Source organism: Streptomyces chryseus (genome assembly GCF_014650755.1).
Taxonomy (GTDB): domain Bacteria; phylum Actinomycetota; class Actinomycetes; order Streptomycetales; family Streptomycetaceae; genus Streptomyces; species Streptomyces chryseus.
Map to the genome: position 1 here is coordinate 114,828 of NZ_BMVO01000011.1, position 89,677 is coordinate 204,504.

85 protein-coding genes and 3 pseudogenes are annotated in these 89,677 nt (G+C 72.0%); 53 read left to right on the forward strand and 35 right to left on the reverse strand.

The annotated features are described in order from the left end of the window. Nucleotides 1-13: 13 nt before the first annotated feature. Nucleotides 14-1,195 (forward strand): DUF2786 domain-containing protein, encoded by a 1,182-nt coding sequence (locus IE185_RS18440; RefSeq protein ID WP_138909946.1) that lies wholly within the window; start codon nucleotides 14-16, stop codon nucleotides 1,193-1,195. 385 nt (nucleotides 1,196-1,580) lie between these two features. On the opposite strand, the gene IE185_RS18445 is transcribed toward IE185_RS18440, so the two are convergent. Genes IE185_RS18445 through rpmB form a run of 3 tightly spaced genes read right to left on the reverse strand, consistent with a single transcriptional unit; the run spans nucleotide 1,581 to nucleotide 2,668 of the window. After that, nucleotides 1,581-2,087 (reverse strand): hypothetical protein, encoded by a 507-nt coding sequence (locus tag IE185_RS18445; RefSeq protein ID WP_167518870.1) that lies wholly within the window; start codon nucleotides 2,085-2,087, stop codon nucleotides 1,581-1,583. A gap of 39 nt (nucleotides 2,088-2,126) precedes the next feature. Further along, nucleotides 2,127-2,432, reverse strand: coding sequence for a 30S ribosomal protein S14 (gene rpsN, locus IE185_RS18450; RefSeq protein WP_138898863.1), 306 nt, complete (start codon nucleotides 2,430-2,432; stop codon nucleotides 2,127-2,129). After that, the gene (gene rpmB, locus IE185_RS18455; protein ID WP_069927670.1) at nucleotides 2,432-2,668 is read right to left on the reverse strand and encodes a 50S ribosomal protein L28; all 237 of its coding nucleotides are present in this window, start codon (nucleotides 2,666-2,668) and stop codon (nucleotides 2,432-2,434) included. Before rpmB ends, rpsN begins: the two co-directional genes overlap by 1 nt. A 51-nt stretch (nucleotides 2,669-2,719) precedes the next feature. On the opposite strand from rpmB, the gene rpmG reads away from it, so the two are divergent. From rpmG to IE185_RS18480, 5 genes are all read left to right on the forward strand, one after another. Further along, complete coding sequence (gene rpmG / locus IE185_RS18460) at nucleotides 2,720-2,884, forward strand: 50S ribosomal protein L33 (RefSeq protein ID WP_138898864.1); 165 nt, start codon at nucleotides 2,720-2,722, stop codon at nucleotides 2,882-2,884. 37 nt (nucleotides 2,885-2,921) lie between these two features. After that, nucleotides 2,922-3,167 carry a type B 50S ribosomal protein L31 gene (locus IE185_RS18465; RefSeq protein ID WP_138898865.1) on the forward strand — a complete coding sequence of 82 codons (246 nt, stop codon included), beginning with the start codon at nucleotides 2,922-2,924 and terminating at the stop codon, nucleotides 3,165-3,167. Then, nucleotides 3,167-4,315: a CobW family GTP-binding protein gene (locus IE185_RS18470; RefSeq protein WP_138898866.1), complete on the forward strand. Its 1,149-nt coding sequence runs from the start codon at nucleotides 3,167-3,169 to the stop codon at nucleotides 4,313-4,315. The genes IE185_RS18465 and IE185_RS18470 overlap by 1 nt, the downstream gene beginning before the upstream one ends. Further along, nucleotides 4,315-4,560: a 30S ribosomal protein S18 gene (gene rpsR, locus IE185_RS18475; protein WP_138898867.1), complete on the forward strand. Its 246-nt coding sequence runs from the start codon at nucleotides 4,315-4,317 to the stop codon at nucleotides 4,558-4,560. The genes IE185_RS18470 and rpsR overlap by 1 nt, the downstream gene beginning before the upstream one ends. Before the next feature lie 118 nt (nucleotides 4,561-4,678). After that, nucleotides 4,679-4,921, forward strand: a complete 243-nt coding sequence (locus IE185_RS18480; RefSeq protein WP_189715548.1) for a DUF397 domain-containing protein — start codon at nucleotides 4,679-4,681, stop codon at nucleotides 4,919-4,921. Between the two features lie 81 nt (nucleotides 4,922-5,002). Here the strand turns inward: IE185_RS18480 and IE185_RS18485 are convergent, their stop codons facing one another. Further along, the gene (locus tag IE185_RS18485) at nucleotides 5,003-5,503 is read right to left on the reverse strand and encodes an ATP-binding protein (protein ID WP_167518871.1); all 501 of its coding nucleotides are present in this window, start codon (nucleotides 5,501-5,503) and stop codon (nucleotides 5,003-5,005) included. A gap of 342 nt (nucleotides 5,504-5,845) precedes the next feature. Between IE185_RS18485 and IE185_RS18490 the strand changes: the two genes are divergently transcribed. The 7 genes and pseudogenes from IE185_RS18490 (at nucleotide 5,846) to IE185_RS18520 (ending at nucleotide 12,331) form a co-directional block, all read left to right on the forward strand. Next, a complete protein-coding gene (locus IE185_RS18490) occupies nucleotides 5,846-6,709 on the forward strand; it encodes a Sco1979 family transcriptional regulator (protein WP_138898621.1) in 864 nt (287 codons plus the stop codon). A gap of 63 nt (nucleotides 6,710-6,772) precedes the next feature. Further along, nucleotides 6,773-8,230: an aldehyde dehydrogenase family protein gene (locus IE185_RS18495; protein ID WP_138898622.1), complete on the forward strand. Its 1,458-nt coding sequence runs from the start codon at nucleotides 6,773-6,775 to the stop codon at nucleotides 8,228-8,230. 6 nt (nucleotides 8,231-8,236) lie between these two features. Continuing rightward, nucleotides 8,237-8,496 (forward strand): annotated as a pseudogene (locus IE185_RS18500) (mycothiol transferase); the annotation flags it as partial. 66 nt (nucleotides 8,497-8,562) lie between these two features. Further along, nucleotides 8,563-9,180, forward strand: coding sequence for a PadR family transcriptional regulator (locus IE185_RS18505; RefSeq protein ID WP_189715550.1), 618 nt, complete (start codon nucleotides 8,563-8,565; stop codon nucleotides 9,178-9,180). 85 nt (nucleotides 9,181-9,265) lie between these two features. Continuing rightward, entirely contained in the window at nucleotides 9,266-10,243 is a 978-nt protein-coding gene (locus tag IE185_RS18510) for an ATP-binding cassette domain-containing protein (protein ID WP_229843579.1), read from the forward strand. After that, nucleotides 10,240-11,031 (forward strand): ABC transporter permease, encoded by a 792-nt coding sequence (locus IE185_RS18515; protein ID WP_189715552.1) that lies wholly within the window; start codon nucleotides 10,240-10,242, stop codon nucleotides 11,029-11,031. The genes IE185_RS18510 and IE185_RS18515 overlap by 4 nt, the downstream gene beginning before the upstream one ends. A 100-nt stretch (nucleotides 11,032-11,131) precedes the next feature. Then, nucleotides 11,132-12,331 carry a sialidase family protein gene (locus IE185_RS18520; RefSeq protein WP_229843580.1) on the forward strand — a complete coding sequence of 400 codons (1,200 nt, stop codon included), beginning with the start codon at nucleotides 11,132-11,134 and terminating at the stop codon, nucleotides 12,329-12,331. A gap of 72 nt (nucleotides 12,332-12,403) precedes the next feature. Here IE185_RS18520 and gad read toward each other — a convergent pair whose 3' ends face one another. Then, complete coding sequence (gene gad, locus IE185_RS18525) at nucleotides 12,404-13,822, reverse strand: glutamate decarboxylase (protein ID WP_138897144.1); 1,419 nt, start codon at nucleotides 13,820-13,822, stop codon at nucleotides 12,404-12,406. 118 nt (nucleotides 13,823-13,940) lie between these two features. Between gad and IE185_RS18530 the strand changes: the two genes are divergently transcribed. Beyond that, a complete protein-coding gene (locus IE185_RS18530; RefSeq protein WP_138897145.1) occupies nucleotides 13,941-14,699 on the forward strand; it encodes a MerR family transcriptional regulator in 759 nt (252 codons plus the stop codon). A gap of 120 nt (nucleotides 14,700-14,819) precedes the next feature. Here the strand turns inward: IE185_RS18530 and IE185_RS18535 are convergent, their stop codons facing one another. After that, the gene (locus tag IE185_RS18535; protein WP_138897146.1) at nucleotides 14,820-15,185 is read right to left on the reverse strand and encodes a YbjQ family protein; all 366 of its coding nucleotides are present in this window, start codon (nucleotides 15,183-15,185) and stop codon (nucleotides 14,820-14,822) included. Between the two features lie 149 nt (nucleotides 15,186-15,334). On the opposite strand from IE185_RS18535, the gene IE185_RS18540 reads away from it, so the two are divergent. After that, complete coding sequence (locus IE185_RS18540; protein WP_138897147.1) at nucleotides 15,335-16,030, forward strand: DedA family protein; 696 nt, start codon at nucleotides 15,335-15,337, stop codon at nucleotides 16,028-16,030. Between the two features lie 33 nt (nucleotides 16,031-16,063). Here the strand turns inward: IE185_RS18540 and IE185_RS18545 are convergent, their stop codons facing one another. Next, entirely contained in the window at nucleotides 16,064-17,755 is a 1,692-nt protein-coding gene (locus IE185_RS18545) for a threonine/serine exporter family protein (RefSeq protein WP_138897148.1), read from the reverse strand. A 178-nt stretch (nucleotides 17,756-17,933) separates the two neighbouring features. After that, nucleotides 17,934-18,428 (reverse strand): inorganic diphosphatase, encoded by a 495-nt coding sequence (locus IE185_RS18550; protein ID WP_069930540.1) that lies wholly within the window; start codon nucleotides 18,426-18,428, stop codon nucleotides 17,934-17,936. A gap of 177 nt (nucleotides 18,429-18,605) precedes the next feature. On the opposite strand from IE185_RS18550, the gene dacB (IE185_RS18555) reads away from it, so the two are divergent. The 6 genes from dacB (IE185_RS18555) (at nucleotide 18,606) to folE (ending at nucleotide 26,059) form a co-directional block, all read left to right on the forward strand. Next, nucleotides 18,606-20,030, forward strand: coding sequence for a D-alanyl-D-alanine carboxypeptidase/D-alanyl-D-alanine endopeptidase (gene dacB, locus IE185_RS18555; protein ID WP_189715555.1), 1,425 nt, complete (start codon nucleotides 18,606-18,608; stop codon nucleotides 20,028-20,030). Nucleotides 20,031-20,106: 76 nt separating this feature from the next. Further along, a complete protein-coding gene (locus tag IE185_RS18560; RefSeq protein ID WP_138895506.1) occupies nucleotides 20,107-21,237 on the forward strand; it encodes an Rv3626c family coenzyme F420 biosynthesis-associated protein in 1,131 nt (376 codons plus the stop codon). A gap of 175 nt (nucleotides 21,238-21,412) precedes the next feature. Beyond that, the gene (gene tilS / locus IE185_RS18565; RefSeq protein ID WP_138895507.1) at nucleotides 21,413-22,468 is read left to right on the forward strand and encodes a tRNA lysidine(34) synthetase TilS; all 1,056 of its coding nucleotides are present in this window, start codon (nucleotides 21,413-21,415) and stop codon (nucleotides 22,466-22,468) included. Nucleotides 22,469-22,512: 44 nt separating this feature from the next. Further along, nucleotides 22,513-23,052: a hypoxanthine phosphoribosyltransferase gene (gene hpt, locus IE185_RS18570; RefSeq protein WP_138895520.1), complete on the forward strand. Its 540-nt coding sequence runs from the start codon at nucleotides 22,513-22,515 to the stop codon at nucleotides 23,050-23,052. Between the two features lie 245 nt (nucleotides 23,053-23,297). Then, a complete protein-coding gene (ftsH, locus tag IE185_RS18575; protein ID WP_138895508.1) occupies nucleotides 23,298-25,331 on the forward strand; it encodes an ATP-dependent zinc metalloprotease FtsH in 2,034 nt (677 codons plus the stop codon). Between the two features lie 122 nt (nucleotides 25,332-25,453). After that, the gene (gene folE / locus IE185_RS18580) at nucleotides 25,454-26,059 is read left to right on the forward strand and encodes a GTP cyclohydrolase I FolE (RefSeq protein WP_138895509.1); all 606 of its coding nucleotides are present in this window, start codon (nucleotides 25,454-25,456) and stop codon (nucleotides 26,057-26,059) included. A gap of 90 nt (nucleotides 26,060-26,149) precedes the next feature. Here the strand turns inward: folE and IE185_RS18585 are convergent, their stop codons facing one another. From IE185_RS18585 to IE185_RS18610, 6 genes are all read right to left on the reverse strand, one after another. Further along, nucleotides 26,150-26,632: a DUF3180 domain-containing protein gene (locus IE185_RS18585; protein ID WP_138895510.1), complete on the reverse strand. Its 483-nt coding sequence runs from the start codon at nucleotides 26,630-26,632 to the stop codon at nucleotides 26,150-26,152. Nucleotides 26,633-26,712: 80 nt separating this feature from the next. Next, the gene (gene folK, locus IE185_RS18590; protein ID WP_138895511.1) at nucleotides 26,713-27,312 is read right to left on the reverse strand and encodes a 2-amino-4-hydroxy-6-hydroxymethyldihydropteridine diphosphokinase; all 600 of its coding nucleotides are present in this window, start codon (nucleotides 27,310-27,312) and stop codon (nucleotides 26,713-26,715) included. Then, nucleotides 27,309-27,668, reverse strand: coding sequence for a dihydroneopterin aldolase (gene folB / locus IE185_RS18595; protein WP_138895512.1), 360 nt, complete (start codon nucleotides 27,666-27,668; stop codon nucleotides 27,309-27,311). Before folB ends, folK begins: the two co-directional genes overlap by 4 nt. A gap of 188 nt (nucleotides 27,669-27,856) precedes the next feature. Further along, a complete protein-coding gene (locus IE185_RS18600) occupies nucleotides 27,857-28,309 on the reverse strand; it encodes a nuclear transport factor 2 family protein (protein WP_138895513.1) in 453 nt (150 codons plus the stop codon). Continuing rightward, nucleotides 28,306-29,175, reverse strand: a complete 870-nt coding sequence (gene folP, locus IE185_RS18605; protein ID WP_138895514.1) for a dihydropteroate synthase — start codon at nucleotides 29,173-29,175, stop codon at nucleotides 28,306-28,308. The genes IE185_RS18600 and folP overlap by 4 nt, the downstream gene beginning before the upstream one ends. 16 nt (nucleotides 29,176-29,191) lie before the next feature. After that, nucleotides 29,192-29,644 carry a MarR family winged helix-turn-helix transcriptional regulator gene (locus IE185_RS18610; protein WP_229843581.1) on the reverse strand — a complete coding sequence of 151 codons (453 nt, stop codon included), beginning with the start codon at nucleotides 29,642-29,644 and terminating at the stop codon, nucleotides 29,192-29,194. A gap of 129 nt (nucleotides 29,645-29,773) precedes the next feature. Between IE185_RS18610 and IE185_RS18615 the strand changes: the two genes are divergently transcribed. Continuing rightward, nucleotides 29,774-30,700, forward strand: coding sequence for an NADP-dependent oxidoreductase (locus tag IE185_RS18615; protein WP_138895515.1), 927 nt, complete (start codon nucleotides 29,774-29,776; stop codon nucleotides 30,698-30,700). A gap of 12 nt (nucleotides 30,701-30,712) precedes the next feature. Here the strand turns inward: IE185_RS18615 and IE185_RS18620 are convergent, their stop codons facing one another. Further along, nucleotides 30,713-32,563, reverse strand: a complete 1,851-nt coding sequence (locus IE185_RS18620) for a phosphatidylglycerol lysyltransferase domain-containing protein (protein WP_138895516.1) — start codon at nucleotides 32,561-32,563, stop codon at nucleotides 30,713-30,715. A gap of 139 nt (nucleotides 32,564-32,702) precedes the next feature. Between IE185_RS18620 and IE185_RS18625 the strand changes: the two genes are divergently transcribed. After that, nucleotides 32,703-33,815, forward strand: coding sequence for an alpha/beta hydrolase (locus IE185_RS18625; RefSeq protein ID WP_138895517.1), 1,113 nt, complete (start codon nucleotides 32,703-32,705; stop codon nucleotides 33,813-33,815). Here IE185_RS18625 and IE185_RS18630 read toward each other — a convergent pair. Next, a complete protein-coding gene (locus IE185_RS18630; protein WP_138895518.1) occupies nucleotides 33,802-34,968 on the reverse strand; it encodes an ABC transporter ATP-binding protein in 1,167 nt (388 codons plus the stop codon). The genes IE185_RS18625 and IE185_RS18630 overlap by 14 nt on opposite strands. 128 nt (nucleotides 34,969-35,096) lie before the next feature. On the opposite strand from IE185_RS18630, the gene IE185_RS18635 reads away from it, so the two are divergent. The 4 genes from IE185_RS18635 (at nucleotide 35,097) to IE185_RS18650 (ending at nucleotide 38,601) form a co-directional block, all read left to right on the forward strand. Next, on the forward strand, nucleotides 35,097-35,846 hold the full coding sequence (locus tag IE185_RS18635) for an ABC transporter permease (RefSeq protein ID WP_138906557.1): 750 nt from the start codon (nucleotides 35,097-35,099) through the stop codon (nucleotides 35,844-35,846). A gap of 3 nt (nucleotides 35,847-35,849) precedes the next feature. Beyond that, on the forward strand, nucleotides 35,850-36,536 hold the full coding sequence (locus tag IE185_RS18640) for an ABC transporter permease (protein WP_138899193.1): 687 nt from the start codon (nucleotides 35,850-35,852) through the stop codon (nucleotides 36,534-36,536). A gap of 49 nt (nucleotides 36,537-36,585) precedes the next feature. After that, nucleotides 36,586-37,566 (forward strand): ABC transporter substrate-binding protein, encoded by a 981-nt coding sequence (locus IE185_RS18645; RefSeq protein ID WP_138899192.1) that lies wholly within the window; start codon nucleotides 36,586-36,588, stop codon nucleotides 37,564-37,566. Nucleotides 37,567-37,650: 84 nt separating this feature from the next. Beyond that, nucleotides 37,651-38,601 (forward strand): hypothetical protein, encoded by a 951-nt coding sequence (locus IE185_RS18650; RefSeq protein ID WP_189715557.1) that lies wholly within the window; start codon nucleotides 37,651-37,653, stop codon nucleotides 38,599-38,601. Nucleotides 38,602-38,686: 85 nt separating this feature from the next. Here the strand turns inward: IE185_RS18650 and IE185_RS18655 are convergent, their stop codons facing one another. Together IE185_RS18655 and IE185_RS18660 are read right to left on the reverse strand one after the other, a co-directional pair. Further along, complete coding sequence (locus IE185_RS18655; protein WP_138899244.1) at nucleotides 38,687-39,376, reverse strand: response regulator; 690 nt, start codon at nucleotides 39,374-39,376, stop codon at nucleotides 38,687-38,689. A gap of 55 nt (nucleotides 39,377-39,431) precedes the next feature. Continuing rightward, on the reverse strand, nucleotides 39,432-40,637 hold the full coding sequence (locus IE185_RS18660; RefSeq protein WP_138899243.1) for a sensor histidine kinase: 1,206 nt from the start codon (nucleotides 40,635-40,637) through the stop codon (nucleotides 39,432-39,434). Nucleotides 40,638-40,733: 96 nt separating this feature from the next. Between IE185_RS18660 and IE185_RS18665 the strand changes: the two genes are divergently transcribed. Next, a complete protein-coding gene (locus tag IE185_RS18665; RefSeq protein WP_138909757.1) occupies nucleotides 40,734-41,711 on the forward strand; it encodes an SAM-dependent methyltransferase in 978 nt (325 codons plus the stop codon). A 295-nt stretch (nucleotides 41,712-42,006) separates the two neighbouring features. Continuing rightward, a complete protein-coding gene (locus IE185_RS18670) occupies nucleotides 42,007-43,149 on the forward strand; it encodes an NADH-quinone oxidoreductase subunit D (RefSeq protein ID WP_138899137.1) in 1,143 nt (380 codons plus the stop codon). 4 nt (nucleotides 43,150-43,153) lie between these two features. Here IE185_RS18670 and IE185_RS18675 read toward each other — a convergent pair whose 3' ends face one another. Continuing rightward, on the reverse strand, nucleotides 43,154-44,284 hold the full coding sequence (locus IE185_RS18675; protein ID WP_138899139.1) for a DUF5937 family protein: 1,131 nt from the start codon (nucleotides 44,282-44,284) through the stop codon (nucleotides 43,154-43,156). A gap of 106 nt (nucleotides 44,285-44,390) precedes the next feature. On the opposite strand from IE185_RS18675, the gene IE185_RS18680 reads away from it, so the two are divergent. Continuing rightward, nucleotides 44,391-44,663: a hypothetical protein gene (locus tag IE185_RS18680; protein ID WP_138899138.1), complete on the forward strand. Its 273-nt coding sequence runs from the start codon at nucleotides 44,391-44,393 to the stop codon at nucleotides 44,661-44,663. On the opposite strand, the gene IE185_RS18685 is transcribed toward IE185_RS18680, so the two are convergent. Further along, nucleotides 44,660-45,865, reverse strand: a complete 1,206-nt coding sequence (locus IE185_RS18685) for a threonine aldolase family protein (protein ID WP_189715559.1) — start codon at nucleotides 45,863-45,865, stop codon at nucleotides 44,660-44,662. The genes IE185_RS18680 and IE185_RS18685 overlap by 4 nt on opposite strands. A 140-nt stretch (nucleotides 45,866-46,005) precedes the next feature. Here IE185_RS18685 and IE185_RS18690 point away from each other — a divergent pair, with 140 nt between their 5' ends. The 10 genes from IE185_RS18690 (at nucleotide 46,006) to IE185_RS18735 (ending at nucleotide 54,159) form a co-directional block, all read left to right on the forward strand. Next, the gene (locus IE185_RS18690; RefSeq protein WP_229843582.1) at nucleotides 46,006-46,998 is read left to right on the forward strand and encodes a Rossmann-like and DUF2520 domain-containing protein; all 993 of its coding nucleotides are present in this window, start codon (nucleotides 46,006-46,008) and stop codon (nucleotides 46,996-46,998) included. After that, on the forward strand, nucleotides 46,995-48,059 hold the full coding sequence (gene panC / locus IE185_RS18695; RefSeq protein ID WP_138897623.1) for a pantoate--beta-alanine ligase: 1,065 nt from the start codon (nucleotides 46,995-46,997) through the stop codon (nucleotides 48,057-48,059). Before IE185_RS18690 ends, panC begins: the two co-directional genes overlap by 4 nt. Continuing rightward, a complete protein-coding gene (locus IE185_RS18700) occupies nucleotides 48,056-49,792 on the forward strand; it encodes an L-aspartate oxidase (protein ID WP_138897622.1) in 1,737 nt (578 codons plus the stop codon). The genes panC and IE185_RS18700 overlap by 4 nt, the downstream gene beginning before the upstream one ends. Nucleotides 49,793-49,794: 2 nt before the next feature. Continuing rightward, entirely contained in the window at nucleotides 49,795-50,787 is a 993-nt protein-coding gene (gene nadC / locus IE185_RS18705) for a carboxylating nicotinate-nucleotide diphosphorylase (protein ID WP_138897621.1), read from the forward strand. A gap of 3 nt (nucleotides 50,788-50,790) precedes the next feature. Beyond that, nucleotides 50,791-51,597: a type III pantothenate kinase gene (locus tag IE185_RS18710; protein WP_138897620.1), complete on the forward strand. Its 807-nt coding sequence runs from the start codon at nucleotides 50,791-50,793 to the stop codon at nucleotides 51,595-51,597. A 176-nt stretch (nucleotides 51,598-51,773) separates the two neighbouring features. Beyond that, nucleotides 51,774-52,340, forward strand: a complete 567-nt coding sequence (locus IE185_RS18715; RefSeq protein WP_138897891.1) for a hypothetical protein — start codon at nucleotides 51,774-51,776, stop codon at nucleotides 52,338-52,340. Nucleotides 52,341-52,354: 14 nt separating this feature from the next. After that, nucleotides 52,355-52,540, forward strand: coding sequence for a hypothetical protein (locus IE185_RS18720; RefSeq protein WP_138897886.1), 186 nt, complete (start codon nucleotides 52,355-52,357; stop codon nucleotides 52,538-52,540). Nucleotides 52,541-52,644: 104 nt separating this feature from the next. Then, the gene (locus tag IE185_RS18725; RefSeq protein WP_229843583.1) at nucleotides 52,645-53,151 is read left to right on the forward strand and encodes a BlaI/MecI/CopY family transcriptional regulator; all 507 of its coding nucleotides are present in this window, start codon (nucleotides 52,645-52,647) and stop codon (nucleotides 53,149-53,151) included. Nucleotides 53,152-53,160: 9 nt separating this feature from the next. Further along, complete coding sequence (locus tag IE185_RS18730; RefSeq protein ID WP_138897887.1) at nucleotides 53,161-53,679, forward strand: amino-acid N-acetyltransferase; 519 nt, start codon at nucleotides 53,161-53,163, stop codon at nucleotides 53,677-53,679. 144 nt (nucleotides 53,680-53,823) lie between these two features. Beyond that, nucleotides 53,824-54,159: a histone-like nucleoid-structuring protein Lsr2 gene (locus IE185_RS18735; protein ID WP_138897888.1), complete on the forward strand. Its 336-nt coding sequence runs from the start codon at nucleotides 53,824-53,826 to the stop codon at nucleotides 54,157-54,159. Here IE185_RS18735 and IE185_RS18740 read toward each other — a convergent pair. Then, nucleotides 54,138-54,728, reverse strand: coding sequence for an SCO3374 family protein (locus IE185_RS18740; protein WP_138897889.1), 591 nt, complete (start codon nucleotides 54,726-54,728; stop codon nucleotides 54,138-54,140). The genes IE185_RS18735 and IE185_RS18740 overlap by 22 nt on opposite strands. Before the next feature lie 431 nt (nucleotides 54,729-55,159). On the opposite strand from IE185_RS18740, the gene IE185_RS18745 reads away from it, so the two are divergent. Continuing rightward, nucleotides 55,160-57,688 (forward strand): ATP-dependent Clp protease ATP-binding subunit, encoded by a 2,529-nt coding sequence (locus tag IE185_RS18745; protein ID WP_138897890.1) that lies wholly within the window; start codon nucleotides 55,160-55,162, stop codon nucleotides 57,686-57,688. Nucleotides 57,689-57,757: 69 nt separating this feature from the next. Here IE185_RS18745 and dacB (IE185_RS18750) read toward each other — a convergent pair whose 3' ends face one another. Both dacB (IE185_RS18750) and IE185_RS18755 read right to left on the reverse strand, forming a co-directional pair. Then, nucleotides 57,758-59,392 (reverse strand): D-alanyl-D-alanine carboxypeptidase/D-alanyl-D-alanine endopeptidase, encoded by a 1,635-nt coding sequence (dacB, locus tag IE185_RS18750; RefSeq protein WP_189715596.1) that lies wholly within the window; start codon nucleotides 59,390-59,392, stop codon nucleotides 57,758-57,760. Between the two features lie 91 nt (nucleotides 59,393-59,483). Continuing rightward, entirely contained in the window at nucleotides 59,484-62,747 is a 3,264-nt protein-coding gene (locus tag IE185_RS18755; protein WP_189715561.1) for an NACHT domain-containing protein, read from the reverse strand. Between the two features lie 420 nt (nucleotides 62,748-63,167). On the opposite strand from IE185_RS18755, the gene IE185_RS18760 reads away from it, so the two are divergent. Further along, entirely contained in the window at nucleotides 63,168-63,878 is a 711-nt protein-coding gene (locus tag IE185_RS18760) for a M23 family metallopeptidase (RefSeq protein WP_229843585.1), read from the forward strand. Nucleotides 63,879-63,925: 47 nt separating this feature from the next. Here the strand turns inward: IE185_RS18760 and IE185_RS18765 are convergent. From IE185_RS18765 to IE185_RS18790, 6 genes and pseudogenes are all read right to left on the reverse strand, one after another. Further along, a pseudogene (locus IE185_RS18765) lies at nucleotides 63,926-64,363 on the reverse strand (TetR family transcriptional regulator); the annotation flags it as partial. Nucleotides 64,364-64,578: 215 nt separating this feature from the next. Beyond that, entirely contained in the window at nucleotides 64,579-65,904 is a 1,326-nt protein-coding gene (cseC, locus tag IE185_RS18770; protein ID WP_138898898.1) for a two-component system sensor histidine kinase CseC, read from the reverse strand. A gap of 124 nt (nucleotides 65,905-66,028) precedes the next feature. Then, entirely contained in the window at nucleotides 66,029-66,733 is a 705-nt protein-coding gene (gene cseB, locus IE185_RS18775) for a two-component system response regulator CseB (RefSeq protein ID WP_138909310.1), read from the reverse strand. Nucleotides 66,734-66,851: 118 nt separating this feature from the next. Beyond that, on the reverse strand, nucleotides 66,852-67,487 hold the full coding sequence (locus tag IE185_RS18780; protein WP_138898878.1) for a hypothetical protein: 636 nt from the start codon (nucleotides 67,485-67,487) through the stop codon (nucleotides 66,852-66,854). Between the two features lie 20 nt (nucleotides 67,488-67,507). Next, nucleotides 67,508-68,065, reverse strand: a complete 558-nt coding sequence (locus IE185_RS18785) for a SigE family RNA polymerase sigma factor (protein WP_028810284.1) — start codon at nucleotides 68,063-68,065, stop codon at nucleotides 67,508-67,510. A gap of 145 nt (nucleotides 68,066-68,210) precedes the next feature. Continuing rightward, nucleotides 68,211-69,113 carry an iron-sulfur binding domain-containing protein gene (locus IE185_RS18790; RefSeq protein ID WP_138898877.1) on the reverse strand — a complete coding sequence of 301 codons (903 nt, stop codon included), beginning with the start codon at nucleotides 69,111-69,113 and terminating at the stop codon, nucleotides 68,211-68,213. 353 nt (nucleotides 69,114-69,466) lie between these two features. Here IE185_RS18790 and IE185_RS18795 point away from each other — a divergent pair, with 353 nt between their 5' ends. Continuing rightward, nucleotides 69,467-70,354 (forward strand): hypothetical protein, encoded by an 888-nt coding sequence (locus IE185_RS18795; protein WP_189715563.1) that lies wholly within the window; start codon nucleotides 69,467-69,469, stop codon nucleotides 70,352-70,354. Between the two features lie 84 nt (nucleotides 70,355-70,438). On the opposite strand, the gene disA is transcribed toward IE185_RS18795, so the two are convergent. Beyond that, nucleotides 70,439-71,563, reverse strand: coding sequence for a DNA integrity scanning diadenylate cyclase DisA (disA, locus tag IE185_RS18800; RefSeq protein WP_138898250.1), 1,125 nt, complete (start codon nucleotides 71,561-71,563; stop codon nucleotides 70,439-70,441). 90 nt (nucleotides 71,564-71,653) lie between these two features. Further along, complete coding sequence (gene radA / locus IE185_RS18805) at nucleotides 71,654-73,069, reverse strand: DNA repair protein RadA (RefSeq protein ID WP_138898249.1); 1,416 nt, start codon at nucleotides 73,067-73,069, stop codon at nucleotides 71,654-71,656. Nucleotides 73,070-73,252: 183 nt separating this feature from the next. On the opposite strand from radA, the gene IE185_RS18810 reads away from it, so the two are divergent. Further along, nucleotides 73,253-74,980: a BACON domain-containing protein gene (locus IE185_RS18810; protein WP_189715565.1), complete on the forward strand. Its 1,728-nt coding sequence runs from the start codon at nucleotides 73,253-73,255 to the stop codon at nucleotides 74,978-74,980. Between the two features lie 140 nt (nucleotides 74,981-75,120). Here IE185_RS18810 and IE185_RS18815 read toward each other — a convergent pair whose 3' ends face one another. Beyond that, nucleotides 75,121-75,978 carry a DUF3109 family protein gene (locus tag IE185_RS18815; protein WP_189715567.1) on the reverse strand — a complete coding sequence of 286 codons (858 nt, stop codon included), beginning with the start codon at nucleotides 75,976-75,978 and terminating at the stop codon, nucleotides 75,121-75,123. A 41-nt stretch (nucleotides 75,979-76,019) separates the two neighbouring features. Between IE185_RS18815 and IE185_RS18820 the strand changes: the two genes are divergently transcribed. From IE185_RS18820 to ilvD, 4 genes are all read left to right on the forward strand, one after another. Further along, on the forward strand, nucleotides 76,020-76,952 hold the full coding sequence (locus IE185_RS18820; RefSeq protein WP_138897767.1) for a Ppx/GppA family phosphatase: 933 nt from the start codon (nucleotides 76,020-76,022) through the stop codon (nucleotides 76,950-76,952). Nucleotides 76,953-76,986: 34 nt separating this feature from the next. Beyond that, entirely contained in the window at nucleotides 76,987-77,805 is an 819-nt protein-coding gene (locus IE185_RS18825; protein WP_138897768.1) for a sugar phosphate isomerase/epimerase family protein, read from the forward strand. Beyond that, nucleotides 77,802-78,446, forward strand: a complete 645-nt coding sequence (locus IE185_RS18830) for a TetR/AcrR family transcriptional regulator (RefSeq protein ID WP_138897769.1) — start codon at nucleotides 77,802-77,804, stop codon at nucleotides 78,444-78,446. The genes IE185_RS18825 and IE185_RS18830 overlap by 4 nt, the downstream gene beginning before the upstream one ends. A 196-nt stretch (nucleotides 78,447-78,642) precedes the next feature. Beyond that, entirely contained in the window at nucleotides 78,643-80,493 is a 1,851-nt protein-coding gene (ilvD, locus tag IE185_RS18835; protein ID WP_138897770.1) for a dihydroxy-acid dehydratase, read from the forward strand. A gap of 62 nt (nucleotides 80,494-80,555) precedes the next feature. On the opposite strand, the gene IE185_RS18840 is transcribed toward ilvD, so the two are convergent. Then, the gene (locus IE185_RS18840; RefSeq protein ID WP_189715569.1) at nucleotides 80,556-82,829 is read right to left on the reverse strand and encodes a serine/threonine-protein kinase; all 2,274 of its coding nucleotides are present in this window, start codon (nucleotides 82,827-82,829) and stop codon (nucleotides 80,556-80,558) included. 139 nt (nucleotides 82,830-82,968) lie between these two features. Between IE185_RS18840 and IE185_RS18845 the strand changes: the two genes are divergently transcribed. Both IE185_RS18845 and IE185_RS18850 read left to right on the forward strand, forming a co-directional pair. Next, nucleotides 82,969-83,289: an SH3 domain-containing protein gene (locus IE185_RS18845; protein ID WP_138899501.1), complete on the forward strand. Its 321-nt coding sequence runs from the start codon at nucleotides 82,969-82,971 to the stop codon at nucleotides 83,287-83,289. A gap of 46 nt (nucleotides 83,290-83,335) precedes the next feature. Then, entirely contained in the window at nucleotides 83,336-83,860 is a 525-nt protein-coding gene (locus IE185_RS18850; protein WP_189715571.1) for a hypothetical protein, read from the forward strand. 21 nt (nucleotides 83,861-83,881) lie between these two features. On the opposite strand, the pseudogene IE185_RS18855 reads toward IE185_RS18850, so the two are convergent. Continuing rightward, a pseudogene (locus IE185_RS18855) lies at nucleotides 83,882-85,172 on the reverse strand (SulP family inorganic anion transporter). A 252-nt stretch (nucleotides 85,173-85,424) separates the two neighbouring features. Between IE185_RS18855 and IE185_RS18860 the strand changes: the two are divergent. The 3 genes from IE185_RS18860 (at nucleotide 85,425) to proC (ending at nucleotide 87,988) form a co-directional block, all read left to right on the forward strand. Next, on the forward strand, nucleotides 85,425-86,216 hold the full coding sequence (locus tag IE185_RS18860) for an ABC transporter ATP-binding protein (RefSeq protein WP_189715573.1): 792 nt from the start codon (nucleotides 85,425-85,427) through the stop codon (nucleotides 86,214-86,216). Next, nucleotides 86,213-86,950, forward strand: a complete 738-nt coding sequence (locus tag IE185_RS18865) for an ABC transporter permease (RefSeq protein ID WP_189715575.1) — start codon at nucleotides 86,213-86,215, stop codon at nucleotides 86,948-86,950. Before IE185_RS18860 ends, IE185_RS18865 begins: the two co-directional genes overlap by 4 nt. Nucleotides 86,951-87,178: 228 nt before the next feature. After that, nucleotides 87,179-87,988 carry a pyrroline-5-carboxylate reductase gene (proC, locus tag IE185_RS18870; RefSeq protein ID WP_138905758.1) on the forward strand — a complete coding sequence of 270 codons (810 nt, stop codon included), beginning with the start codon at nucleotides 87,179-87,181 and terminating at the stop codon, nucleotides 87,986-87,988. Between the two features lie 92 nt (nucleotides 87,989-88,080). Here the strand turns inward: proC and trpS are convergent, their stop codons facing one another. After that, nucleotides 88,081-89,079 (reverse strand): tryptophan--tRNA ligase, encoded by a 999-nt coding sequence (trpS, locus tag IE185_RS18875; protein ID WP_189715577.1) that lies wholly within the window; start codon nucleotides 89,077-89,079, stop codon nucleotides 88,081-88,083. Nucleotides 89,080-89,677 lie beyond the last annotated feature (598 nt).

An 89,677-nucleotide genomic window follows, 5' to 3' on the forward strand; every position in this document is an offset into this window, starting at 1 on the left:
CACCATCGGGGGCATGGAGCAGGTGGAGAAGGCGATATCCGCGGCGGTGTACGCCGAAGGCGACGCGGGCCTCGACCTCGGCGCCTCGCTGATCGCCGCCGCGCCCTGGTCCGCGGCGGGGCGTGAGATCCTCCGGCGCGGTGAGGAGCTGGTACGCCGCGCCTGGGAGCGGGGCTGGCAGCCCGCCGACGTCGTACGCCTCGTCCGCCGCGACCTCGACGACCGCCACGTGCGCCTGACCACCGACCTGATCGCCGCCGAGAACCGCAGGTACGCGCGGACGGCCCCCCGCTGGGAGGCACAGCTCCGCGAACTCGAAGCGGCGCGGCCCTGGTGGCACGACGACGAGCGGTACGCCGACGCACTGGCCGCGCGCGAGCGGACGGACCGCTTCTCGCTCGCCACGGCGCACCTCGAACTGTTCCGCCTCCTCGTCCGCCTCCCCGCGATCGAGCCGGTGGGGCCGCCGCCGGGCGAGTCCCCGCACGTACGCCCGCACGCGGCCACCCCCGACGAGCCGCGCATGCTCAGCCGTATCCGCGCGCTGCTGGCCAAGGCGGAGGCGACCGACTTCCCGGACGAGGCGGAGGCCCTCACCGCGAAGGCACAGGAGCTGATGGCGCGCCACAGCATCGACGCCGCGCTGCTGGCCGCGCAGGGGCACACCGGCGACGTGCCGACGGCCTGCCGGATCGGCGTGGACGCCCCGTACGAGACGGCCAAGGCGATCCTGCTCGACGCGGTCGCCGGCGCGAACCGCTGCCGCGCGGTGTGGAACAGCGGCTTCAACTTCTCCACGGTCGTCGGCTTCGAACCCGACCTGGAGTCCGTCGAGTTGCTCTACACCTCCCTCCTCGTGCAGGGCACGGCGGCGATGACGCGGGCGGAGGCGGCGCAACGGGCGGGCGGCCGCAAGCGCACGAAGGCGTTCCGCCAGGCGTTCCTGACGGCGTACGCGAGCCGGCTCGGCCAGCGCCTGTCGGACGCGACGGGCCACGTGACGCAGGAGACGGACGGCTCGCTGCTGCCGGTGCTCGCGGCGCGGGACCTGGCGGTGGAGGACCGGACGGAGCGGATGTTCCCGGCGACGACGTCCACGCGGGTGCGCGGCGTCAGCGACCACGCGGGCTGGGAACACGGCACCGCGGCGGCCGACCGCGCCAGCATGGGCCCCCGCCCGGGCGTAACCCGCTGACCCTCCCGCAGCCACCCCGGCGTGGCTCGCTGACCGTTGCGGTCCCCGTCCGCTGAGCCTCCCGCCCCGCACGGCGCGCCCCCGTCGTACCCCGCGCCGCACCCGCCCCAGCCGTAAGCTCGCCCCATGAGCTGGCTCCGGGCGCTGCAGGAGACCGCTCGCTCCGGCCTCAAGAGCTGGGCCGGGTGGCGATGCTGATGGAGGCCCATCTGCCGGGGCGCACGACGACGCCCGTACCGGCTGGCGAGGGCGTTCCCGGCCGGGTCGTGCGCAAGGGCGCGGGCATGCTCCTGGACGCCCTGGAAGACCTGTCCCGGGCCCTGGACGACGAAGGGCCGCGGCCCCCGGAGGGGACCGCGGCCCGTACGTGGTCACCGACCCGTCGTCAGGAACCCGGCAGCTTCGGCAGGTCCGAGGGGATCCCCTCCGGCAGCTTGTCGCCGGCGGCGGACTTCCTGAAGGTGTCCTTGATCCCGCTGCCCCACTTCACGGTGATCGAGTCGCCGCCGGCGCCCGGGGTGACCACCCCGGTCGTACGGTCGGCGTCGCCGTCGGCGCACTTCAGCCTCAGCGTCACCTTGTCGCCCTCGGCGACCGTGCCGGAGCAGACGTGCTCACCGGCGACCGCCGCGTCGGAACCCTGGATGATCAGCGCGATGATCTTCCCGTCGGTCGTGGCGAGCCAGGATCCGGCGACGTCCGCCGACGTCCCCTGATCCGCGCCGGGCGGGGTGCTGCTCTGCCCGGCGCTGCCGCCGCTCGTGCCGTTCGCGCCCGTGTCCTTGCCCTTGTCGCCGCCGGCGTCCGCGCCGTTGTCGCCGCTGCAGCCGGTCAGGACGAGGGCAGCGGCTACGGCCGCCGCCGCGACGGTGGTACGTACGTACTCACGCACTCCGGACTCCCCATGTTCGGTAGGTCGGGACGCGCCAAGCTACCAGGAGGACTTGCGTACGCCGGGGAGGAAACCGGCATGCGCCTGCTCCCGCATCCGGACCCGGGAGAGTCCGAACCTCCGGAGGTGGCCCCGCGGCCGGCCGTCCACGCTGTCCCGGTTGCGCACGCGTGTGGCGCTCGCGTCGCGCGGCTGGCGGCGCAACTCCTCCAGGGCGGCGGCGCGGTCGGTCTCCGGCGTTCCGGGCCTGCGGAGGATCTCCTTCAGCTCCGCCCGCCGCTCGGCGTACCGCTCGACGACGGCCTTGCGCCGTTCGTTGCGCGCGATCTTGCTCTTCTTCGCCATCAGACCTTCACCCCTCGGGCGCGGATGCGGGCCACGGCCGCCTCGACGCCGATCACGTCGACGGTCTTGATCGCCCGGGCGCTGAGCACGAGCCGCACATGGCGGCCCTCGCTCGCCAGCCAGTAGCGCTTGCGCTGGATGTTCGGGTCGAAGCGACGGGATGTGCGCCGGTGCGAGTGGGAGATGTTGTTGCCGAATCCCGGCTGGGCGCCGGTCAGCTGGCAGTGGGCGGACAAGGTGCGATCACTCCTCTTTGAAAATGGGAACCATTTCCATATACTAACCACATGGCACGCAACGAAGTCCGCCCGATCATCAAGCTCAGGTCCACGGCGGGGACCGGCTACACGTACGTGACCCGTAAGAACCGCCGCAACGACCCCGACCGCATGACGCTGCGCAAGTTCGACCCGGTCGTCCGCCGGCACGTCGACTTCCGCGAAGAGCGCTGACCGGACCAGAAGCCAGACCAGAAGGGGGCATCAGCACATGAAGCCCGGAATCCACCCGCCGTACGGCCCTGTCGTCTTCCGCGACAAGGCCGGCGGCTTCGCTTTCCTCACCCGTTCCACCATGACCAGCGACAAGACGGTGGAGTGGGAGGACGGCCGTACGTACCCCGTCGTCGATGTCGAGATCTCCTCGCGGAGCCACCCCTTCTACACCGGCACGGCGCGTGTGCTGGACACGGCGGGGCGCGTGGAGCGCTTCGAGCGCCGCTACGGAGCGAAGTAGTGGGCGAGAAGGGCAGGCTGCCCGTCGTCATCGTCGGCGGACTGCACTCCGACGCCCGCAAGGAGGTCGTGGAACAGCTCCTGCGCCGGGTCCCCGGGAGCGTCGCGCTGCACCACGACCTCTCGACCGCGGCCGAGGGGACGGTGCGCCGCACGGTCCGCGACAGCCTCGGTGAGAGCGCGTCCGGCGACGCTCCGCTGGTCAACGACTGCGCGTGCTGCGCGCTGCGCGAAGACCTCGTACCGGAGCTGGAGCGGCTTGCCGGCAGCGGTCTCACCGGCCTCGCGATCGTCGAGCTGTGGGACTCGGTCGAGCCGAAGGCGATGGCCGAGGTCGTCGTCGCGCACGGCGGGGACGTGCTCGCCCTGACCGCCGTCATGACGGCGGTCGACCCGGCGCTGCTCCTGCCGTACCTCGGCTGCGGCGACGACCTGGCGGAGGCCGGACTGGCCGCGGCGGCGACCGACCAGCGGACCGTCGCCGACACCTGGGCGCGCCAGCTGGAGTACGCCCCGGTCCTCGCCGTGGTGGAGAGCGAGGAGGCGGACGAGCAGGACGAGGCACTGCTCGCGCAGCTGCATCCCACGGCCCGCAGGGTGGCGGCGGCGTCCGGCGAGCTCGCCGAGGCGGCCTTCGCCGGCTTCGACATCGAGGCGGCGGCGGCCCGCCAGCATCCCGCCTGCGCGCTGCTTCCGCAGGACGCGGACGACCAGGGCGTCGGCACCCTGGTGTGGCATCGGAAGCGGCCCTTCCACCCGGAGCGCCTGTACGCGGCGCTGGAGGACCTGACCTGTGCGGCGGCCCGCAGCCGGGGCCGTTTCTGGCTCGCGGACCGTCCGGACACGCTGATGGCGTGGGACGCGGCGGGCGGAGCGCTGTGCGTGGAGAGCGCGGGGCCGTGGCTGGCGTCGCTGCCGGACGCCGCGTGGGAGATGGTGCCGCCCGTCCGCAGGGCGGCGGCCGCGCTCGACTGGCATCCCGAGCACGGGGACTGCTGTCAGCACCTGGTCTTCACGTCACCCGGACTCGACCGGGGCGGGCTCGAAGAGCTCCTCGAATCGTGCTTGTTGACCGACGCCGAATACGCGGCGGGACGCGATGCGTGGAAGCGCCTGCCGTCCTCTTTTGATTCCCTTCTGGAGGCATGATGTCCCGCCCGTCCCGAGGTAAAGACCCCCGTAAGCCCCTCAAGTCCCGCCCCAATCCGCTGGACGAGGCGGGGATTACGTACATTGACTACAAGGACACCGATCTCCTGCGGAAATTCATTTCGGACCGCGGGAAGATCCGCAGCCGCCGTGTGACAAGGGTCTCGGCCCAGCAGCAGCGGCAGCTCACCCGGGCCGTCAAGAACGCGAGGGAGATGGCCCTGCTGCCGTACTCCTCGCGCTGACCCCGGGGACCTGTAACCGAGGGGGCACCCCGCGTGCACGTGCATCTGCCCATGCATCAGCAAGTGAACAAAGCTATGATCCGGGGCAGTTGACATCTGCACTTTCCGGGAGCGATCTGTGCACCACGCGTACAACGGCATGGCCGCCACAGAGCTCCACGGGGTGGTCTGGCAGAAGAGCAGGCACAGCAACTCGCAGGGCTCCTGCGTGGAGTTCGCCAAATTGCCCGGCGGGAATGTGGCAGTCCGCAATTCGCGGCACCCGGACGGGCCCGCCCTGGTCTACACGCCCGCCGAGATCGAGGCGATGCTGTTGGGGATCAAGGACGGCGAGTTCGACCACCTGACGGCCGGCGGCTGACCGGAACCATCCGGTCCGCCGCCCCGCTCCCTCCTGGCCTTCCCCTGCCGCGCCTCCCCCGGCGCGTCCGGCCCCCGCCGGTTACCGCTGCTCGCCCCCGAGCCGGAACAGCGCCCACACGACCTTGCCGCTCAGCGTCCCCGCGAGCGGGTGCCATCCCCAGCTGTCGCTGAACGAATCCACCAGAAACAAGCCACGTCCGGACTCGGCGGAGCAGTCGTCCGTCTCCCGCGCCTCCGGGCTCTCGTGGCTGGGATCGCGCACCGCGCACACCAGGCGCGAGGTCCAGTGCATCAGATGCAGCCGTACGGGAGGGTCCTGCTCGCCCCCGCGCGGGGTGTCGGCCGGCAGCGCGTGCCGCAGCGCGTTGGTGACGAGCTCGGAGACGACCAGCGCCACGTCGTCGAAGCACTCGCCGAGTTCCCACCGGGCCAGCGTCGACTGGGTGAACTGGCGGGCGCCGCGCACGGCCTCGTACCGGGGCGGCAGGGCGCAGGATGCCGAGCTGGAGACCGCTGCGGGGTCGATGGGTGGAAGGCCCTGCCTTAACGGCTCGAGCATGGTCGATCCATTCGTCCCCATGCGAGGCACTCCCGGGATTCGCGGTCGTTGCGATACAGCGGTAGCGATGCGGCGGTGGTACGGCGACAGCACGAAAAAGCATGCAGGTGCGCGCGGACCATGGTTCCGAATGCGTACGGCAGATGCAAGGGCAGATGCACGTGCACGCGCCGGACGTGTCCGAACCCGTGCCGTTTCTGACTCATTTCTTCCCGGGGTCTCTTTCGATGACTTGTACAGCTCTTGCCATTTCCGTAATCGGATGAGTACGGGCTGAAGCGTTTTAATGGCAGACTGCGGCTCTCGGGCACCTGGGGGAGGTCGCTCCGCGAGTGAACTGTCGGACTGGGGAGGGCTGGAGAAGTGACCGCAGGCGAGTCGAGCGGCTCCGTGGTGCGGCGCATCCTGCTGGGATCCCAGCTCAGGAAGCTGCGTGAGTCGCGTGGAGTCACCCGCGAGGCGGCCGGCTACTCGATCCGCGCATCCGAATCGAAGATCAGCCGCATGGAGTTGGGACGGGTGAGCTTCAAGGCGAGAGACGTCGAGGACCTCCTCACGCTGTACGGCGTCACGGACCAGGCGGAGCGCGAGTCGCTGCTGAGCCTGGCCCGGGAGGCCAACGTGGCGGGCTGGTGGCACAGTTACGGCGACGTGCTGCCCGGCTGGTTCCAGACGTACATCGGACTCGAAGGCGCCGCCTCCCTCATCCGGATCTATGAAGTCCAGTTCGTGCACGGGCTGTTGCAGACGGAGAGCTACGCCCACGCCGTCGTCTCGCGCGGCATGCCGCACGCGAGCGCGGCCGAGATCGACCGCAGGGTGGCCCTGCGCCTGGAGCGCCAGAAGGTGCTCGTGTCCGAGCGCGCGCCGCACTTCCACGCCGTACTGGACGAGGCCGCGCTGCGCCGTCCGTACGGCGACCGGAGGGTGATGCGGGGGCAGTTGCGGCACCTCATAGAGGTGTCCGAGCAGCCGAACATCACGCTTCAGGTGATGCCGTTCAGTTTCGGCGGGCACGCGGGCGAGAGCGGCGCCTTCACCATGCTCCAGTTCCCCGAGTCGGATCTCTCGGACCTCGTCTACCTGGAGCAGCTCACCAGCGCGCTCTATCTGGACAAGCGCGAGGAGGTCGCGCAGTACCAGAGGGTGATGGAGCGGCTGCAGAAGGACAGTCCGAGTGCGGCCGAGACGCGGGATGTGCTCCGCGGTCTGCTCCAACTCACATAACCGGCCAGTACGATGACGTTTTATCAGGAGTCCGCACCTGCACACCTTGCAGTAAGGGATCGCATGTCCTTCTTCACCGACCTGGCCCACCAGTACATCGACGGCGAGTGGCGGACCGGCAGCGGCTCGTGGGACATCATCGACTTCAACCCGTACAACGGGGAGAAGCTCGCCGCGATCACCGTCGCCTCGGTGGACGAGGTCGACGAGGCGTACCTCGCGGCGGAGCGCGCGCAGCCGGCCTGGGCGGCGTCCAGCGCGTACCGCAGGAGGGACGTCCTCGAACGCGCCCTGCGGATCACGCAGGACCGCGAGGACGAGATCGTCGAGGCGATCATCGACGAGCTCGGCGGCACCCGGCTGAAGGCGGCGTACGAGGTCCATCTCGCCAAGGAGTTCCTGCGCGAGGCGATGCAGACCGCCGTGCGTCCCGAGGGGCGCATCCTGCCGTCGCCGGTGGAGGGCAAGGAGAACCGGGTCTACCGGCTGCCGGTCGGCGTCGTCGGCGTCATCAGCCCGTTCAACTTCCCGTTCCTGGTGACGCTCAAGTCCGTCGCCCCCGCGCTGGCGCTGGGCAACGCGGTCGTGATCAAGCCGAACCAGAACACGCCCGTCGTCGGCGGCGGCCTCATAGCCAAGATCTTCGAGGACGCCGGGCTGCCCGCCGGACTGCTGAACGTGCTGATCACCGACATCGCGGAGATCGGCGACGCGCTGATAGAGCACCGGGTGCCGAAGGTGATCTCCTTCGCCGGCTCGGACAAGGTGGGCCGGCACGTCGCCGCCGTCGCCGCGAGCCACTTCAAGCGCGCGGTGCTGGAGCTGAGCGGCAACAGCGCGCTGGTCGTCCTCGACGACGCGGACCTCGACTACGCCGTGGACGCCGCCGTCTTCAGCCGCTTCGTGTACCAGGGCCAGGTCTGCATGGCCGCCAACCGCATCCTGGTGGACCGGTCGGTGGAGGCGGAGTTCACGGAGAAATTCGTCGCGAAGGTACGGTCCCTGGTCACCGGTGACCCGGCCGACTCCAGAACGCACATAGGCCCCGTCATCAACACCTTCCAGGCGGACTCCCTGACGGCGCTCGTCGAGCAGGCCCTCGCGGAGGGCGCCACCGCTCTCGTCCAGGGATCTACGCGCGGCAACCTCGTCGAGCCGACGGTGCTGAGCGGGCTGGCGGCGGACTCCCCGGTGCTGGCGCAGGAGATCTTCGGCCCCGTGGTGCTGCTGATCCCCTTCGACGGCGAGGAGGAGGCCGTACGGATGGCCAACGACAGCCCGTACGGGCTGAGCGGGGCGGTGCACACGGGGAACCTGGAGCGGGGCGTGCGGTTCGCCAAGCGCGTCGAGACCGGCATGATCCACGTCAACGACTCGACCGTCCAGGACGATCCGCAGGTCGCCTTCGGCGGCGAGAAGTTCTCGGGGCTCGGGCGGCTCAACGGGGAGTCGGCGGTGGAGGCATTCACCACCCAGAAGTGGATCTCCGTACAGCACGGACGGACCGACTTCCCGTTCTGACCGGCCAGCGCCGGCGAGCTGTCGCTGGCCGGGCTCCTCAAGCACGTCTCGGAGGTCGAGGAGAGCTGGCTCGCCCGGGCCCGGCAGGTCGCGCCAGAGATCCGGCGTTCCCGGACGACGAGCGTGTGTCGATGCGCTGGCTGCTGCTGCGGCTGATCACCGAGATCTCCCGGCACTCCGGCCACGCCGACATCGTCAGCGAGAGCCTGGACGGCAGGACGGCGTTCGAGCTGGTGGCCCTGGAACGCGGCGAGTCCTGGGTCTGAACCTGCCGCTTTCGCGCCGGCCGCACCCGATACCCTCTGATCAAAGTTGAGTAGAAGGGTGCGGCGATGTCAGCGATCAGGCTGCTGGTCCTCGGGGCCGTCCGCCAGCACGGGCGCGCGCACGGTTACCAGGTCCGCAACGACCTGGAGTACTGGGGCGCCCATGAGTGGTCCAACGCCAAGCCCGGCTCCATCTACCACGCGCTGAAGCAGATGGCCAAGCAGGGACTGCTACTGGCCCACGAGATCGCGCCGAGCACGGCCGGCGGGCCGCCGAGGACCGAGTACGAGGTCACGGACAAGGGCACCGAGGAGTACTTCGCGCTGCTCCGCGAGGCGCTGACGACGTACGACCAGAAGATGGACGTGCTGTCGGCCGGGATCGGCTTCATCGTCGACCTGGAGCGGGCCGAGGTGGTCGAGCTGCTCAATCGGCGGGTGGAGGGCCTGGAGGCGTGGCGGTCGTCCGTCACCGAGTACTACACGCCGGAGGACGGGCCCGAGTCGCTCGGCCACATCGGCGAGATCATGAACATGTGGGTCCACTCGGCGGACGCCGGCGCCCAGTGGACGCGCGGGCTCATCGCCCGGATCGAGGCGGGGGCGTACACCTTCGCGGGGGAGGGCGGCGACCCCTTCGTCGGGGGGCTGGCCGACGGCCAGGAGAACCCGTACGCCAACTAATCAAGCTTGACTAACACCGCAGGGTCGGATTACTTTGAGGCCGTAGTCAAGTTTGACTACACCTGTCCGGAGGAGAGGGATGTCATTGACCGGCGCTCACGCCGACGACGCGGCGATCGTCGTCGAAGGAGCACAGAAGCGGTACGGGCAGAAGCGGGCCCTGGACGGTCTCGACCTGGTGGTGCGGCGCGGCACGGTGCACGGCGTACTGGGGCCCAACGGCGCGGGGAAGACCACGATCGTCCGGATCCTGGCCACGCTGCTGCGGCACGACGCGGGACGGGTGGAGGTGGCCGGGTACGACGTGCGGTCGCGGCCCGCTGAGGTGCGGCGGCGGATCGGGCTGCTCGGGCAGCACGCGGCGGTGGACGAGGAACTGGGCGGGCGGCAGAACCTGGAGATGTTCGGCCGGCTGTACCACCTGGGGGCACGCCGGGCGGGCGAGCGGGCGGACGAACTCCTCGCACGGTTCGGGCTCGCGGACACCGGGAGCAAGGCGGTCGGCAAGTACAGCGGGGGCATGCGGCGGCGGCTCGACCTGGCGGCCTCGCTGATCACGGACCCGCAGGTGTTGTTCCTGGACGAGCCGACGACCGGGCTCGATCCGCGCGGGCGCGCGGAGGTGTGGGGCGCGGTGCGGTCGCTGGTCGGAGGCGGCACGACCGTACTGCTCACCACGCAGTACCTGGAGGAGGCCGACCAACTGGCGGACCGGATCACGGTCGTCGACCGGGGCAGGGCCGTCGCGGAGGGCACGCCGGACGACCTGAAGCGCACGGTCGGCGGCGACCGCATCGATGTGGTGCTGCGCGATGCGCGGCACCTGGACGCGGCGGCCGCCCTGGTCGGCCCGGACGCGGAGACCGACGCGTACCGGCGGCGGATCAGCGCGCCGGTGGCGGACCGGATGGCCGCGCTGGCCAGGACCGTACGGGCGCTGGAGGCGGCCGGGATCGAGGCGGAGGACATCGCGCTGCGCCGGCCGACGCTCGACGAGGTGTTCCTGCACCTCACGAAGGAGACGGAACCCGGGGACTTCGCGGACGAGGAGGTCGTGGCATGAGCGCGAACGCGGTCGGATGGGCGGTCGCCGACTCCTGGACGATGACGCGGCGGGAACTCGCCCACTGGGGGCGGCAGCCGGTCCAGGTCGTCGTCGGCCTGGTCTTCCCGGTGATGCTGCTGCTCATGTTCGGCTTCCTGATCGGCGGCGGCAAGGGCGTCCAGGGGGACTACGTCGACTTCCTGGTGCCCGGCATGCTGGCGCTGACCATGGCCTTCGGCCTGGAGGCGACGATGCTCGCGGTCACCCAGGACCTCAACAAGGGCGTCATCGACCGGTTCCGCTCCATGCCGATGACCTCGGGGGCGGTGCTCGTGGGGCGCGCGGTCGCGGACATGCTCCAGTCGGCGGCCGGCCTGGTGATCCTGGTCGGCGTGGGGTGGGCGGTCGGGTGGCGCTGGCACGGCGGGCCGCTCGCGTTCCTGGGGGCGCTGGGGCTGTTGCTGCTGCTGCGTTTCGCGATGCTGTGGGTCGGCATCCACCTGGCGATGGTGGCGGGCAGGCCGGAGATGGTCCAGGCGGTGCAGATCCTGGTGTGGCCGGTGGGCTTCCTCTCCAGCGTCTTCGCGGCGCCGGCGTCGATGCCGGACTGGCTCGGCAGGGTCGTCCAGTGGAACCCGCTGTCGGCGACCGCCACGGCGGTACGGGACCTCTTCGGCAGCCCGGCGGCGGCCGCCTCCTCCTGGCCCGCGGAACACGCGGGGCTGCTGGCGGTGGTGTGGCCGGTGGTGCTGGTGGCGGTGTTCTTTCCGCTGGCGGTACGGCGGTTCGGACGGCTGAACCAGTGAGGAAGCCGACCGGCTGAAAGGGGAACCCGGTCGCGGTCCGCGGTGTACCAGAAGGAGAAGCGGTCCACTGGGGCCGTGGACCGCGAGACCGGGGGCTGTCATGAGCAAGCGGTTCACTTCGGTGGGGGCGCTGGCGGGCGTGGTGCTCGTCGCGTCGCCGGTGTGGCCGGCGGGGTGCGCGGCGCCGGAGCGTGATCCGGGGCGCCGGGACGCGCCGGGGGCGACGCGGACGGCGCGTCCGGTGCCGGTGGTGCCCTCCGGCCGCGAACTGCCCGGCGCGGCGCACCTGGTGGGGCTCGCCGCGGACGCCAGCGGCTTCGCGCTGCTCGCCATGTGCGCGCAGGACGTGCGGCGGCCCGAGAACGGGTTCTGCCGGCAGTACGTGGCGGTGCTGGACAAGGGCGCGCGGCGGTGGCGGCTGGGCACGTCACCGCTCGATCCGTCCGGCACGGACGGCGTGTCGGCCGATAGGAGGGTGCCCGGCTCCGGGCGGGTGTGGCTGCACGAAGGGGTGGAGGACGACCGGCACCGTTCGTGGTTCACGGCGGACGGCGGGCGCTCCTGGCAGGCGCGCGACGTACGGCGCGCCGGGTCGGTGCGCTCGCTCCCTGCGGGCGCCGCGCTGTCGACGCTGTGCGGGTACCCGACCGCCCCGGACGGTCACCGCTGCGCGCAGGACCGGCTCCTGGTGCTGTCCCCCGACGACGGCAGGCTGCGCTCCCTGCGGACCCTGCCGCCGCTGACGGGGCGTCTGGTGCCGGCGCGGCACGCCGAGCCCGACGGATCGTGGTGGGTCTCCGGGCAGGACCCGAAGAGCGGCGAGCCGGCGGTCGCCGTGTCCCGCGACGCGGGCCGGACCTGGACGGCGAGCAGGCTGGACCGGCCGCTCAGGCAGCCGGGCGGGGGCGTGCGGGTCTCGGTGGGCGACGGTGTGGTCTACGCGGCGGAGAAGGGCGAACTGCCGTCCGGCGAACCGGTGAACGTACGGGCCGTCCACCGCAGCCGGGACGGCGGCCGCACCTGGGAGCGGACCTGGACGACGCGCGCGACGGGCGAACCGCGCTCGCTGCTGGGCGTGCTGATACCGGGGGCGGGCGACGCCCTGCGGCTGTACGCGGAGCGCGGCCACTGCACCAGCGCGGACGGGGGCCGCACCTTCACCCGGATCACGGGCCCCTACTTCGGCCACGCGTCGACGATCGCCCCGGGCCGGCTGGTGAGCGAGGGCGGGTGCGACTTCCGCCTGTCCGCCGACGGGGTGCGGTGGGCCGCCTTCACCGTGGGCAGCTGCGAGGACTGACGCCCCGGCCCAAGGCCCACGGCCCACGACCGCGGGCTCCGGGCCGGGGGCGGGCCCCACCGCGCCCGGCCTTCAGTGGTGGAACGAGGTCGCGGCGGACGTGTCCCGGGTCGCCGGGCCGGACTGGGCGCGCAGCTCGGGGAGCACCTGCTCGAAGCTCTCCACCAGCAGCTCGGCCAGATCCGCGGAGAAGCCGTTGCGGCACACGATCCGCAGCACGGCGAGGTCCTCCCGGTTCGCGGGGAAGGTGTACGCCGGCACCAGCCACCCCCGCTCCCGCAGCCGCCGCGACACGTCGAAGACGTCGAAGTTCCGTACGCCGGGCGCGGTGGTGAAGGCGAACACCGGCAACTCGTCCCCGCGCGAGAGGAGGCGGAAGTCGCCCGTCGCCTCGATCCGGGACGCGAGCCCCCGCGCCACGTCCCGCGACGCCTGCTGCACGGCCCGGTACCCGTCCCGGCCGAGCCGCAGGAAGGAGTAGTACTGCGCGACCACCTGGGCACCGGGCCGGGAGAAGTTGAGGGCGAAGGTCGGCATGTCGCCGCCCAGGTAGTTGACCCGGAAGACCAGTTCCTCCGGGAGCTCGGCGGGCGAGCGCCACAGCGCCCAGCCGACCCCCGGATAGACCAGGCCGTACTTGTGCCCGGAGGTGTTGATGGAGGCGACCCTCGGCAGCCGGAAGTCCCACACCAGGTCCTCGTCGAGGAAGGGAGCGATCATCGCGCCGGACGCCCCGTCCACATGCACCGGTACGTCGAGCCCCGTGCGCTCCTGGAGTCCGTCCAGGGCCGCGCAGATCTCGGCGACGGGTTCGTACGAGCCGTCGAAGGTGGAGCCGAGGACGGCGACCACACCGATGGTGTTCTCGTCGCAGAGCGCCGCCGCTGACTGCGGGTCGAGGTGGAAGCGCTCGCCCTCCATCGGGACTTGGCGCGCCTCGATCTCCCAGAAGGTGCAGAACTTGTCCCAGCAGACCTGGACGTTCGCGCCCATCACCAGGTTGGGCCGGGCCGTGCCCGGGTACCGGTCGGCGTTCCTGAGGGCCCAGCGGCGCTTGAGGGCCAGTCCGGCGAGCATGCACGCCTCGCTGGACCCGGTCGTCGAGCAGCCCACCGTCGCCGTGGGCTCCGGCGCGTTCCACAGGTCGGCGAGCATGGCGACGCAGCGCCGCTCCAGCTCGGCGGTCCGGGGGTACTCGTCCTTGTCGATCATGTTCTTGTCCCGGCACTCACCCATCAGCGCGGCCGCCTGCGGTTCCATCCAGGTGGTGACGAAGGTGGCGAGATTGAGCCGGGAGTTGCCGTCGAGCATCAGTTCGTCGTGCACGAGCTGATACGCCGTCGTGGGCGCCATGGGCCCGTCGGGCAGCCGGTGCCGGGGCGGGGCGGCCTCCATGTCGCCGACCGGGTCGGCCACGCCGTAGAAGGGGTTCAGGGCCAGCTTGCGGTGTCGCTCGCCGTCCCCGTCCGTACCGCCTTGGTGAAGTGCCATGGGCTCACCATAAGGGTGGATAAGTGGACGTAACACTCCACCGAGCGGGGGTTGCACCTCACGTGGCGTGAGGGATCAGGCTGAGGTGCGTACCAGGAAGAAGAAGGAGCGGAAAGCCATGAGCTACTCCGTGGGACAGGTCGCCGGGTTCGCCGGAGTGACGGTGCGCACCCTGCACCACTACGACGGGATCGGACTGCTCTCCCCGAGCGCCCGCAGCCACGCGGGTCACCGGCGCTACGACGACGCCGACCTCGACCGGTTGCAGCAGATCCTGTTCTACCGGGAGCTCGGGTTCCCGCTCGACGAGGTGGCGGCTCTCCTCGACGACCCGCGGGTGGACCCGCGGGAGCACCTGCGGCGCCAGCACGAGTTGCTGTCCGGCCGGATCGCGAAACTGCAGGAGATGGCCGCCGCCGTCGAAACCGCCTTGGAGGCACGGAAGATGGGCATCAACCTCACCCCGGAAGAGAAGTTCGAGGTCTTCGGCGACCACGATCCCGACCAGTACGCCGAGGAGGTCGAGCAGCGCTGGGGCAGCAGCGAGGCGTACGAGCAGTCGCAGCGCAGGGCCGCGTCGTACACCAAGGACGACTGGCAGCGGATCAAGGAGGAGAACGCCGGGAACACCGCCGGCCTGGTCGCCGCGATGGAGGACGGAGCCGCGCCCGACTCGGTGCGGGCCATGGACCTGGCGGAGGAGCACCGCTTGCTGATCAGCCGCAATCACTACGACTGCGACTACGGGATGCACGTCTGCCTCGCCGAGATGTACGTGGCCGACGAGCGCTTCACGACGTCCATCGACGCCGCGAAGCCGGGCCTGGCGGCCTACTTGCGTGAGGCGATCCTGGCCAACGCGGCCCGCCACGCGTAGCGCGGCGCCCGGCGCCGCACCGCGCCGCGGACGAAGTGAGCCGCGCCGCACACGGAACAGGGGCCCGTACGGCTCCGGAGGCGCCCGCGAGGCGCGCCTCGGGAGCCGTACGGGCCGCCGTCACTCCTTGGCGAGGACGACCGCCGTGCCGTACGCGCACACCTCGGTGCCCACGTCGGCCGCGTCGGTCACGTCGAAACGCATCATCAGCACGCCGTTGGCGCCGCGCGCCCTGGCCTGTTCGACGAGCCGTTCCATCGCCTGGTTGCGGGTCTCCACCAGCGTCTTGGTGAGCCCCTTGAGCTCACCGCCGATCATCGACTTCAGCCCCGCGCCGATCTGGCTGCCCAAGTGCCGTGAGCGCACCGTCAGACCGAAGACCTCACCGATCACGCGCTCCACCCGGTAGCCGGGAGCGTCGTTCGTGGTGACCACCAGCACATCGGACTGGGTGCCCTGCCCGCCGCCGTAATCCTCGATGCCCATCCGCATCCACCTCCTGCCGGACAGCTTGGCCGCAGTCCGGCTCCTTCGCATCCCCGTGAGTGCCTACTGGAACCAGGAGCACACCGGTGGCGTTGATAGCTTTGGGCGCACACCCGCAGACGACGACCCCACCCTGGAGCCCGGTACCCGTGAATACGCTTGCGCTCGGACCCTCCTGGCTGGATCCGGACTATCTCCTGGAGCAGTTCGGCCTGATCGGCCTGCTGGTCATCGTGTTCGCCGAGTCCGGCCTGCTCATCGGCTTCTTCCTGCCGGGCGACTCGCTGCTGTTCACCACCGGCCTGCTGGTGACCACGGGCGTACTGGACACCCCGCTGTGGCTGGTCTGCACCCTGGTCTGCCTCGCGGCGATCATCGGGGACCAGGTCGGCTATCTCTTCGGCCGCAAGGTCGGACCGGCCCTGTTCAAGCGCCCCGACTCCAAGCTCTTCAAACAGGAGAACGTCGAGAAGGCCCACGACTTCTTCGAGAAGTACGGCCCCAAGTCGCTGGTCCTGGCCCGCTTCGTGCCGATCGTCCGTACCTTCACGCCGATCATCGCGGGCGTGAGCCGGATGAACTACCGCTCGTTCATCACGTACAACATCATCGGCGGTGTGCTCTGGGGCGCGGGCGTGACGCTGCTCGGCGCCTCGCTCGGCAAGGTCGAATTCGTCCACAAGAACATCGAAGCGATCCTGATCCTGATCGTCCTGATCTCGGTCCTCCCGATCGTCATCGAGTACCTGCGCGCCCGGAGCAAGAACAAGAAGGCCGCGGCCGCCGCCGGGGACCCGTCCGACGGCACGCCCCCGTCCTCGCGCGGCCGCCACGCCAAGCGCTGACCCGCCAAGCGCCGACCCGCCGGGGCCGAGAGCCTAGAAGCCGCGCGTCCGTTTGGCCGCGCGGCGGCTCGCGCCACGGCCCGCCCCCGGCGTCTTGAGGAACAGCCGGGAGATCTCGCCCCCCAGGTTCACCCCGATGGCGATGGCCAGCGACAGCGCCGCCGCCGTCGACAGCGAGGCGAGCCCCTGGTTCAGGTCGTTCTGCGCGATGCCGAGCAGTCCGAAGTACGTCGAGGAACCGGGCAGCAGCGGCCCGATCGCCGCCGTGACGTACGGCAGCGCCGACGCGTACTGGTAGCGCGAGAACAGCTGCCCGAAGAGGCCCACCAGACCGGCCGCGACAGCCGTGGAGGCCACCGCGGAGATCTCGCCGACGTCGTGCATGGCGCCGTACACGATCCACGCCACCCCGCCGTTCAGCGTCACCATCAGCACGGTGTTGCGCTGCTGCTGGAGCAGGATCGCGAACGCGAAACACAGCAGCATCGACGCGAGGATCTGCGTCACCGGCCGCTCGACGGTCTCCAGCGCGGTGGCCGCGTGCAGCTCGGCGTCCAGCTGCACCCCGAGATAGAGCACGACCAGCACGCCGATGACGATGGCGATGAAGAAGTACATGACTTCGAGCAGCCGCGCCGACGCGGTGATGTAGTAACCGGTCAGCCCGTCCTGCACGCCCGCGACCAGGGCCCGCCCCGGCAGCAGGGCGAACAGTCCACCGGTGATCACGGCGGATGGCCGCACGTCCCACATCGTCGTCGTGGGCGCCAGCGTGAGCGCGACGCCCATCGCGGCGGGCGGCATCGCCGCCACCAGGAACTGGTAGAACTCCGGCAGCCCGCGCCCCGCGCACAGCCAGGCCAGCCGGTCGCCGAGCATCGCGCCGACGGCGGCCGCCAGGAACACCACCGGCCCACCGCCGACCAGCACGGAGGCCGCACCGGCCAGCAGCCCGCTGGACGCCGTCAGCGCCCAGCCGGGGTACGGGTGGCGGTTGCGGCGTATCTCGGCGAGGGTGCGGTACGCCTCCTCCAGCGTGACGTCGGTGTCCGGCGAGGTGATGTCGTCGATGAGGTGGTAGACCGCCGCCAGGCGGGTGTAGTCGGTGCCCCGGCGGCGTACGGTCCTGCTCGCCGTGACCGGGTCCTCCACCAGCGAGGGCTGGTACGAGATCGACAGCAGCGTGAAGGTGACGTTCGGCTCGCACCGGTCGAGCCCGTACGCCCGGCTCACGCCGAACATCGCCGCCTCGACGTCCTCGGCCCCCTCGCCGCCCGCGAGCAGCAGCTCGCCGATGCGCAGCGTCAGGTCCAGCACGCGCGGCACGGCGGGCCCCGCCTCGTCGTGGCGCTGCACCGGCTCCGGCACCGGCCGGTCGCCCACCGGCATCCGCAGCAGCGTGCGCATCCGGTCCTGCCAGGGCGCCTCCTTCGTCAGCCGGACCATGGGCATCCCCTGGGCCGGGGTGAAGGCGGGCGGCGCGTTGCGGGCGCTGTAGGTGCTGGGGGTGTCGAAGCCCGACACCTCCGGCGGAATGGGGTACTCGCCGGTGGTCAGCCCCTCCGGAACGGCGAACTCCGAGGTCGGGCTGTCCTCCTCGGGCGGTTCCGGCTGCTCCACGCCGGCCGGCGGGGTGAAGGCGCTGCGCGCCTCGTCCGACTGCGGCTTGCGGTCCTCGGGGCCCTCACTGTCGGCCCCGCTGCCGCCGCGCTTCGGCTCCGCCACTGCCTGCCTCGCTTCGCTTCCTTGATCCAGTACGTCCGTATGCCCAAGCCGTGGCCAGACATGCCCAGTATGCGGACGGACACCTTCCCCTTGCGCGCCGCCCAACACGCGGCGGGCGGCGCACCCCCATTGGGGTGCACCGCCCGCCGTGATGTCAGAACGGAGCCGAGGGGGCTCGTCAGTGGCTGCCGCCCTGCGCCTGGAGGCGCTTGTACGAGGCCTCGACCTCGGCCTCGGCCTCGGTGCGGCCGACCCAGTCGGCGCCCTCGACGGACTTGCCGGGCTCCAGGTCCTTGTAGACCTCGAAGAAGTGCTGGATCTCCAGGCGGTCGAACTCCGACACGTGGTGGATGTCGCGCAGGTGCTCCACGCGCGGGTCCGAAGCCGGGACGCACAGCAGCTTGTCGTCGCCGCCGGCCTCGTCGGTCATCCGGAACATGCCGATCGCGCGGCACTTGATGACACAGCCGGGGAAGGTGGGCTCGTCGAGCAGTACGAGCGCGTCCAGCGGGTCGCCGTCCTCGCCGAGGGTGTTCTCGACGAAGCCGTAGTCCGCCGGGTAGCTCGTGGAAGTGAAGAGTCGACGGTCCAGGCGGATCCGGCCGGTCTCGTGGTCCACCTCGTACTTGTTCCGCGAACCCTTCGGAATCTCGATGGTGACGTCGAACTCCACGGGTGGTTCCTCCATGATCAGCACATACTCCGGGTGGCGCTGCGTCCTTCCGGGGGCGAGCCCGGACCGTCGGCCGGTTCGGTAGGCCGGACGAGCCGGGGCGTCATGCTCCCGGCAACACGCAGTGGTTAAGTGTCCCTCACGCAGGTGTGTGATCGCGAAAGGGGCTGGTCCGAGGTGCCGGAGCGCAAAACGTGGCAGCTCGCGACGATCGCGGCTGTCGCCGGTCTCGCCCTCTCCGCCGGGGCGGTGGCCGCGGCAGGCCCCTGGGACTCCGGTCAGCGTAAGGCCGAGCGGGCCTGGGCCGCCTCCCAGGACCGTACGGGTGGCGCACATCACGAGACACCGGCGCGCGGCGTCCCCGCGCCCGCCCCCAGCGCGCCCGGCGTGCTCGCCGCGCTCGGCGTGCCCGTACCGCCGCCCGCCGGGAGCGCCCTGGCGGACGCCCTCGATCCGCTGCTGCGCGACCCCGCGCTGGGTCCGGTGCGCGCCGCGTCCGTGATCGACACCGCCACCGGCGCGCAGGTCTACGGGAAGGGGGAAACGGAAGGGATGATTCCGGCCTCCACCATCAAGATCGCGACGTCCGTCGCCGCGCTCTCGGCCCTCGGCCCCGACCACCGCATCCCCACCACCGTCACCGCGTCCCCCGACGGCGGGCAGGTCGTCCTCGTCGGCGGCGGCGACCCGACGCTGGACCGGGACGGTCTGGCCTCCCTGGCCGACGACACCGCCCGGACGCTGCGGGACCGCGGCGTGGACGAGGCGGAGCTGAGGTACGACGACACGCTGTACTCGGGACCCGAGCTCCATCCCATCAGCCCCAATGAGAACATCAGCCCCGTCACCCCGCTGATGATCGAGGAGGGCCGCCTCGACGGCTCCCGCAACGGCACCGCGCCCCGCAGCACCGACCCCGCGGGCGACGCCGCCCGCGCCTTCGCCGAGATGCTGCGCGAGCGCGGCATCAAGGGGAAGGGCGACCCCGCGCCCGGCAAGGGCCCCGGCAACGCCGAACCGGTCGCCAGAGTCCTGTCCGCGCCGCTGTCCGCCCTCGTCGAGCGCACCCTCACCCACAGCGACAACGACATCGCCGAGGCGCTCGCCCGCCAGACCGCGCTCGCCTCCGGCGAACCGGCCGGCTTCGAGGGCGCGGGCAAGGCCGTCGCGTCCCGGCTGAAGGAACTCGACCTGCCGCTGTCCGGCGCCCGCTTCGCCGACGGCAGCGGCCTCGACCGCGACGACCGCATGTCCGCCGCCCTGCTCTCCGGCCTCCTCGCCCGCGCCGCCGACCCCGCCCGCCCCGCACTGCGGCCCGTCCTGACCGGCCTGCCGGTGGCCGGATTCAGCGGCACCCTGAAGACCCGGTACGCCGAGGACTCGGCCGGCACCGGCATGGTCCGGGCCAAGACCGGCACCCTCAGGGGCGTGAACACGCTGGCCGGAACCGTCGTCGACGCCGACGGCCGGCTCCTGTCGTTCGCCTTCCTCACCTCCGGCGCCCCCGGCCCCGACGCCGCCCAGTCGGCCCTCGACCGGCTGGCCTCCACGATCGCCAACTGCGGCTGCGAACCCTCCACCGGGCGGCCCGGCCGCAGCTGAACCCCGAGGAAGTTCAGGGGTACGGGTGGCGGACAACACCTCACCGCGCGCCGCTTCGACAACGTACGGTTGACGCATGACGAGCATCGGTGGTGCGGAGATGGTCGACTGGAACCTCGCGGTGGCGACCGCGACCCGACTGGTGAGGCCGGGTCCCGACGTGAGCCGGGACGAGGCGCGCGCCGTCGTCGCCGAGCTCCGCCGCCACGCCAAGGCGTCGGAGGAGCACGTCCGCGGCTTCACCCGGATGATCCCCGAAGGACACGAGCCACAGGACACCCCGGTCCTCGTCGTCGACCGGGCCGGCTGGATCAGGGCGAACGTCGCCGGGTTCCGGGAAGTCCTGCGGCCGCTCCTCGACAAGATGCAGGAGCGCAGGGGCTCCGCCCCCGGCGGCGCCGTACTCGGCGCGGTGGGCGGCAAGGTGACCGGCGTCGAGGTGGGCATGCTGCTGTCCTTCCTCGCCTCACGCGTCCTCGGCCAGTACGAGACCTTCGCCCCGCCCTCGCGCGAACTCCCCGCCGGCACCGGCGGCGGCCGCCTCCTGCTCGTCGCCCCGAACATCGTCCACGTCGAGCGGGAGCTCGAAGTGGACCCGCACGACTTCCGGCTCTGGGTGTGCCTGCACGAGGAGACGCACCGCACGCAGTTCACGGCGGTGCCCTGGCTGCGCGACCACATGGAGGGCGAAATCCAGTCGTTCCTCAGCGAGACCGAGGTCGACCCGATGACCGTCCTGGAACGCCTGCGCGAGGCCGCCCAGTCACTGGCCGGCGGCCGCCCCGAGGGCGAGGCGGGCGAGGACGGCGGGCGCAGCCTCGTCGAGATCGTCCAGACCCCTGCCCAGCGCGAGATCCTGGGCCGGCTGACCGCCGTCATGTCGCTGCTGGAAGGCCACGCCGACTTCGTCATGGACGGCGTCGGGCCCGAGGTCGTGCCGTCCGTCGCCGAGATCCGCGAGAAGTTCCAGCAGCGCAGGGCGCGCGGCGCCGGCCGCCTGGACCTGGCCCTGCGCAAACTGCTGGGCCTGGACGCCAAGCTCCGGCAGTACCGTGACGGTGAGCGGTTCGTACGGGCCGTGGTGGAGGAGGCCGGAATGGACGGCTTCAACCGGGTCTGGACCTCCCCGAACACGCTCCCCACCAAAGCGGAGATCGCCAAACCGGCGGACTGGGTCGCACGGGTGCACCGCAGGGCCGAGTCCTAGAACGGGTGCGGCCGACGGCAGGACAACGCCCCTCCAATCACCCATCCGAGGGACCGTGAGCGCTGGGTAGGCGTGCAATGCTCGGGGAATGGCCCGTCTCTGTCACCATCGACGCACTCTGAGTGACTGGCCTTTCCTCCCGAGGCACCCCCAACTTCACCGAAGGGCACCGGACATGGGTCCCCATCCTGCGGTCGCAGCGATACGCCTGGCGGTCCGCCGCGTACTCCACGACGTACTCACCGATCTCACCGACAACGCCGGCGTCACCCCCCGCGCCACGGCGAACGCCGGGCCGGGCACGGCCCCGCCCATGCCGCCGGCGCCGCTCGTGCTGGTCGCCTGCTCCGGCGGCGCCGACTCCATGGCGCTCGCCTCCGCCCTCGCCTTCGAAGCGCCCAAGCTCGGCATCCGTGCCGGCGGCGTCACCGTCGACCACGGCCTCCAGGCCGGCTCCGATCTCCGGGCCGCCGAGGTCGTCAACCGCCTCACCGCGCTGCGGCTCGACCCCGTCGAGGCCGTCGCGGTGACCGTCGGCCGTGACGGCGGCCCCGAAGCGGCCGCCCGCGACGCCCGCTACGCCGCCCTGGACGCCGCAGCCGAGCGCCACGGCGCCGCCGCCGTCCTGCTCGGCCACACGCGCGACGACCAGGCGGAGACGGTCCTGCTCGGCCTCGCCCGCGGCTCCGGCATCCGTTCGCTGTCCGGCATGGCCGCCGTGACCGGCGCGGGCCGCTACCGCAGGCCCTTCCTCCAGATCGACCGGCAGACCGCCCGCAAAGCCTGCATGGTGCAGTCGCTGGCCGTCTGGGACGACCCGCACAACACCGACCCCGCCTACACCCGCTCACGACTGCGCCACGACGGCCTGCCGGCCCTGGAGAAGGCGCTCGGCAAAGGAGTCGTCGAGGCCCTGGCGCGGACGGCCCAGCTCTCCCGCGACGACGCCGACGCCCTGGACGACTGGGCCGCCGAGGCGGACGCGTCCGTACGCGACGCGACCGGCGAGCTGGAGTGCGCCAAGCTCTACGCCCTGCCCCCGGCGGTACGCCGCCGCGTCCTGCGCCGGGCGGCCATCTCGGCGGGCTCTCCGCCCGGGTCGCTCTTCGCGCGGCACGTCGAAGAGGTCGACCGCCTGATCACCGGGTGGCGCGGCCAGGGGGTCATCAACCTCCCCGGCCGGGTAGAGGCGCGGCGGCAGGGTGGCAGACTGGTCATCCGGCAGGGCTGATGCGCTGAAGCACTACGAAAGTGACCCCGGTGAACGAGAAGGACATGGGCACCGACCTCAAGTCGGTGCTCATCACCAAGGAAGAAATCGACGCGAAGCTGGCCGATCTGGCCGCGAAGATCGATGCGGAGTACGCGGGCAAGGACCTGCTCATCGTGGGTGTCCTCAAGGGCGCCGTCATGGTGATGGCGGACCTGGCACGCGCGCTCTCCACCCCCGTCACGATGGACTGGATGGCGGTCTCGTCGTACGGCGCGGGCACCCAGTCCTCCGGCGTGGTCCGCATCCTCAAGGACCTCGACACCGACATCAAGGGCAAGCACGTCCTGATCGTCGAGGACATCATCGACTCGGGTCTGACGCTCTCCTGGCTGCTGTCGAACCTCGGATCGCGTGAGCCGGCGTCCCTGAACGTCTGCACGCTGCTGCGCAAGCCGGAGGCGGCCAAGGTCCAGCTCGACGTGAAGTGGGTCGGCTTCGACATTCCGAACGAGTTCGTCGTGGGTTACGGCCTCGACTACGCCGAGAAGTACCGGAACCTGCCGTTCGTCGGCACGCTGGCCCCGCACGTATACGGCGGCTGAGCCCGGCACCTGCCGGGAAGCCGCCGGGAACCTGCCGGAGGCCACCGGGAACCTGCCGGAGGCCACCGGGAACCCGCCGGGAACCTCCACCCCCGCCCCGCCGTTGGAGCATGGGAAGGCAGGTTCGTCAGCCGTCCCCGGCAGTCACGGGTGACAATGCTGGGGTACCGTCCGAAGAACAGTCTTTTTAAACAGCAGCATTTACCTACGGGCAGGAGGGACGGGGCGACTACCGCCCCGTATGGATGGACGTGAAGCGATACTTCCGTGGGCCGGTCATGTGGATCGTGCTGGCCGTCCTCGCCGTGGTCGTGTTGATGCAGGTTGTCGGCTCGTCCGGCGGCTACAAGACGGTGGACACTGCCGAGGTCGTCCAGGCGATCGACAAGAACCAGGTCAAGCAGGCCAAGCTGACGACCGGTGACGAACAAGTCATCAAGGTCGAGCTGAAGGACGGCCAGAAGGTCAAGGACAGCAGCAAGATCCAGGCGAGCTACATCGGCGACCAGGGCGTCGCGCTCGCCAACAAGCTGCAGTCGAAGTTCGACAGCGGGGACATCGACAAGGGCTACACGGTCTCCCCCTCCAAGCAGAATCCGTTCGTCGGGATCCTGCTTTCCCTGCTCCCCTTCGTCCTGATCGTGGTCGTCTTCCTGTTCCTGATGAATCAGATGCAGGGCGGCGGCTCCCGGGTCATGCAGTTCGGGAAGTCCAAGGCCAAGCTCATCACCAAGGACACCCCCAAGACGACGTTCGCCGACGTGGCGGGCGCCGACGAGGCGGTCGAGGAGCTCCACGAGATCAAGGAGTTCCTCCAGGAGCCGGCGAAGTTCCAGGCCGTCGGCGCCAAGATCCCCAAGGGCGTGCTGCTGTACGGCCCGCCCGGTACGGGCAAGACGCTGCTGGCGCGCGCCGTCGCGGGTGAGGCCGGTGTCCCGTTCTACTCGATCTCCGGTTCCGACTTCGTCGAGATGTTCGTCGGTGTCGGCGCCTCCCGTGTGCGTGACCTCTTCGAGCAGGCCAAGGCGAACGCTCCGGCGATCGTCTTCGTCGACGAGATCGACGCCGTCGGCCGCCACCGCGGCGCCGGAATGGGCGGCGGTCACGACGAGCGCGAGCAGACCCTGAACCAGCTGCTCGTCGAGATGGACGGCTTCGACGTGAAGGGCGGCGTCATCCTGATCGCCGCCACCAACCGGCCGGACATCCTCGACCCGGCGCTGCTGCGCCCGGGCCGCTTCGACCGGCAGATCGCGGTCGACCGTCCGGACCTGCTGGGCCGCCTCGAGATCCTCAAGGTGCACGCCAAGGGCAAGCCGGTCACGCCGGAGGTCGACCTGCGGGCCGTCGCCCGCCGTACCCCCGGCTTCACCGGCGCCGACCTGGCGAACGTGCTGAACGAGGCCGCGCTGCTGACCGCCCGTACGGACAAGAAGCTGGTCGACAACCACTCCTTGGACGAGGCGATCGACCGCGTCGTGGCCGGACCGCAGAAGCGGACCCGGATCATGAGCGAGAAGGAAAAGAAGATCACCGCGTACCACGAGGGCGGACACGCCCTGGTCGCGGCGGCCTCCCCGAACAGCGACCCGGTGCACAAGGTCACCATCCTGTCCCGCGGGCGCGCCCTCGGTTACACGATGGTGCTCCCGGACGAGGACAAGTACTCGACCACGCGCAACGAGATGCTGGACCAGCTCGCCTACATGATGGGCGGCCGTGCGGCCGAGGAACTGGTGTTCCACGACCCGACCACGGGCGCCTCGAACGACATCGAGAAGGCCACCGCCACGGCCCGCGCGATGGTCACGCAGTACGGCATGACCGAGCGCCTCGGCGCAATCAAGTTCGGCCAGGACGGCTCCGAGCCGTTCCTCGGCCGTGACATGGGTCACCAGCGCGACTACTCGGAAGAGGTCGCCGCGCTGGTCGACGAAGAGGTCAAGAAGCTCATCGAGACCGCGCACAACGAGGCGTGGGAGATCCTCGTCGAGAACCGCGACGTCCTCGACAACCTGGTTCTGGCCCTCCTGGAGAAGGAGACGCTGAACAAGGAGGAGATCGCCGAGATCTTCAGCCCGATCGTGAAGCGTCCGGCCCGCCCCGCGTGGACCGGTTCTTCCCGCCGTATGCCGTCCACGCGGCCGCCGGTGCTCTCCCCGAAGGAGCTCTCCCTCACCAACGGCGCCACTGCCAACGGTGCGACTCCCGCGGTGACGGCCGGCCCTGTGGACACCCCGGCCACCGAGGCGGTCCCGGAGGAGCGCCCCGAGAGCTGATCGTTTCCGGCCCCCTCGGGGCCGGAATGAACGCCGTGTTCCCCAGGTTTTAGCCTGGGGGACGCGGCGTTTTCTCGATGCCGCTCTTTTGCGGCATGTGAAAGCACAGGAACGAGGCACAGATGACGGACCCGGTGACGCTGGACGGCGAAGGCTCGATCGGCGAGTTCGACGAGAAGCGAGCCGAGAACGCCGTGCGCGAGCTCCTCCTCGCCATCGGGGAAGACCCGGACCGCGAGGGGCTCCGGGCGACTCCGGGGCGTGTGGCACGGGCCTACAAGGAAATATTCGCCGGGCTGTGGCAGGACCCCGAAGACGTGCTGACGACGACGTTCGACCTGGGCCACGACGAGATGATCCTGGTCAAGGACATCGAGGTGTTCAGCACGTGTGAGCATCATCTGGTCCCGTTCCGCGGGGTGGCCCACGTGGGCTACATCCCGGCGACCACCGGCAAGATCACCGGCCTGTCCAAGCTGGCGCGGCTGGTCGACGTCTACGCCCGCCGGCCGCAGGTGCAGGAACGGCTCACCACGCAGGTCGCCGACTCCTTGATGGAGATCCTGGAGCCGCGCGGCGTGATCGTGGTCATCGAGTGCGAGCACATGTGCATGTCGATGCGCGGCATCCGCAAGCCGGGAGCGAAGACCATCACGTCGGCGGTGCGCGGCCAGCTCCGCGACTCGGCCACGCGCAACGAGGCGATGAGCCTCATCATGGCCCGCTGACCCTCGCGGGGCCGACGAGGGCCCCTGCGAGGCGGTCGGGTGGTGCGCGGCGTGCTGTTCGGACGGCTCGGAACGGGCCGCCCGGGTGGCTCAGAGGGTGGGCGTCGCGCCGTTGTCCTCGGCGTCGGGGAGTTTGCAGACGCGCTCCAGGAAGAACGCCGCCGCGACGACGCCCGCGCCCGCCAGCACCGCCAGGCCCGCGTAGATGGCCTGGTCGCGGCGGGCGGGGACGTCGAGGCTGTTCATCAGCAGGTGGACGCCCACGCCGCCGTACATGCCGCAGACCAGCGACGCGACGAGCGCGCTCGCCTGGCCGAAAACCACCGCGCGGGCCGCCATCAGGGGCTCCACGCCCTTCGCGTCCGGCCGGCGCTCGCGCTGGGCGCGCAGCCGGGAGCGGATCGAGAGCGCGGTGGCCAGGAGGACGACGGCGATCACGGCCAGGACGACGGGGGCCGCCAGCGGCACGCTGGGCAGCGTGCCGAACGTGTCCCAGAGCCGGGCGCCGCCCCAGGACAGGACGCCTGCCACGGCGAAGAGACCGGCCAGTACCCCGAGCCGAAGTTGCTTCACCGAGAGCGCCCCTCACATCGGTTCATGTCACAGCCGGTCACGATCGTTCGTCCGGTCGATGCCGTCCGCCAGCCTAACGACTACTCGGGCAGTCGGAGTTCCAAGTCGGGGCGCGCGAGTACACCGGTGGCGCCGACGCCGGTCAGCAGGTCCGCCACGGGGCCGCGCCCCGGCAGCTGCGCCTGGGGGTCCACGTCGTGCCACGGGGCGAGCACGAAGGCGCGCTCGTGGGCACGGGGGTGCGGGAGGGTGAGGAGCGGGTCCTGGGACACCACGTCGGCGTACGCCACGATGTCCACGTCGATCGTGCGCGGGCCCCAGCGCTCCTCGCGGACCCGGTCGAACGCCTCCTCGATGGCCTGGCCGCGCTCCAGGAGGGAGGCCGGCGGGAGGGTGGTCCTGATGACGACGACGGCGTTGAAGTACGACGGCTGGGAGCCGGGGTCGACCCCCCAGGGCTCCGTCTCGTACACGGGGGAGACGCCCTTGACGCGCAGGCCGGGCGTGTCCTCCAGGGCGTCGATCGCGCCCTGGAGGGTCTCCAGGCGGTTGCCCAGGTTCGAGCCGAGGGAGATCACGGCCCATTTGGGGTTGGACAGCGTGCTGTCGGCGGCGTCGACCTGTTCCACCACGGAGGCGGGCACCGGCTGCACGGTCGGGTCGCTCTGTGTGGGATTCATACTCGGCTCCGGGTGATGGTGATGGTGACGTCGTCGAAGGGGACCGTGATCGGGGCGTCCGGCTTGTGGACGCAGACCTCGACCTCCTTGACCCCCTGGTGCTTGAGGCACTGCTCGGCGATCCGCTCGGCGAGGGTCTCGATCAGGTCGACCGGCTCGCCCTGGACGACGTCCACGACCTCCTCCGCCACGACCCCGTAGTGCACGGTCTTCGCCAGGTCGTCGTCGGCGGCCGCCGGGCGGGTGTCGAGGCCGAGAACCAGGTCCACGATGAAGGTCTGGCCTTCTTCGCGCTCCCGGGGGAACACGCCGTGGTGCCCGCGGGCCTTGAGGCCGCGCAGCGCGACACGATCCACGCGAATCACTCCTGCTGTCGTAGAAAGAGGGCGCCCGCCGAGTGCGGTCGGCGCGTCACCCTCGCTCGAATCTACCTGCGAGCACGGACACCGGACGCCCACGGGGGCTATGGACAGAAGGCCTTGGGACTGGTAGCCGCCCCTACCCCATGGCCCCGGACGCCAACCTTCCACAAGCCCCTACCCACTCAGGCGGGTGTCTCGTCGTCCTCTTCTTCACCGTTTTCGGTCAGAACGGGGGACCCGTGATGAGACCACAGTCTCCAGCCGTCCTCGGTGCGGCGGAACACATTCGTGGCGACGATCAGTTGCCCCACCAGCGGGCCGAGTTCGCCCGCCTCCTCGGCCGGGCCGCCGCTGAGCGTGTTCTCGGTGCAGACCACCAGGGCGGTGTCGCCCAGGACCGTCACCTTCACGTCGGTGAGGAAAAACTGGATGTACTCCGTGTTCGCCATGATCAGGGCGTACGAGCGCAGTACCTCGCCCCGCCCCGACAGCACCGGCCAGCCCGGGTGCACGCAGGAGATCTCGTCGTCCAGCCAGATCACCGACAGCTCTTCGAAGTCGCCGCGCTCCACGGCCTCGTAGAACGCCGTGTTGGCCTGCTCGACCTGTTCGACGTCCGTCCGCGCGCGGCTCACAGGGCTCCCTCTACGGCCCTGGCGACCCGTACGGCGTCGGCGGTCGCCCGTACCTCGTGGACGCGCACCGCCCAGGCGCCCTCGTGGGCGGCTATGGCCGAGACGGCGGCCGTGGCGGCGTCGCGCTCGCGCGCGGGCGGCGGGGCGGCGTCCTCGCCGGCGTCGGCGGCGAGGACGTGGCCGAGGAACCTCTTGCGCGAGGCGGCCACCAGGAGGGGGCGGCCGAGGGCACGCAGCTCCGTGAGGTGGGCGACCAGGGTGAGGTCGTGGGCGGCCTGCTTCGCGAAGCCGAGGCCGGGGTCGATGACGATGCGCTCGGGGGCGATGCCGCCGGCGACGACGGCGTCCATGCGGGCGCGCAGTTCCGCCACTACCTCGCCGACGACGTCGGCGTACACCGCGCGGCTGTTCATCTGCTCGCTGAAGCCGCGCCAGTGCATGACCACGAAGGGTGCTCCGGCCGCCGCGACGGCCGGGATCATGGCGGGGTCGGCGAGGCCGCCGCTGACGTCGTTGACCAGGACGGCGCCGGCCGCGACCGCCTGCTCGGCGACCGCCGCTCGCATGGTGTCCACGGAGACGGTGACGCCTTCGGAGGCGAGGCCGCGCACCACGGGGATCACCCGCTTCAGCTCCTCGTCGGCGTCGACGCGGGAGGCGCCGGGGCGGGTCGACTCGCCCCCGACGTCGATGAGGTCGGCGCCCTGGGCGACGAGGTCCAGGCCGCGCTTGACCGCGGCGGTCGTGTCGAACCAGCGTCCGCCGTCGGAGAAGGAGTCGGGAGTCACGTTGACGACGCCCATCACCGCACAGCGGTCCCACTCCGGCAGACCCTCGACCCGGCCACGCTCGCGCAACGTACTCATGCGTCCAGCGTAGGCGTCAGGTGGCGCTGCGCGGACCGCGCGCACCGCAGAAGACGCGGCCGAGGAGGTCGTGGAGGACGGCGCGGTCGGCGTCGTCGAGGGCGTCGAGGGCCGCGTGGGTGGTGTGCATGCGGGCCCGGATGGCGTCCACGGTCTCCTCGCCCGCCGTGGTGAGGACCACGTTCTTGACGCGGCGGTCGGTGGGGCTGACCTCGCGGCGTACGAGCTCGCGCTTCTCCAGCCGGTCGACGATGCCGGTGATGTTCGAGGCGTCGCAGGCGAGGGTGGTCGCCAGGGCGCGCATGGAGGCGGGGGCGGTCCGCAGTACGCCGAGGGTCTTGGCCTGGCTGGCGCTGAGGCCCGCGTCGGCGGCGGCGAGGGAGAAGTCGCCGTAGTAGCCGCTGAAGGAGTCGGCGAGCCGCTCCATGAGCTGGGCCTTCGTGGGGATCGTCCTGATCGTCTCAGCCATGGGACCAGTTTACCCCGCGAAACTTGACTATCTCAAAGTTCGACGTTTACCGTACTTCTATTGCTTGAGATGCTCAAGCAACGCCGGGCGGTCCACGCCCCATTCCCGCAGGCACGAAGGAGCACTCCCATGAAGGCGATCATCTACCGCACGTACGGCGCCCCGGACGTCCTCGAGTACGCCGACGTCCCGAACCCCAAGCTCGGCCCCGACGCCGTGCTCGTCCGCGTCCGGGCCGCCGCCGTCAACCCCGTCGACTGGAAGATCCAGGCCGGGTACCTCGACTCCGCCCTCGACGCCGTCTTCCCCGTCGTGCCCGGCTGGGACGTCGCCGGCGTCGTGGAGCAGGTGGGCGTCGGTGTGACCGAGTTCGCGCCGGGCGACGAGGTGATGGGGTACGTACGCGAGGACTTCGTCTCCCGCGGCACCTTCGCCGAGTACGTCGCCGCCCCCGTCCGCACGCTGGCCCGCAAGCCCGCCGCGCTCACCTTCGAGCAGGCCGCCGGACTGCCGCTGGCCGGCCTCACCGCGTACCAGGCGCTCACCGGTCCCCTGAACGTCGGCGAGGGCGACACGCTGCTGGTGCACGCGGCGGCGGGCGGCGTCGGATCCCTCGCGGTGCAGATCGCCCGCGCCCTCGGCGTCCGGGTCATCGGTACGGCGAGCGAGCGCAACCACGACTTCCTGCGGTCCCTGGGCGCCGAACCGGTGACGTACGGCGACGGGCTGGCCGACCGCGTGCGGGCGCTCGCGCCCGGAGGCGTCGACGCCGTGCTCGACCTCGTCGGCGGCGACGCGCTCAAGATCTCGCCGGAGCTGCTCGCCCCGGGCGGCCGGCTGGCGTCCATCGCGGACGGCGCGGTCGTGGGCCTCGGCGGTACGTACGTCTTCGTACGGCCCGACGCCGCCGATCTGACGGCGCTCGCGGAGCTGGCCGAGCGCGGCGCGCTGGCCGTGGAGGTCGCCGCGGTCTTCCCGCTGGAGCAGGCCGCCGACGCCATGCGGCTGAGCATGGAGGGCCACACGCGCGGCAAGATCGCCATCAGCGTCGGCTGACGAAGCCCGTGGTCAGGCGGCCGGCTGCTCGGCCTCGCGGCGCAACCGCAGCTGTTCGAGGTGGGCGCACGGCCGCCGCCGGGCGGCCGGGGCCCGGCGGGCGAACGGGCGGGGCAGGGCCAGGGTGACGAAGCCCTCCGCCTGCATCGCGGCGAAGCCGATGCGCGGCAGGTCGCGGGTCGTGCGGAAGACCACGAAGCGCGGCTCCCACTCCGGCCGGAACTTGGCGTTGAACTTGTACAGCGACTCGATCTGGAACCAGCGGGAGAGGAAGACCAGCAGGCCGCGCCACACGCGCAGCACCGGCCCCGCGCCGATCTTCTCGCCGCGCGCGAGCGCCGAGCGGAACATCGCGAAGTTGAGCGACACGCGCTCGACGCCGAGCCGGGGAGCGGCCTGGAGCGCGGCGACGATCAGCAGTTCGTTCATGCCGGGGTCGGCGGAGCGGTCGCGGCGCATCAGGTCGAGGGACAGGCCGTCCGTACCCCACGGGACGAAGTGGAGTACGGCCTTCAGGTCGCCGTACGGCGAGTCCGCGTCGCCCGGCCCGCCCGCCTTGTGGGCGGTGGCGATCACGCAGTCCCCGTCGCCGGGCTCCCCGATGCGGCCGAGCGCCATGGAGAAGCCGCGCTCGGTGTCGGTGCCGCGCCAGTCGGCGGCCGCGCGCCGGACGCGGTCCAGTTCCGTGTCGGCGAGGTCGCGGACGCGGCGTACCCGGGTCTCGTAGCCGCCGCGCTCAATGCGCTTGACCATCTGGCGTACGTTGCGCATGGCGCGCCCGGCGAGGGAGAAATCCGGCACGCGCACCACCGCTTCGTCCCCGAGCTCCAGGGCGTCGAGACCGGTCTCCCGGGTCCAGACCTCGCCGCCCGTCTCGCTGCACCCCACGACGGCCGGGGTCCAGGAGTGGGCCTTGGCCTCGTCCATGAAGCGTTCGATGGCGCCGGGCCAGGCCTCAACGTCGCCGATCGGGTCGCCGCTGGCGAGCATGACGCCGGAGACGACGCGGTAGGTGACGGCCGCCTTGCCGCTGGGCGAGAAGACGACGGCCTTGTCGTGGCGCAGCGCGAAGTGGCCGAGCGAGTCGCGGCCGCCGTGCCGGGCCAGCAGGTCGCGCAGCCGCCGTTCGTCGTCGGGGGTGAGGCGGGCGGCCGGGTGCTCGGGCCGCAGGGCGAGGTAGACGGTGGTGACCGCGGTGAGCAGGCCGAGGGCCCCGAGCGAGTAGCCGACGGTCCAGGAGACCCGGCCCGCGTAGGCGACGGGGCCCTCGAAGCCGAAGAGCCCGTACAGGACGTGCTCCAGGCGCTCCGCGACGCTCGGGTTGCCGACGACCTTCGCCGGGTGCGAGCTGACGATGACGAGGCCGAGCCCCAGGGAGCCCGAGCCGACGAGGAAGAAGTTCGCGAGCGCCTTCCAGCGGCTGCGCGGGTCGGGCAGGGCCGCGAACTCGCCCCGGTGGCACAGCAGGAGCGCGAGCAGTGACAACGAGATCAGTACGCCGACGACCGAGGGCCGGTACGTGAACTGCGCCGCCGCCCCGGCGGGCAGCAGGACCACGGCCGCCCGCCACGCGCGGCGCTTGCGGCGCTTGAGGCCGTGCGCCAGGAGCAGCAGCAGTACGCCCGCGCTGATCGCCAGCGCGGCCGCGAACGGGCCGAGCGCGCCGGGCAGCACCTCGGCGGCGGCGTGCACGCTGCTGTGCCGGAAGCGCGGGAAGACACCGGCGGCGATGTCGAGGAGGCCCACGAGGGTGCAGGCCGTACCGACCAGGGAGGGCACGCGCTCGGGCCTCGGACCCCGGAGGATCCGCCGTACCCGGCCGGGAACCGCTCCGGTTTTATCCCCATCTAGCCTGATAGACATCGCTTCCCGTGGCTCCGCGAGAGATTTTCTGTCCTTGGGCCGAAGCATCCGGACAATTTGCGCCCTCTAGGACGGCGCATCCGGGGAGCGGGTTCACTCGCTCTCGGGAAATATTCAGGCAGAAAGCTTCCTCCTCATCATGGGCCTCACCAGCAACACAGTTCTGGCACTGGCCGCGCTCCTGGCCGCGCTGCTGTTCGTCGCCACAGTCTTGCTCTGGCCTCGCCTGGCAGGCCGCACCTGGCGCTCCGTACTGGGCCGTGTCGCTCTGCTCCTCGTGACCCAGCTGCTGCTCTTCGCCACGCTGGGGCTCGCCGCCAACAAGTCCTTCCTCTTCTACGGTTCGTGGACCGACCTGTTCGGCCAGGAGACCGAACTGGGAGTGGTGGTCGACCACTCGGCCGCCGCCAGGGACATCACGGTCGTCGGTAAGCAGGGCATGGACGTGCCGGGGGGTTCGAAGCCGAGGGTGGGCGGCCAGATACAGAAGATCGTCATAGCGGGGGAGAAGTCGAAGATCGCCGGGCAGGCGTACGTGTACCTGCCGCCCGAGTACTTCAAACCCCGGTACGCCGACCAGAACTTCCCGGCGGCGCTCGTGCTCACCGGGTACCCCGGCACGGCCGAGAACCTGCTCAAGGGGCTGCGCTACCCGCGCACCGCGCACACCCAGGCGCAGGCGGGCCGGACGCAGCCGATGATCCTGGTGATGCTGCGGCCCACGGTGGCGCCCCCGAGGGACACCGAGTGCGTGGACGTGCCGCGCGGACCGCAGACCGAGACCTTCCTCGCCCAGGACATCCCCAAGGCGGTGTCGGAGACCTACCGCGTCGGCACCAGGGCGCGGAGCTGGGGCGTCATCGGGAACTCGACCGGTGGTTACTGCGCCCTGAAGTTCGCCCTCCACCACCCGGGGACGTTCGGCGCGGGCGCCGGCCTCTCCGCGTACTACCGGGCTGCCGAGGACCCGACGACCGGCGACCTCTTCCACGGGGACGACCGCGCGCGCAAGCGGGCCGACCTGCTGTGGAGCCTGGACCACGTCAAGCCGTCGAACACCTCGTTCCTCGTGACCAGTTCCCGGCACGGCGAGGACAACCTGAAGGAGACGGAGCGGTTCGTGGCGAAGGTGCGGCCGCCCGCCCGGGTCTCCTCGATCACCCTGGACAGCGGGGGCCACAACTTCGGCACCTGGCGGCGTGAGATACCGGCCGCCATGGAGTGGCTCGGCGGCAGGCTCAGGGCGAACTGACGGACTCCACCGCGACGGCGGTACGGGGAAGTTCCTGCGCGTCGGCGTCGATGGACCGGCGCAGCGCCTCGTGGAGGCGGGCCGGTGTGAGCACGCCCAGGAAGCGGCCCGCGCTCTTCTCGTCGATGACCGCGATCCACCCGGCGTCGTGCTGGAGCATCGTGGAGAACGCCTGCTTGAGGGAGGCGCCGACGGGCAGCCACGCCTCCATCCGGCGCGCGTGCTCCCGTACGGTCCCGCCGGCCCCGCGGACCTGCTCGGCGGAGATCCAGCCGTGCAGGTCGTCGGCGCTGTCGAGCACGACGGCCCAGCGGGCTCCCTCGGCGGTCAGCGCGGCGGCGGCCCGCTCGACCGGGTCGTCGAGGTGGACGACGGGCGGCTGTTCCAGGTCGCCGGGTTCGATGGGGGTGACGGACAGCCGCTTCAGGCCCCGGTCGGCGCCGACGAAATCGGCGACGTACGGCGTGGCGGGCGCGCCGAGGACGGCGGCCGGGGCGTCGAACTGCTCGATCCTGCCCTGCCCGTAGACGGCGATGCGGTCGCCGAGGCGCACGGCCTCCTCGATGTCGTGGGTCACGAACAGCACGGTCTTGCGCACCTGGGACTGGAGCCGCAGGAACTCGTTCTGGAGGTGCTCGCGGACCACCGGATCGACCGCGCCGAAGGGCTCGTCCATGAGCAGTACGGGCGGGTCGGCGGCCAGCGCCCTGGCCACGCCGACGCGCTGGCGCTGGCCGCCGGAGAGCTGGTCGGGGTAGCGGTCGCCGTGGACGGACGGGTCGAGACCGACCAGGTCGAGGAGTTCGGCGGCGCGCTCGCGGGCCTTGGCGCGCTTGACGCCGAGGAGGTGCGGGACGGTCGCGGTGTTGTCCAGGACCGTCCTGTGGGGGAAGAGGCCGACCTGCTGGATGACATAGCCGATACGGCGGCGGAGCTGGACGGGGTCGACGGTGGATATGTCGTCCCCGTCCAGGAGAATCCGGCCGTCGCTCGGCTCGATCAGCCGGTTCACCATCTTCATGGTGGTGGTCTTGCCGCACCCGGACGGCCCGACGAGCGTGACCAGTTCGCCCTCGGCGACTTCGAAGGAGAGGTCGTCGACGGCGGTGGTGCCGTCGGCGTACCGCTTGGTGACGTGCTCGAATCGGATCATGAGTCCCCATTGTGGCCGGTCCGGTGTCACGACCATGTTGCGGGAACGTGGCGGATTCCGGTGGCTGTCAGTGGCCGGGGATAGGGTCGTCAGACATAAGTTCGGGTTCTCGGGGGAGGTGGGGCGGCATGAGCGGCCGGAGCTGCCTGACGGCGAACGACTGGATCTGCGCGGAGTACGTCCGCTCCCGGGGCCAGGAGTTGACCGACGCGACCGTCCAGCATGTGTGGATCACGGTGGTCTCGGTGGTGATCGGTCTGCTGATCGCCTTCCCGCTGGCGCTGCTCGCGCGGGGCGCGGACGGCCGCCGGTCGCGGTTCGCGGGGCCGGTCCTCGGCCTGACGACCGTGCTCTACACGGTCCCGTCGCTGGCGATGTTCTCGTTGCTGCTGCCGGTGTTCGGGCTCTCGGCGGCCGTGGTGGTCACGGGGCTCGTCCTCTATTCGCTGACCGTCCTCGTGCGCAACATCCTGGCCGGGCTCGAAGCGGTGCCGGCGGAGGCGCGGGAGGCCGCGCTCGGGATGGGGTACGGCCGGGGGCGGCTGCTCTGGGAGGTCGAACTGCCGCTCGCGCTGCCCGCGCTGCTGGCCGGGGTGCGGATAGCGACGGTGTCGACGGTGGCCCTGACGACGGTCGGCGCGATCGTGGGGTACGGCGGCCTGGGGACCCTGATCGTGGACGGCCTCGACTCCCTCTTCAAGGCACAGGTGCTGACGGCGTCCGTGATCTGCGTGCTGCTCGCGGTGGCGGCCGACCTGCTCCTGCTCGGCGTGCAGCGGGCGCTCACTCCGTGGACCAGGGCGCCGAAGCGCCGTGAACCCCGCATACGCACCGGCGGCGCCCCTGTCCGTACGACCCGTGTCGCGAAAGCCGGCTGAGCCGTGGGAGCGATCGGGGACGCCTTCACCTGGCTGGCGACGGGTGCCAACTGGCAGGGCGAGAGCGGCGTCTGGAACCGGCTGGCCGAGCACCTGTACTTCAGCGGCGTGTGCCTGCTGCTGTCCTGTCTGATCGCGCTGCCCGTGGCGCTGTGGCTCGGCCACCTGGGCCGGGGCGGCGCGCTGGCGGTCAACCTCTCCAACGTGGGGCGGGCGATCCCCACTCTCGCGGTGCTGGTCCTGCTGACGCTCACCCCCCTGGGGAGGCAGGGCGACCTGCCGACGATCATCGCGCTCGTGCTGTTCGCCGTGCCGCCGCTGCTCACCAACGCGTACATCGGCATGCGGGAGGTCGACCGGGCGGTGGTGGAGGCCGCGCGCGGGATGGGCATGTCGGGGTGGCAGGTGTTCGTACGGGTCGAACTGCCCCTCGCGTACCCGCTGGTGATGACCGGGCTCAGGTCGGCGTCCGTCCAGGTGGTCGCCACGGCCACGCTCGCCGCCATGGCGGGCGAGGGCGGGCTGGGGCGGATCATCACGGCCGGCTTCAACACGTACAACACGCCACAGGTGGTGGCGGGCGCACTGCTCGTCGCCGTCCTGGCGCTGCTGGTGGAGGGCGCGCTGGTGGCGGCGGACCGGCTGCTCGACCCGATGCGCGGGCGGGACTCCGGGCGGCGCACGGCCTGACGATGTCTGTTTCGTTCTTCTGTTTTCTTCCTCTTGGATGGTGAACCTCATGAGCAGGACCTCGCGCACAGCGGGTGCGGTAGTGGCCGTGATCGCACTGGCCGGCGGGCTGGCGGCATGCGGCGGCGACAGCCTGGAGAAGGGCAAGGACGGCGGCTCCGACCAGGCCGGCGCGGGCGGGCAGAAGACGTCGCTGGTGATCGGTTCGGCCGGATTCACCGAGTCCAAGGTGCTGGCCGAGCTGTACGCGCAGGTCCTCAGGGACGCCGGATACGCCACCACCATCAAGACGGTGGAGAACCGCGAACTGTACGAACCCGCCCTGGAGAAGGGCGAGATCGACGTCGTACCGGAATACGCCGCTACGCTTGCCGAATTCCTCAACGCGAAGGTGAACGGCCCCAAGGCTCCGGAGAAGAATCCGGTCGCGTCCAGCGATGTGGCCGCCACCTTCAAAGCACTGGAGAAGCTCGCGGAGCCGCGCGGACTGAAGGCGCTGCCGGCCGGTGAGGCGGTCGACCAGAACGCCTTCGCGGTGAGCAGGGAATACGCCGAGAAGAACGACCTGAAGACCCTTTCCGACCTGGGTGAGTCCAAGCTCAAGGTGAAGATCGCGGCGGGCGACGAGTGCGAGATCCGGCCCTTCTGCGCACCCGGCCTGAAGAAGGAGTACGGGATCGACGTCACCGGCGTCGACCCCAAGGGCGTGGGCACCCCGCAGGCCAAGCAGGCGGTGAAGGACGGCGCGGACCAGCTCGTGCTGACCACGACGACCGACGCGACGCTGGAGGGCTTCGGACTCGTACTCCTGGAGGACGACAAGAAGCTGCAGAACGCCGACAACATCCTGCCGGTGGTCAATGCGAAGGACGCCGGAACGCCGGAGATAGCCGACGCGCTCGGCAAGCTCACCAAGGCGCTGACGACCGAGGATCTGGTGGAGCTGAACCGCAGGATCGACGCGGAACGGGTGAAGCCCGTGGACGCGGCGAAGGAGTATCTGGAGTCGAAGGGGCTGATCAAGAAGTAGCCCGCGCGGGAATTGGGTAACCGCCCGGGAACACTTTGCCGGGCGGGTCCCCATCCGCCGTCTACGCACGGTAAATTTCAGGCCATGCCACGTGGACGTCACCGCCATTCGCCACCCCTGCACAGGCTGCTTCCGCCTTCCGCGGTCGCCGGCGCTTCAATACTCTGCGCCGCCGGTGCCTGGTTGTTCACGGAACCGGTGGTGTTGCGCGGTCTGGTCGCGGCGGCCGCGGCCGCGGCGGTCACCGGCGCGGTCCTCATGCGCGGCTGGGACCGTGCGGCGGGCCGTCGGGTCGCGGAGCTGACGAGGGCGCGCGCGAACGACGAGTGGAAGACCGAGGAGCGCATCGCGGATCTCGAGTCGGACATCGAGGAGTCGCGCGAACTGCGCGCCAAGCTCGACGCGAAGCTGCGCGCCAAGCGGGTCGAGCTGGCCGCGCTGCGCGGCGAACACGCCGCGCTGCTGCGGCGGTACGCGACGGCGGAGACCGAGCGTGCCAGCGCGCTGGAAGGCCGGCGCCTGCTGGCGATCGAGGCCGCGGCCCCCGCGAAGGCGCTGCCCGCCGCGGGCAGTTCGCTGACGCCGTCCGCCTACCTGCGCGCGAACATGGCGCTGGACAAGCTGTCGCGCAACGCGGCGGAGCAGGCGTCCCGCGCGTCGCGCGAGGCGCGGGACCACGGGGTGGCCGAGCCGGAGGGGAAGCACGAGGCGGCCGCCGGTAGCGACGTCGCGTCCACCCCGGAACGCGCTCGCCCGTCGTCCGCCGTCGTCCCGTACGCCGCCGGGCGTCGCCGCGCCTCGCGCATCCAGGGTGGCTTCGACTTCTTCGGCAACCAGAAGTCCGCCGCCGCGGCGATCGAGGCGGTGCAGAACGAGGACCTCGCGGACGTGGTGGGCGAGGAGGCACTGGCCGACGCGCGCCGTGGAGCGGACGGGCCGGCGGAGAGCCGGCCGGTGGGCCAGGTCATCGATCTGACGGCCCATGACGAAACGGAACAGCTCGACGTGGCGGTCCTGCGCAGCGCGATCTCGTAACCGGCCGCCGGGCGGGGGCGGGAGGGGGCGCTTCCCCGGGGCGGGTTTCGTCCGCACCCCTTCCGCCCGCACGCGGGGACGTGCCCTAGGACAGGGCCGAGCCGCCGCCGCCCGCGCGCACCAGTCCCGACTCGTACGCCAGCACGACCACCTGGACCCGGTCGCGCAGGCCGAGCTTGGTCAGGATGCGGCCCACGTGCGTCTTGACCGTGGCCTCCGACAGCACGAGCCGCGCCGCGATCTCGCCGTTCGACAGCCCCTGCGCCACCAGCAGCATCACCTCGCGCTCCCGCTCGGTGAGCCGGGCCAGCGCGGAGTCGACGGCCTTGGTCTCCTTGCCCGTGCTCGGCAGCATCGGCGAGAAGCGGTCCAGCAGACGCCGCGTCGTGGACGGCGCGACGACCGCGTCACCGCTGTGCACCGACCGGATGGCGGCCAGCAGTTCACCCGGCGGCACGTCCTTCAGCATGAAGCCGCTGGCCCCCGCCTTCAGCCCGGAGAAGGCGTACTCGTCCAGGTCGAACGTGGTCAGGATGAGCACCTTCGGGGCGTCGGGATCCGCGCAGATGCGCCGCGTGGCCTCCACCCCGTCCAGCCTGGGCATCCGTACGTCCATCAGCACCACGTCCACCGCCGTGGAGCGCAGGACCTCGATCGCCTCCGCCCCGTCACCGGCCTCCGCCACGACCTCCATGTCCGGCTGCGCCGCCAGCACCATCCGGAAGCCGGTGCGCAGCAGCACCTGGTCGTCTACGAGCATCACGCGGATGGACATGGGGTGGGGTGCCTTTCGTCGGCGTAACCAGGGATGGGGGTGGCCGGGGTGGCGTTCAGTGAGCCGGTTTGAGCGGCAGCAGCGCGCTGATCCGGAAGCCGCCGCCCGGTCGCGGCCCCGCGTCGAGCGTGCCGCCGACCATACCGACGCGCTCGCGCATGCCGATCAGGCCGTGCCCCCGTCCGTCCGCGCCGCCGTCCTCGTACAGCTCGTGCGCCGCGCCCCGCCCGTCGTCCTCGACGAGCAGACCGAGCCCGTCGTCGAAGTACACGAGCCGCACGCTCGCGCCCGCTTCGGGCCCGCCGTGCTTGCGCGTGTTGGTGAGGGCCTCCTGCACGATGCGGTACGCCGTCAGCTCCACCCCGCTGGGCAGCGGGCGCGGGGTGCCCTCGACCTTGAAGTCGACGGTCAGGCCGGCGGTGCGGACCTGCTCGACGAGGTCCTCGATCTGCTCCACGTCGGGCTGGGGCACGTACTCGCCGCTCTCCTGGTGCTCGCCGGTCCGCAGTACGCCCAGCAGCCGCCGCATCTCGGCGAGCGCCTGGCGGCCGGTCGTGGAGATCGTCTCCAGTGCCTGCCTGGCCTGTGCGGGCGAGGCGTCCATGACGTACGCCGCGCCGTCGGCCTGCACCACCATCACGGAGACGTTGTGCGCGACGACGTCGTGCAGCTCACGGGCGATACGGGCCCGCTCGGCGGCGACGGCGACCTTCGACTGCGCCTCGCGCTCCTTCTCCAGGCGGGCGGCGCGCTCCTCCAGCTCGGCGAAGTACGCCCGCCGGGTGTGCATCGAGTCGCCGAGGACCCACGCCAGCGCGAAGGGCAGGGCCATGACGATCACGAAGAAGACCGACGCGAGGACCGAGCTGCCGCCGGTCTCGGCGGGCCAGCGCAGTGCCGCCAGCGGGGCGGCCGTCAGCCCGCCGAAGAGGGCCACGCGCGATATCCAGCGTGGTCCGTCGCTCGCGGCGACGGTGTAGATGACGACGAGCATGGCCCAGTCGGCCGGATTGACCTCCACGTCGAACACCAGCTGCGCCACGCCCATCAGGACGGCCAGCAGCAGCATCTTCTCCGGAGCGCGGCGGCGCAGGGCCACCACGAGGCAGAGCAGCGCGATGACAGGGACGGCCGCGATCCGCGACTGGGTGCCCATCGGCGCCTGGACGGCCCACAGCAGGGAGAACCCGAGGAGCGTCACAGCCCAGAAGCTGTCGACCGTCGTCGGGTGCCTGCGGAGGAAATCGTAGAGGCGTTGCACGTAACCCAGCGTAGGGAAATCGAATAGGTGCAGGGGTCAACCGGAGGAGCGATCCGGTGGGCCGGAGCCTACTCCCCAAGGTGGAGACTTGGTGCCGTGACGGATGACTGGCAGCGGTGGCGGGAGGCCGCGGAGCAGGCGCTCTACGGCCCCGACGGTTTCTACGTACGGCCCGGCGGCCCCGGCCCGTCCGGCCACTTCCGCACGTCGGTGCACGCGTCGGCGCTGTACGCGGGGGCGGTCGCGCGGCTGCTCGCGGACGTGGACGAGTCGCTGGGGCGGCCGGCGGAGCTGGCGCTGGTCGACGTGGGGGCCGGGCGGGGCGAGCTGCTGTCGGCGGTGCTGGCGGCGCTGCCGGTGGAAGCGGCGGCGCGAGTGAGGGCGTACGGCGTGGAGCGCGCGCCCCGGCCGCCGGGTCTCGATCACCGCGTCGAGTGGGCGGCCGAGCCGCCGTCGGGGGTCACCGGACTGCTGTTCGCGAACGAGTGGCTGGACAACGTCCCGGTGGACGTGGCCGAGACCGACGCGGCGGGTGTCGCGCGGTACGTCCTCGTCCGCCGGGACGGCGAGGAGCGCCTGGGCGACCCGGTGACCGGCCTCGACGCGGACTGGCTCGCGCGCTGGTGGCCGTTGCCGCCGGACGCCGGGCCCGGGCTGCGGGCCGAGATCGGCCGCCCCCGCGACGCGGCGTGGGCGGCGGCGGTGGCGACGCTGGACGCGGGTCTGGCGGTCGCGGTGGACTACGCCCACGAGCGGGCGGCGCGACCCCCCTTCGGCACGCTGACGGGCTTCCGGGCGGGCCGGGAGGTACGCCCGGTCCCCGACGGCAGCTGCGACATCACCTCCCACGTCGCGCTGGACGCGTGCGCCCTGCCCGGCGCGGAACTCCGCTCGCAGCGGGAGGCACTGCACCGCCTGGGCGTGACGGCCGCCCGCCCGCCGCTGGCCCTGGCGAGCACGGACCCGGCGGCGTACGTACGGGCGCTGTCGGGGGCGGGCGAGGCGGCGGAGCTGACGGCCCGCGGCGGCCTGGGCGACTTCACCTGGCTGAGTCAACCCGTCCCGCTCGCCTGACCCCCTTCCGCAGCCCCCGGGAGTGGCGGGAGGGGACGTGCCGGGGCGCTCCCCGCAGGGTGTCGAACGCGACGGGCCCGTACTGACCGCAGCGGTGCCCGAGGGCTCGGCACCCGAGGAGACGCCCGGGCCCAGCCCCGACCCCGCAGTCCCCGTGGCCCCCACCCCCGCGCCCGACCCCGCAGCCCCCGCGCACAGCGCCCCCGCCCCCGCGCCCCCGCGCCCCCCGCTCCCGCGCGAACCGCGCTCCGCACCCGCTCACCGGCGGCGACCCCGGCGGGGGGATACTGGCCGCATGACGGAGACCACGGTCGGCATCGGCGGCGCGGCGGAGAGCACCGACATGGTGCTCAACATCGGCCCCCAGCATCCCTCCACGCACGGCGTCCTCCGCCTCAGGCTGGTGCTCGACGGCGAACGGATCCAGCACGCGGAGCCGGTCATCGGCTACATGCACCGCGGCGCGGAGAAGCTGTTCGAGGCCCGTGACTACCGCCAGATCGTCATGCTCGCGAACCGCCACGACTGGCTGTCCGCGTTCTCCAACGAACTCGGCGTCGTCATGGCCGTCGAGCGCATGCTCGGCATGGAGGTCCCGGAGCGCGCCGTCTGGACCCGTACGCTCCTCGCCGAGCTGAACCGGGTCCTGAACCACCTGATGTTCCTCGGTTCGTACCCCCTCGAACTGGGCGGAATCACCCCGGTCTTCTACGCGTTCCGTGAGCGCGAGGAGCTCCAGGCCGTCATGGAGGAGGTTTCCGGCGGCCGCATGCACTACATGTTCAACCGGGTCGGCGGCCTCAAGGAGGACCTCCCCGCAGGCTGGCTCGGCCGGGCCCGCGCGGCCGTCGCGGACGTCCGGTCCCGGATGGACGTGTACGACGACCTGGTCACCGGCAACGAGATCTTCCGCGGCCGCACGCGCGGCGTCGGCGTACTGTCGCGCGAGGCCGTGCACGCGTACGGCGTGAGCGGCCCCATCGCCCGCGCCTCCGGCGTCGACTTCGACCTCCGCCGCGACGAGCCGTACCTCGCGTACGGCGAACTCCAGGACACCCTGAAGGTCGCCACCAGGGCCGAGGGCGACTGCCTCGCCCGCTTCGAGGTCCTCCTGGAGCAGACCCACAACGCGCTGGACCTGGCGGACGCCTGCCTGGACCGGATGGCCGGCCTCGCGCCCGGCCCGATCAACCAGCGGCTGCCGAAGGTGCTGAAGGCCCCGGAGGGCCACACGTACGCCTGGACCGAGAACCCGCTCGGGATCAACGGCTACTACCTGGTCTCGAAGGGCGAGAAGACGCCGTACCGCCTGAAGCTGCGCTCGGCCTCGTTCAACAACATCCAGGCGCTGGTGGAACTGCTCCCCGGAACGCTCGTCGCCGACATGGTGGCGATCCTCGGGTCGCTCTTCTTCGTCGTCGGCGACATCGACAAGTGACCGGCTAGCGCAGCACGCCCTCTAGGAAGTCGCTGCCGAGCCGGGACACCACCTGGAGGTCCAGGCCGTGCAGGACGTAGCGGCCGCGGCGCTGGGTGGTCAGCAGGCCGGCCTTGCGCAGGACGGTCAGATGGCGTGAGACCTCGGGCGCGGTGATGCCGTGCGACTCGGCCAGCTCGCCGGTCGTGTACGGGGAGCGGGCGAGGTTGCGGCACAGGCGCATGCGCATCGGGTGGGCCAGCGCCTCCATCCGCAGTTTCAGCAGCTCGACCGACGCGGGGCCGGGCAGTTCGGGCGCGCCGACCGGGTAGTGGATCACCGGCCGCCAGCCGGGCGCGTGCAGGATCGACAGATGCGGCCAGCCGAAACTCGACGGCACGAAGGTCAGCCCTGCCCCGACGTCCGGCTCGACGGCGCTGGTCCGGCCGTCGGCCAGCTTGTCGGCGTGGATACGGGTCCTCGCCCCGCCCGGGCCGCCGCTCGTCTCCAGCGTCAGCGCGGGGGAGACCGCGTGCAGGGCCTCCGCGAGGCCCTTGCGGCGCAGCACCTCGCCGTGGTGCCGCGCGGCGGAGGCCAGTTGGACCCGGGCGCGGCGCCAGGTGTCCGCGAAGAACGCCTGGTCGCAGTCCTCGAACAGGCGCCGCAGCCAGGCCCGTACGGACCCGGGATCGGCCAGCAGCCGGCGGGCGAAGTCCGTCTGCTTGGGCCCGCGCGCGGCGGCCAGGTCCAGCGCCCGGTCGCGCATCGCCGCGTCGACGAGCGGGGACGGGCTGACGCTGCCGTACGTACTGGAGCAGGTGAACTCCAGCGCGGCCGAGACGAACCGCTCGTCGTCCAGCCGGTCCAGCGCGTCCAGGTCCTCGGCGAGCGTCGCGCCCGTCCTGCCGTCGCCGCCGCGCACGCCGGCGAACGGCATGAAGACGTCCGAGAACGTGCTGCGCCACAGGAACTCCGCCTCGCTCATCCGGTCCGCGAGGTCCGGCTTCAGCGACGCGGCGGCCGCCGTCGCCCAGCCGTGCAGCCCCGGGTGGTGGCCGGGCTCGGACAGGGCGTGCAGGGCCATGCCGAGCTCCGCCAGCGGGGAGGTCTCGAAGACGACGCGCTCGGACGGCAGGCCGGTGATGTCGATGGACACGCTCATGGCCCCATCGTGCCCGGTGCCGCCGACAGCCGGACCGCCGATTGACGGGGCTCGTCAAACGAAGCGCGTCGCGGGGCGCCCGGCGCGCAGGGTGGGTGACATGAACGCCACTCAGCAGCACATGCTCGATGTCTACCGCGCCGCTCAGTTGGGGCACCCCGCACCGCCGGCGCCCGGCCAGGGCGACTGGCAGGTGGTCCGGGAGGTACGCGACTACCAGCGCCTCGGGGCGACGGCCGCGGGCCGGCCGCCCCGGCTCGGCCGCCTCCGCGCCACCCTGGCCGGCCTGTTCGCCTCCGCCACCCGTAGCCGGGGCGCACGGGCCGGGCGCACCCGGGCCGTGGCCGGCTCCGGGTCCGGGGCGTGCGGCTAGGGAGACGGGCGCGGGCCGCCCGCCGTGGGCCCCGCTCCTGCCTCCTGCCCCTGCAACCGCCCCGCGAAGTCGGCCACCGCGTACAACACGTCCCGCCGCGTCCACTCCAGACCGGCGGCCGCCACCGTCACCTCCGTGACCGCCACCCCCGGCGGCGCGTCCTCGAACCACCTGCGGAACAGCGCCACCCCCGTCTCCTCCGCCTGCCGCACCGCCGCCTCCGTCAGGAGCTCCGCGCCGTACGGCAGCCAGACCTGGAACTGGTGCGTGTGCGGCGGCTCCGGACGCACCCGGAACCACGGCACGCCCGCCGCGCGGAAGCCGTCCGCGAGCGCCGCCGCGACCACCTTGGCGTGGGCGACGTACTCCGGCAGCCGGGGCAGCTCCCGCTCCAGGCCCAGCAGGGCGGAGAGGGCCGCCGGGTACTGCTGGAAGAGCTGCCCGCCGTACCGGTGCCGCCACACCCGCGCCTCAGCGACCAGCGAAGCCGGTCCCGCGAGCGCCGCCCCGGACATCGCGCCCAGGGACTTGTAGAACGACACGTACACGCTGTCAGCGAGCTCCGCGATCTCCGGGAGCGTACGGCCGAGATGAGGGGCGCACTCCCACAGCCGGGCGCCGTCGAAGTGCACCACCGCGTCCCGTTCCCGCGCGGCGTCGACGACCGCCGTCAGCTCGTCCCACGACGGCAGGACGAAGCCGGCGTCCCGCAGCGGCAGTTCCAGCATCAGCGTGCCGAACGGCTCGTCGCAGGCGCGCACTTCGTCCGCCGTGGGAAGCCGGTGCGCGGCCGTCGGATGCGTCGTGCGCAGCCCGCTCACCACCGACAGCGCGCCGCCCTCGTGCACCTCCGGGTGCGACAGCGGATGCAGCGCCACCGTCGCGTTGCCCGTACGCCCCGCCCAGCACCGCAGCGCCACCTGCTGCGCCATCGTCCCGGTGGGGAAGAACGCCGCAGCCTCCGTGCCCAGCGTCCGTGCGACGCGCCGCTCCAGCTCGGCGACGATCCCGTCGCCGTACACGTCGGTCCACTCGTCCAGGTCGTACACCCCGGTCGCCGAACCGGCGTCCGCCGCCGCCGCGAGCGCCGCCAGCCGCTCACCCACGGTCGACTCCACCGGGGCGCGCCACAGGGTGCGCTCCGCCTTCCTCCACGCGGCGAGCCTGCGCCGGCGCCCGTCCTGTTCGCTGCCGTCCGTCATCGGACGATCATCGCGTACCGTGCGGCCTCTGCCCACAGCCTGTGGACAGCGAGGCGATCGCACGAAACGCTGGCGTAGCATGACCAGAAATCGTCCGGTACCCCCCGCGGACTGGAACGGAAGGCCGTCCCCGCGTGAACGTGAACGCACCACACGCAGCACACGAGTCCCTGGACCCCAGGGACCGCCCCGCCCGCCTCACCGTGGGCGTGGTCGGAGCGGGCCGCGTCGGCCCCGCGCTCGCCGCCGCGCTGCGGCTGGCGGGCCACCGCCCGGTAGCCGTCTCCGGCGTCTCGGACGCGTCCGTGCGCCGGGCGGCGACGCTCCTGCCCGACGTCCCGCTCGTCACCCCCGCCGAGGTGCTGGCCCGCGCCGAACTGGTCCTGCTGACCGTTCCCGACGACGCCCTGCCGGGGCTCGTCGAGGGGCTCGCGGAGACCGGCGCCGTACGGCCGGGGCAGCTCATCGTGCACACGTCCGGGCGGTACGGAACCCGCGTCCTTGAGCCCGCCCTGCGCGCCGGCGCGCTGCCCCTCGCCCTGCACCCCGCCATGACGTTCACCGGAACGTCCGTCGACGTGCAGCGGCTCGCGGGCTGCTCCTTCGGCGTCACCGCCCCCGAGGAGCTGCGCCTCGCGGCCGAGGCCCTGGTCATCGAGATGGGCGGCGAGCCCGAGTGGGTCGCCGAAGAGGCGCGCCCGCTCTACCACGCGGCCCTCGCCCTCGGCGCGAACCACCTGGTCACGCTGGTCGCCCAGTCCATGGAGCTGCTGCGCACGGCGGGTGTCGAGGCCCCCGACCGGATGCTCGGACCGCTCCTCGGCGCCGCCCTCGACAACGCCCTGCGCTCCGGCGACGCGGCCCTCACGGGCCCGGTCGCGCGCGGGGACGCGGGAACGGTCGCCGCGCACGTCGCGCAGTTGCGCGAGCACGCGCCGCAGGCCGTCGCGGGATACCTCGCCATGGCCCGTACGACCGCCGACCGCGCCCTCGCCCACGGGCTGCTCAAGCCGGAGCTGGCCGAGGACCTGCTGGACGTACTGGCCGACGGGGGCAGGCCCGACTCGGGCAGGCCGGAGACGGGCAGGCCCGACGACGACGCGCCCGACGGGGCCGGGAGAGACGACCGATGAGCGCCGCCTTCGAGCTGGTCCCCACCCGTGAGGACCTCCAGTACGTCCTCGCGCACTTTGCCGCCCCCGGCCGCACCGCCGTCGTCATGACCATGGGCGCCCTGCACGAGGGCCACGCGACGCTGATCCGCGCCGCGCGCTCGCACGTGGGGCCCCGGGGCTTCGTCGTCGTCACCGTGTTCGTCAACCCGCTCCAGTTCGGAGCGGGCGAGGACCTCGACCGCTATCCGCGCACCCTCGACGCCGACCTGGCCCTCGCCGAACGCGCCGGTGCGAACGCCGTGTTCGCCCCCTCCGCCGACGAGGTGTACCCGGGCGGCGCACCGCAGGTCCGTATCACCGCGGGACCGATGGGCGAGCGGCTCGAAGGGGCGTCCCGCCCCGGCCACTTCGACGGCATGCTGACCGTCGTCGCCAAGCTGCTGCACCTGACCGGGCCCGACGTCGCGTTCTTCGGGCAGAAGGACGCCCAGCAGCTCGCCCTGATCCGCCGCATGGCGCGCGACCTGAACTTCCCCGTCGAGATCGTCGGCGTGCCGACGGTCCGCGAGGAGGACGGCCTGGCCCTGTCCAGCCGCAACCGCTACCTCGCCCCCGGCGAGCGCCGCACCGCGCTCGCCCTCTCGCGCGCGTTGTTCGCCGCCCGCGACCGGCTCATCGCGCTGGAGGCCCTGCACGCCCGCGCGCTCGCCCAGGGCGCGCCGACGACCCCCGCGCGGGTGGCGGCCCTCGCCGGCCTCGGCGAGGCGCGCGCGGCGGCCGACGCGCACGCCGTGGAGCAGGCCGGCCACGCCGACCTCAGCGGCCCGGCCGCCGTCCGCGCGGCCGCGGCCACCGTCCTGGACGAGGCGGCGCGCCTGGAACCGCCGCTCGCCCTCGACTACGTCGCCCTCGTCGACCCGTCCGACTTCACCGAGGTGCCCGACGCCTACAGCGGCGACGCGATCCTCGCCGTGGCCGCCCGGGTCGGCGCCACACGCCTCATCGACAACATCCCGCTGACCTTCGTCCACCAGAGCGGCGACGCAGGCGAAGTCCGCGAGCAGGGAGCCCCGGCATGACCCGCACCGGTATACGGCTGAAGGCCCCCGCCCCCGGCTGGACCGTCGACGCCGACGTCGTGGTCGTCGGCTCCGGCGTCGCCGGCCTGACCGCCGCGCTGCGCTGCACCGCCGCCGGCCTGCGCACGGTCGTCGTCACCAAGGCCCGCCTGGACGACGGCTCCACCCGCTGGGCGCAGGGCGGCATAGCCGCCGCCCTCGGCGACGGGGACACGCCCGAACAGCACCTCGACGACACACTCGTCGCGGGCGCGGGCCTGTGCGACGAGGAGGCCGTACGGGCCCTGGTCACCGAGGGCCCCGACGCCGTGCGCCGACTGATCGACACCGGCGCGCTCTTCGACACCGACCCCGAGTCGGGCGTCATCCAGCTCACCCGCGAGGGCGGCCACCACCGCCGCCGCATCGCGCACGCCGGCGGTGACGCCACGGGCGCGGAGATCTCCCGGGCGCTCGTCGAGGCCGTACGGCTCGCGTCTGTCCGTACGATCGAGAACGCCCTGGTACTGGACCTGCTGACGGACGCCGACGGACGTACGGCCGGTGTCACCCTGCACGTCATGGGCGAGGGCCAGCACGACGGCGTCGGCGCCGTCCTCGCTCCGGCCGTCGTCCTCGCGACGGGCGGCATGGGGCAGGTCTTCTCGGCCACCACCAACCCGTCCGTCTCCACCGGCGACGGCGTGGCCCTCGCCCTGCGCGCGGGCGCCGAGGTCTCGGACCTCGAATTCGTCCAGTTCCACCCGACGGTGCTCTTCCTGGGCGCCGACGCGGAGGGCCAGCAGCCCCTGGTGTCGGAGGCGGTACGGGGCGAGGGCGCCCACCTCGTCGACGCGGACGGCGTGCGCTTCATGCTCGGCCAGCACGAGCTGGCGGAGCTGGCCCCGCGCGACATCGTCGCCAAGGGGATCATGCGCCGGATGCGCGAGCAGGGCGCCGAGCACATGTACCTCGACGCGCGGCACTTCGGCGCCGCCATGTGGGAGTCCCGCTTCCCCACCATCCTGGCGGCCTGCCGCTCGCACGGCATCGACCCGGTCACGGACCCGATCCCGGTGGCCCCCGCGGCCCACTACGCGTCCGGCGGCGTACGGACGGACCTCCACGGCCGTACGACCGTCCCGGGGCTCTACGCCTGCGGTGAGGTGGCCTGCACGGGCGTGCACGGCGCGAACCGGCTCGCCTCCAACTCGCTCCTGGAGGGCCTCGTCTTCGCGGAGCGCATCGCCGAGGACATCGCGGCCCACCCCGCCTCTCCCGGCCCGGCGGTACGCGGCGAGGAGGCCCCCGGGCCGCTCCTCGACCCGGCCACCCGCATCGAGATCCAGCGGATCATGACGGCCGGCGCCGGAGTGCTGCGTTCCGCCGAGAGCCTCGACCACGCGGCGACGGCCCTGGAGGCCCTGTACCGCAGCGCGGCCGCCGAAGCGGACCACCGCGACGGCGGCGACACGGGTGACGGCGACGGCGCCAAGGACGCCGAGCCCGGTGTGGACGCCTGGGAGGCCACCAACCTCCTCCTCGTCTCGCGCGTCCTGGTCGCCGCGGCCCGCGCCCGCGAGGAGACCCGGGGCTGCCACTGGCGCGAGGACCGCCCCGACCGCGACGACGACTGGCGCCGCCACCTCGTCGTACGGCTCACCCCGGACCGCACCCTCGCCGTGCACCGCACCGCGACCGCATCGTTCCCGCCCGTAGGACCCGGCCCCGTACCAGCTCAGAGGGAGCAGTAACCGTGAGTACGCCCGACAACCCCCAGCTCCTGCCGACCGCCTCCGGCGGGTGCGGCGACGCCTGCGGCTGCGGCGGTGAGGAGACGTACGAACTCGACACCGCCGAGTGCGGCCTCGACCCCGACCTGGTGCAGCTCCTCGTCGCGTCGGGCCTCGACCCGCTGGAGGTCGAGGACATCGCGAACGTCGCGCTGGCCGAGGACCTCGCCCACGGCGTGGACGTCACGAGCGTGGCGACCGTCCCCGAGGAGGCCGTCGCGACCGGCGACTTCACGGCCCGCGAGGCCGGCACCGTCGCGGGCCTGCGCGTCGCCGAGGCGATCCTCTCCGTCATCTGCACGGACGAGTTCGAAGTCGAGCGGCACGTCGAGGACGGCGACCGCGTCGAGGCCGGGCAGAAGCTCATCAGCGTCACCACCCGCACCCGTGACCTGCTCACCGGCGAGCGCAGCGCGCTCAACCTGCTGTGCCGCCTGTCGGGCATCGCGACGGCCACACGCGCGTGGGCGGACGCCCTCGAAGGCACCGGCGCCAAGGTCCGCGACACCCGCAAGACGACTCCCGGGCTGCGCGCCCTGGAGAAGTTCGCGGTCCGCTGCGGCGGTGGCGTCAACCACCGGATGTCCCTCTCGGACGCGGCGCTCGTCAAGGACAACCACGTGGTCGCGGCGGGCGGCGTGGCCGAGGCGTTCACGCTGGTGCGCAAGGCGTTCCCCGAGGTCCCGATCGAGGTCGAGGTCGACACGCTGGCCCAGGTGACCGAGGTTTTGGAGGCGGGCGCCGACCTGATCCTCCTGGACAACTTCACCCCGGAGCAGACCCGCGAGGCGGTCGCTCTCGTGGGCGGCCGCGCGATCCTCGAATCCTCCGGCCGGCTGACCCTGGACAACGCCCGCGCGTACGCGGACACGGGCGTCGACTTCCTCGCCGTCGGGGCGCTCACGCACTCCTCCCCGATCCTCGACATCGGCCTCGACCTGCGCGAGGCGAAGTAACCCATGCTGCTCACCATCGACGTCGGCAACACCCACACCGTCCTCGGCCTGTTCGACGGGGAGGAGATCGTCGAGCACTGGCGCATCTCCACCGACGCCCGCCGCACGGCGGACGAGCTCGCCGTACTCCTCCAGGGCCTCATGGGCATGCACCCGCTCCTGGGCGACGAACTGGGCGACGGGATCGAGGGCATCGCGATCTGCTCGACCGTGCCGTCCGTGCTGCACGAGCTGCGCGAGGTGACCCGCCGGTACTACGGCGACGTCCCCGCCGTGCTCGTCGAGCCGGGCATCAAGACGGGCGTGCCGATCCTGATGGACAACCCGAAGGAGGTCGGCGCCGACCGCATCATCAACGCGGTCGCGGCGGTCGAGCTCTACGGCGGCCCGGCGATCGTCGTGGACTTCGGCACGGCGACGACCTTCGACGCGGTGTCGGCGCGCGGTGAGTACACGGGCGGTGTGATCGCCCCGGGCATCGAGATCTCGGTCGAGGCGCTCGGTGTCAAGGGCGCCCAGCTCCGCAAGATCGAGCTGGCCCGGCCGCGCAGCGTGATCGGCAAGAACACCGTCGAGGCCATGCAGTCGGGCATCGTCTACGGCTTCGCGGGCCAGGTCGACGGCGTCGCGCAGCGCATGGCCCGTGAACTCGTGGGCCCCGACGGCGACCCGGACGACGTGACGGTCATCGCCACGGGCGGCCTGGCGCCGATGGTGCTCGGCGAGTCCTCGGAGATCGACGAGCACGAGCCGTGGCTGACCCTGATCGGCCTGCGGCTGGTGTACGAGCGCAACGTCGCCCGGATGTGACCCCGGCGGGCCGTCCGCCGCGGTGAGTGCGGTGGGCCGCCCGCCCCGGCCCCGGCCTCGCCCCACTCCGCTCACGGTCGGGCGCTCGCCGCGCCGCCATAGATCAATTAAGCAGATTTTGTCCGTTTAGCGCGTATTGTCACCACATGCCCACGCCCTACGGATCCCGTGGCGGAATGGCGTTCGGCGCGAACGAGCTGCGTGTGCTCCGACGCGCCCTCGCCATCGCCCTCCATCCCGCGTCACTTTCCGACGAAGACGTCCAGGACTGCCTGCGCCTCGCCGGCGCCCTGGACGAGGCGGTCCGCGAGGCGGACCGGCTGCGCGCGTTCCTCCTCGCCGACCTCGCCCGCTACCGCGACGCGCTCCCCGCGGCCGCCGGCGGCTATCTGGGGCTGCTCCAGGACGCCCTGGCCGCCGGCTATCAGCCCGTCCCCGAGGACCTCGTGGCCCTGCGCGGGCTGCGCGGCACGCCGACGGGCGCCGCGCTCCTCGACCGCTGCCGGGCCGTGGCGGAGCAGTCCGTACGGGCGCGCCTGGCCGGCCGCAGCGCCGCGCCCCTGCCACGCACCCGGCTGCTGGCCATCGCGGGCGGCCGCGCCCCGGCCTCCGACGAACCGCCCAAGCCCAAGCAACCGGAGCCCTCCCGCGATCCTTTGGAGCGCCCTATGCCGAAGCCCTCCGAGGTCTTCCCGCCGCGCAGACGCCCCGAGCCCCCGCGCGAGCAGAGGGCGGCGGGGTAGCTACCCTGGACGGCATGGACTACGTTTCCGCGCTCCTGCCCCCCGTGGTGATGGCCGCGTTCTTCATCGCTCTGGTCACGACGATCGTCAAGACGCAGGGCGGCTCCAACAAGGCCAAGGAAGACGCGGCCGTGGACGCCACGCTCGCCCGGGCCGAGAGCGCCCGCCAGGCGGGCCGGCCCAACCCCGGCGACGCCTGACAGGCACCGCGCTGCACGAGGGCGTACGGCTCATTTCGAGCCGTACGCCCTTTTCGCTGCGCAAATAACCAGCCATCACCGATTTCTCCTACTATGGTGGCGCTGTGCCTCGCCAATTGGGAGAGCTGGAAGACGTCGTCATGACGCGCGTGTGGCAGTGGAACCGACCGGTCACCGTCAGGGAAGTCCTGGAAGACCTTCAGAAGGAACGGTCCATCGCCTACACCACCGTCATGACCGTAATGGACAATCTCCATCAGAAGGGCTGGGTCCGCAGGGAAGTCGAGGGCCGCGCCTATAGATATACGGCTGTCTCCACCCGCGCCGCCTACTCGGCCGCACTGATGAACGAAGCCTGGTCGACGAGTGACAACCCCGCGGCGGCCCTTGTCGCCTTCTTCGGCATGATGTCGGCGGAGCAGCGGGATGCACTGGAAGACGCGATGCGCGTCGTTCAGCGCACCGATCCCGTGGCGGAACCGGCGGCAGAAGCGGAACCCGCCCCGGAACCAGCGGGAGAAGCCGCCGGAGAAGTCGTGGGAGAACCGGCCGCGGAACCCGCCGCCGGCCCCGCGGAGGGTGCCGGGGGTCCCGAGGGCCCGGGGCGATAGCGTCGACGTATGCCGTCAGAGCAAAAAGCCATCACCGTCCGGCGGGCGAGGACCAGTGATGTGCCTTCCGTACGCCGTCTCGTCGACACGTACGCGCAGAACCGCATCCTGCTCGACAAAGCGAACGTGACGCTTTACGAGGACATCCAGGAGTTCTGGGTCGCCGAACGCGACGAGGACGCCGCCGTGATCGGCTGCGGCGCGCTGCACGTCATGTGGGAAGACCTCGCCGAAGTGCGCACTCTCGCCGTCGATCCCTCCTTCAAGGGCGCCGGAGTGGGGCACCAGGTGCTGGGCAAGCTGCTCCAGACCGCGCGCTGGCTCGGCGTGCGCAAGGTTTTCTGCCTCACCTTCGAAGTCGACTTCTTCATGAAGCACGGCTTCGTGGAGATCGGAGAGGCGCCGGTCGACACAGATGTGTACAGCGAGCTGCTGCGTTCCTATGACGAGGGCGTTGCGGAGTTCCTCGGTCTCGAACGGGTGAAGCCGAACACCTTGGGCAACAGCCGGATGCTTCTGCACCTGTGATCGCCGGAAGCCGCCAGAGCCCTATGTCCGAAACGCGCACGTTTCCCGTCTTCTCGCGGTACTGAACCTCCGCCGGGGGTTTGTGTTTTCCAGGGAAAAGCGGTTTCCTTTCCGCGTACTGCATTTTCGATGAAAGGAAATCCGGTGGCGCAGAAGGTTCAGGTCCTTCTTGTCGATGACCTCGACGGCGGCGAGGCGGACGAGACCGTGACGTTCGCTCTGGACGGCAAGACCTACGAGATCGACCTCACCACCGCGAACGCGGACAAGCTCCGTGGCCTGCTCGACCCGTACACCAAGAGCGGCCGGCGCACCGGTGGCCGTGCGGCTTCCGGTCGCGGCAAGACGCGCGCCGCCACGGGCGGCAACCAGAACACCGCCGAGATCCGTAAGTGGGCCAAGGCGAACGGCTACAACGTGAATGACCGCGGCCGCGTCCCGGCCGACATCCGCGAGGCCTACGAGAAGGCCAACGGCTGAGCATTCGCGTGAGCGGAATTCGTACGCGACAACCGGGCCCGGTGGCATTCCGTCGCCGCCGTGCCCACAAGACGTACGAGATCGGGTGTTTCCCCACGGCACCCGAGTCCGGCGAAGGCCGGCAGGGTCGGTTCCACCTCGTGCCGCGGCTCGGGGGGCCGCAGCCATACGGCGGCCCCCTGCGCGCCGGCCCAGCCCGGCGGTGAGGGCGCGGTCATCCGCCCGCCCGCGCCCAGGGCCCGCAGATCGAGGGCCACGCCGCCCCACTCCAGCCAGTCGAGCAGGCCGGGCAGCTCCTCGGCGCTCCCGGCTGCCACCAGCAGCCGCATTCGCCGCCCCATGAGCGCCGCGGGACCCGTGAGCCCCGCGTGACGCCGCAGTACGGCGAGACCCGCGTCCGCGGGCAGCTCCAGGACGTCGAAGCGCAGGCCGGTCAGCAGCCGCACCGGAAGACCCCGGGCGCCCGCCGCGGTGGCCCAGCCCAGCTCGGTCTCGTACCACTGCGCGATACGGTCTTCGAGCGAGGGCTGCGACAGCGGCGTGCGCGGGGGCGGAACCGTGGGCGTCATGTCCGGACCAACTCCTGAAACGCTCCGGAGTTACGCTGCGTGGGCGACCGACCGCGCTGCGTGGCCGACGCGGGGGCGTGCGGAGGCATTCGGCGGCGCAAGGATGTTCGCCCGTAGCTGAGGGAACTGGCGCGCGCCGCATGGAGTGTCAGTGCTTACGGGTAAGACATTCCTAGTGGGAAAGGGTCGACACGCCTGCCGGACCGTCTCACGTTCGCCATCGGCGTAGTGGCTGTACGGGTATCTGCTTGGCCTGCGGGAACATCGTCTCCCACCATCAGGTTGGAGCAGGTGTCGGCTGTTCGGGGCAGGAGGCCAAGGACGGGTGTCGGCAGTTGGAATGAGCTGTCCTGCCCAGCGGGACTAGCATGCGGAAGGACAGGGAGGGGACCGACCCCTAACTGCCTGACCGCTCTGAGGAGCGATTAACGATGTTCGAGAGGTTCACCGACCGCGCGCGGCGGGTTGTCGTCCTGGCTCAGGAAGAAGCCCGGATGCTCAACCACAACTACATCGGCACCGAGCACATCCTCCTGGGCCTTATCCACGAGGGTGAGGGTGTCGCCGCTAAGGCCCTGGAGAGCCTCGGGATTTCGCTCGAGGCGGTCCGCCAGCAGGTGGAGGAGATCATCGGTCAGGGCCAGCAGGCTCCGTCCGGTCACATTCCCTTCACCCCTCGTGCCAAGAAGGTCCTGGAGCTGTCGCTCCGCGAGGCCCTCCAGCTCGGCCACAACTACATCGGTACGGAGCACATCCTGCTCGGCCTGATCCGCGAGGGCGAGGGCGTCGCCGCCCAGGTCCTCGTGAAGCTGGGCGCCGACCTGAACCGGGTGCGGCAGCAGGTCATCCAGCTGCTCTCCGGCTACCAGGGCAAGGAGACCGCCGCTGCCGGCGGCCCGGCCGAGGGCACGCCCTCGACCTCGCTCGTCCTGGACCAGTTCGGCCGCAACCTGACGCAGGCCGCCCGCGAATCCAAGCTCGACCCGGTCATCGGGCGCGAGAAGGAGATCGAGCGGGTCATGCAGGTGCTGTCCCGTCGTACCAAGAACAACCCGGTCCTCATCGGCGAGCCCGGCGTCGGCAAGACGGCGGTCGTCGAGGGCCTGGCGCAGGCCATCGTCAAGGGCGAGGTGCCCGAGACCCTCAAGGACAAGCACCTCTACACCCTCGACCTCGGCGCGCTCGTCGCCGGTTCCCGCTACCGCGGTGACTTCGAGGAGCGCCTGAAGAAGGTCCTGAAGGAGATCCGCACCCGCGGCGACATCATCCTGTTCATCGACGAGCTCCACACCCTGGTGGGTGCGGGCGCCGCCGAGGGCGCGATCGACGCGGCTTCGATCCTGAAGCCGATGCTGGCCCGTGGTGAGCTCCAGACCATCGGCGCCACGACGCTCGACGAGTACCGCAAGCACCTCGAGAAGGACGCGGCCCTCGAGCGCCGCTTCCAGCCGATCCAGGTGGCGGAGCCTTCCCTCCCCCACACGATCGAGATCCTCAAGGGCCTGCGTGACCGTTACGAGGCGCACCACCGCGTGTCCATCACGGACTCGGCGCTGGTCGCGGCCGCCACCCTGGCCGACCGCTACATCTCGGACCGCTTCCTTCCGGACAAGGCGATCGACCTGATCGACGAGGCCGGCTCCCGGATGCGCATCCGCCGGATGACCGCGCCGCCGGACCTCCGCGAGTTCGACGAGAAGATCGCCGGTGTCCGCAGGGACAAGGAGTCCGCGATCGACTCGCAGGACTTCGAGAAGGCGGCTTCCCTGCGCGACAAGGAGAAGCAGCTCCTCGCGGCCAAGGCCAAGCGCGAGAAGGAGTGGAAGGCCGGCGACATGGACGTCGTCGCCGAGGTGGACGAGGAGCTGATCGCGGAGGTCCTGGCCACGGCCACGGGCATCCCGGTCTTCAAGCTCACCGAGGAGGAGTCGTCCCGCCTTCTGCGTATGGAGGACGAGCTCCACAAGCGCGTCATCGGTCAGAAGGACGCCATCAAGGCCCTCTCGCAGGCGATCCGCCGTACGCGGGCCGGTCTGAAGGACCCGAAGCGCCCCGGTGGCTCGTTCATCTTCGCCGGCCCGTCCGGTGTCGGTAAGACCGAGCTCTCCAAGACGCTCGCCGAATTCCTCTTCGGCGACGAGGACGCGCTGATCTCCCTCGACATGTCGGAGTTCAGTGAGAAGCACACGGTTTCCCGTCTCTTCGGTTCTCCCCCCGGTTACGTGGGATACGAAGAGGGCGGACAGCTCACCGAGAAGGTGCGCCGCAAGCCGTTCTCCGTCGTTCTCTTCGACGAGGTCGAGAAGGCCCACCCCGATATCTTCAATTCCCTGCTCCAGATTCTGGAAGACGGTCGCCTGACCGACTCCCAGGGCCGGGTCGTGGACTTCAAGAACACGGTCATCATCATGACGACCAACCTCGGGACCCGGGACATCTCCAAGGGCTTCAACCTGGGCTTCGCCGCCCAGGGCGACGTCAAGACCGGCTACGAGCGGATGAAGAACAAGGTCAACGAAGAGCTGAAGCAGCACTTCCGCCCCGAGTTCCTCAACCGTGTGGACGACACGGTCGTCTTCCACCAGCTGACCGAGGAAGACATCATCCAGATCGTCGACCTCATGCTGGCCAAGGTCGACGAGCGCCTGAAGGACCGCGACATGGGCATCGAGCTGAGCTCGGAAGCCAAGTCGCTGCTCGCGAAGAAGGGCTACGACCCCGTCATGGGCGCCCGGCCGCTGCGCCGGACGATCCAGCGGGAGATCGAGGACATCCTGTCCGAGAAGATCCTCTTCGGTGAGCTGCGTCCCGGCCACATCGTGGTCGTCGACGTGGAGGGCGAGGGTGAGGCGAAGAAGTTCACCTTCCGTGGCGAGGAGAAGTCGGCTCTGCCCGACGTCCCCCCGATCGAGCAGGCCACGGGCGGCAGCGCCGGCCCGAACATGTCGAAGGACGCGTAACCGCGACCTGAGCATCTGAAGGGGTGGCCCCGGAACGAAAGTTCCGGGGCCACCCCTTTCTCGCGTTGCTCAGCAGGGGGCGGGCTTGCGCCAGGAGCATTCGAGGGACGCGTCGGCCGCCCCGGCGGGCGGAGCGACGGCGCGGGGAGAGGTGGGGCGTACGAGGGTCGTGCGGGTCTCGGTGGAGGAGGCGAGGGTGGTCACGATCGCGTCCTCGACGCTCTTCACGGACGCCGCCAGGTGGTTGTTGAGGACGATGCTGAAGACCAGCTCGCGACCGCCCGCGTCCGTGACGTATCCGGAGAGCCCGGAGGCGCCCGTCAGGGTGCCCGTCTTGGCGCGGGCGTTCAGGGCGGCGGGGGTCTTGCACATCCGGGAGCGGAGGGTGCCGCCGATCGCGCGGTCCGGGTCGCAGGCGACGGGGAGGGACGCGTACCAGTCGGCGTACCAGGGCGCGGTGCGCACGGCGAGGAGGAGCTTGGCGAGCTGGGCGGCCGGAATGGTGTTCATGCGGGACAGGCCCGAACCGTCGACCTGCCGGAGCGTGGCCGTGTCGACGCCTTCCTTCTTGAGGTACGCCGAGATGCCGGCCAGGCCCGCGCTCCAGGTGCCGTCGCCGGTCGTCTCGTAGCCGATGGTCTTGGTGAGGGCCTCGGCGTGCATGTTGTTGGACAGCTTCATGAAGGGGCGCACCAGTTCCTTCAGCGGCATGGAGGTGTGGGTGGCCAGGGGCTTGGCGTCCTTGGGGGTGGGGCGGCCCAGGCGGGTGGGTCCGGTGACGCGTACGCCGTGGCTGTTCAGCGCGTCGGCGAAGACGGCCGCGGCGTAACCGGTCGGCTCCCAGACGCTGACCCACTCCTTGGCGGGGGCGGCGCCGACCGGGATCTCACCGGTGACGACGACCGTGTTCGAGCCGTGCTCGCGTTCGACGGTGAGCGTCCGGGGCCGGCCGGCGGGGACGGTCGTCGCGCGGACGTCGAGGTCGACGTAGTCCGTGCGCGGGGTGAGCCGGAGCGTGGGCTCGGCCCCGGGCTCGGCGCCGGGGGACGCCTCGACGATGACCGAGCCGGCGTCGTAGTCGGTGTCCGGGGCGACGGTCAGCGCCGAGATGGGAGCGGAGTAGTACGACGATTCGTCGTCGGCGGCCCAGGAGCGGCCCAGGCGCTGGGTGTCGAAGCGGGTGTCGTCGGCGACGAGGCGGCCGGTGACGCGCCTGATGCCGGAGGCGGCGACCTGGCGGGCGAGTGCGTCGTAGTCCGCGGCGAGGGCGGTGGGGTCGCCGGTGCCGCGCAGATAGAGGTCGCCGCGCAGGACGGAGCCCCGGCGGGTGCCGGTGGCGAGGGCGTCCGTGCGGTAGCGGTAGTCGGGCCCGAGGACGGCCATCGCGGCGGCGGAGGTCGGCAGCTTGGTGTTGGAGGCGGGCATGAGGCGGTCGGAGCCGTCGCGCTGGTAGAGCGTCTCGCCGGTGGCGGCGTCGGCCACGACGACGCTCGCGGCCGCGCCGTCGAGGCGGGCGTCGGTGAGGATGGTGTCGATCGCGCCCTTGATCCCGGAGTCGGAGGGCCCGGCGACGGTCGCGCCGGACGAACTCCAGGCCAGCGCACAGGCCACCACGACGGCCAGCGGCCACGTGCGGGGTCGGGTGCGGGGGCGGGCGGGCGTGCGGGTGGCCGTGGGGGCGGAGGCGCTGTGCGAACGGAGCATGCGGCGCGGGGCGCGGATCACGGGTCTGCTCATGGCACAGGAGCATCCCGGACGGGCGCGGCGGGGGGAAGGAGGCGCGTGCCGGGCGTGGTCAGTCGACGGTGACGGCGCCGAGACCGGTCACCTCGACCGCTGGGCCGAGTACGTCCAGGCCCCGGAGCCGGCCGCCGCGGTTCCCGAACGGGACGGAGAGCCGCCGCAGGCCGGGCAGCGCGGCCAGGGCCGGCACGTCCAGGTGCTCGTCCGGCGAGGTGACGGTCAGCGTGTGGAGCGCGGGAAAGAGCCGGGTGACGGTCCGCACGACCCCAGGGGGGAGGTCCCCGCGCAGGATGAGCTGGCGGACCGACGGCGCCGTGAGGGAGCCCGGAGCCGACGCCAGGGACGCGGCGTACAGGTGCAGGAGCCGCAGGTCGGGCAGGAGCGCGATCTCCCGCCAGTCCGCCGCGCTGTGCGGGCCGCCGTGCTGTCCGAGGGTCAGCACCTGGAGCCGCTGGAGCCTCCCGAGCCCCTCCAGGCCGCCGGGCAGCGTGCTCGCCGGCTTCAGGCTCACATCGGTCAGCGGCGCGGCGGCGGGCAGGCCGGACACCGGTGGGAGGCCGGCGCCGCCGAGGCGCACGGTGGTGAGCTCCCTCAGCGACGACAGGACGCCGAGGTCCCCTCGGCGGACGTCGTCCAGGTAGAGGGAGGTCAGCCGGGTGCCCTCCAGCGCCGATAGGTCCGCGAGCGCCGGACAGTCGGAGACGTCCAGGTGGCCGAGGCCCTCCTGACCCCGGAGAAACGCGAGGGACGTGAGGTTGTCGTTCTCCCGGATCCTGACGCTCTCCAGGGCGGTCGTACGCGCGTACGCACGGAGCCCGTCCGCCGCGAGGCCGCCCCTGGCTTCGAGCCACGGGCGGCCGCCGAGCCAGGTCAGGGCCGTCAGCTGTGCTTCCGAGGTGACCGTGAAGAACAGACCGCGCGGGTCGAGGTGGGCGATGACCTCGTCCGCGTACTGCTCCGTGTCGAACCGGCCCCAGGACCAGACCAGTTGGGAGCGGACCGCGTTCGCCGGGTGCGCGCGGAAGCGGGCCAGGAACGGGATCGCGGCATCCGAGCCGACGTGGGAGGCGGCGATGACGACGAGCGCCGCCTCGTCGTCGTCCACGCCATCGGGTCCCGGCAGCAGGTCGAGGATCATCGGCCCGGCGGCGGCGAGTTCGCGCGCCGACGGGGCGTCGGCAGGGGGGATCAGCGCCGCCGCGCGGCTCTCGACCTGCCGGCGTACGGCGGGGTCGAGTTCGGCGGCGTGTTCCAGGCAGGCCGCGGCCAGGAGGTGGACGCGGGCCCGGCCTGTCGCGTCCGTGCGGCAGTCGCCGTACGCGAGGAGATCGGTGAAGAGCTCCGCGCGCTCGCGTGGCCGCGCATGGGCCACCGACATGCGGACGACGTCCTCCCACTGGTCGTCCGCCGCGTGCTCCACGAGCACCCCGAAGTCGCCCGCGTCCACGGCGGCCCGTGCGCCGAGGAAGTCCTGGAAGGTGCGGTGGACGAACTCGACCGTCCCCGGGCCCGGTTCCCGGAGCAGTCCGCTGCGGTGCAGGAAGTGGTCGAAGACCGCGCGCGCGTCGCCGACCGCTGCCATCTCCGGGACGGCGGGGAGGCTGTCGGCGATGACGCTCTCCGCCCGCGAACGGTCCATCTCCGTACGGCCGTTGCGGATCAGCCAGTACGCGAGGCGCTGGAGCAGCTGGATCTGCGGCTCTTCGCGCAGTTCCGGTACGCCCATGTCCCGCTCGCGGTCGCGGCGCACCAGCAGCATCGACAGAGCGGCCGTGTAGAGGTCCTTGCGGCCGAGCGGCAGGAAACCGCGGCGGTCGCGGTGCAGGGCGCAGATCAGGCCGCACAGCAGGGGGTTGGTGGCCAGGCGGCCCAGGTCGGCCTTCGTGCGTACCGCCGCCAGGAGCTGGTGCTCGTACCCGCTCAGGGCCGTGTCCTCGTCCGGCGAGCCGGTTCGCGCCGCCGCGTGCCAGCGCCTGATGAACGCCGCCACGTCGGCGGGGCGCATCGAGGAGAGGGTCAGTTCGGTGAAGTCCTCGTCGGCCAGCCAGTCCTCCCGTACGGCCGAGGGGCGGGACGTGACGAGCCAGCGGTTGCCCGGGTAGGCGTCGATGAGGTCGGTGAGCCAGGCGCGGGTGCGGGCGCGCTCGGTGTCCGGGATCTCGTCGATGCCGTCGACGAGCACCAGTCCGCGGCCCGCCGCCAGGACGCGCGCCTCCCAGCCGGCCGGCTGTTCCCCGGCCAGCGGGGAGCCGACCGCGCCCAGGAAGTCCTTGGGGGCCGGGAGGCGCTCACCGTGGCGGGTGAGCGTGCGCAGCGGGAGGACGAAGGGGACGCGGTCGCGGAGGTACGCCATCCGCTCGTCCAGGTCCTGGCGGGCGGCCGACACCGCCAGCCACTGGACCAGTGTGGTCTTGCCGGAGCCGGCCTCGCCGCGCAGCAGGACGCGGGCGTGGGCGGCGAGGGCCTGGTCGGCGGGGCGGGGGGCCGGGGCGACGGTGTTCAGCTGATCGACCGCGGCCCGCAGGGCGTCTTCCGCGGCGATGGACGAGGGCGGGACCCAGCCGCCCCCTTCCTGCGCCGCGGCGTAGGACATGGTGGTGGTCTCCGAGCGCCCGGTCGCCTCCAGGCTCAGGTACGCCGCGTCCAGCGGCCACCTCCCCGGCGAGTTGCTCAGGTCGATGCCGAAGATCGTCAGCTTGCTGTGCCGCTTTGCCACGTACGCCAGGTAGCGGCGCTCGAACGCCGCGTCCTGCGCGCCCGGCAGCGGGTGCCGGGCGACCAGCTCGTCCATCTTCGCGACGAGCTCGCCCTGCTGGCGGCTCTGTGCGACCAGGGTCGCCGCGACGAAGGTCGAGCGCTGGGTGAAGAAGTGCAGGATGTGCAGGCAGGTGGTGTCGAGGAGGCGCTCGTAGAAGTACGTCGCGTCGGCCGACAGGTGGCGCTCGGGGCCGCCGCTCTCCCGGCGCAGCCGGCGGGCCAGGGCGATGTGGCCCAGCTCCACGGCCTCCACGTCGCTCAGGGTGAGGTCTCCGAGGGCGTACAGCGTGGTGGTCAGCGCCTCGACGACGGCCTCTTCCTCGTCGGCGGGGAGCGGCCGCTCGCCCGTGCGCAGGGCCTGGCGCACCAGATCGGCGGCGAGTTTGCGCAGGTCGGCGCGGGTCAGGGTGCGCTTTTCGCCCGTGAAGGACACGTACCCCGCCAGGCGGACCGGCTTGTCGACCAGGCCGGCGCCCGGTCCCTCCGCCACGAACAGCTTCCTGACCAGCGGTCCGACCACGCTCGATGCGAGTCGCGTACCGATTGCTGCGGCATCCACGCGCCGTCCCCCCGGGGCCTGTGCAGTCCAGTGGATCAGCGTATCGGGGGGTCTGGCGGTGACAAGGCGCACACGCGTTTTGGGGTCTACGAGGGGGCCTAGTGCTCCTGGGCCCCTCCCCGCGAGGGACCTTCGGGCCATGGGGGACGGGACCTTCGGGGGTGGGGGGAGCAGGGGGCGGGGGCCGGTGCGGGTGGCCGGATCCAGCCGCTCTGGCGTGGGATTAAACCGCACGAAGTGGGGTTATTTCGCTACTTCCGCAGGCTTCGGTAGTTGAAGTCAAGAGTCGAATAGTTGATAGCGTTTATACGACCATTGGTAGTAGATAGGCCATTTTGGGTGCCGGGGGAGCGCGGGTTACCAATGTGAAGCCAGCCCGGCGGACTGCCGGGTTCACTCACTCCCGGAGGTTCCCCCCGCATGACGAAGTTCGACATGTTCTCCCGCGCCCGCTCCTCGTCCGTCCGTACCCGCCGCAACGCCGTCGTGGCCGCCGGGCTCGGCGCGTCGATGATGCTCGGCACGGCGGGCGTGGCGTTCGCCGCCGAGGGGACCGCCGCATCGGGCGTCGAGAAGCAGGCCCAGGTTCAGGCCAAGGCCGCCGCGAGCGCGAAGAAGGCCGCTGCCGACGCCAAGAAGGCGGCCGACCTGAAGAAGGCCGCCGCCAAGGCGAAGGCAGCGGACGCGAAGAAGGCGAAGGCCAAGAAGGCCTCCTCCTGGCAGAAGCCCGTCAAGCGCTACTCGCTGAGCGCGACGTACGGCAAGGGCGGCGGCATGTGGGCCAGCAAGCACTCCGGCCAGGACTTCGCGGTTCCGGTCGGCACCCCGGTCGACGCCGTGCACGGCGGCACCGTCGTGAAGGCGGGCCCGAACGGTGGCGGCGACGGGCCGGCGTACGGCAACGCGATCGTGATCAAGCACTCCAACGGCACGTACTCGCAGTACGCACACCTGTCCAAGATCCAGGTGACCCCCGGCGAGACGGTCAAGACCGGCGAGCGCATAGCCCTCTCCGGCAACACTGGAAACTCCAGCGGCCCGCACCTGCACTTCGAGATCCGTACGACGCCGAACTACGGCACGGCGATCAACCCGGTCTCGTTCCTCCGTGCCGAGGGCGTCAGCGTCTGACCTCCCTCAGCGGCCGGCCGCGCCGACGCGTGATCCGCTGATCCGCGTCAGCGCGTGACCCCCGGAGCCTGGCCGTGTGCCTGGCTCACCAGATCGATGGCGACCTCGAGAGCGGCCTTGCGCTTCTCCTCGGGGTCGCCTTCGGCGTCCCTGAGGACGAACATCCCCGCGTGCATCGTGAAAAGCGCGCTGACGCAGCGGACCTGGTCGGTCAGTACCGCCTGCGGGTCCTTGACCAAGTCCAGCAGGACGAACATGCGCTCCTTGAACGTCTCGCCGATACTCAGGTCGCGCATCGTGGCCTGGTTCTCGTGCATGAAGCGGAAGAGGGGGGCGGCGGCGGAGAGGGCCAGGCTGTAACGGGTCAGGATCTCCTTCTTCGTCTCCAGGGTGCGCGGCTGCTCCTGCCCCCAGGCGATCAGCTCGTCCATGGGCCTCGTGAGGTCCTGGAAGAGGCTGATGATGATGTCTTCCTTGGTCTTGAAGCGGGACCGCAGCCGGGGCCGGAGGCCGGTGCCGACGGCGCGGACTCCGCGCGGTCGAGGGTGAGGGAAACCGCCTGAGCCGGTCGGCCAACCTGACACGCGTCACGGCCCCCGGCGTCCGCGCCGGGGGCCGTGACGCGTGCTGGGGCCTTGTGCCTACTGCCGCCCGGAGCCGCCGTACGGGCGGTCCACCCTCGGCGGCGGTGGTGCAGCCGCTAGCGGCGTGAGCGCGGCCGCGGCCCCGACCGGGGCCCGATGCCGGGCAGCTGGACGACCGGGAAGCTGCCGGTGGCGGTCGGCGCGTGCTCCGGCAGCCACAGCACCGCGATGGCGCCGCCGTCCTGGTGGGCGTTGCGGAACGTGAGCCGCGCCCCCAGGACCCGCGCCTGGCCGGTGGCGATCGTCAGCCCCAGGCCGTGCCCGCGCCCCGCCCGGTCGCTGCTGCCCGTACGGAACCGGCTCGGCCCCTCCTTCAGCAGCGCCTCGGGGAACCCCGGCCCGTGGTCCCGGACCCGTACGACCCGCCCCTCGACCGTGACCTCGAAGGGCGCTCTGCCGTGCTTGGCGGCGTTGCCCAGCAGGTTGCCGAGGATGCGCTCCAGGCGGCGCGGATCGGTGTTCACCCACGACTCGTGCACCACACGCACCACGGCGTCCGGGTGCAGGAGCGCCACCCGCCGGCTGACGAACTCCCCGAGCGCGATCTCCTGGAGCTCCGCCCGCTCCGCCGCGCTGTCGAGCCGCGCCACCTCCAGTACGTCCTCGACGAGCGTGCGCATCGCCTGCGCCCGGTCCCGTACCAGCTCGGAGGGGCGGCCCGGCGGCAGCAGCTCGGCCGCCGTGAGCAGGCCGGTGACCGGCGTGCGCAGCTCGTGGGCGATGTCCGCCGTGACGCGCCGCTCCGCTTCGAGCCGCTCCTGGAGGGCGTCGGTCATGGCGTCGACGGCGCGCGCCAGCTCGTCCGTCTCGTCCCGTACGACGCCGCCGACGGCGTCCCGTACCCGCACCTCGGTGTTGCCCTGGGCGACCTTGCCCGCCGCCGCGGCCGCCTTGCGCAGGCGGCGCGAGAGCTGGCCGCCGATCAGGACGCCGAGCGCGCAGCCGCCGAAGACGACCGACACCGACCCGATGACCAGGGCCCGGTCGACCTCGTCCATGATCGCGGCGCTGCGGTCGGTGAACCGGGTGTGCAGCGACAGCACGTCGCCGTTGCCGAGGGGCGCGGCGGCCCACACGTCGGGCACGCCGCCCGGCCGGTCCGAGACGAAGGTGGCGCGGCGGCCGTTCGCCACGCTCGCCTTGAGCTCCTCGGGCAGGGCCGGGTCGTTGAGCTTGGTGCCGAAGCGGGGTTCGCGCGACGACTCGTACCACCGCTGGGCGAACTGGAGGCGCTCGATCTGTACGTCGCGGGCGTTGTCCAGCATCGAGACGCGGGCGGCGTTGTGCACGACGAGACTGAGCGCCACGGCGATGAGCGCGCCGACGGCCGCGATGGCGATGCTGATCTTCCAGCGGACGCCGGTGCGCAGGGCTAGGCGCATGGTGCGGGGGTCCCGTTCTGTGGGCGGCCACGACCGGGAAGCGAGGCGTCGGCACGGCCGGTGACGCGGCCGGCGGCACCGCCGGGAACGCAGCCGACGGCCGGGGCCGGGACGGGCGGCACCGTCATGCCTTCAACTTGTAGCCGAAGCCCCGGACCGTCTCGATCCGGTCCTGGCCGATCTTGGTGCGCAGGCGCTGCACATGGACGTCCACGACCCGGGTGTCCCCGCCCCACCCGTAGTCCCAGACCCGCTCCAGCAGCTTGTCGCGCGACAGGACCGTGCCCGGCGCGGACGAGAACTCCAGCAGCAGCCGCATCTCGGTCGGCGTCAGCCCGACCGGCCGGCCGCCCCTGCGGACCTCCATGCCCTCGGTGTCGACCTCCAGGTCGCCGAAGACGAGCAGCCCGCCGTCCGGCGACGCCCCGTCGTCGTACGACCCGCCCGCCGGCCCGCCCGCGTGCCCGAAGCGGCGCAGCACCGCCCGGATGCGGGCCACCAGCACCGCGCCGTCGAAGGGTTTCGTCACATAGTCGTCGGCCCCGGCCTCCAGGCCGAGCACGACGTCGATCGAGTCGGCGCGCGCCGACAGCATGATCACCGGCACGGTCGACTCGTCCCGGATGCGCCGGCACAGGCTCACCCCGTCCAGGCCCGGCACCATCACGTCGAGCAGCGCGATGTCCGGCCGGTCCCTGCGGAACGCCTCCAGACCGGAGAGCCCGTCGGGCATGGCGGTGACAGTGAAGCCGTCGCGCTCCAGCGCGAGCTGGGTCGCCTCGCGAATGACGTCGTCGTCCTCCACGAACAGGACATGGGTCTCGGCCATCCGCTGCTCTCTGTCCTCTCCGGTGCCCGGTCTCGGGTCGCGGGCTGCTCGTTCTCGGGCTTCTCGTTCCGGGACCGCGCGCCCGGGTGTCGCGGTCGTACTGCCGGGGCCCGGCCGCTCAGTCGCCGGACGGGACGGTCGTGGCGGGCTGCGACCCGTCCACGTCGCCGTCCCCGCCGACCGCGCGGCTGAAGTCGTTGTGCACCTGGTCGCGCACGGTGAACCTGCTCCCCGTCCACCGGTACGTGATCACTTCCTCGCCGGACGGGTACGCCATCGGGTCGTCCGCCGCGTACACCGGCTTCGTCAGGACCAGGTCGCCGCGGTCGATCTCCGCGTAGACCGCGGGGGCCTCCGCCGCGAAGACATTCTGGTACGCGTCCCCGTTCTCGCGGTACACATACGTCCCGACGCCCACAGCGTCCCCACACGTCATCACATTCACCACGACGTCGTTGGCCGGCCCGCCGGTGAGCTTCCCGTACGACGTGTCGACCGGGTACTCGTCCCTGACGCAGGGCTTCAGGTCCTGCTTCACCGTCTCGCTGACCTTGGGGTCACGCCGCAGCAGCGCCACCGGGTCCACGCGCTTCGCGGCGGGCGGAGCCGCCTCGCCCACCGAGGGAGTCGCCCTGGCGACCGGGTCCGTACGCGCCGGACCGGCGTCCCGCGCCCCCGTCCCCCCGGCGTTGCACGCCACCACGAACAGGCCGACGGCGGCGACGCCGGCCACCGCCGTGCCGCTCGCCGCCACTGTGAACCTGCCGCCCCTGCCTAGGCCGCGCAACGCTCCATCCCCCGTTCGTCGCCCTGCTCCGCACGCTCCAGGGCGTGCGCGTCCAGTTCGCGGCTCTCCAGCTCCTGCCGAAGGCGGGCCAGCGCCCGGTGCAGCGTGCTCTTGACCGTACCGGCCGACATGCCCAGGGCCGCGGCCGTCTCCTCGGTGCTCATCTGCTCCCAGTGTCGCAGCACGACCACGCTGCGCTGCTTGGGAGCCAGTACGCCGAGTATGTCCATCAGCAGGGCGCGGTCCGCGCGCTGTTCCGTGCCGTCCTCGACGCTCGCGTCCGGCAGCTGCTCGGTCGGCACCTCTTCGAGCTTGCGGGCGCGCCACCACTCGGTCCGCGTGTTGATCATGACGCGGCGCAGGTACGCGTCGGCGAGCGACTTGTCCGCTATGCCGTCCCAGCGGCCGTACGTGCGCACCAGCGCGGTCTGGAGAAGGTCCTGGGCGTCCACCGGGTCGGGGACCAGACGCCTGGCGCTCCGCAGCAGAGCGTCCTGCCGAGTGCGTACGTACTCTTCGAATTCGAGCACCTCGCCGTGCGCCATGTCTGAACCGCCTCCGTCCCACTGACAAACAGACCCCGTGACCTGCTTGCTTACGGCGATGACGCTACGGAGGCGTTGTCACGGCACTGTGCGGGCCAGCCCTCGGGGGACGCACGGCTGTCCATCGGTTGTGTAACGGGGATGTTCACCCGGCGGGGAGCCGGTAGACGCCGTCCGCCAGGGGCTCCACGAGCCCGTCGGCGACCAGGCCGTCCAGCGCCCGGGCCCGCTGCACCGGCTCGTGCCACACCGCGTCGAGCGCGGCCTGCGGAACCGGTTCGGCCGCTTCCCGCAGTACGGCGAGGAGCTTGCCCCGCACCTGGCGGTCCGTACCGGCGTATGTCTGCCCGCGCCGCGGCGGCCCGACGTGCGCCGGCTTGCCCGCCAGCCGCCACGCGCACTGCTCCGCGACCGGGCAGGCCCCGCACTCCGGGCTCTTCGCGGTGCACACGAGCGCGCCGAGCTCCATCGAGGCGGCGGCCCAGCGGGCGGCCCGCGACTCCTCGTCGGGCAGCAGCGACCGCGCCAGCCGGCGCTCGGCGGCGGTGGTGGCGTTCGGCGGGTACTGGATGCCGGTGACCGTACGGGCGAAGACGCGGCGGACGTTCGTGTCGAGGACCGGGTGCCGCTGCCCGTACGCGAAGGAGGCGACGGCCGCGGCCGTGTACTCGCCGATCCCGGGCAGCGCCAGGAGCTGGGCGTGGTCGCTCGGTACGTCGCCGTGGTGCCGGTCCCGTATCGCCACGGCCGCGCCGTGCAGGCGCAGGGCCCGGCGCGGGTAGCCGAGCCGGCCCCAGGCGCGGACCGCTTCGCCGGGGGCGTCGGCGGCCAGGTCGGTGGGGCGGGGCCAGCGTTCCATCCACTGCTCGTACACCGGCAGCACCCGGCTCACCGGGGTCTGCTGGAGCATGAACTCGCTGACCATCACGGCCCAGGCGCCGGCCTCGGGGCGGCGCCAGGGCAGGTCCCGGGCGTTCGCGTCGAACCACGCGATGACGGGGGAGTGGAGGGTGGCGGCGGTCGGGTTGATTTCGCTTGTCGCAGTCATGGCACCACCGATCCTGACACGTTTCCCCGCCCGGCCGGACGAGGCTCGGGCCACAGGGACCTGACGATCGGCAGAGGGCGGATCACCGCCTCCGTCCAGAGCTCGGCGAGGTGCCGCACCCAGGAAGGGGTGGTGCGCGCGAAGCCGGTGATGTCCCGGTAGAGCTGTGTGCTGTCCCTGACCACGGACCGTACGGACGGGGCCCCGGCCGTCACATTGAGCGATCGTCAGGTGCCGTACCCCGACGACGGACAGGAGTGATCGCGGCAGCCCGGAATGATGATCGTGAAAAGTTGTGGTGCGGGCGGCGGGTGGGGCAGGAGTTGGCCGTGATCTCTCGTACAGTTTGCGCCGTGGGATCTATGCGCAATCCAGTCGGGCCGCTTCCCTCCTCCATTTACTGGCGCCGGAGGGCAGTCGCGCTGTCCCTGCTGGTGCTGCTCGCACTGGTGATCCTATGGGTCGTCATGTCCGCGGGCGGCAAGGACGACAAGTACGACGGCGCCCGTGGCGGCGCCACTCCCGCCCCGTCCACCATCACGCCCGGACCGGGCTCGTCGGGTCCGGCCATCAGCGAGGACCCGGGAGGCCGTGACGACCCGGGCGGCTCGGGCGCCGACAACGGCGGCAGCGGCAGCGGCGGTGGGGACGGCGGTGGCGGTGGGGACGGCGGTGGTGACGGCGGTTCCGGTACGGACGCGGGCAGCGGCGGGGGCGACGGCTCGGGTTCCGGTGCGGGCGACGGCTCCGGTTCGGGTTCCGGGGAGGACGGCGGCGCCGGGTCCGGCGGCAGCGGTGCCGGGGGCGGAGGTGGCGGCGGCGGTCAGCGCGTACCGGCCGGCTCCAGCCTCCCCAACTGCAACGCGTCCACCGTGGAGTTGTCCCTGCGCAGCGTCAAGAACGAGTACGAGGCGGGCGAGAAGCCCACGTTCGAGCTGATCGCGGAGAACACCTCGGGCGCCGCCTGCAAGATGGACTTCGGTCCCAAGGCCGCCGTGCTCACCATCACCGACGACGACAACAAGACCGTCTGGTCCTCCAAGGACTGCCCCGACGGCCCCGGCAACCTGCTGCTCCGCGTCCCCGCGCACAGCACCGTCACGCACACCGTCGACTGGGACCTCAGGAAGAGCGCGCCGCGCTGCGCGACGCCGTCCGCCGCCACGGTCGACGACGGGACCTACCTGCTGGAGCTGCCGGGCGCCAAGTCCCCGGCGACGTTCACCCTGAAGAAGGACTGAAGAACCGACAGCGGCGGTACGCCCCGGGCGGGGCGTACCGCGGCGCGTCAGCCGTGCCGGCGGCCCCGGCGGGGACCGGCCGGCTCAGACGTAACGTTCCAGGATCGACGACTCCGCCAGGCGGGACAGCCCCTCGCGGACCGACCGCGCCCGCGCCTCCCCGACGCCGTCGACCGTCTGCAGGTCGTCGACGCTGGCGGCGAGCAGCTTCTGCAGCCCGCCGAAGTGCTCGACGAGCCGTTCGATGATCGCGCCCGGCAGCCGCGGCACCTTGGCCAGCAGCCGGTACCCGCGCGGCGAGACCGCCGCGTCCAGCGTCTCCGGCGAGCCGCTGTATCCCAGCGCCCGGGCCACGACGGGCAGTTCGAGCAGCTCGGAGTGGGGCAGCGCGTCCAGCTCGGTCAGCGCCTCGTCGACCGTGCGCGAACGCTTCGCCGTCGGCTCCGGGACGTAGTCCCGGACGACCAGTTCGCGCTCCGGCTCGACGCCCGCGATCAACTCGTCGAGCTGGAGGGAGAGCAGCCGCCCGTCGGTGCCCAGCTCCACGACGTACTCGGCGATCTCGGTGGCGATGCGCCGCACCATCTCCAGGCGCTGCGCCACAGCCGTCACGTCGCGGACCGTCACCAGGTCCTCGATCTCCAGCGCGGACAGCGTGCCCGCGACCTCGTCGAGGCGGAGCTTGTAGCGCTCCAGGGTGGCCAGCGCCTGGTTGGCGCGGGACAGGATCGTCGCCGACTCCTCCAGGACGCGGCGCTCCCCGTCGACGTACAGCGCGATCAGGCGCATCGACTGGGAGACGGACACCACGGGGAAGTTGCACTGCTTCGACACACGGTCCGCCGTGCGGTGCCGGGTGCCGGTCTCCTCGGTGGGGATCGACGCGTCCGGTACGAGCTGGACGCCGGCCCGCAGGATCTTGGTGATGTCCTTGTCGAGGATCAGTGCGCCGTCGAGCTTGCACAGCTCGCGGAGCCTGGTCGCGGTGAACTCCACGTCCAGCACGAATCCGCCGGTACACATGGATTCGACGGTTTTGTCCATACCGAGGACGATGAGGCCGCCGGTGTTGCCGCGAAGGATGCGCTCCAGGCCGTCACGCAGCGCCTTGCCGGGCGCGACGGCGCTCAGCGAGGCGCGCATCAGCGCTTCGGTGCCCGAGCCTCCGCCGGACTTCCCGGATGCTGCTGCCCGGTCGATGGCTGCCACTGCACTCCTCCGGTCACACGGTTGCGGTGCCCTTGAGGCACTGAACTTCGCCTCGCGTACTCGTACGGGTGGGCGAGACCAGGGCAAAGTCTACCGGCGCTGTTCCTCGCCTTGTGGGGCCTGTGCGCGAGAGCGCCGGGGAAGGACCCTCAGAGCGTCTCCCATGTCGGCCACCTCGGTGACCTTCATGCCCGCCGGAACCTTCCCCGGGTCGGCCGGGACCAGGGCGTGCGTGAACCCGAGGCGGTGGGCCTCGGCGAGTCTGCGCTGGACGCCGGTGACCCGTCTGACCTCGCCCGCGAGACCGACTTCGCCGATCGCGACGAGGTTCTTCGGCAGCGGGGTGTCGCTGGCGGCGCTCGCCAGGGCGAGGGCGATCGCGAGGTCGGCGGCCGGCTCGGTGAGCTTCACGCCGCCCACCGTCGCGCTGTAGATGTCGCGCTTGCCGAGGGCGGTGATGCGGCCGCGCTGCTCCAGCACGGCGAGCATCATCGACACGCGCGAGGTCTCCAGACCCGAGGTGGTGCGCCGGGGCGAGGGGATCTGCGAGTCGACGGTCAGCGCCTGTACTTCGGCGACGAGCGGGCGGCGCCCTTCGAGCGTGACGGTCAGGCACGTCCCCGGGACGGCCTCGGCGCGCCGGGTCAGGAAGAGACCCGAGGGGTCCGCGAGACCGGTGATGCCCTCGTCGTGCAGCTCGAAGCAGCCGACCTCGTCGGTCGCGCCGTACCGGTTCTTGACTCCGCGCACGAGCCGCAGTCGCGCGTGCCGGTCGCCCTCGAAGGACAGCACGACGTCGACGAGGTGCTCCAGCAGGCGCGGACCGGCGATGGCGCCGTCCTTCGTGACGTGCCCGACCAGGAGCGTCGACATCGCGCGCTCCTTGGACGCCCGGATGAGCGCGCCCGCGACCTCGCGGACCTGGGCCATGCCTCCCGGCGCGCCGTCGATCTCCGGCGAGGCGACCGTCTGGACGGAGTCGAGCACCAGCAGGGACGGCTTGACCGCGTCGAGGTGCCCGAGGACGGCCGACAGGTCGGTCTCGGCGGTGAGATAGAGGTGATCGTTGAGCGCGCCGATCCGGTCGGCGCGCAGGCGCACCTGGCTGGCGGACTCCTCGGCCGTGACGTACAGCGTGCGATGGTCGTCGCTCGCCGCCTTCGCGGCCACGTCCAGGAGAAGCGTCGACTTGCCGACACCGGGCTCGCCCGCGAGCAGGACGACGGCGCCGGGGACCAGACCGCCGCCGAGGACGCGGTCCAGCTCCTCGACGCCGGTCGAGCGGGCGGTGGCGGTACGGCCGTCGACCTGGCCGATGGGGAGCGCCGCGGTGCTCACCCGGCCGGCGGCCGTCGTCCGTACGGCGGGCGTGCCGGTCTCCTCGATCGTCCCCCACGCCTGGCATTCGGGGCAGCGGCCGAGCCATTTGGCGGTCGTGTACCCGCATTCGGAGCAGCGGTAGGACGGCCGGTCCTTGGCGGATGAACGAGAGGTGCGGGCAGCCATGGTGGTGACCGTACAGGTCGGCTCCGACACTCGTCCGCCGTACGCCCACCCGGTGCCCGTCGTACGTCCGCCCCGGCCGGAATTCCGCATTCCTGTCCCCTTTTGAGGGATGTGTTCACCCGTACGGGTTAAAACTGCTCAAGGGGTGCGAAGGGACCTGTCTCCTTTGCCTACGGTCGCCGGGTGACGAGCAGCAGGCTGGAGCCCCCTACGCACACCACCGGCGCACACCGGGCGCGGAGCCGTGCGCCGCGGCCGGCGCCCGCGCAGGCCCCGCCGGCACGGTACGAGCCGTACCTCGACGGCCTGTTCACGTACTGCCTGTCGGTGCTCTGCGACCACGACGCGGCCACCGCCGTGCTCGGCGACGTCCTGGCCATCTCCGAGCGGCAGCAGGCCCGTTGCCCGTCCCGCGAGCCGGAGCGCAGGGCCTGGCTGTACGCGCTGGCGCGGTGGGCGTGCCGGCGCCGGGTCGCCGAGCAGAAGCGGCGGCGCCAGGGGGCGCACGGCGGCCACCGCGCCCACGCCGCCCCGGCCTCGGCGAGCCCCCCCGCCGTGCCGGAGGCGACCGCCGCGCGCCGGCAGCGCGAGCTGGCGCTCCTGGCGTGGCCCGAGGCCGCGGGCACCACCCCGGAGCAGCGCGAGGCGCTGGAGCTGGCGGTGCGCCACGGGCTCGGCCCGCGCGAGGTGGCCGCCGTCCTGGGCATGGACTACCCCGCCGCCCGCGAACTGCTGGCCGCCGCCGCGTGCGAGGTGGAGCGGACCCGCGCCGCGCTCGCCGTCGTGGAGAGCGGCAGCTGCCCGATCGTCGCCCGCCTGACCGGCGACAACCAGGTGCTGCTCGGCGCGGCCCTGCGCCACGAGCTCGTACGCCACGTCGACGACTGCCCGCGCTGCCGTCGCTCCGCCGAGCGGGCCGGGGCCGGCGGTCCCTGGCCCGGCACGGTCGCGGCGACGCCCGCCGCGCTGCCGGTGGTCGAGGCGCCGCGCGCGGCGGCGTACGCGGCGATGACGAACGTCCCGCGCGCACGGGCGGTCGCCCCCCGTTTCGACCGCGACGGCTTCCCCCTGGACCCCAAGGACCACGCGGCGCGCCGCGACCGGCTGCGCACCAGGGCGGTCACGACGACGGTCGTGGCGACCGTCGTCGCGGCCCCCGTGTTCGCGCTCTGGGCGGCGTACCGGGGCGCCCCGCTCACCGGCGAGAGCCACGGCGGCGCGTCGGTCACCGCGAGCGAGGCGGATGATCCCGACGGGCTCGACGGCGGGGCGTTCGGCGGCCCGGGCGGCCCCGGCGGACCCGCGTACGAGAACACGGGCAACGCCCGCACGACCCCCGACCCCGACTTCACGGAGGGCGGCCGGACGCCGGACGTCTCGGTCGAGGTCGTCAGCGGCGGTACGTCGATGCCGGGCCGGCCGGGGGAGGCCGGAGCGGGACGGCTGAGCGTGGAGGCGCGGCCGGCCGGCAGTACGACGGTCGTCACCCTCACCGCGACGGGCGACGCGCCGGTGTCCTGGTCGGCGTGGACGAACGCGCCCTGGCTCTACCTGAGCCAGACCTCCGGCACGGTCCACCCCGGCCGGTCGGTCACGCTGTACGTCTCCGTCGACCACGAGCGGGAACCGGCCGGGCCGTGGCGCGCGCGCATCGGGATCGATCCGACCGGTGCGGTGATCGCGGTGCGGGGCCACGGCCGCACCACACCGCCCCCGGCGAACCCGGACCCGCGCCCGTCCACGCCCGCGTCCCCGGACCCGACCCCGCCACCCACGCCCCCGGACCCGGACCCGACCCCCACGGAGTCGACGCCCCCACCGACCCCGACGGACCCACCCCCGACGGAGTCGACACCCCCACCACCCCCTTCGGACCCACCGCCGCCGGACACGACGTCACCTACGCCCTGAGGGGTGCGGCAATCAGCCCGTCCGGCGTTTGAGGACACAACCGCAGGGCGTCCGGGGGCCTGGGGGAGTGCCCCCGGTCTCGGCCGCAGGCAACCCGCACCGCAACGCACCCGCACGACACCGCACCCGCCCGGCACTCCTCAGCCGGACCGCCCCGGCAAGGACACCGGATCCGCCGGGTGCGGAGCCATCGGCAGCAGCGACGCCAGCCGTTGCTCGCACAGCGCCACCAGCCGCTCGTACGCCGCCTTCCCCATCAGCTCCGTCAGCTCCGGCCGGTACGTCACGTACACCGGTTCCCCCGCCCCGTGCGCGGACGTCGCCGACGTGCACCACCAGTGCAGGTCGTGCCCTCCCGGCCCCCACCCGCGCCGGTCGTACTCACCGATCGAGATCTGCAGGACACGCGTGTCGTCGGGCCGGTCGATCCAGTCGTACGTACGCCGCACCGGCAGCTGCCAGCACACGTCCGGCTTCGTCTCCAGCGGCTCCTTGCCCTCCTTCAGCGCCAGGATGTGCAGCGAGCACCCCATGCCGCCCGCGAACCCGGGCCGGTTCTGGAAGATGCACGAGCCCTCCCAGCGCCGCGTCTGGCGTTCGCCGTCCTCGTCGGTCTGGGTCCAGCCCGACTCCGTACCGACGTCGTGGAACTGCCACACGTCGGGGGTGAGGCGCGCGACGTGCCCCGCGACCCGCTTCTCGTCGTCCTCGTCGGAGAAGTGCGCCCCCAGCGTGCAGCAGCCGTCGTCCGCGCGGCCCGCCTGGATCCCCTGGCAGCCGCTGCCGAAGATGCAGCTCCAGCGTGATGTCAGCCACGTCAGGTCGCAGCGGAAGACCTGCTCGTCGTCGGCGGGATCGGGGAACTCCACCCAGGCGCGGGCGAAGTCCAGCCCGCCCTTCTCGTCCTCGGCCGGCACGACAGGGGGGATCGTCTTGGGCTGCTTGGGCTGCTTCAGCGTTGTGGCTTTGCCCGGCTTCGCCTTTTTCGTCTTCGACACGGGGCCAAGGGTAAGCGCGCCGCCGCAGTAGCGTTCCGCCTATGAGACTCGGAGTCCTCGACGTGGGTTCGAACACGGTTCATCTGCTGGTGGTCGACGCGCACCCCGGCGCCTGCCCCCTGCCCGCCCACTCGCACAAGGCCGAGCTCCGCCTCGCCGAGCTCCTCGACGCGGACGGGGCGATAGGCGCCCACGGCGTCGACCGCCTCGTGGCGACGATCGCGGACGCGCTCCAGGCCGCCGAGGACAAGGGCTGCGAGGACGTCCTGCCGTTCGCGACCTCCGCCGTGCGCGAGGCCACCAACGCCGATGAGGTGCTGGCCCGGGTCCGCGCCGAGACCGGCGTCGACCTCCAGGTGCTGAGCGGAGCGGAGGAGGCGCGGCTGACCTTCCTGGCCGCCCGCCGCTGGTACGGCTGGTCGGCCGGGAAGCTGCTGGTCCTCGACATCGGCGGCGGCTCCCTGGAGATCGCGTACGGCATGGACGAGGAGCCCGACGCCGCGGTCTCCCTGCCCCTGGGCGCGGGCCGGCTCACCGCCGGCTGGCTCCCGGGCGACCCGCCGGACCAGCAGGACGTGAAGGCGCTGCGTCGCCATGTACGGGCCGAGATCGCCCGTACGGTCGGGGAATTCGCCCGCTTCGGGGCCCCCGACCACGTGGTGGCGACGTCCAAGACATTCCGGCAGCTGGCCAGGATCGCGGGCGCGGCCCGCTCCGCCGACGGGCCGTACGTCCAGCGTGAGCTGAGTCGCAGTTCGCTGGAGGAGTGGGTGCCCAAGCTCGCCGCGATGCCGATGTCGCAGCGCGCCGGGCTCCCGGGAGTCTCGGAGGGCCGCGCCGCGCAAGTGCTGGCAGGAGCCCTGGTGGCGGAGGGGGCGATGGACCTTTTCGGCGTGGCCGCGCTGGAGATCTGCCCCTGGGCGCTGCGCGAGGGCGTGATCCTGCGCCGACTGGATCATCTGCCGACCGCCTGACAGCCACCCGGTGACGGCCCGTACGCTGTCCCTCGTGGCAGAACCAGTGGTGCGCATCCCTGATGCGAAGGTCGCGCTGTCCACGGCGTCGGTGTACCCGGAGTCGACGGCGACGGCCTTCGAGATCGCCGCACGCCTCGGCTACGACGGTGTCGAGGTCATGGTGTGGACGGACCCCGTCAGCCAGGACATCGAGGCGCTGCGCAGACTCTCCGACTACCACGGCGTCCCGGTCCTGGCCGTCCACGCACCCTGCCTGCTGATCACCCAGCGGGTCTGGACCACCGACCCGTGGACGAAGCTGCGGCGGGCGCAGGCGGCCGCCGAGAAGCTCGGCGCCTCGGCCGTGGTCGTACACCCGCCCTTTCGCTGGCAGCGGCAGTACGCCCGCGACTTCGTCGACGGGATCTGGCGGATGGCGGACGAGACGGACGTCCGGTTCGCCGTCGAGAACATGTACCCGTGGCGGTACAAGGACCGCGAGATGCTGGCGTACGCCCCCGAGTGGGACGTGACCAAGGACGACTACCGGCACTTCACCGTCGACCTGTCGCACACCGCGACCGCCCGCACCGACACCATGGCCATGGTCGACCGGATGGGCGACCGGCTCGGGCATGTCCACCTCGCGGACGGCAAGGGGTCGGCGAAGGACGAGCACCTGGTGCCGGGGCGCGGCAACCAGCCCTGCGCCGAACTCCTGGAGCGCCTCGCCCTGAACGGCTTCGACGGCCATGTGGTCATCGAGGTCAATACGCGCCGCGCCATGTCGTCCGCCGAACGCGAGGCCGACCTGGCGGAGGCCCTGGCCTTCACCCGGCTGCACCTGGCGTCCCGGGTGTCGCAGCAGTGAGCGGTACGGACGGCGCGGAGCACGGCGGTACGACGCCCGGGCCCCGCCGCCGCGGCCGCCCGCGCCACTCGCCCCAGGACGCGGGCCCCGGCGCCCGCGAGCGGATCCTCCAGGCGGCCCGCGACGAGTTCGCGGAGCGCGGCTACGACAAGACGTCGATGCGCGGCATCGCGAAGGCGGCGGGCGTCGACGCGGCGCTCGTCCACCACTACTTCGGTACGAAGGACGACGTCTTCGCGGCCGCCATCGAGATCTCCTTCGAGCCGGCCCTGGTGGTGCCCGCGGTCCTCGGCCAGGGCGGCACGGACGGCATCGGCGAGCGGCTGGCCCGGTATTTCATCGGCGTGTGGGAGAACCCGGCGACCAGGGCCCCGCTCCTGGCGATCGTCCGCTCGGCGCTGACGAACGAGACGGCGGCGAAGGTGCTGCGGACCTTCGTGCTGCGGCGGCTGCTGGAGCGGGTGGCGGCGGAGCTCGACGTACCTGACCCGACGTTCCGGGCGGAGCTGGCGGCCTCGCACATGGTGGGCATCGCGATCCTGCGCTACGTCGTCAAGACGGAGCCACTGGCCTCGGCCGACCCCGAGCGGATCGTCGCGATGGTCGCCCCGACGCTCCAGCGGTACCTGACGGAGGCGTGACCCGGGGCACGCGGACGCGGCACGGACCGGTGCCCTGCCCAAGGGCCGTGGGACGCGTGACCGGGGATCGAGCGGCCCGTCCCGCATATCGGACTGTTTGTCCAGATCGTGGATCCGAGGCGTACGCTCGAAGTTACTCTCGTGAGTAAGTCTCGTACGTCCCATCTGCGTCCCACTGCCTAAGGAGCGAGCGACGATGCCCGAGCTGAGGTCCCGCACAGTCACCCACGGCCGCAACATGGCGGGCGCGCGCGCCCTTATGCGGGCGTCGGGAGTAGCGAGCGCGGACATCGGCAAGCCGATCATCGCGGTCGCGAACTCCTTCACCGAGTTCGTTCCGGGGCACACGCACCTCGCTCCGGTCGGCCGGATCGTCTCCGACGCCATCCTGGCGGCGGGCGCCGTCCCGCGTGAGTTCAACACGATCGCGGTCGACGACGGCATCGCGATGGGCCACGGCGGAATGCTCTACTCCCTGCCCTCCCGCGACCTGATCGCCGACTCGGTCGAGTACATGGTCGAGGCGCACTGCGCGGACGCGCTGATCTGCATCTCGAACTGCGACAAGATCACGCCGGGCATGCTGATGGCCGCGCTGCGCCTCAACATCCCCACGATCTTCGTCTCCGGCGGCCCGATGGAGGCCGGCAAGGCCACCCTGGTCGACGGCACCGTCCGCAAGCTCGACCTGGTCGACGCGATCTCCGACGCGGTCAACGACAAGATCTCGGACGAGGACATCCTCCGTATCGAGGAGAACGCCTGTCCGACCTGCGGCTCCTGTTCCGGCATGTTCACCGCCAACTCGATGAACTGCCTCGCCGAGGCCATCGGCCTGGCCCTGCCCGGCAACGGCTCGGTCCTCGCCACGCACACCGCCCGCAAGGCGCTGTACGAGAACGCCGGCCGCACCATCGTCGACATCACCAAGCGCCACTACGAGCAGGACGACCACACCGTCCTGCCGCGCAACATCGCCACCCGCGCCGCCTTCGAGAACGCCATGGCGCTCGACATCGCGATGGGCGGCTCCACCAACACGATCCTGCACCTGCTGGCCGCCGCCCAGGAGGCGGAGCTGGACTTCGGCCTCGACGACATGGACGAGGTCTCGCGCCGCGTCCCGTGCCTGGCCAAGGTCGCGCCGAACGTCGCCCCCGGCGGCACGTACTACATGGAAGACGTCCACCGGGCGGGCGGAATCCCCGCCATCCTCGGCGAGCTCTACCGTGGCGGCCTCCTCAACGAGGACGTGCACACCGTCCACTCCGCGACCATCTCCGAGTGGCTGAAGACGTGGGACGTGCGCGGCGGCTCGCCGTCCGACGAGGCTGTCGAGCTGTGGCACGCGGCGCCGGGCTGCGTCCGCTCCGCGACCGCCTTCTCGCAGTCCGAGCGCTGGGACACCCTGGACACGGACGCCGAGGGCGGCTGCATCCGCTCGGTCGAGCACGCGTACTCCAAGGACGGCGGCCTGGCCGTCCTCAAGGGCAACCTGGCCGTCGACGGCTGCGTCGTGAAGACGGCCGGTGTCGACGAATCGATCTGGACCTTCGAGGGCCCGGCGGTCGTCTGCGAGTCGCAGGACGAGGCCGTGGACAAGATCCTCCGCAAGGAGATCAAGCCGGGCGACGTCGTCGTCATCCGCTACGAGGGCCCGCGCGGTGGCCCCGGCATGCAGGAGATGCTCTACCCGACGTCGTTCCTCAAGGGCCGCGGCCTCGGCAAGACCTGCGCGCTCGTCACGGACGGCCGCTTCTCGGGCGGTACGTCGGGCCTGTCCATCGGCCACGCCTCCCCGGAGGCGGCGTCCGGCGGCACGATCGCGCTCGTCGAGGACGGCGACCGCATCCGCATCGACATCCCGAACCGCACGATCGAACTCCTCGTCGCGGACGAGGACCTGGCGGCCCGCCGCGCGGCCCTCGGCGGCGTGTACGCCCCGAAGAACCGCGAACGCAAGGTCTCGCAGGCCCTGCGCGCGTACGCCGCGATGGCGACCAGCGCGGACAAGGGCGCGGTGCGCGACGTCAGCAAGCTGGGCTGAGCGCGGCCGGTCTTGGCGGCGGGCGGGACGGGGGCACGAGCCCGGTCCCGCCCGCCGTCGTTTCACCAGCCCGCCGGATCCTCGTCCGCCACCGCGAACACCGACCCGTCGGGCGCCGTCGCGAACACCTGGCCCCCGGCGGCCACGGGAGCGGGAAGCGTCGCCGCGAAGGTGTACCGCCCCGAGCCCATGCGGGGCGCGGTCTGGCCCAGCAGCCTGCCGTCGGCGGCGTCGACCGCCAGCAGCCGCCCGTCCGCCGCGGACAGGTAGACACGCTCCGCTGTCGCCACCGGCCGTGAGGCCCGGCTGACCGAGGTCTCCAGCCGCCAGCGCTGCGCCCGCGCGGGGCTGTCCGTACGGTCCGTGTCGACCGCGACCAGAGAGCCGTTGACGCCGAAGAGGTACGCCGTGTTCCCGCGCACCGTGGCCTGCGCCTGGTCGAGCGGCGTGACGAGCGGGACGCGGCGGGCCGTGCGGGCCCGGGTGTCGAGGCGGACGACCGCCCGGGTCAGGCCGTCGGTGTCGTCGGCCAGCAGGAACAGAGCGCCGTCCGAGGCGGCGACCGGGCTCAGCATCCCCTCCAGCCGCTGCTCCCACAGCGCTTCGCCGCTGCCGGGGTCGACCGCGGCGACCGTGGTGGACGTACCGTCCTGCGACGGGGTGGCCGCGTACAGGGTCCCGCCGCGGCCGGGCGAGGCGACCCACAGGGAGCCGGTGCCGCCGTGGCGGCGGGTCCAGCGTGTCCTGCCGGAAGTGTTGTCGACGGCCCGGACGGTTCCGTCCGGGCGGGCCAGAAGCACCGATCGCGCCGTGTGGAGGACGAAGGGGCCACCGGAGACGTCCACGCTCCAGCGCCGGGCGCCGGTGCGCGGATCCAGGGCCTCCAGCCGGTCCCCGCCGGGCGGCACGACATGCAGGAGCCCGCCGGCGAGGACGGGAGCGCTGTCGTCGAAGGAGGTACGGGAGGCGCCGGCCGCTTTCTTCGACCAGCCGACCCGGCCGTCCGCCGGGTTCAGCCGGGCGGCCTGGACGCCGCGGGCGCTGCAGTACAGGGAGCCGCTCGCGTACGAACAGACCGGCGCACTGCCCCCGGCGCCGGCCCGCAGCGACACGTCCCAGGGACGGGTCTGCGCGACCGCGCCGCGCTTGTCCCGCACGGCGGGCGCCGCACCGGACGGGCCGTCGCCCACCAGCCCCCGCACGCCGAACACCGCGCCGACGGCCACCGAGGCCACGGCCACGACGATCCCGGCCCGCCGAGCACGCCGTACACGCCCCGTCCGCCGGGCCCCGACCACGCCCCCACCGGAGCCGGCCGCGTCACCGCCGTGGGAGCCGACCGCCCCGCCTGAACCGGCCGCGTCACCGTCGCGGGAGCCGACCGCCCCGCCGCCTGCCGCGTCGCCCCCCGCCTCCTCACGCTCCGCCTCCCGCCCCGGACCGCGCTCCCCCCGTGGCTCCGCGATCCGCTGCGCCGGTATGAACGGCTGCGTGTCGTCGGCGGTCGGGTACGCCGCCGACCGCAGCGCCGCCATCAGCGCGTCCGGCGTCGGCCGGTCGGCGGGCTCCTTCGCGAGGCAGCGTGCGAACAGCGGGACCAGCGCGTCCGGCACGCCCGTCAGATCCGGCTCGTCGTGCACCACCTGGTACGCGACGATGTACGGGCTGTCGGAGTCGAAGGGCCCGCGCCCGGTGGCCGCGTGCACCAGCACGGACCCCATAGCGAACACGTCCGCCGCCGGCCCCACCTCGCGCGGGCGCTGGAACTGCTCGGGCGCCATGAACGGCGGCGTACCGATCAGCTTGCCGGTTTCCGTCCGCAGGTCGCTGTCCGTCGGCCGGGAGATGCCGAAGTCGATGACCTTGGGCCCGTCGGCCGCCAGCAGTACGTTGCTCGGCTTGAGATCGCGGTGCACCACGCCGGCCCGGTGGATGTCGCGCAGCGACTCGGCCAGTCCCGCGCCGAGCCGGAGCAACTCCTCTGTGTCCAGCGGACCGTTCCGCTTGACGCGTTCGGCGAGGGTCGGGCCCTCGATGAACAGGGTGGCCATCCACGGGCGTTCCGCGTCCGTGTCGGCGTCCACGACGGGCGCGGTGAACGCGCCGCTCACCCGTCGGGCGGCGGAGACCTCCTGCCGGAACCGGGCCCTGAACTCGGGGTCCGCGGCGAAGTCGGCGTGCACCACCTTGACAGCGAGGCGCAACCCGGAGCCCGACGTGGCCAGATGGACCACTCCCATGCCTCCGGAGCCGAGCACGGCTTCGAGCCGGTACTGCCCGGCATACTCCGGATGCTCCGCTTCCGGTCCCCTCCCGGTGCTGCGCAGCGGCGGCATCGTCCACCCCCGTGTGAATCGTCCGCAAGCGAGACGCACGGAGCCTAGTCGATGATGCGTGCGATGTCGGTGGGGCTTGCTAGCCTGCGCGGCGTACGGAGCTTTCGCCAGAAGGACATCAACGGGGGAGGGGCCTGTCATGGCCGTAGGAGAAGTCGAGGACGACGTGGCGAGCGCCGCCGAGGGCGCCGCCGTCACCATGGAGACGACGGGCGTGCGCTATCCCGTCGCCCCGGGCTACCGGGTGAACGTGCGCAGCGGCCCGGGCACCCAGTACCGGATCGTCAAGGTCCTGCCGTACGACGCACGCGTGCCGATCAACTGCCAGTGCCCCGGCACGACCGTGTCCGGTCCGTACGGCACGACGAACCTCTGGTCCAACATCGGGAACGGCCAGTTCGTCTCGGACGCGTACATCAGGACCGGCAGCGACGGGTACGTCGCCGTGCGCTGCGCCTGACGCACGGATCCGCCGCCCGGCCGCCGGCCCGGGGATAATCGACCCCGTGAGCGAGAACACCGACGTCCCCCCGCCCTCCGCCGCGCCCGCCGGCGGCGGCCCGCAGCCCGAGCCCATCCGCTTCTTCGGCACCACCTGGGTGAGCCACGACAACGGGTACGGGCTGCGCCGGGCCGGCGTAGCCGTGGGCTCGCTGGCCGCCGCTGCCGCCGGGTGCCTCGTCCTGCGCTTCGCCTACCAGGGCCTGGCGATCGCCGACGTCGGCGGTTTCGTGAACATCCTGGTCGTCGCCATGTTCGCGATCTGCAGCGCGATCGCCTTCCGCCGCACGTGGGAGGGGTACGCACGCCGCCCCGACCCCACGACCGAGGCCCAGTTGCGCAGCTTGAAGGCCATCGGCTTCGTGGGTTCACTGCTCGCGTACTTCTTCCGCTCGCTCACCGAGGCCCCCGGCGAGAAGCTGCTCCGAGGCGAGTACGAGCAGGCCGTCACCCAGTACGAACGCCGCCGCACCTCCCGCACGGGCAACCCCGCGGCCCGCAAGAAGGCCCCCGGGCGCCGCTCCCGCTGAGCCGGGGCCGGTCCGCCGCCGCTACAACCGGCCCCAGGCCACCGCCCCGCTCCGCACCGCCCGCCCCTCCAGGGCCGCCGCGCACGCGTGGCCGACGTGCCGCAGCCCGCCCGGGTCCAGCTGTACGGGCCGGTCGGACGGCAGCGCCTCCAGCGCGTCCAGCAGCTTCGGCAGCCGCAGGAACGTCGCGTTGCCTCGCACCCGCACCCGCACCCGCACCCGCAGCCCGTCCACCGCGCCCAGGTCCTCCGTCTCCACCTGCACCTGACTGGTGTCCCACGCGCTCTTCGCGACGGCGAGCACCAGCCCCACCAGCACGCCCTCGAACAGATTGGTCACCACGATCGCCCCGGTGGTCACGACGAGCACAACCGCCTCACGGCGATGCTCCCGCCACAACGGCACCGAATCCCGTACGGGAATGAGCTTCCACCCGCGTGCACCAGCACCCCGGCCAGGGCCGCCACCGGAATCACCCCGAGAGCGCCGCGGGCACGGCGGCCACGAAGACCAGCAGCCACACCCCGTGCAGCACCCGTGAGGCCTTCGTACGCGCCCACGCCCGCACATTGGCGGCGCTGCGCACGATGACGGCGGTCATCGGCAGCGCCCCGAGCGCCCCGCACACCACGTTGCCCGCCCCCTGCGCGATCAGTTCCTTGTCGTAGTCGGTCCGGGGACCGTCGTGCAGCCGGTCCACGGCCGTCGCGCTGAACAGCGACTCCGCCGACGCGATCAGCGCGAACGCCAGCACCGTCCCGACGACCCCCACCTCCGCCGGCCGCGCGAAGGAATGCAGCCTCCGGCGGCGTACGGCGTCCAGCAGCCCATGCACCTCCACCCGCCGCACCGGCAGATCGAGCACCGCCGTCACGACCGCCGCCAGTGCCACCGCCACCAGCGGCGCAGGCGCGACCCGGGCCGCGGCCCGCCACCGGGGCCACCCGACGAGCACCGCCACGGTCCCCACCCCCACCGCGACAACCGCGAGCCCGCCCCCGCCGACCGCGCCGACCAGCCCCGCATCGCCCTGCACCAACCCGGCCGCCAGCACCAGGACCCCCAGAGCCCCGACGCCGTACCGCCGCACGGCTTCGTGCACGAGCACGGTGAGCCCGGCCGCCGGACCGCTGACGTGCAGGCTGCTGCCGGGAAGCGCTGCTGCCGCGAGCCCGCCGACGATGCCGGTGATCAGACCAAGTTCGGCCGGTACGCCGGAGGCGACGGCGACCCCCACGCACAGGAGCAGGGCGACGAGGAAGACGACGAGTGAGGCGGTGAGGTCGGTCCGGTGCAACGACAGGCAACGCAAAAGGCACCTCCGCCTGGTGGCGAAATACGCTAAACCTCATGGTCCCGTACGGGAGTTGGACATCCCATGACTTTCCGCGTCCCACCCGTGCCCACCGAAGCGCGAAGGAGGTGGACGCTCCGCTTCCGATCGCGCCGCCGCCCGCCTGCGCCGCCCCCGCACCCCGCACGCCGACGGGCGCCCCCTGAGCGCGCCCCGCGCCCACCCCCCGCCTTCTTGACGCGAGGACCCTCCGTGAGGATTATTCAACGCATGATGAATTATTCCGCCGAGCAGGCGGCCCCACCCCCGCACGGGCCCGCGGTGACCGCCCGCGACCTCACCGTCGTCCGCGGCCCCCGCACCGTCCTGCGCGGCCTGCGCTTCGCCGTCCCCCGCGGCCGGATCACCGGCCTCCTCGGCCCCTCCGGCTGCGGCAAGACGACCCTGATGCGCGCCGTCGTCGGCACCCAGGCCAACGTCACGGGCACCCTCGAAGTCCTGGGCCGCCCCGCGGGCGACGCCGCCCTGCGCCCTCGCATCGGCTACGTCACCCAGGCCCCCTCCGTCTACACGGACCTGACCGTCCGCCAGAACCTGGACTACTTCGCGCACGTCCTCCGCCCCGGCCGCGACCACCGCGAAGCCCGCCACGACGCCGTCACCCGCGCCATCGCCGACGTCGACCTCACCTCGCACGAGAACGCCCTGGCCGGAAACCTCTCCGGCGGCCAGAGCAGCCGCGTGTCCCTCGCCGTGGCCCTCCTCGGTACGCCCGAACTCCTCGTACTCGACGAGCCGACCGTCGGCCTCGACCCGGTCCTGCGCCGCGACCTGTGGAACCTCTTCCACACCCTCGCGGACCGCGGCACCACCCTCCTCATCTCCTCGCACGTCATGGACGAGGCCGAGCGCTGCCACCGCCTGCTCCTCATGCGCGCCGGCCGGATCCTCGCCGAGGACACCCCCGACGCACTCCGCGCCCGTACCGCCACCGCCACCGCCGAAGAGGCCTTCCTCCACCTGGTCGACGAGGCCGACTCCCGCCAGGAGACGCTCCGATGAACGCATCCCGCACGCTCGCCACCGCCGCCCGCGTCCTGGCCCAGCTGCGCCACGACCGCCGCACGATCGCGCTCCTGCTCCTCATCCCGGTCGTGATGATCACGCTGCTGCGCTTCGTCTTCGACGCCTCACCGCAGACCTTCGACTCCATCGGCGCGTCACTGCTCGGGATCTTCCCGCTCATCACCATGTTCCTGGTGACGTCGATCGCCACGCTGCGCGAACGCACCTCCGGCACCCTCGAACGCCTGCTCGCCATGCCGCTGGCCAAGGCCGACCTGATCGCGGGCTACGCCCTGGCCTTCGGCGCTCTGGCCGTCGTCCAGTCGGCCCTGGCCACCGGAATCTCCCTCTGGCTCCTGGACCTCGACGTGGTCGGCTCCCCCTGGCTGCTCCTGCTCATCGCCCTCCTGGACGCCCTGCTGGGAACGGCACTGGGCCTGTTCGTCTCCGCCTTCGCGGCGTCGGAATTCCAGGCCGTCCAGTTCATGCCGGCGGTGATCTTCCCGCAACTGCTCCTGTGCGGCCTGTTCACCCCGCGCGACACGATGCAGCCGGTCCTGGAAGCGATCTCGAACGTGCTTCCGATGTCGTACGCCGTGGACGGCATGAACGAGGTCCTGCGCCACACGGACATCACGGCCACCTTCATCCGCGACGCCACGATCGTCGCAGCCTGCGCCCTCCTGGTCCTGACCCTGGGAGCAGCCACCCTCCGCCGCCGCACCGCATAACCCCCGCCCCCGTCGACCACCCCCACCGAACGTGCCGGCCCCGCCCACCCCCACCGGCGCACCCACCAGCGCACGGGCCCACCAACCCACCACCCCCGCAACGTCCCGCCCACCGGACACCACCCCCCACCTCCCACCCCCCGGTGCGAAGATGTCCCCGGGGCGCGCAGAACCAGGCGCACCCCCACGAACCGACGCGCACGCAGCCCCACCGGCGAGGTGAACCGCATGACCCAGACAGTCGCAGTCCTCGGCACCGGAAAGATCGGCGAGGCCCTGCTCAGCGGAATGATCCGCGCCGGCTGGCGCCCCGCCGACCTCCTGGTCACAGCCCGCCGCCCCGAGCGCGCGGAAGAACTCCGCACCCGCTACGGCGTGGAGTCCGTGAGCAACGCCGAAGCCGCCAAGCGCGCCGACACCCTCATCCTCACGGTCAAGCCCCAGGACATGGGCAAGCTCCTCGACGAACTCGCCCCGCACGTCCCCGCCGACCGCCTCGTCATCAGCGGCGCAGCCGGCATCCCGACCGGCTTCTTCGAAGAGCGCCTGGCCCCCAACACCCCCGTCGTGCGCGTCATGACGAACACCCCCGCCCTGGTGGACGAGGCGATGTCCGTCATCTCGGCCGGTACGCACGCCACCGCCGAGCACCTCCTGCACACCGAGGAGATCTTCGGCGGCGTAGGAAAGACGCTCCGCGTCCCGGAGAGCCAGCAGGACGCGGCCACCGCCCTCTCCGGCTCGGGCCCGGCGTACTTCTACTACCTCGTCGAGGCGATGACCGACGCCGGCATCCTCCTGGGCCTGCCCCGCGCCCAGGCCCACGACCTGATCGTCCAAGCGGCCATCGGCGCGGCCGTGATGCTCCGCGACAGCGGCGAACACCCGGTGAAGCTCCGGGAAGCCGTGACGTCCCCAGCCGGCACCACCATCAACGCGATCCGCGAGCTCGAGAACCACGGTGTGCGAGCAGCCCTCATCGCCGCCCTGGAGGCAGCCCGCGACCGCAGCCGCGAGCTCGCCTCAGGCAACGGCTGACGCCCAGGGCCGGAGCCGACCCCGGGTGAGAGCCGACGGCCCCACCCGGCCCGGCTCCGCCCGCACCCGTCTCCCTCCCCCCACTGCCCACCTCACCCAGGAGGCAGCAACCCAATGGCCCGATAAGCCGCGTCCACCGTGGGCCGCGCCAGCCCCCGAGCCCGCTCGGCCCCCTCCCGCAACACCTGATCCACATGACCGGGGTCGGCCGCCAGCTCCGCATGCCGTTCCCGCACCGGCCGCAGCAGCTCGACGACAGCTTCCGCCGTGTCCTTCTTCAAGGCCCCGTACGAGTCGTACGCCCCGGCCAGCTCCACGGGGTCCCCTCCCTCGCACGCCGCGAGCACGTCGAGGAGGTTCGCGACCCCGGGCTTCTCCACCCGGTCGTACTCGACCTCGACCCCGCTGTCCGCCACGGCCCGCATGATCTTCTTTCGCACCACCTCGGGCTCGTCGAGCAGATAGACGATCCCGGCGGTGGCCGCGTGCGACTTCCCCATCTTGGACGTGGGGTCCTGAAGGTCCATGATCCGAGCGGCGACCTCGGGCCGCGTGGCCCTCGGCACGGTGAAGGTGTGCCCGTACCGCTGGTTGAACCGCACCGCCAGATCACGGGTCAGCTCGACATGCTGCGTCTGGTCGTCCCCCACAGGCACCTCATCGGTCCCGTACGCCAGGATGTCGGCGGCCATCAGCACCGGATACGTCAACAACGACAGCCGTACGCTCTCCCCGGCCGCCCGCGCCCGCATGCTCTTCTCCTTGTACTGGATCATCCGCCGCAGCTCGCCGTCCGTGGCCGTGCATTCCAGTACGTACGACAGGCGCGCGTGTTCATCCACATGGCTCTGTACGAACACCGTGCACAGCGCCGGATCGAGACCCGCCGCCAGCAGCAGCGTCGCCGCCTGCCGGCTGAGTCGCCGTACCCGCGCGGGATCGTGCTCCACTGTCAGCGCGTGCAGGTCCACCACGCAGAACAGCGCGTCGGCCCGGTGCTGATCGGCCTGGGCCCACCGTCGCACGGCCCCGAGGTAGTTGCCCAGCGTCAGATGCCCGGTCGGCTTGACCCCGCTGAAGATCCGCGTCATCTCTCATACCTCCTGGTAGGAGCCGCCGCCACCGACGGCCGGGCTCCCGGGGAGGGGAAACGCGAACGGCCGCCGTAGCGGCGGCCGTTGAGCGCATACGTGCATGCCGGCCGCCGTCAGGCGGCCCGCCACCCCTGGGTGTACGTACGCGAAGTCATGGCCCCCATCCTAGTGGCGGACCGCCGGTTGACAGGGGATTGACGCCTACGTACTGTTCTCCGAGTTGTCCGACGTGAGCACCGGCCCCGGCCGGCCCCGGACAACCATTCCGCGGTAACCACTGAACGAACGACTGTTGTCGTCCCGTTCTTGTGCGCATTTGCGAAATGAGGAATCTATGTTCGAAGGAACGACCCCGATTAGCTCGGGGGCCGGGATTCCGCTAATGTCTCACTCGTCGAAACGGCCCAACAGCCGTATAGACACTGCTTGAACATCCGGTGCTGCCGGGTGGCCGCCGACTGGCACTCGGGCCCGAAAGGACCTGATAGAGTCGGAACCGCCGGAAAGGGAAACGCGAAAGCGAAGAACTGGAAAGCGCCGAGGAAGTCGGACACGAAAGAGTCTGATAGAGTCGGGAACACGAAATGCCGAACGA

Excerpts from the sequence above, each read along its gene's own strand:
- IE185_RS18610 (WP_229843581.1), bottom strand. The coding sequence starts at position 29,644 with ATGGCTGAGACGATCAGGACGATCCCCACGAAGGCCCAGCTCATGGAG.
- IE185_RS18505 (WP_189715550.1), top strand. The coding sequence starts at position 8,563 with ATGTCAGCGATCAGGCTGCTGGTCCTCGGGGCCGTCCGCCAGCACGGG.
- IE185_RS18465 (WP_138898865.1), top strand. The coding sequence starts at position 2,922 with ATGAAGCCCGGAATCCACCCGCCGTACGGCCCTGTCGTCTTCCGCGAC.
- rpsN (WP_138898863.1), bottom strand. The coding sequence starts at position 2,432 with ATGGCGAAGAAGAGCAAGATCGCGCGCAACGAACGGCGCAAGGCCGTC.
- IE185_RS18670 (WP_138899137.1), top strand. The coding sequence starts at position 42,007 with ATGACGGAGACCACGGTCGGCATCGGCGGCGCGGCGGAGAGCACCGAC.
- IE185_RS18530 (WP_138897145.1), top strand. The coding sequence starts at position 13,941 with ATGAGCTACTCCGTGGGACAGGTCGCCGGGTTCGCCGGAGTGACGGTG.
- IE185_RS18845 (WP_138899501.1), top strand. The coding sequence starts at position 82,969 with ATGGCCGTAGGAGAAGTCGAGGACGACGTGGCGAGCGCCGCCGAGGGC.
- IE185_RS18495 (WP_138898622.1), top strand. The coding sequence starts at position 6,773 with ATGTCCTTCTTCACCGACCTGGCCCACCAGTACATCGACGGCGAGTGG.
- IE185_RS18560 (WP_138895506.1), top strand. The coding sequence starts at position 20,107 with ATGACGAGCATCGGTGGTGCGGAGATGGTCGACTGGAACCTCGCGGTG.
- cseB (WP_138909310.1), bottom strand. The coding sequence starts at position 66,733 with ATGGCCGAGACCCATGTCCTGTTCGTGGAGGACGACGACGTCATTCGC.
- IE185_RS18700 (WP_138897622.1), top strand. The coding sequence starts at position 48,056 with ATGACCCGCACCGGTATACGGCTGAAGGCCCCCGCCCCCGGCTGGACC.
- IE185_RS18685 (WP_189715559.1), bottom strand. The coding sequence starts at position 45,865 with ATGACGGACGGCAGCGAACAGGACGGGCGCCGGCGCAGGCTCGCCGCG.
- IE185_RS18620 (WP_138895516.1), bottom strand. The coding sequence starts at position 32,563 with ATGTCTATCAGGCTAGATGGGGATAAAACCGGAGCGGTTCCCGGCCGG.
- IE185_RS18820 (WP_138897767.1), top strand. The coding sequence starts at position 76,020 with ATGAGACTCGGAGTCCTCGACGTGGGTTCGAACACGGTTCATCTGCTG.
- ilvD (WP_138897770.1), top strand. The coding sequence starts at position 78,643 with ATGCCCGAGCTGAGGTCCCGCACAGTCACCCACGGCCGCAACATGGCG.
- IE185_RS18645 (WP_138899192.1), top strand. The coding sequence starts at position 36,586 with ATGAGCAGGACCTCGCGCACAGCGGGTGCGGTAGTGGCCGTGATCGCA.
- rpsR (WP_138898867.1), top strand. The coding sequence starts at position 4,315 with ATGTCCCGCCCGTCCCGAGGTAAAGACCCCCGTAAGCCCCTCAAGTCC.
- hpt (WP_138895520.1), top strand. The coding sequence starts at position 22,513 with ATGGGCACCGACCTCAAGTCGGTGCTCATCACCAAGGAAGAAATCGAC.
- IE185_RS18785 (WP_028810284.1), bottom strand. The coding sequence starts at position 68,065 with ATGGCGCACGGCGAGGTGCTCGAATTCGAAGAGTACGTACGCACTCGG.
- ftsH (WP_138895508.1), top strand. The coding sequence starts at position 23,298 with ATGGACGTGAAGCGATACTTCCGTGGGCCGGTCATGTGGATCGTGCTG.
- IE185_RS18615 (WP_138895515.1), top strand. The coding sequence starts at position 29,774 with ATGAAGGCGATCATCTACCGCACGTACGGCGCCCCGGACGTCCTCGAG.
- trpS (WP_189715577.1), bottom strand. The coding sequence starts at position 89,079 with ATGACGCGGATCTTCAGCGGGGTCAAGCCGACCGGGCATCTGACGCTG.
- IE185_RS18650 (WP_189715557.1), top strand. The coding sequence starts at position 37,651 with ATGCCACGTGGACGTCACCGCCATTCGCCACCCCTGCACAGGCTGCTT.
- folP (WP_138895514.1), bottom strand. The coding sequence starts at position 29,175 with ATGAGTACGTTGCGCGAGCGTGGCCGGGTCGAGGGTCTGCCGGAGTGG.
- IE185_RS18865 (WP_189715575.1), top strand. The coding sequence starts at position 86,213 with ATGAACGCATCCCGCACGCTCGCCACCGCCGCCCGCGTCCTGGCCCAG.
- IE185_RS18535 (WP_138897146.1), bottom strand. The coding sequence starts at position 15,185 with ATGGGCATCGAGGATTACGGCGGCGGGCAGGGCACCCAGTCCGATGTG.
- folE (WP_138895509.1), top strand. The coding sequence starts at position 25,454 with ATGACGGACCCGGTGACGCTGGACGGCGAAGGCTCGATCGGCGAGTTC.
- IE185_RS18655 (WP_138899244.1), bottom strand. The coding sequence starts at position 39,376 with ATGTCCATCCGCGTGATGCTCGTAGACGACCAGGTGCTGCTGCGCACC.
- IE185_RS18635 (WP_138906557.1), top strand. The coding sequence starts at position 35,097 with ATGAGCGGCCGGAGCTGCCTGACGGCGAACGACTGGATCTGCGCGGAG.
- IE185_RS18860 (WP_189715573.1), top strand. The coding sequence starts at position 85,425 with ATGATGAATTATTCCGCCGAGCAGGCGGCCCCACCCCCGCACGGGCCC.
- IE185_RS18740 (WP_138897889.1), bottom strand. The coding sequence starts at position 54,728 with ATGACGCCCACGGTTCCGCCCCCGCGCACGCCGCTGTCGCAGCCCTCG.
- panC (WP_138897623.1), top strand. The coding sequence starts at position 46,995 with ATGAGCGCCGCCTTCGAGCTGGTCCCCACCCGTGAGGACCTCCAGTAC.
- IE185_RS18720 (WP_138897886.1), top strand. The coding sequence starts at position 52,355 with ATGGACTACGTTTCCGCGCTCCTGCCCCCCGTGGTGATGGCCGCGTTC.
- dacB (WP_189715596.1), bottom strand. The coding sequence starts at position 59,392 with ATGCTCCGTTCGCACAGCGCCTCCGCCCCCACGGCCACCCGCACGCCC.
- IE185_RS18710 (WP_138897620.1), top strand. The coding sequence starts at position 50,791 with ATGCTGCTCACCATCGACGTCGGCAACACCCACACCGTCCTCGGCCTG.
- IE185_RS18790 (WP_138898877.1), bottom strand. The coding sequence starts at position 69,113 with ATGACTGCGACAAGCGAAATCAACCCGACCGCCGCCACCCTCCACTCC.
- folK (WP_138895511.1), bottom strand. The coding sequence starts at position 27,312 with ATGAATCCCACACAGAGCGACCCGACCGTGCAGCCGGTGCCCGCCTCC.
- IE185_RS18625 (WP_138895517.1), top strand. The coding sequence starts at position 32,703 with ATGGGCCTCACCAGCAACACAGTTCTGGCACTGGCCGCGCTCCTGGCC.
- IE185_RS18630 (WP_138895518.1), bottom strand. The coding sequence starts at position 34,968 with ATGATCCGATTCGAGCACGTCACCAAGCGGTACGCCGACGGCACCACC.
- gad (WP_138897144.1), bottom strand. The coding sequence starts at position 13,822 with ATGGCACTTCACCAAGGCGGTACGGACGGGGACGGCGAGCGACACCGC.
- IE185_RS18840 (WP_189715569.1), bottom strand. The coding sequence starts at position 82,829 with ATGCCGCCGCTGCGCAGCACCGGGAGGGGACCGGAAGCGGAGCATCCG.
- radA (WP_138898249.1), bottom strand. The coding sequence starts at position 73,069 with ATGGCTGCCCGCACCTCTCGTTCATCCGCCAAGGACCGGCCGTCCTAC.
- IE185_RS18485 (WP_167518871.1), bottom strand. The coding sequence starts at position 5,503 with ATGGGGACGAATGGATCGACCATGCTCGAGCCGTTAAGGCAGGGCCTT.
- IE185_RS18745 (WP_138897890.1), top strand. The coding sequence starts at position 55,160 with ATGTTCGAGAGGTTCACCGACCGCGCGCGGCGGGTTGTCGTCCTGGCT.
- IE185_RS18760 (WP_229843585.1), top strand. The coding sequence starts at position 63,168 with ATGACGAAGTTCGACATGTTCTCCCGCGCCCGCTCCTCGTCCGTCCGT.
- rpmG (WP_138898864.1), top strand. The coding sequence starts at position 2,720 with ATGGCACGCAACGAAGTCCGCCCGATCATCAAGCTCAGGTCCACGGCG.
- tilS (WP_138895507.1), top strand. The coding sequence starts at position 21,413 with ATGGGTCCCCATCCTGCGGTCGCAGCGATACGCCTGGCGGTCCGCCGC.
- IE185_RS18730 (WP_138897887.1), top strand. The coding sequence starts at position 53,161 with ATGCCGTCAGAGCAAAAAGCCATCACCGTCCGGCGGGCGAGGACCAGT.
- IE185_RS18680 (WP_138899138.1), top strand. The coding sequence starts at position 44,391 with ATGAACGCCACTCAGCAGCACATGCTCGATGTCTACCGCGCCGCTCAG.
- IE185_RS18520 (WP_229843580.1), top strand. The coding sequence starts at position 11,132 with ATGAGCAAGCGGTTCACTTCGGTGGGGGCGCTGGCGGGCGTGGTGCTC.
- IE185_RS18715 (WP_138897891.1), top strand. The coding sequence starts at position 51,774 with ATGGCGTTCGGCGCGAACGAGCTGCGTGTGCTCCGACGCGCCCTCGCC.
- cseC (WP_138898898.1), bottom strand. The coding sequence starts at position 65,904 with ATGCGCCTAGCCCTGCGCACCGGCGTCCGCTGGAAGATCAGCATCGCC.
- IE185_RS18515 (WP_189715552.1), top strand. The coding sequence starts at position 10,240 with ATGAGCGCGAACGCGGTCGGATGGGCGGTCGCCGACTCCTGGACGATG.
- proC (WP_138905758.1), top strand. The coding sequence starts at position 87,179 with ATGACCCAGACAGTCGCAGTCCTCGGCACCGGAAAGATCGGCGAGGCC.
- IE185_RS18440 (WP_138909946.1), top strand. The coding sequence starts at position 14 with ATGGAGCAGGTGGAGAAGGCGATATCCGCGGCGGTGTACGCCGAAGGC.